Below are 115,343 nucleotides of genomic sequence, written 5' to 3'. Positions count from 1 at the left end.
AAAAGTAAAAGAATCAAGACCAAATACCAAATTGTTGATATTTGGTAAGGGATCATTAGAACATCAGTTGAAGCAATTAGTCTTAGATTTAGGTTTAGAGGAAGATGTAATATTTGGCGGGTATGTTAAGAATACTTTTAAATATGTGAGTAGGTCTCAATTGTTTGTATTTTCCTCAATTGTCGAAGGGTTGGGAAATGTAATATTGGAAGCTATGGCTTGTGGATTACCTATAGTGTCAACCGACTGTGTAGCTGGTCCTAGAGAAATTATTAGTCCTAGTACAAATATTAGAAGTAGGGCTAATAGTATAGAACATGGAGAATACGGATTACTAACTCCAGTATGTGATGGAGTAATGTACGGTAGTAATGTTGATCTAACCAAAGAAGAATCTTTTCTTGCTCAAGCTATATTGGAAATATTAGGTAATGAAAAAACTAAAGAAAAGTATAAGAAAGCTTCTATAAATAGGATTACTGATTTCTCTCCTGAGGTCATATCTACTATGTGGACAGATATAATTGGTGGTGAGAAGAATGTTTATCATAATTAGTATATATATAATATTATTGTTTATTTTATCTCTTTTGGTAGTAAAACATTATAAAAAATACAAGAAAATAGATGTTTTTATAATTTTCACTTTAGTCTATTCACTCTATTATATTTTTATTCCTATTGTTACCAACTTATTTATTCATCAGATAGAACTAGAGACTAATAGAGTGAATTATCTTTATTATATACTTTATGCTTCAACTACAAATAAAGTATATGCATTAATATATACAATCTTAGGCTATGTATTATTTTTCATAGGTTTTAGGTTATCTAGGTCAGTAAATAAAAAGTCAACTGATAATTATATTGAACAGATTGATTTTTCAAACTCTAAAAAAAGAGTTGAGAAAGTCTTTTTATATTTTGGTTACTTTATGTTTTTTGGAGGAGGACTATCGTTTGCTTATATAATTGTAAGCTTAGGGGGTCTCTCCAGAGCTCTTCAGTTAGCAGACTATTTACGCAATCCCAACGTAGATAGTACACAATTTATTAGTCAGAATGTTTTATTCTTAAAAACACTAGGTGGACTTGTCCTTGGCGCACCGTATGCTTTTTTAGCAGCGTATTCTACAACAAGAAGAAAGCTTACAATCTTTTTGTTTGCTTCTTCAATGGTTATAGGCATTCTCTATGCTTTATTCTCAGCGGGTAAATTTGTTTTTTTAACATTCCTGGCAGGATTTATAGTTCATTTTTTAATAAAAAACAAAAGAATGAGAATATTTAATGTCATATTATTCTCAATTTTATGTTTCTGGCTAATTCCATTTTTAGATTTTTTATTTTCATACTTGGCAACTGATGGGAGTATAGAGTATACTAATGAGCCTTTTGAATTGTCTGGAGCAATTATACAATTTGCTTTTCCTTATTGTAACTTACTAAACGTACAAAATATTAACACTACTTTAGGTTTAAGGTGGGGCATTGATTTAATTAATTGGACATGGAATGTTTTACCAAGTATGATCTTGAGAATCATAGGTTTGAGTACTACAGAGGACTTATCTGATCGTATTACACTTTATTATTCCATATTTACTAGACAAACGGGAGGCACACCAGCTGATATGTTAACTCTGGTGATAAGTCAGTTTAGTACAATTGGTATGTTTTTGATGTTAGTTATAGGAATAGTTCTTAAGAAGGTTAATTCTATTATATGGAGATTAAATTTCAAAAAATTTTCATTCTTATATATAGGAATCTTAATTCTTCCATACTCAGCCATATTTAATTCAGAACTTGTTAACATCATTAAATATAGAATAAGTAACGTAATGCTATTGATAATGGTAGTAATAGTTTCTAAGTTAATACTTAAGGAGAATTTAAGAAAACAAAGCATTTTAAGGGAAGAAAATATACAAAAAAATAAAGAGGATGAGTTAATTGGTTAAGAAAAGAGACTTGAGAATTGATGCTCTACGTTTTATAGGAACATTACTAGTTATATTAGCTCATGTGGGGGCACCGGCTTGGATTCAAAATATCAGAACTTTTGATGTAGTAATGCTTGTACTAATCTCAGGAATGTCTATAAATAAATCTAGAAATATAAAAAATTATCCCATATATATATATCAACGATTAAAAAAGATGATCTTACCATTATATATTGTCCTAACTATAATTTTCTTAATTAACTTTGTAACGAGCATCCTATTTAATATAACATCTTCGGGTATTAATTCAAATGTTATTCTAGACTCTTACTTATTGTTAGATGGAATTGGATATGTATGGATAGTGAGGGTATTTCTCTTTGTTGCTTTGGTAGCTCCAGTATTTCCTTTAACTGTGAAAAAATTAAATACACTTAACTTTTTTATATCTCTAGGATCTTTGTATATCATATATGTAATAATATGTAATGTTTTCGTAGGTGATTCATCCCGATTGTTTAATTATTTCTTCATAGAAACTATCCCTTATATTTTGATTGCAGCTATAGGGTATAGAATATACCAAAATACAAAGGAGCAAAAGTATATATTCTTTTGGGCTATAATAGGTTTAGTTGTAGTAACAATATCTCATTTATTATCTAACCAAGATATCTTGCCTAATAATTATAAGTACCCACCTGGTCTCCAGTATGTTTTTTATGGCTTATTGGTATCTATTTTATTGTTTTTCATCATTGGAAAGTATGAAAAAATTCGCAACCTATTTGCTAATAGATTTGTAAAGTTTGTTTCAATTCATTCTTATGATATTTATGTAATTCATATTCTTTCATTATTCATCTATAATGCTTTTCAAAAATTACTGAAAATTTCTTTCAAAAATGATTTTATCTTCAAGTATTTGTTTGTTCTAGTTATAACTTTATTTATAGTATGGACAACAAAACAAATAGGGAATTTATTAAAGAGAAATAAGAAACTAGAATTCCTTCATTTTAGTAAGAGAAATACTAAATTATCTAGATGAAAAATTAAAGTATTATATACTAGAAGTTAAAAATGGAAGTCACTAAAGGGATTTTAGATGTAATAAATTCTTAAAGGACGGTGTAGTAATGTACAAAATAGCAGTAGCAGGTACAGGATACGTAGGCTTAGTAGCAGGTGTATGCTTTGCTGAGATGGGTCATCAAGTAACATGTGTAGATATTGATCAAGCCAAAGTGGAATTAATGAGGTCTGGTATTTCACCAATCTATGAAGCAAACTTACAAGACTTAATGATAAAAAATTATAAATCAGGAAATCTTAACTACACAACAGATTATCAATCTGCTTATAAAGAGGCAGAAGCTATTTTTATTGGTGTAGGTACACCAGAGCAACCAGACGGATCAGCTAATCTTTCTTATATTGCAACAGTTGCAAGACAAATTGCTGAGTCAGTAGAAAAAGATTGCTTAGTGGTAGTAAAATCTACAGTTCCAGTAGGCACTAATGATAAAGTAGAGCAATTCATTCAAGACTTTTTAGCGAATGATGTAAAAGTAGAAGTAGCATCGAATCCAGAGTTCTTAGCACAAGGATCTGCAGTACATGACACGTTATATGCGGAACGAGTTATCATTGGAACGGAAAGCAAATGGGCGGAAGAACTTTTAAAGAATATTTATAAACCATTTAACCTTCCTATTGTCTCAGTAAATAGAAGATCTGCTGAGATGATTAAGTATGCTTCAAATGACTTTTTAGCATTGAAAATTTCGTATATGAATGATATTGCAAACCTTTGTGAGTTAGTAGGCGCTGATATTCAAGACGTCGCTAAAGGAATGAGCTTTGACGATCGCATTGGTAGCAAGTTCTTAAATGCAGGTATTGGATTTGGTGGATCATGCTTTCCTAAAGATACAAAAGCATTAGAATACCTCGCAAAACAAAATGGTTACGAGCTAAAAACGGTACAAGCTGCTATCGATGTAAATAAAGAGCAAAAGACATTGCTTTATAAGAAAGCGAGCCGTCGACTTATTACGTTTAATGGCTTAAAAGTTGCTGTATTAGGTTTGACATTTAAACCAGGGACAGACGATTTACGTGAAGCTGCTTCTCTTGAAAATATTCCTTTATTATTAGAACAAGGTGCGGATATCTATGCGTTTGACCCTGTTGGAACAAATAACTTTGCAAAAGTACACCCCGAAGGTCGGCGTAGAAGAGGAAGCATTACATACGTATCTAATGTTGAAGAAGCCATTAAAAATGCAAATGTTTGCTTTATATTTACAGAATGGAGTGAAGTAAAATCCATTGCGCCAAGCATGTATAAGGAACTCATGAGAACACCATTAGTTTACGATGGACGAAACATCTATAACGTAGATGAAATGGAGCAAGCACAGGTAGAGTATCATTCTATTGGAAGAAAAACAGTAGAAAGAAAAAACATGAAGGAGTCGAATGAACGTGAGGTACAATCAGCTGGATACTAATAAAACCTATCTTATTACAGGTGCTGCAGGGTTTATTGGCTACTTCTTATCTAGAAAATTATTAAGGGAAGGCTGTAAAGTTGTAGGAGTTGATAATGTTAACGATTACTATGAGGTCAAGCTAAAACGTACTCGTTTAGAACAGTTAGAGTCATATGAGAGATTCACTTTTTTAAAAGTAGATATTTCAGACAAGGAAGCTCTTACTAACGTATTTAAAGAGTATGCACCCAACATTGTAGTAAACTTAGCTGCACAAGCAGGTGTACGTTATTCGATTGAAAATCCTGATGTATATATGCAAAGTAATGTTATTGGCTTCTATAATATTCTTGAGGCATGCAGACATTATCCCGTAGATCATCTAATTTATGCTTCTTCAAGCTCTGTTTACGGTGCCAACAAGAAGGTTCCATTTGAAGAAAGTGATTTTGTTGATCATCCAGTATCACTTTATGCGGCAACTAAGAAATCTAATGAACTAATGGCTCATACTTATAGCCACTTATATAAAATTCCAGCTACAGGACTTCGATTCTTTACAGTATATGGGCCGTTAGGACGCCCAGATATGGCTTATTTTGGATTTGCCAATAAGTATTTTGCAAATGAACCAATTAAGATATTCAATAACGGTGACTTTGAGAGAGACTTATATAGGGATTTTACCTATATTGATGATATTGTAGAAGGTATTGAACGTTTACTTTCTAATCCTTCAGTTGGAGAAGATATTGTCCCTCACAAAGTGTTTAATATTGGAAATAATAATCCAGAGAAATTAATGGTTTTTATTGAAACTTTGGAAAAATGTTTAAGTAAATCTTTAGGTAGAGAGGTAGTATTTGAGAAAGTATTTGAACCTATTAAACCGGGGGATGTTCCAGCTACATATGCCTCGACAGATTTACTTAAAAATGCTGTAGATTTTCAGCCAGAGACTTCAATAGAAGAGGGTTTACAAAAATTCTCTGATTGGTATGTGGGGTATTATGCCAAGAGATAAATAGTATTCTAAAAATAATATTTCGAGATGAATGAAGCCGAAGGCCCAAAGTGAATAGCATTGAGATTGACAGGTGGTCAAAGTTAATTCAATAAAACAGCAAAATAAAAGTAAATAATTTTATTTTACTGTCGATATAAAAATGGCGAAGAGAGTTAAGGGCTGTAAATTTTTAGTTATAGTTTACAAAAACCCATAGTTAAAACAACTTTTGTGAATTATAATGAAAAGTATACAGATTTTTTAGAAGTTACTAAGTTCGGAGGTCAACTATGGAAGAGACAATTAGTTTGCGAGAGTTGTTTGCAGTGCTGCGTAAGCGTCTTTGGCTTATTGTACTAATTACAATTATCGCTGCAACCGTAAGTGGAGTGATTAGCTTTTTTGTGCTAACGCCTGTGTATGAATCAAAAACACAAATTTTAGTCAATCAAGCGAAAAACGATCAGCAGCTGTATAATACACAAACTGTTCAAACAAACGTACAGCTTATCAACACCTATAATGATATTATTACAAGTCCGGCTATCTTAGATAAAGTGGTGAAAGAGTTAAAACTTGATACGTCCGCTCAATCTCTAAGTGGTCAGATACAAGTAACAAGTGCTCAGAACTCGCAGGTAGCACGGATTGTCGTACAAGATACAAGCGCAAAACGTGCAGCTCAAATTGCAAATACAACAGCTTCTGTTTTTCAAAAACAAGTGCCTAAGCTTATGAATGTAGACAATGTCAAAGTGCTGTCAAAAGCAACGGTTGGTGAAAGTGCTAGTCCAATCAAACCCCAGCCGCTTTTAAATATTGCGATTGCAGTAGTAGTTGGTTTAATTATAGGTATTGGACTTTCATTTTTACTTGAGTACTTAGACAACACGTTAAAAACCGAGCAAGATATTGAAAATATTCTAGACCTTCCTGTCATTGGAGTCGTCACGAATATTAAAGATGTGCCTAAGCCAACAAACGTATCGCGACCAGATGTAGCTGCTCGTGTACCGCAAAGAGGTGAGACGTATGGCTCGTAAAAACAAAGCTCAAAAAAATGATAAAATGCTGACGTTAAAAAGACGTTTGCTAGCTCATAACAGTCCAAAAGATCCTGTAGCAGAACAGTATCGTACGATTCGTACAAATATTCAGTTCTCAAACGTTGATCAAGACATTAAAACGATTGTTGTCACATCAAGCGGTGCTGAAGAAGGGAAGTCCACAACGACTTCTAATCTAGCAACGGTTTACGCGCAGCAAGGTTTAAACGTATTACTCATTGACGCTGATTTACGTAAACCAACGGGTCATTACACGTTCCGATTAGAAAACCACATTGGTCTTACGAATGTATTAACTCGTCAGTCTACGTTAGCGCAAGCGGTTCAAGAATCAGAAATTCCTCATCTTTCTGTTCTAACAAGCGGTCCGATTCCACCGAATCCATCTGAACTGCTAGCATCTGTTCAGATGGCTGAGTTGTTAAAAGAAATGAAAGAGCAGTTTGATATGATCATTTTTGATACGCCTCCGATTTTAGCTGTAGCTGATGCGCAGATTTTAGCGAATCAAGTAGACGGCACAATTTTAGTAGTCAGCAGCGGTAAAACAGAGAAAGACGCTGCGTTAAAATCGAAAGAGCTGTTAAGTAGTGCGAAAGGCAAACTGCTTGGGGTTGTGTTAAATAACCGCAAAGTAGAAGAAGGTAACTACTATTACTATTATGGTAGCAATTAATTAAAGCCTCCCCGCTAGCTTTTGCTAGCGGGGAGGCTTTTTGGCGTATTTTTATAGAAGAAACGTATAAAAAATTATGACTATTGTTATAGAAAGTTTAAAATGTGAGATTTTTCATAGGTGAAGTATTTATAAAGAATTAGTAAAATTTTTCTATTTGTTCATGTATTGGCAAGATAGCTAAAAAGTAGGTTTTTCTCGGTAAACAGCGCTTTTTAGGGCTTGTTCAGTAGTTCAAATGAAATGAATAGATTTATTCAGACTATTCTTAAATATTTACAGGGCGTTGATTTGCAGATGTTTCGACAAAAAAAGACATAGAAATACATGTTGTAATATGCTAACATAAGTATTGCTTTAATTAGGTCTTAAGAAGGATAGGGGTGAGGGTAGATGATTGACTTACATTGTCACATTTTGCCTAATGTCGATGACGGTTCTGCAAGTAGTGAGATGAGTATCGAAATGGCAAAGCGGGCGGTATCAGAAGGCATTACGGCTATTGTTGCTACGCCTCATCATCAGAATGGCAGATATCATAATGAAAAAGAAGCTATTTTACAGAGTGTTGAACAGTTAAATGGTTTATTACTTCGTGAAGGGGTGCCATTAACCATTTTACCTGGTCAAGAAAACCGTATTTACGGTGAAATCTTGGAAGACTATCATCAAAACAAAATACTCACTTTAAACAATACGGGAAAATACTTGTTTGTTGAATTTCCTTCGAGTCAAGTCCCTCGATATGCGGAGCGGCTGCTGTTTGATATTCAATCACAAGGAATCATCCCTATTATCGTCCATCCAGAACGAAACAGCCGGTTGTTAGAAGATCCTGATCTTCTCTATAACTTTATTAATAAAGGAGCATTAGCTCAAGTTACAGCTTCTAGCTTGGTTGGACACTTTGGAAAGAAAATAAAGAAATTTTCTCACCAGTTAATAGACGCCAACCTCGTGCATTTTGTTTCCTCAGACGCCCATAACCTCCAACATCGCTCTTTTCATATGCAAGAGGCGATTGATGTGATTGAAAGTGAGCATGGAAGAGACTATTATTATATGTTTCTAGAAAATGCTCAATGCGTCGTCGACGGAACACAGTGCTACAAAGAGTCTCCGGAAAAAATTATGCGGAAAAAGTTTCTAGGTATTTTTTAATGCCTAGAGGGTAGAAGCTATTGAGCAGTATAGAAATCATGAAAGAATTTGATCATTTACCTAAGAGTGTAAAAAAGGCTGTGCGGTATATTTACCAAGATGCATCTTACGATCAGCTGCTGATTTTAAAGAAACATTTAGCACATGCCATTCAGCAGAAAGAACAAGAACTTTATAAAAAAAGAGACTAGTATTTTCTATTAAAAATACTAGTGCTTTTATACATAATTTAATGAAACTAGGTGACTACATTGCAACAGCGTATTAAAGTAATGACGATTTTTGGAACACGTCCAGAAGCCATTAAAATGGCTCCCCTTGTATTAGAATTAAATAAACGTTCAGAAGAATTTGAATCTATCGTGACAGTAACAGCTCAGCACCGTGAAATGCTAGATCAAGTGCTGCGTGTGTTTGACATTACACCGGATCACGACTTGAACATTATGAAGGACCGTCAAACGCTTATGGACGTAACAACACGGGGACTTCAAGGACTAGATCAAGTCATGAAAGAAGTTCAGCCTGATATCGTACTGGTACACGGCGATACAACAACAACCTTCATCGCAGGTCTTGCGGCTTTTTATAATCAAATTAAAGTAGGTCATGTAGAAGCGGGTCTTCGTACATGGAATAAATATTCTCCGTACCCAGAAGAGATGAACCGCCAATTAACAGGTGTATTAGCGGACCTTCATTTTGCTCCTACTACAAAGTCTGCTCATAACTTATTGCAAGAAAACAAAAAAGAAGAAACGTTATTTATTACAGGAAACACGGCAATTGATGCATTAAAAACAACCGTGTTAGAAGAATATTCTCATCCGGTATTAGATCGTGTAGGAAATGACCGTTTAATTTTATTAACCGCTCACCGTCGTGAAAACCTTGGTGAACCAATGCGTAATATGTTCCGTGCGATCAAACGAATTGTAGAGGAGCATGATGACGTACAAGTCGTCTATCCTGTGCATTTAAATCCTGTTGTTCGTGAATTGGCAGATGAAGTGTTAGGAAATGATCCTCGCATTCAATTAATTGAACCTCTAGAAGTAGTAGACTTCCATAATTTCGCTTCACGTGCTCATATCATTTTAACGGATTCAGGCGGCGTGCAAGAAGAAGCTCCTTCATTAGGTGTGCCGGTATTAGTACTTCGTGATACAACCGAACGTCCTGAAGGTATTGAAGCTGGAACGTTAAAGCTTGCAGGTGTAGAAGAAGAAACGATTTATTCACTTGCTAAAGAGCTTTTAACAAATGAAGAAGAATATGCACGTATGTCTAAAGCATCGAATCCGTATGGCGATGGCCTTGCTTCAAAACGTATTGCCGATGCAATTAGTGAATATTTTAATGCTCAAAATAAGTAATTAGTAGATGGGGGAAGTTTAGTCATGTCAAAAGTAAAAAAAGCGATTATTCCAGCTGCAGGATTAGGTACACGTTTCTTGCCAGCAACGAAAGCAATGCCAAAAGAAATGCTTCCAATTGTAGACAAACCGACTATTCAGTACATTATTGAAGAAGCAATTGAATCTGGTATTGAAGATATTATTATCGTAACGGGTAAAGGAAAACGTGCGATTGAAGATCATTTTGATAATGCTCCTGAACTAGAACAAAACCTAGTAGAAAAAGAAAAGTTCGAACTTCTAGAAAAAGTGCGTCAATCAGCGAACGTAGAAATTCACTACATCCGTCAAAAAGAGCCAAAAGGATTAGGGCATGCGGTTTGGTGTGCGCGTAAATTTATCGGAGATGAGCCGTTTGCTGTACTGTTAGGAGACGACATTGTTCAAGCTGAAACGCCTTGCTTGCGTCAGTTGATGAATCAGTATGACGAAACGTTATCTTCTGTGATTGGTGTGCAGACGGTTCCAGAAAACGAAACGAACCGTTATGGTATTGTAGATCCTATTTCAAGCAACGGCCGCCGTTATCAAGTGGATACATTTGTTGAAAAGCCGGCATTAGGAACAGCACCTTCTAATCTAGCTATTATGGGACGTTATATCTTTACGCCTGAAATCTTTAAGTTTTTAGAACAGCAGGAAGTAGGCGCTGGTGGAGAGATTCAATTAACGGATGCGATTCAAAAGCTGAACGAGATTCAGCGCGTGTTTGCATATGACTTTGAAGGTAAACGTTACGACGTAGGTGAAAAGCTAGGATTTATTCAAACGTCGCTAGAATTTGCTCTTCAGCATGAAGATTTACGTGAAGATTTACTTACATTTATGGATGAGCTATTACAAAGAGAAAACGTAAAAGCTTAATTGATGTTTCACTAGTTCGCTTGGCGAGCTAGTGAAATTGTATTGGAGTGAAGTTGCTTTGACAAAAAGGGTACTTGTGATTTCTCAACATTTCTATCCTGAAATCGGTAGTGCAGGAAATCGTATAAAAAACATATATAAGCTCTTAAAAGATGAAAATTATGACGTAAATGTACTGACGACTGAGCCCACATATCCAAATAAAAAGATCTATCATGACGAACAGTTTTGGGATGATGAGTCAATTGATGAAGAAAATGATGTAACGCGCATTGGTGTGAAAAATCGCAAGTATTCTAGAAGTATTATCAACCGTTTAATGTATTATTTAGAAATTGCTTTTAAAATGATGTTATTCATTTTAACTGACCGAAAACAGTACGATGTGGTTTTTGTTACATCTCCGCCTATTTTTATTGCTGTCGTCGGGCTGCTTGCCAAATACCGTTATCGAAGGCCGCTTATTTTAGACATTCGAGATTTATGGCCTGAATCGTTAAAAGGCGTAGGGGTGTTTAATTACCCGGTCGTTATTTCTGTGTTTAGCCGCCTAGAGAAAATTCTCTATGTAAAAGCCGATCATATTATTGTAAACAGTGAAGGCTTTATTCGTTTTATGACAGAGAAATATGCCATTCCGTTAAACAAAATTCACTTTATGCCTAATGCTGCAAACCGTAATGAGATTTCAATGATTGAATCTGGAAGCGATGTATTTAAAGTTATGTATGCAGGCAATATTGGTTTAGCACAAGATGTAACGGTTCTAATGGACCTTGCAAAAGAACTAAATGAGTATAATATTGAATTGACGGTCATGGGATATGGATTTAAAAAGAAAGAATTTGTGCGCTTTGCCAAAGAGCATAAGTTAACAAATGTTCGATTTATTAAGCCAACTACCCGTCAAGAATGTTTACATATTATTTCTGAGCATCATATTGGAATTGTGACGTTGAACGGTAAGCAAGTATTTGAAACGGTTCTTCCTGGTAAGATCATTGATTACATGACGTGTGGAATCCCGATTGTCGCATCGGTTTCTGGCTATGCCAAAGACGTTATTGTTTCACATGAAGCTGGAATTGTATCAGAGACAAATACAGCAGATGAGATGCTCAGACATATTCTGTACTTGTATCAGCACCCTTCTAAAAGAGGTGAAATGTCTCGCAACAGCTTAAATTATGTAAAAAAGCACTTCTTCTGGGAGAAAAATATCGAAGTATTAATACGTTTAATTGAGAATAAAAGTTCTGAACCACTGCACGTGGAGCAGACAGAATCAGTGGATAAGGTTGAAGTATTATGAGAAAAAATGTCTGTATGTTTGTATGGAATCATTTTACCAATGATGCGCGCGTCCTGCGCGAATGTACGGCTTTATCAGAGAATGGTTACGCCGTTGATTTAATTTGTATTCACGATCCGAACAATCCGGATTTAAAACAGTATGAAGAAGTAAATGAACATTTTCACGTTCATCGCGTAAAGCGCTACCCTTCTTCGCTGCTTTTTATGAAAAAAGCGTATCGTGCACTTCTAAAATATAAAGTGCTCGCTCTGATCGCTTTTTTGCTGTGGTTAGGAGCAGCGTACGTAGCTCCTTATGCAGTCCTTCCTGTTACAATTGTAGCCGCGCTGTTATTAAAAACGAAGCTCCAAGTAGTCTGGGTAAGAGGAAGCATTATCTTAAGGATGATTTTAAAAGGCAGGAAGAAGAAGTACGAGATTTATCACTCGAATGATTTAAATACGCTTCCTCAAGGGTTTATCTGTTCAAAGCTTCGCTTTAAGCGTAAGTATCTTGTCTATGATTCTCATGAAGTGCAAACGAGTAGAACGGGCTATGACAGCGGCGTATACGCAAAAATGGAGTCGTTCTTTATTAATAAAATTGACTCTATGATTGTAGAAAATCATACACGTGCAAAATACAATGAAGATTTATATGGCTTCTATCCAAACGTTGTCTATAACTATCCGTTTCGACCAAAAAATAAGCAGCAGCAACAAGCGAATTTGCACGAACGTTTAGGACTTCCTGCAAATGAAAAAATTCTGCTGTATCAAGGCGGCATTCAAACGGGACGAGGTCTTGAAAAGCTTGTTCAAGCGGCGCCGTTATTTAAAGAAGGAACGTTAGTTTTTATTGGAGACGGACGCATCAAGCCAGAGCTAGAGCGTATGGTAGCTGAAATGAAGTTAGAAGATAAAGTGAAGTTTATTCCAAAAGTACCCCTGCAAGACTTACCGAAGTATACAAAAAATGCGTACTTAGGTTTTCAAGTATTAAATAATGTGTGCTTCAATCACTATTCCGCTTCTTCAAATAAGTTGTTTGAATACATTATGAGCGATGTACCGGTGGTAGCATGCGACTTTCCAGAGATTAAAAAAGTAGTAGAAGGCGAGCATATTGGATTGTGTGTAGATTCGCATGATTACAAAGAGATTGCGAGTGCTGTTAATCAGTTATTACGAGATCCTATGCTGCGCGAAACGATGAGCAACAACTGTAAAACAGCGAAGTTCAAGTACAACTGGGAAAGTGAACAAGTTCAATTTTTGAAAGTCTATCAAGCAATATAACGTAAAAGGAGGAACTTACGCGTATGGGTGTCAAACTCCATAGCCATGTATCTGTAGAAGTTCTGGAAAAAGAACTTCAAGTGGTTAAATCGGAACTAATCGAACAATTAAACATAAGAGAAAAAGAATTAAAAGAGTACCAGGATTTGCAAAAGCGCTATACGATGCTAGAAAAAAGATATGCGGCTATCAGCCGTTCTTTTCTAGGAAAGTTAACGCTAAAGTATTGGACGGTTCGAAAGCGAATGGGTACAAATAAAGCAACAAAGGGGCATAGATAATGATCAGTGATATTCAAAAGCGTATGAAGTCGATTACGCAAAAAAGAGATTGGGCAAAAGCACATCGCATTCCAAGCCTAGAGTTTTCAGAAGTCGAAGCGAATAGCGGCTGGTTTAAAAAGCATCAAGCTGCTGTTTCATTTAATGAAGACGACCGAAGTTTTACTGTTGATTTGAATTCTAACAACTATACGTATCTAACTTATCGCGAGCAGAATATCGACTTTCAACAAGCTCCTGTAGAAGAGAATATTGTATTTGACTTTTCTAGTCAGCAAACGCTTGTCTTCAAAGGGACAAAAAGTGAAAGTGTCTCCGTCGAGTTATTCATTATTGAATATAAAAATCGTCAAAAAGTAGGTATACATAGATTTGAAATGAACAGTGAAGGTATTATACCGTTCTCTCAATCTACTGATTCTATCCGCTTAGCGCTGCGCGTGAAAGGGCAGGGAACATTTAAAATTGAGAGTATGTTAATTAATGACCGAGGATTCTGGAATCAAAGCGAGCTTTTGACAGAAGGAAATTATATTGTTTTAGAACAAAATCAGTGGTACATGCCTAAGTCCGATCAACTATACTATGATCCATTTAACAAAAAGTTCAACGTAAGTTTTGAAGATAAGCAATTCGCGTATGTAACGCACAGAGAAGGAAATGCTGCTTTCTCTGCTCAGCCTGCAAGTCCAGTGGCTGTTCATGACGATACACTATCGGTTTGTTTCCAAGGCGAGAAAGAGAATGCTGTTGATGTACGTCTTGCTATTGTTTTCTACCTAGACGGAAAAAAAGTAGGAACAGATGAATTAAAGTTAAACAATAAAAAGCTGATTCATTTCCAAGAAGAATATAACGCTATTCGTCTAGCAGTGAGAGTATCTGGTAAAGGTGAATTTAAGCTTGATGATATCATCATCAACAACGTGTCTTATTGGTGGGTTCATGATGTTGAAGTGACCGTTCCTAAAGTGACGGTTGATGCACCTGTTAAGTATGCTCTTAATGAACACTCTCTTAAAGGATGGCAAGAATCAAATAACGGTGTCATTTATCATCCTTGGAACCAGCTGTTTCAATCAAAGTTAAAAGGACAGGAATTTATTCATTTAACAGCTCAGCACTTTAATACAAGTGAAAATATCTCAGTAGCTGTTGATCATAATTCTACGTATTTGATTACACCAGCAGGTGAAGTGTACGAAGGTATTGAGTTAGTTGTATATGCCGTAGGATATAAAAACAACAAGCAAAATGAAATCCATCAGCTTGAGCTGAATGAAAAAGCTGAACTGCGTTTCAAAAAAGATACGGAACACGTTGAGTTTTTAATACGTGTGACGGAGAGCGGATTCTTTAAAGGACTGCAGATTAACATTCAAGAAAAGCCAATTGAAATTACCAACAGTGCACAGCTAGAGCTACAAGCTTCAGATTGGTTTGCAAGCGCGAAGAAATTAGTACAGCTTTCTGCATCAGAAAAAGGGCTGCGCGGTTCAATAAATATTGAAGCTGGCAAAAACAGCTATATTTCTTATAAAGAAACAAATAACAGTTTTAAAATGCTTCCGACTCACCATATCATGACGATGCAAAAAGGATTTGAATATGAGTTCACTGTAAAAGGGAAAGCAGATGAAGATGTAGCTGTGATTCCAATGTTTATTGGATATTCAGATGAAGAAAAGCTTCAAGTGCTGCAGCTAAAATTTAACTCAATGACAAAAGTTCAAATTCATCCTGACATTACACAGTTCCGAATTGCTTTACGTGTTTCTGGAAAAGGTGAATTTGATGTTCATACGATTTCTATTAATGAAATGAAAAGCATTGAACGAGAGCAGTCATTAGATTACGTAGCCAAACAAGAAGTAGATGCATTTAACATGCTTCCTCCAAAGCCGATCAAAGAAATGAAGATGGCGGTTATTTTTGACGAATTTACGACGGCTTCTTATGAACATGAGTGTAAATTAATTAAAATGACGCCGGATAACTGGCTTGAGGTTATGACAAAAGAACAGCCAGATCTGTTAATGGTTGAATCTGCTTGGCGTGGTAACGGAGGCGTTTGGAATAAGCGTGTTGGTTACTACGGAGAAGAGAATATGAAGCCTCTTTACTCACTGTTAGCTTGGTGTAAAGAGCATAATGTGCCAACCGTATTCTGGAACAAGGAAGATCCTGTTCACTTTAATCGTTTTATTGAAACAGCTAGACGATTTGATTACATTTTCACAACGGATGAAAACATGGTTCCTTACTACCAAGAAAGAGCTGGACATCAAAACGCATTTGCGCTGCCGTTTGCTGCGCAGCCGGCTATTCATAATCCGATTAAAATCGTGGATGAACGCGAAAACAAAGCGTGTTTTGCTGGATCTTATTATCGTCATCATGAAGAAAGATGTATTGATATGGATCGATTATTAGATGCCGCGGCTAAAGTGGGATTAGATATTTATGATCGAAACTATATTCAAAACTTAAAAGGTCTTATGCCAAACCATCAATTCCCGGATCGCTTTGTTCCTTATGTAAAAGGAAACTTAAAGTATTACGAAATTGATAAAGCCTATAAAGGCTACAAAGTTATGATTAACGTAAATACAGTAAAAGAATCTCCTACGATGTTCTCTCGCCGTGTGTATGAAGGATTAGCATGCGGAACGCCTGTTATTAGTACGTATGCACAGGGAATTGGAGAAATTTTCGGTGATCTTGTTTATATGTCTGAAGATCCAACGAATTTGCATGAAGAATTCAAGCAGCTGTTAGAAGATGAACGTTACTACGAAGAAAAAGCTTTAACGGGTATTCGAGATGTATTAACTAAGCATACGTATACGCATCGCCTAGAGTACATCATTGAGAAAGTGGGCTTAAACTTTGCTTTTGAACTGCCGACAGTTACGGTAGTCGCGATTGCTAATACGCGTCAAGAGTTTGAGAACATCGTTGATCAATTTAACCGTCAAGCTTATGAAAATAAGCAATTATATATTCTAGTAGATACATTCGATGGCTATTTAGACCTTTACAATAAGTACAACACAAAAACCATTCACACGTTTGTTCGCAGTTATATGCACAACTACTTAAACATTCGCGACTGGATTTCAAGTGAGTATGTAACGTACTTTGGCCAAGACAGCTATTATGGGCAAAATTATTTACTAGACTTAATGCTGAGCACAACGTTTACGGACAGTGACTTTATTGGTAAAACAACTCACTACAGTGTGGAAAACGGAAAGCTTGAAGAGAAAAATGCAGGTCAAGAATACGAGTTTGTAAGAGAGTTATCGTCACAGAGCTCCGTTGCTAAAACAAATGTATACAGCAATCTTTCACTTGAGCAAGTAATTAATCTCTTTGAACAAGATCAAAGTCTTGCGTCATATGCTAAATACGGCAAGCAGTTCTTTAGTAATGACAAATTTAATTACTTGAAATTAGAAGATAGCAGCAAGGACGACATCACTGCTATGGTAAATAAAATAGAGCTGTGAGGTTACAAAAATGAAAAAGATATTATTTGCAGGACATGATTTAAAATTTGCACGGATCATTATGGACCGTTTGGCAAGCCGTCCGGGGTTTGAAATTAAAACGGACGAGTGGAGTGGCCATAATGCTCATGATGAAGAACAGAGCCAAGCTTGCTTAGAGTGGGCAGACGTTATTGTTTGTGAATGGGGACTTGGAAATGCAGTGTGGTACTCTCACCATAAAAAGCCTCACCAGCATTTAATTGTACGCATGCATCTTCAAGAGCGCGATACGATTTATCCTCATAGCTTTAACATAGAAAATATCGATAAAATTATCGCGATTTCTCCATACGTATATGAAGAGTTTTATCGAACGTTTAATTTTCCACGTGAAAAGATGACGATGATTTATAACGTAGTCGATACAGAAAAAGTGGATGGCTCCAAAACGGAAGACGCTAAGTATCATTTAGGCATCATTGGAATTTGTCCGCAGCGAAAGCGTCTAGACTTAGCTGTAGATATGCTAGATAAATTATGGCACCAAGATAATCGCTATAAGCTGTTTGTTAAAGGGAAAATGCCGCAGGAATATTCATGGCTATGGAATAAAGAAGAAGAGCGTGAATATTATGAAGCAATTTTTAATCGTATCGAAAAAGCTCCGTGGAAAGACGCTGTTATTTTTGAAGGGTTCGGCGATATTTCTGAATGGCTTTCAAAGGTAGGAATTGTTCTATCAACAAGTGATTTTGAAAGCTTCCACCTTTCACCAAGTGAAGGAATGGCTTCAGGCGCTTATCCAATTATTCTCAACTGGGATGGCAGTGATACGATCTATCCTAAAGAGTATCTTCTATCTGATGTGGAGGAAGCAGTAGCGCGTATTCTAGCACTGAACTCAAAAGAAACAGATGCAGAGCTTCAAGCTTCTTTAAAAGAGTATGTAAAGCAGCACTTTGGAGCTGAAAAAGTAGCGAATCAATGGGAAGAGTTAATTGTGAACGTTGCGGAACCTGTTTTAAGTTAATCTATAAGTTCCTTTTGAAATTTATAGTTTGTATGCGTACAGCGCGCATATGAGAAAGTGGGAAATGACTGAATGATAAATACAAAAAAAGCATTAACGGCATTGGATGAAGAAAAAATTCAAAAGCTGATGAGAATCTTACCGAAAAGTCGGAATAAAGATCCGCTAGCAGCTGCTAAAAACATTATGGGTAATAAATATCCACTTCCGCCTTTTGGGGTCATTCGATACCCAAAAGGAATTCTATGGAATGAAGATAAATCTAGAAGTTTTTTACGCTTGATTCATGGTCATACTTTTTTAGGGTGTTTGACAGATGCTTACGAAGAGACAAAAGAAGAGCAGTACAAAGATAAAGCCGTTGGTTTAGTCAAAGATTGGATTCAGAAAAATCCTTATCCTAATGGTTCAAATGAAATGGCTTTTCACGATGAGACAACGGCAATGCGTTTGCAGTATTGGTTGAGATTATACATCTTAGCGAAGGACAAGATTGCTTCGTCGGATGAACAGCTTATCTTAGAGAATATGGCTAAAACAGCTAATTTACTGTCTCAAGATGATTTCCATTCAACAAATACAAATCATGGCATGTTCCAAGATATTTCTTTGCTTGCTTACGCAATGTATTTTGAAGAAGCAGATAATGAGTCGGATCGTTATCGTGATATTGCATTAAAGCGTCTTGTTGATTACTTTACCTATGTGTATACAGAAGAAGGCGTACATAAGGAACATTCGCCGTCTTATCATTTTCTCGTATCCAATTATTTAAATAAATTGGTTGTATGGCTGAAAGATTTGAGCCCTAACCATGCAAAGTTTTTTGTTGATTTATTTAAAAAGACAGAAAAATATGCAACCTATATTATTCGACCAGACGGACTGTTCCCGCCTCTTTGTGATACAGAGTCTAAGCCTGTTGTAAACAGCAGCTACCGAAGCTTGTACAAAAGTGAAGAGTTTCTATATGCAGTACATCAAGGGAAAGCTGGGAAAATGCCTGTAGAAAAAGATGCGGTGTTCAAAGACTCTGGTTATGCGATTTTCAGAAGCGGATGGGAAAGAAAAGAAAAGGAAACGTACGTACTGTTTTCCGCAGCTTATCATACTAGTTACCATAAGCACAGTGATGACTTAAATATGCACATTTATTCAAACGGTGATATCATTACAGAAGCTGGACCGAATGGATATAATTACAAAGATAAGTTTACGAAATATGCGTATTCTTCATTTGGACACAATACGCTAATCGTGGATGGACAAGGTCTTCCTCGAGTGGATCATCAGCACGAAAAAGTATATATAAAAGATTATCAGCTAACGGAAGGCTACTCGGAAGCAACGGGAGTGAATGAACGTTATAGCGGAGTTACTCACACACGTAACGTACGCTATAACAAACAGCTTGAGCATATTACTGTACGCGATCAAGTCGCTTCAGAAGATACTCATCAATACAAGCTGTTTTGGCATGTGGCTCCAGACTTAGAAGTTCACGTAAGAGATCAAATTGTTGAGTTGTTTAGAAACAATAACAAAGTAGCTGAACTTGAAATTACATGTACTACAGATGTGAATATACGAGCTGTGCGTGAACAAACAGTTCCGCACGTGCAAGGGTGGGTATTTCCTAAGATGGAAGCCAAAAAGCCTGCCACTGTGCTTGAGCTGGATTTCAGCAGCGGCAAAAAGTCGGTTGAAGTCGTGACAGAGTTCCGCTTAGCGAATTATAAAATCGCAGCAAGAGATCAAGGACCATTTGAATTAGAGTCACATTATCAATCTATGAATGGCGTGAAGTATCACTTCGTTCCAGCAGCTGACGAAACATTACAGGATAAATTGGTTATTGTCTTTTCTGCTTTAGCTAATAAATATCATTATGTATATAATTATATGAAAACGTTAGATGAAGTTGGAGCGAACAAACTGTTCATTTTAGATGATTTTGGTGAACAAGGCTCTTACTACTTAGGCAAAAATAGAAATCATGTGATTGAAACAAGCGTATCTTCGCTTATTCAATATATTATGTCCAAGCACGGTTTTATGCACAAAAATGTCATGACCGTAGGTTCGTCTAAAGGCGGCTATGCGGCGTTATACTATGGAATTAAGTATCATTTTGGACAAGTAATTGCCGGTGCTCCTCAAAGTAAATTAGGAGACTTTTTGATTGATCAGGCAGAGCATGTCAACATTGCAGAGTATATTTCGGGATCGGATAATGTAAACAAAGAATACTTAAATCAAATTCTATTTAACTTGCTAGATCAGCCCGTGGATAGCGCACCAGACATCCGTTTATATGTAGGAACGTGGGATTATCATCACAAAAGTCATGTTCTTCCGCTGTATCATCAGCTAAAAGACAGAGGATATAAAGTAACGCTAGATTTAGAAGATCGAGCAAATCATAAAGATTTAAAAGGTTATTTTCCTCTGTATCTTGGCCGAACGATTAGCGAAATTTTAGACGTGCAGTATGTCGAACATGTGCCATTTAAAATTAAAAGAGCTCTTTTAAAAGATAACGAAAGCTACTTTATCGTACGATGTGACACAGAAGGCCACGGCAATTTAGAGTACGCGTATTACATTTATAAAGACGATAAAATCGTTCACAAAACGTCTTACATCGACGAAGAAATTTTCCGCTATAAGCCAAGAGCTAAAGGCGAATACAGATGTAGAATTTTTGTAAGAAATCAATACAAACAAAAAGCGGTTAGAGACACAAATAGTGTCTTTATATAAAACATTATTAAGCAGTTAACACAGGAGGAAATAAAATGAAACTTTGTACAGTAGGATTAGGATATATTGGATTACCAACGTCTATTATGTTTGCAAAACATGATGTGGACGTTGTAGGTGTCGACGTAAGTCAACGCGTGATTGAATCATTAAACAATGGAAAAATCCATTTAGAAGAGCCTGGTCTGCAGGAAGCATTAAATGAAGTAATTGAAAAAGGTACATTCCGCGCAGCATTACAGCCTGAAAAAGCAGATGCATTCATCGTAGCTGTACCAACACCAAACCATGATGACCAACACAAATCTTGTGATCTATCATATGTATTAAGTGCTGTAAGCAACGTAATTCCTTACTTAGAAAAAGGAAACGTATTAATCGTAGAATCTACAATCGCACCGCGCAGCATGGATGACCATGTGAAACCGTTAGTAGAAGCAGCAGGTTTTGAAGTTGGTAAAGATGTGTTCTTAGTACATTGTCCAGAACGTGTACTTCCAGGACAAATTCTTCACGAACTAATCCACAACAACCGTATTGTTGGAGGGCTTACACCAAATTGTACAGAAGCTGGTGCAATGGTATACAGCACGTTTGTACAAGGTGAAATCATTAAAACAGATGCAAAAACAGCAGAAATGTCAAAACTAATGGAAAACACATTCCGTGACGTAAACATCGCGTTAGCAAACGAATTAACAAAAGTATGTAACGAATTAGAAATCGATGCATTAGAAGTTGTTCAAATGGCTAATAAGCATCCGCGTGTAAACCTTCATACACCTGGGCCGGGTGTAGGCGGACACTGCTTGGCTGTAGACCCATATTTCATCGTTGCAAAAGCACCTAAAACAGCTCAGCTTATTAATCTAGCAAGAACAATTAACACGTCTATGCCTCAATACGTAGTAGATAACACAAATGCTCTAATGGAAAAAGTAGACGGCCGTGTTGTAACAGTATTCGGTTTAACGTATAAAGGAAACGTAGACGACATCCGTGAAAGTCCAGCAATGGAAATCTATGATCTATTAAAAGCAGAAGGCAAATACGAAATTCGCGCATTTGACCCTCACGTGGAACAAGATTGGGTTGAACAAGATATCAAGGAAGCTGTACGTAACTCTGATTTAGTTCTTGTGTTAACAGACCATAATGAATTTAAAGAATTAAACTGGAGCGAATTAGAAGGTATGGCAACAAAACGTATTTTTGATACGAAAAACGTGGTAGCTAACCGTTCTGACAATTTCAGCTATATTAACTATGGTAACCTACATGCATTTCTTAAGAAGGAAGAAGTAATGGCATGAATTCTGTAGGGAGGATTTTGAAAGAACAATCCTCGAATTTTCATTTGATATTGAGATTATCTCTTTATGATGCAAAAAGTAAATACCAAATGCACTATCTTGGAGCTGTATGGCAGTTTTTAGGACCTGCCATACAGATTCTTCTGTACTGGCTTGTTTTTGGATTAGGAATTCGTGGAGGCGCACCCGTACATGGAATTCCATTCTTCGTATGGCTAATTGCTGGGTTAATCCCTTGGTTTTTTATTAGTCCTTCCATTACTCAAGGTTCAAACAGTGTGTACGCAAGGGTAAATTTGGTTTCAAAAATGAAGTTTCCAGTCAGTGTACTGCCAACTGTCACAATTGTCAGCAACAGTTTTCAGTTCATCATCATGATGCTGGTTATGGGAGTTATCTTCGTTATTTATGGAATTAATCCAGGATGGTATTTACTTCAATTGCCATATTATTTAGTAGCGCTATTTGTGTTTTTATTTGCGCTTACGCTGCTAACATCAACTATTTCAACGTTAATAAGAGATTTTCAGCAAGTATTACAATCATTAATGAGAATGGTGCTTTACTTATTGCCTATTTTATGGGATACGTCTAAATTGTCACATGTATATGAAACGATTTTAAAATTAAATCCTCTCTTTTACATCGTGCAAGGATTTAGATATTCATTGTTAGGTTACGGTTGGTTTTATGAGGATTGGATATATACATTATATTTTTGGGTTATCACATTATTAATACTAACAGTAGGATCAATCCTGCATTTAAAATTCAGAAATAAATTCATCGATTACTTGTAATCTAGGAGCGTAATCTATGGCACTAAAAGTTCAGTTTAAGAACGTTAGTAAAAAGTATGTTTTATATAAAAAAAGATCTGATAAACTGCTCGAGATTTTCTTTCCAAAAAAGAAAAATGAAAGCTTTTACGCACTAAGAAACATTTCTTTTTCCGTGAACGAAGGAGAAACCATTGGTGTTGTGGGAATTAACGGATCAGGAAAATCAACTCTTTCTAACTTGCTGTCGCAAGTTGTGCCTCAGACGTCAGGTGATATTAAAATTAATGGTGAAACATCATTAATTGCTATTTCGGTAGGGTTAAATAATAACTTAAATGGATTAGAAAATATCGAATTGAAGTGTCTGATGCATGGACTAACGAAAGGAGAGATTAAAAAAATCACTCCTGATATCATCGAATTTGCTGATATCGGAAAATTTATTACTCAGCCTGTTAAAAACTATTCGAGCGGTATGAAATCGAGGCTTGGATTTGCCATTTCGGTTCATACTAATCCTGACATACTGGTAGTCGATGAGGCTTTATCAGTAGGAGATCAAACATTTTACGATAAGTGTTTGAAAAAGATTAATGAATTTAAAGAACAAGGTAAAACTATTTTCTTTATCAGTCATTCGTTGACTCAAATTCGCAGTGTGTGCAACAAGGTCATGTGGATTCACTTTGGAGAGTTAAAACAATTTGGCGGCACTCGTGTTGTTTTAGAAAAATATAAAGAGTTTGTTAAATGGTTTAATGGATTAACTGATGAAGAGAAAAAGCAGTATAAACTAGATATGCTGGCTAATCAGGCAAAAGATGAATATGCCTTGATGAATGAAAAGAGTGAGTATGATCAGCCTTTATACTCATTAGAGCAGCGTACAAAGCGACGTGAACGAAAACAAAAAAGACGAAAAACGTTCAAGCTTTATTGTCAAGTAGGCATTTTATCTATGCTGTCTTTGTTTTTAGCGATTTTAATGTTTTATACATAAGGTTTATAAAGCATTTTAATAATATTGAGAATAGATATGTAGATTGATATATCTACTATTCAAGGAGGATCTCTAATGAAAGCAAAAGTATTAATTCCAATCGTAGCAGGTGCGCTATTATTCACAGGCTGCAGCAATGACAAAGAAACTGCGAGCAAACCAACTAAAACGGAACAAACTCAACAAGAAAAAACAGCATTAAACAAAGTCTCTATTAAAAACGTAGGAGACAAACGCTTAGAAGTAAAAACAACAGCGGAAGGGAAAGACCTTAAATACGCTTATTCCGTTTATAAAGACGGCAAGTTATTCCAAAAAATCCCTTACTCTTCAAAAAAAGAGTTGGCTTATAAGCTAACGAAGTCTGGCGACTATCGTGTACGCGTATACGTGAAAGCTGGAAAAGAAAAAGCTGTTGCTAAAAGCACAGAGTTAGTAAAAGTAACAAAATCATAATAAATAAAAAAGATCACGGGATATCTCCCGCGATCTTTTTTTATTTTAGATTTAAACTTTCTTTTAATTCAGCAGATAGTTGGTTACGCGTGTCATCGGATACGGCATAATAGTAGATACCATTAATCTTCTCGCCTTTTCCATCTATTTGGAGCTGTTCTGAATTTTTACGTGCGTCTTTATAGTTTGATTGAATTTGCTTCATGTCATCAAACGTAAGATTTGTTTTTACATTTTGGCCAATTGCATCTAGAATTGTACCGTAATTTGTTAAAGATTGAACGCTAGCTCCTTCATCGATAACTCCTTCAATTACTTGACGCTGACGCTGCTGACGTCCAAAGTCACCGCGAGGGTCTTGTTTACGCATACGGGTGAAAGCCAATGCTTCTTTACCATCTAACGTTAGAGGGCCTTTTTGGAAGCTGTAGCCGTCATAATCAAATGCAAGAGTATTATTTACAGTTACGCCGCCAACAGCGTCTACAATGTCTTTAAAGCTTTCCATATTCACTTGAACGTAGTAGTCTACAGGAACATCTAAGAATTTTTCTACCGTATTTACGGCCATGTCTACACCACCAAAAGCATAAGCATGGTTGATTTTATCTTGTGTGCCTTTTCCTACAATTTCAGTACGCGTATCACGTGGAATACTGACCATCTTCATAGACTGTGTCTTTGGGTTTACCGTCATTAAAATAGTAGAATCTGAACGTCCGCGGTCACCAGCACGCTGATCTACTCCTAATAGTAAAATAGAAATAGGATCGCCGTTTTCCAAACTCACTTTATTTGAACGTTTTTCAGATACATCACGTTTTAAAGGTTCGTGTGTTTGTGTAAATGTCTTTTCAACGGAATGCCATATGCTATATGCATAGCCTGCTACACCTAGAATTAATACTAAAATAATACCAAGAATAATTTTAAACGCGCGTTTCTTTTTCGGTTTTTTTCGTTTGCGTCTGCGCGCATTTGAAGGTTGTACTTGTTCTTCCATGTGGAACCTCTCTTCCTTTTCTTTATGTATTGATAAAATAAATGTCTTCTATGTAAGCCATTATTCTTATCTTTTTCATTGTAAAACACGTCAAAATGATTAAAAAAATGACAAATTTAATCAAATTTCTTCATGTACTTTAAAATTATATTATAATAAAAGAAAAAAAGAAAGATATAGTAAGGGAGACATTTTATGAAAATTTTAATTAATGTATTTGCTATTCTCATCTTTATCTCGTCTTTAGTAGCAGGAAAGATGTACTGGAATCATCAATTAGACAAACAGTTCGAAACAAAGCCTACAAGAGTAAGCGCAGCCGAAACAAAAAAGGATATGCAAAGTGAGACTAAGAACTTGCCGGAATCAATTGTAAAGAAATTAGAAAAGGCAAAGAAAACAGGAAATCCTGTAAAACTTGTAATTGTGGGGTCTGCTCCTGAGAAAAACGTAAAGACGTGGGGAACTTTATTGAAAGATAAAGTAGAAGATACATATGGGACAGATTTAATAAATGTAGAGTTGTATGAATACAAACAAATGAATACATTACAATTTGTGAAATCAAAAACGTATGAAGAAATTACAAAAGCAAAGCCTGATATCTTGCTTTTTGAACCATTTTTATTAAATGATAACGGCGTAGTAGGTATTAACAATACAATTGATAACTTGCAAATTATTATGAAGCATATTGAAAGTGAAAATAAAGACCTAGTTACTATTTTTCAACCATCAGCTCCGGTCTATCAAGCTCAAAATTACCCTAACGACGTAAAGGCTTTAGGAACCTTTGCTAAAGAAAATGGATACGAGTTTGTAAATCACTGGAGTGCATGGCCAGATTATAATGAGGAAGACATTTTAAAGTATTTATCTGATGAAAATGGCCAACCGAACGAAGAAGGAGAGAAGGTATGGTTTAAATTTCTCTCTGAGTATTTTACGAATTCATAATGAAAAAGCACGCTACCTTATAAAGAAGGTTCGTGCTTTTATTTTTTAATTTGTTACAACAGGTAAAAGTAAAGCGTTAAGCTGCTCTAAAAATCTTTCATAATAAGCTGGTTGATAGTGTCTTGGCGTAAGACCCCATTTGTGATTTTCATCTGCCATAAATTCTTCTTTTATTTCAAGGTATGTACTATTGTTAATTTTGTTGCCAAGGTATGTATACATATACTCTAATTGCTGATTGTGACGTTGAATTTCGTCTTGATTTTCAAAAACTTGAACGTTTCCTTCTTTATCTACATATTTTTCTTTCCAAAACGCTTTATGAATAATGACTTTTGAAATGCTGCTTGCGTTGATTCTTTCGCATATTTTATCAGCAGAACTTTCCCATAATTCATCAGTGCGTTCTACAATTCTTTTACTCTTTAAATCATTCATTAAATTAGATTGAGCAAATTCTTTGGAAAGGGCGATGTAAGATTCTCCGCGTTTCATAAGTCTTAATCTTTCAGAGAGTAAGTCAATGATTAACGTGTCGGCAGGCTCTTCATCCACATGTTTTAAGAAAAGTTTATTAAGATCATTGTATACACTTCTACGCTGGAATTTGGACTCAATGTGGATGCCTCGAATGGAAAGTCCAACAGGTTTGGATGCTAGCGATATAATATTCGTTCTAGCAAAATACTCATTAATTTCATATTGATGGTCAAACATAGCAAAAGGGTCTCTAGAAACACAGCTTCCTAGAATGTCAATTTTTTTCTTCAAATTCATCTACAACTCCTACAATATTTTCTCATTTTTAGACACATATAGAAAAACTATAAACGAAGAAGAAGAGAAAAGTCAATCAGTGTTTAGGTATATTTACTCACTTTCTATCTCGTTAATTTTCCATTATTTATTTTTAACATTTTCTTCAAGAAAAGAATGTTACATTTCAATACAAAAGGAACGTCTATCAATCCCAAAAGAGAGCATGAGCAAAAATAGATACTTATGCTAGAAGATAGAAAAAAAGCCCTGTGATATAATATAATTCATGGAATACTATCCATGATCTGAGGCATAGAAAGAGGAGAAAAAAATGATAGATATATATACCAATATCTTGCCAAATGTGAACAGTGGTCCCAAAAGTGTAGAAGAATTTTTAGAGATGGCAAATGTATTAGTGAAACAAGGAGTAACAGAAGTCGTAGCAGCACCTCTTTATAACGGAAAAGATTCCAGCTGTAGAGAAGATGTCGATCTTGCGAATGAATGGTTAAGAAAATCTTCTATTTCGTTAAGCGTTTTACCAGGTCAAAAAGTAATTGCCTCTACCAATATGATTGTATCAAATGAAGAGTATTACACGATGACAATAAATGAAAATGAAAAATATATGTTTTTACACATTCCGCAAGACGTGGAAATTGAAGTGTTAGAAAATATTGCTTACGAGCTTCAGCTAAAAGGTATTGTACCGGTTTTAAATGAGCCTGAGTGCCATTCATTATTTGTGGAGAATCCTCCGCACTTGTACAAGCTCGTAAAAAATGGAGCAGTCGTTCAGCTGTCTGCACAAAGTGTGCTGGGCGGCAACGGCAGTAAAGCTAAAAAAGCAGCTTATCAGTTCATTGATCACGGATTAGCACACGTGATTGCATCTGGCGTGAATCGTGAAAACTATCAGCAGTACGGCCTGCAAAAAGCTTATTCAGCCGTTTCTAAAAAATACGGCAACAGTAAACTCTATCATTTTATGGAAAATGCTGAGGCTATTGCGAGCGGGAAGGCTGTTTATAAACAAGAGCCTGAACGCATCAAAAAAACAAAATTTCTAGGAATCTTTTAACTTTTCCCTTTGTACCCTGATTAACTTCTGTTTAATCAGGGTATTTGCATACAAAGACCTATTTAAATCCCTTCTTTTATCATCATTATTTGGAGTTATTTTACAAATTATGTTTGCGTTTTCACATAAAGTGATAGTAAAATATTGTTAGTTAAGTAGATGACAGGAAAGTACGCGGTTTTCCGGGGTTCGTGGTGGTAAATGTCGAGAAGAATACATAGTTTCACATTTAAAATCGTCGTAGAATAGAGCTATACAAAACGCAGGGAGGGAAATAAAGTGATTGATATTCATACGTACATATTGCCTAATATCGATAGCGGACCTGAGGAAGTAGACGGCTTTTTGAAGATGGCACGCTCCTTAGCGGATCAAGGTGTTCAGTCGGTTGTGGCGACGCCTCTTTATGATAGCGATCAAGAGTTTATGAAACACCATTTATTTCTCTATGTGAACGCAGCTAATGAATGGCTCACGAATTCATGTATTCCTCTTCAAGTATTACCAGGTCAGCTTGTCCCTTTATCGCCTCAACTTCTGCGAAACTATGAGCGAAATCAGCTTCTTACGCTTAATCACACCGATAAATATTTGTTTCTTTCACTGCCTGAATATGATGTCTCACCTTATTTTGAAAAGATACTGTCTGATCTTCTAACAAAAGGCATTGTGCCTATTCTTCGTTCACCAGAATGTCATCCGATTTTCCGAGATCACCCTGAGCGTTTGTATGAGCTTGTTAAAAAAGGCGTACTTATTCAGCTAAGCGCGGCTAGTATTCTTGGTTTAAACGGAAAAAAAGAAAGAAAAGCGGCGTGTACGTTTATTAAATACCGCTTAGCCCACGTGATTGCCTCTGGCGTTCATGCTCGCAATTACCACGACTATTCACTTTCAAAAGCGTATGATTACATTTCCGATATGTACGGTGCGTCAGAACTTTATTTTTTTATTGAAAATGCAGAGGCGATTATCGACGGTCGTCCGGTTCATCAATTAGAGCCTGAGCCGATGAAAAAATTTAGTTTATTTAAATTATTCAGCTGAAAACAAGGGGCTTTTCCATAAAAATGGGAAAGTCCCTTGTTTTGTCTTTCTTTCATTGTGGTATGGAATAGAAACAACGTTAAAAGAAAGGAAGGCTGAATATGATAAAAACTACAGCTGGAAAAGCAGCTATGTCGGTATTAAAAGAATGGAATATCGATCACATTTTCGGTATGCCGGGAGATTCCATCAATCATTTTATGGACAACTTGCGCAGTGAAAAAGATGAAATTGAATTTATTCAAGTCCGTCACGAGGAAGTAGGCGCACTTGCGGCATCTTCTTACGCCAAAATCACAGGCAAAATCGGCGTCTGTCTGTCGATTGGAGGGCCGGGTGCGATTCATTTGTTAAATGGTTTGTATGATGCGAAAGCAGACGGTGCACCGGTTCTGGTGCTAGCCGGACAGGTGCCTCGTGCGAAGCTTGGCAATGAATCATTTCAAGAAGTGAACTTAGAACGGGTTTTTGATGATGTGTCGGTGTTTAATCACCGAGTAGACTCGCCTGAATCGTTTCCGCATTTGCTGCAGCAAGCGATTCGAACGGCTTACGCTAAAAAAGGTGTAGCAGTTCTAGTTATTCCAGATGATATTCCGTCTTCAACAATTAAAATTGATGAAAAAACGCCAATTGCTAATGTATCAAAAAGCATTTCTCACAGTGACCCAGAAGATGTAGCTAAAGCGCTTCTAGCGATTAAATACGCGAAAAAACCGGTTATTTTAGCAGGAACGGGTGCCAAGCATGCGAAGCTTGAATTAGCGCAGTTTGCGGAAAAAATTGCGGCGCCGATTATCTTTACGCTTCCGGGCAAAGGAATACTCCCTGATCACCACCCTTATAATCTAGGGCAGCTCGGTCAAATTGGGACGAAGCCGGCGTATGAAGCGATGGAAGAAACCGATTTGCTGATTATGATTGGAACGTCGTTTCCATACCGTGAATTTTTACCGGACGGGGTTGAAGCGATTCAGCTGGATTCTGATGCCACACAAATCGGCAGACGCTATCCTGTATCCATCGGATTAGTCGGAGACTCTAAAACGACCCTATCACAGCTTACGCATAATTTAGATTACCAGGAAAACCGCCGTTTCTTAGAAGAGTGTCAAGTTAATATGGAAAACTGGTGGAAACACGTAGAAAAAGAAGAAAACGAAGTGAGTACGCCAATCAAGCCGCAGCAAGTCATCCCTAAGCTGCAAAAAATCGTCGATGATGATGCGATTGTATCTGTTGATGTCGGGAACGTAACGGTATGGATGGCGAGACATTTCCGCATGACAAATCAAAAATTTGTGATTTCAAGCTGGCTGGCAACGATGGGCTGCGGACTTCCAGCTGCGATTGCAGGAAAGCTTGCTCATCCTGAAAAACAATCGGTAGCCGTTTGCGGTGACGGAGGCTTTACGATGGTCATGCAAGACTTTGTGACCGCTGTGAAGTACAAGCTGCCAATCGTTGTAGTCGTCCTCAATAATAGTGAAATCGGGATGATTAAATATGAACAAGCAATTCAAGGTCACTTGGATTACCAAACGCAGCTCGGGGAAATGAACTTTGCGAAGTTCGCTGAATCATGCGGAGGAATTGGCTACCGCGTTGAAAAATACGAGGAGCTCGAAACCGCTTTTGAAAAAGCAGCGCTTGCGAATGTCCCTGTGGTGATTGATGTCGTTATTGCGGATGAGCCGCCGCTTCCAGGTAAAATTTCATTTGGACAAGCAGCCAATTATTCGAAGCACATCATGAAAAAGTTCTTTAAAGAACATGAGCTCGAAATGCCGCCGCTTCGAAAAGGACTAAGCAGAATGCTTTAATCAGTGACTCTCCTTACAGGAGAGTCTTTTTAGGAGGGATATCATGGGAGTGTTTGAAATCATTTTACTTATTTTTGGTGCGGTCATGATGCTTGTGATTGTAGTGCCGGTTATTATGGCTATTATTCTTTGGATGAAAGATGAAAAACAAGAAGAGCATTCGGTTTTGAGAAACTATCCGCTGCTCGGGAAAATGCGCTATATTTTTGAGAAAATGGGGCCTGAACTGCGTCAGTATTTATTTTTAAATAATAACGAAGGCAAGCCGTTTTCTAGAAATCAATACGAGCAAACCGTTAAATCAGGTAAATACCTCAACCGAATGATGGGGTTTGGCTCAGAGCGTGATTTTAACGAACCTGGCTATTATATTCGAAACGCGGTATTTCCAAAGCAGCGCGATGAAATGAAAGCGGATAATACGACAAAAATTAAAACAAAAGTATATAAAATGGACGCCGATAACTTATTCAGCCGAAGAGAGCACCGAGAAGAAAAAGAAGCGGATCCGTTTTATTTGCGGGATGAAGAAGCGGTTGTTATAGGTCCTTCATGCAAAAAACCGTTTGTTGTAAAAGGATTAATCGGCCAGTCCGGCATGAGCTTTGGAGCGCTTGGTGACCACGCGATTACGGCTTTATCCCTAGGGTTAGGACGAGCAGGCGGCACGTGGATGAACACGGGAGAAGGCGGACTGTCACCGTATCATTTAAAAGGAAACGTCGATATCATTTTTCAAATTGGGCCAGGGCTTTTTGGCGTTCGGACAAAAGAAGGCGAATTTTCATGGGAAGAATTTAAAAAGAAAAGTGAAATGCAGCAAATCAAAGCGTTTGAAATTAAGCTCGCCCAAGGAGCCAAAACGCGAGGCGGTCACGTAGACGGTTCAAAAGTAACGGAAGAAATCGCCGAAATCCGCAACTTACAGCCAGGAGAATCGGTAGACAGCCCAAACCGTTTTAAAGAGTTCGCGTCGTATCCTGAAATGTTCCAGTTTATTGAAAAACTTCGAAATGTGGGCGGCAAGCCAGTAGGCATTAAAATGGTTGTCGGCAACACAAATGACCTTGAAGAAATGGCGGCGTATATGAAAGAGACGGGAAGCGGTCCTGACTTTATTACGGTCGACGGAGCAGAAGGAGGAACAGGGGCATCGTTTCAAGAATTAGCAGACGGAGCGGGCGTACCGCTGTTTTCAGGCCTTCCTTTTGTGGATGAACTGCTTAAAAAATATGGCGTTCGTGATGAAGTAAAGCTTTTTGCATCGGGCAAGCTGCTAACGGCTGATAAAGTTGCGACGGCTTTATCACTGGGTGCTGACTGCGTTAATATTGCCAGAGGATTTATGTTTTCTGTTGGCTGTATTCAAGCGCAAGTTTGTCACAATAACAGATGTCCCGTGGGCGTAGCGACAACAGATCCAAAGCTGCAAAAAGCGCTTATTATTGAAGAAAAGTCATACCGCGTGTGCAACTACGTGCTGTCATTACGTGAAGGATTGTTTAATTTAGCCGCAGCAGCCGGTATTGATTCGCCAACGAAGTTTTCAAAGAAACATGTAGTATTTAAAAACAGCAGCGGACAGTTAGCTGATATTTCTCTAAAAGAAAAGATGTACGTATAAAAAGCTGCCGATTGGCAGCTTTTTTATTATCTTCTTTGAAGCAAATGCAGGCAAAACTCTAAGTCTTTTTGTAGGTGCTCTTGCATTAATGCTTCTGCTTTTTCAGCATTGCGTTCTTTAATCGCGTTATAAATGTTTTCATGTTCGTCAATTAAAAACGGGCGGTTGTAAAACACCACAGTGTGACGGAATAAGTAAATGATCGACTGCATGCGGTCGATGATGTTAATCATTACGTCATTGTTGCTTGCGTTCACAATAATGGCGTGAAAACGTTCATTTGCGCTCATAATTTCTTCAAACGAGCCGTTTCTTCCGATGTCTACGCATTCCTTTAATTCTTCTAATTCGTTATCAGACAAAAAAGTCGCTGCAGCTTTAGAAGCTGAGCCTTCTAGCAGCATTCGCACTTCAAACAAGTTGCGTAAATCTTTTTCTGTCGGCGACACCACTTTTTTTCGAACAATCAGTCCTTCATATTCTAAGCGTCTAATGGAATCACGAATCGGCGTTCGGCTGAATCCAAGCTCGCTCGCTAATTTTTCTTCGACGATTTTTGTACCGCCTTCAAGCTCACCGTTTAAAATTTTATCTCGAATCATCTCATAAGAAGGGTGATGAGACGAACGAGAACCTTGATTTCTTAACATACTCTACTTCACCTCTAGCATTCGACACGAGAAAATCTCGTCTCTTTCTCTCTTTATTTTTAATCATTTTGTACGCGTATACCCAAATCATACTATAACTTGTGAAAAGGTGGGACGGAAAGTTTCGGTTTTGGAAATAAATTTCATTTAAAAAAAGGCTAGACAAATAAATAGAATGCGAATATGATGAGTGTATACAAAATTATCAGAAATGTATACAAAAATATTTTAACGTATACATTATTTTTTAAAACATATTTGAAAACGTATACAACAAGGGGAGGAAACGAAAATGACAAAACGCGTTGGATTTATTGGACTTGGAATTATGGGAAAACCGATGACGCTCAATTTATTAAAAGCAGGCTTTGAGGTAACGGTTTACGATATTAATAAAGCAGCAGTAGAAGAAGTGAAAGCAGCAGGAGGATTTGGAGCAGAAAGTCTTGCTGAAGTTGCAGTGAACAGCGACGTGATGATCACGATGCTTCCGGCTTCACATCATGTAAAAAGCGTGGTGCTTGGAGAAGAAGGGTTAATTCATAGCGCCAAAGAAGGAAGCGTTATCATTGATATGAGTTCCATTTCACCGGTAGCATCAAAAGAAATTGCGGCTGAACTTGCACAAAAAGGAATTCACATGCTAGACGCTCCGGTTAGCGGCGGAGAGCCAAAAGCAATTGACGGCACGCTTGCGATTATGGTCGGTGGAAATGAGCACATCTTTGAAAGCGTTTCATCTATTCTTTATGCGATGGGAGCAGAAGTAACGCTTGTTGGAGACAACGGAAGCGGCGTAACGGCTAAGCTTGCGAACCAAGTCATTGTGAACTTAAACATTGCAGCGATGTCTGAAGCACTTGTGCTAGCAGCCAAAGCAGGCATTGACGTTGAAAAAATGTATCAAGCGATTCGCGGCGGATTAGCAGGAAGCGCTGTATTAGATGCAAAAGTGCCGCTTATTTTAGACCGCAACTTCGTAGCAGGGGGACGCATTGATATTAACTTAAAAGATATGACAAACGTGATGGAAACGGCTCATGACATTGGCGTACCGCTTCCGCTTTCAAGTCAGCTGGTGGAAATTTTCCACGCGTTAAAAGTAGACGGAAAAGCAAGCGATGATCACGGCGGAATTGTACAGTACTATGAAAAGTTAGCAAACGTTGAAGTGAAAAAGAAGGTGGAAGCATGATTAAACAGCAGGAAAAACGTCTTGTAAGCGATGTGTTTAAAAACATTCCAGCGGTCGATGATGCACTTGTACAAAAAATGCTCGACGAAGAGCTTCTGACGTTTAATCAAAAAATCATTGTGCTAGACGATGATCCAACGGGTGTTCAAACGGTTAACGGTATTTCCGTCTATACAGACTGGAGCAAAGACAGCATTAAGCAAGGGTTTTTAGAAGAAAACTCCATGTTTTTTATCCTAACGAATTCACGCGGATTTACCGCTTCTGAAACGGAAAAAGCCCACGCGGACATTGCTGCTGTTATTACAGAGGTAGCGGCTGAAGTAGATAAAGAGTTTTTAATTATCAGCAGAGGTGATTCGACTCTTCGCGGTCACTACCCGTTAGAAACAGAAGTATTAAAGAAAACCGTTGAACAGCACTCCAATCAAGTGCTCCACGGCGAAGTGATTTTTCCTTTCTTTAAAGAAGGCGGACGCTTTACGATTGATAACATTCACTACGTGCAAGATGAAGACTACTTAGTGCCGGCGGGAGAAACGGAATTTGCAAAAGACCGTACGTTTGGCTACAGCAAGTCTCATTTAGGCGAGTGGGTAGAAGAAAAGTCAGAAGGGAAATTCAAAGCAAGTCATACGACGTATATTTCGCTCGGGAGCATTCGTGCCCTTGATTTAGTAACGATTACAAATCAGTTAATGGAAGTGAAAGACTTTAACAAAGTAATTGTGAACGCAGTGGATTACGTAGACGTGAAAGTTGTGACGATTGCGCTTCTTCGCGCGATGAAGCTTGGAAAGCACTTTATGTATCGAAGCGCTGCGGCTTTAACAAAAGTGATGGGCGGAGTGAGCGACAAAGACCTTTTAACAAAAGAAGAGCTCATTAAAGAAAAGTCGTCAAACGGCGGATTAATTATGGTTGGCTCGCACGTAAAAAAAACAACAGAGCAGTTAGAAGAATTAAAGAAATGCAGCTTCATTGAATTTATTGAATTTGATTGTCATCTTGTCTTAGAACCTGAAAAGTTTGAAGAAGAAGTGAATCGTATTATCAATGAAGCAGAAAAGCTTATTTCCAAAGGTCAAACGGTAGCTGTGTATACAAGACGCGAGCGCTTAGATCTTGGCGAAGGCAAAAAAGAAGAAGAGCTTAAATTATCGGTAAAAATTTCAGATGCGGTTACAAGCATTGTTCGCCGCTTGAACGTTCGTCCAAACTTTATCGTCGCAAAAGGCGGCATTACGTCAAGTGATATTGGCGTAAACGGCTTATCTGTAAAGCGTGCGACGGTTGCTGGACAAATCAAACCCGGCATTCCGGTATGGGTAACGGGAGAGGAAAGCAAGTTTCCAGGCATTGCATACATCATTTTCCCTGGGAATGTTGGAGCCAAAACAACGCTTCGAGAAACGGTTGAATTACTAAGTAAATAGAAAGAAGTGAACGTACGAGGTGCGTTCACTTTAGAAAATATTTGAAAGCGTATACATTATTTGGATGTACGTACATGAAAAATGGTCACACTAAGGGGATGAACATATGAATTCAGTATTCGGATTAAGTCATGAAGCAAGTCTTTTGCTGTATGCGATTGTATCGATTGTCGGACTGATCTTTTTAATTGCTAAGTTTAAAACAAATCCGTTCGTAGCGCTAATTGTTGCGGCTTTGTTTATGGGTCTTATTTCAGGAATGAAGCTGCCTGATATCGTAACGGCTTTCCAAGAAGGAGTAGCGAGCGTCTTAGGATTTATCGCGATTGTTCTTGGTCTTGGAACGATGTTAGGTAAAATGATGGCAGAGTCAGGCGGAGCCGAGCGTATTGCCCGCACGTTAATTAAAGTGTTCGGTGAAAAGAACGTACACTGGGCAATGATGGTTGTAGCCGTTATTTGCGGTATCCCGGTCTTTTTCCAAGTTGGCGTTGTGTTATTAATTCCGCTTGTGTTTGTAATTGCCAAGCATACGGGTACGTCACTTATTAAAATTGGTTTATCATTAATTGCCGGTTTAGCCGTTGTTCACAGTTTGGTACCTCCGCATCCGGCAGCGATGCTAGCGGTGGATATCTTTAAAGCAGATTTAGGTAAAACGATTTTGTATTCATTAGTTGTAGCATTTCCAGCTGCAGCCGTGGCGGGTCCTATTTACGGATCGTTCATTTCACGCCGTGTTCACGTAGAACCAACGGGTGAAATTATGGAGCAGTTCACAGAGTCGAAGCATAAAGATCTTCCTGGCTTCGGCATTACATTATTTACGATCCTACTTCCGGTACTATTAATGCTTTTAGCAACGATCACTGGGTTTGTTTATCCAGAAACAAGTACGATTCGCTACGTAACAAACTTTATCGGAAGTCCAATCGTTGCGCTTTTAATTTCATTGGTATTTGCTTTTTACTCGTTCGGTTTTGCAAGAGGATACAACAAAGACGATCTATTAAAATTCACAAACGAATGTCTTGGACCCGTTGCTTCGATCATTTTAATCATCGGTGCAGGCGGCGGTTTTAATAAAATTTTAACAGCAAGCGGTGTAGGTGACGCGATTGCAGGATTTGCTCAAGATGCCCATCTTTCTCCTATCGTGCTAGCGTTTGTGATTGCCGGGTTAATTCGTGCAGCAGTTGGTTCAGCAACAGTGGCAATGACAACAGCAGCAGGTATTGTCGCACCAATTGCAGCAACGATGCCAAACGTAAGTCCGGAGCTGTTAGTACTAGCAACAGGCGCAGGTTCTGTGATGCTATCGCACGTAAATGATTCTGGTTTCTGGTTAATCAAAGAATTCTTCAATATGTCAGTGGCTCAAACGTTAAAAACGTGGACAGTGATGGAAACGATTCTATCATTTGCGGCGTTTGCAATGGTTCTTATTTTAGACATTTTCATCTAAGAAAAAAAGCGCTGGTTTCAGCGCTTTTTTCTTTGATATAAAATATATTCAAAATATTTCAAATAATGAGAAAAAAAGACTAGATTTTTCCCGTTTCGATAGTATAGAATAGTTATAAAGTAGCAAAGGGGGTAGATGTATGACAAATGACGAAAAGTATCAAATTGGTTTGACGACAAAAGCATTAATTCCAGTGAACGATTCTGTGCACCGAACGAAGGTGCTGGATGAAGCAGGAGAATACATGCTAAGCAAGACGTGTAAGCAATTATTAGAAGAAGCGTGTATTCGAGAATTAAGTACGTTTAAGGGATCGATTGCCGCCGTTCGAAAAATGTTTCCGTACAAACAGCTTACGCCGCTTGTTATTAATCGTTCACAAGCCATCATTGCGTTTCCGACATCTTCGCCAAATGACTATGGCTGCGCTTGGATTTTTGCCTCTCATGTTCATACTTCACACACGCTTGCTACAGTTGATCCAACCTCCATGCTAATTCACTTCAAAGATGGAACGTTCATTCCAGTGAAGCTTTCTTATTATAGTTTAGAAAAAAAGCTGGCCAGAGCGGCTGTTATTCGTAATTACTGTTTAGAAAGTCCCGTTGTCTTGGCATAATCGTTCGATTTATCGAATAAACTTGTCCTACATATGAACAATCGTTTGGACTACACATATGAACGGAAGGAGGAAGCTTATCATAAGCTTCCTCCTTTTCTTACTCCTGAAGAAGCGAGGCCTTTAGCTTTTTGCGAGCTGCTTTTCCCCAGTTTTTAACGGCTCCCGTGGAGACTCCGTATTTGTAGGCAATATCTTTATACGAGTAGCCTTCTAGCAGATGTTCGAGTACATAGATTTTTTCTCTCCCTGTTAAGTGTTCGATATGCTGCTTGATGATTTCACTTTCTAGAGGAACGGGAAGAGCGTGATCTTCGTTCAGTGAAAGCAGATTCTGCTCAGCAGGTGTTTCCCGTTCTTCGTATAAAATGGTGCCTTTTAAATGAGAAAGGATCGTACCGCGCACGGTTGTGTAGGCATAAGCGGAAAAAGAGCCTTTGCTTTCATCAAATTTTTGATACGCTCTCCATAAACCAATCAACGCAATTTGATAATATTCGTCGTAGTCTTTGTAAATATGAAATTTTTTAATCATCGACACAATTAATGGATGAAAAGATGAAGCGATTTGATCAAACGAGCTTTTTTGCATGCAGCATTCCTTTTTCAAAAACGCGTTTTTGCTGTATTCCGCCGGTATCTCTACTGTACAAGGGGAAGATCACCTGTGCGAATGAACGTACATTATGTTTTCTTTTTAAGAAACGTGACGTAATTTCCCCGGAAACTTCACGTTTCGCTAGGAAATATGCGAAGTATACGTGTATTTGTAGAGATTTTACGTACGAAAGGTCCCCCATTCCAAATTCTACTAATCTATAATTACTCTTATATCAATCGATGTAGCAACTCTACCATCACCAAAGAGCGGTGATGGTAGAGTTGCTAGACCTAAGCGGCAGTCACCCTCCCTTGCGGGTTTGCGCCTGCCGCTTAGGTGAACCTTTTTGGGCAAATTCAGTGGAGTATTTTTGTGTTTGTCTCTTTGTTTATTCTATTGAATGTAAGTTGGGTGGGCAGAATATATTTGGTTTTTAAAAACGGGTAAAGGGGAGATTGAATGAAGGCGATGGTTGGGGTAAATGTGGCGGCGGCTGTTTTGTGCGGGGCGGTGATGTATGCGGGGACGCAGCACTGGCAAGAGCAAACGGAAGCGCAGGCAAGTGAAGTAAAAACTGCTGTTGTACATAAAGAAAAACAGTTTTCCGATGTATCTGCTTATACAAAAAATCTTCCAGACTTTATCACAAAACAAATCCAGTCATCTATCGCAAATAAAAAACCTCTAACTCTTGTGCTTGCCACATCCGCAAAGGAAGCAGAGTGGCCTCAGCAGTTAAAAAAAGAACTAGCAGCTACATATGGACGTGATGTATTTACGGTCAAAACACTTTCATACGGCAGCCAAACAACCGATGAGCTTTTATCCTCACATATTGCCGATCAAATTGATCAACTTCAGCCAAACATTATTCTGTTTGAAGCACCTCTTAAAAATGACTATCAGCACCTTACGCTAGATGAGACGCTTGAAAATACAGACAAGCTGATTCATCAGCTTAAAGACTTGAAGAAAACCCTTATGATTCAGCCGTCACAGCCATATATTTCACAAACTGGGTCCTACGAAGAAGGGGTAGAAGCGATCAGAGGAGTATCTGAAGCAAACTGGGTATATTATATGAATCACTCGCTCATTTGGCCGTTTCATTTAGGAGAGTATATAAATAAAGACAGCGGCAATTTAACGAAAAAAGGAAATGAGGTGTGGGGGGAATATGTTGTGAATTGGTTTACAGGAGAATAAAAAGATAAGCCCTCTTTCAAAAGAAAGAGGGCTTGTTTTTTACAATTTTGCTAGATTGTGACTTTTTCTCGTTTTATAGTAGTAATTTTTGGTATCTCTACACTTATAAAGTTTAAAGCCAAAAATCTCTAAAGGGGTCCAAACCTTTTTGATGTTTACGAGTGGCATTACAATTCTCCATTCTGTTCTTTATAAAAGTTCTATTGTTTCATTATAAAGAACTCAAGAGGGATAGTAAATACTATAAAGAACAGTTTATCTAAAAAATTCTTTATAAAGAATTTTTTGGGATTGTCATTTTTGACATATAAACATTTAGAATTGCTTGGTCTGCGATACAGGCGATAATCAATTTATATATTGATGAAAAGATAGATGATAAGATACTAACCCAAGTCTTTAGAACAAGACGATCAAACTATCGCTCATTTTTAATAGGAGTGATTTTTATCATAGCCCAAGCTGCATATTCTTGTTACATTAACGTTGTGAAAAACATCACAAAATAAAATGCAAAGGATGATCCAAATTAAAACGTAATTAGACCACTTATTTTTTTTGCTTGCTGTTAAAGTAATGGAATCGCATACATACCGTAACTGTGTTAGAAAATCTAACACATAAGTTGAACGATTCAGAAAATTCATATATCTTAAGTATATCTTTAAAGATGCATAGAAAATATATCTTTGAAACAAGCAGGTATAGACGTCAGGGGAGGAATGGAAGATGCAAAAAAAGAAACTCGTATTGATTGGAAATGGAATGGCTGGGGTTCGAGCGGTTGAAGAAGTATTGAAGGTTTCAAACGAAGCGTTTGAGATTACAATTTTCGGAAGCGAGCCGCATCCGAACTATAATCGTATTTTACTATCAAAAGTGCTGCAAGGAGATACGAATGTTGAAGACATTACGTTAAACGATTGGAACTGGTATCAAGAAAACAATATTACATTATATACGGGGGAAACGGTTACTAGTATCGATTCAGTAAAAAAAGAAGTAGCGACAAACAGCGGCAGAGTAGAATCATATGATGAATTAATTTTAGCAACGGGCTCTCTTCCTTTTATTCTTCCGATTCCAGGATCAGATAAAAAAGGAGTTACGGCTTTTCGAGATATAAAAGACACGGATGAAATGCTGCAGGCATCTCAGCAGTATAAAAAAGCAGCGGTTATTGGAGGCGGACTGCTTGGGCTAGAAGCGGCGCGGGGACTGTTAAATCTAGGGATGGACGTATCTGTCATTCATTTAGCTCCGTATTTAATGGAACGTCAGCTCGATCCAACAGCCGGCAAATTGCTTCAAAACGAATTAGAAAAACAAGGCATGAAGTTTTTGCTTGAAAAACAAACGGCGGAAATCGTCGGCAATGAACGAGTTGAAGGATTATCTTTTAAAGACGGTACGTTTTTAGAAGCTGATTTAGTCGTAATGGCGGTTGGAATTAAACCAAATGTTCAGCTTGCAAAAGAAGCGGGACTTAACGTAAATCGAGGAATTGTCGTGGATGATTATATGCAAACGGATATCCCAAACATCTACGCTGTCGGAGAATGTGCAGAGCATAGAGGAATGGTATACGGGCTAGTAGCACCTCTGTATGAACAAGGAAAAGCATTAGCCAAAGCGATTTGCGGGGCAGAAAAAGTGCCTTATGAAGGATCGGTTTTATCAACGCAGCTAAAAGTATCAGGTGTTGAAGTGTTTTCGGCAGGCGACTTCATGGAAGATGAAGAGAAAAAAGCGATCAAAGTGTTCGATGAACAAGACGGCATTTATAAAAAGCTTGTTCTGCGAGGCAATCAAATCGTAGGAGCCGTTCTTTTTGGAGACAGCAGCGACGGAAATCGACTGTTTTCAATGATTCAAAAGCAAGAAGACGTATCGGATGTCGCAAAAGTGTCGATTTTACAGCCATCTGGCGGTAACGCGGGTGAAAGTTTAGTAGCAAGCATGAGCGCGGATGATATTATTTGCGGCTGTAACGGCGTAACAAAAGGTACGATTGTGGAAGCTATCCAAAAACAAGGATGCTCATCGGTTGATGAAATCAAAGCTTGTACAAGTGCCTCTCGTTCTTGCGGAGGATGTAAACCGCTTGTAGCGGAAGTGCTTCAGCATACTCTTGGCGCTGACTTTGACGCTACGGCTCAAAAAGAAGCGATTTGCGGCTGTACGACTCTGTCACGAGATGAAGTTGTCGAAGAAATCAAAGCAAAAGGCCTTTCGCATACGCGTGAAGTTATGAATGTACTCGGCTGGAACAATGAAGAAGGCTGTTCGAAATGCCGCCCGGCGCTAAACTATTATTTAGGTATGGTGAATCCAACCGGATACGTTGATGAACGCGAATCACGATTTGTGAATGAACGCATGCACGCGAATATTCAAAAAGACGGCACGTATTCTGTTGTTCCTCGCATGTACGGAGGCGTCACAAATGCAGAAGATTTACGAAAAATTGCAGATGTTGTTGATAAATATGAAATTCCGCTCGTAAAAGTGACGGGTGGTCAGCGTCTTGACTTGTTTGGTGTTAAAAAAGAAGATTTGCCTAGCGTATGGGAAGAATTAGATATGCCTTCTGGCTATGCGTACGGCAAGTCGCTGCGCACGGTGAAAACATGCGTCGGCGAACAGTTTTGCCGTTTTGGCACGCAGGATTCAATGGGCGTTGGGATTGCGCTTGAGAAAAAATTTGAAGGACTATGGACGCCTCATAAAGTGAAAATGGCTGTATCTGCTTGTCCGAGAAGCTGCGCTGAGTCAGGTATTAAAGATATTGGCTTTATTGGAATTGACGGCGGCTGGGAAATTTACGTGGGCGGAAATGGAGGTACGCATCTTCGCGGCGGAGATTTGTTGTATAAAGTAAAAACAGACGAAGAATTGATGGACATCACAGGAGCGTATTTACAGTATTACCGAGAAACGGCTAATTACTTAGAGCGTACGTCTGCATGGATTGAGCGCATGGGACTTTCACACATTCAATCAGTGCTTGATGACGCGGAGACGAGAAGAGAGCTGAATATGCGTATGGACGAAGCGTTATCTACGTACCGTGATCCTTGGAAAGAAATCGTCGAAAGCAAAAAAACGAAAAAAGAGCTGTTCGAAACAGTTGTCACATCATAATGCTGGGGGGAAATAAAGATGGTGAATAAAAACATTACAAAAGTATGCGTAGGGTCGATTCATGATTTTCCGGTAAGCCTGGGTAAAACAGTGAAAGTAAACGGAAAAGAAATTGCGGTGTTTAAGCTATCAAGCGGAAAAATACGGGCAATTGAAAACCGCTGTCCGCATAAAGGCGGGGTGCTAAGTGAAGGAATCGTGAGCGGCGACTCGGTGTTCTGTCCGATGCACGACTGGAAAATTTGCCTGCATGACGGCAACGTACAAGAGCCTGACAGCGGCTGTGTAGACACGTACGAAGCGTCTGTTGAAGGAGATTTGCTGTATCTTTTAATTGAAGAATAAGTAACGAGGCGCGTTGATTTTCAACGCGCCATAAAAATTCAAGGGGACACACTAAAAGGAGCGAAGCAAAATGCGGACAGGAAAAGTGTACATTGTAGGAGCCGGACCAGGAGATCCAGATTTACTAACGATAAAAGCAGCCAAATGTTTAGAAAAAGCAGATGTTATTTTATATGACCGACTAGTGAACCCTGTTCTTCTTCAGTATGCAAAAGAAGGAGCCGAACTCGTCTACTGCGGGAAAAAGCCTGGTGATCACTGCGTTTCTCAAGACGATATTCATGATTTGCTTGTATTCTACGCAAGAAAAGGAAACACCGTTGTGCGGTTAAAAGGCGGAGATCCGTTTATTTTCGGAAGAGGCGGGGAAGAAGCAGAAGTGCTCGTTCAAAACGGAATTCCGTTTGAAGTCGTTCCAGGTATTACAGCAGGCATCGCGGCACCGGCCTATGCTGGAATTCCTGTGACGCATCGTGAGCTCAGCCGTTCGTTTGCGGTTGTGACGGGACACTGTTTGAGCGGCAAGCCGGAAAGTATTCGCTGGGAGCATTTAGCAAAAGGTGTTGATACGCTTGCGATTTACATGGGCGTTAAAAACTTGCCGTATATTTGCCGCCAGCTTTTAGAGGCGGGGAAAAGCGCAGATACGCCGGTCGCTCTTATTGAACAAGGCACGTCGGTTTATCAGCGCACGGTTATAGGCACGCTTGGCACTATTATAGACACGGCTGCGGAGCAGCAAGTGAGCAATCCTGCGATGATTGTGATTGGTGAAGTGGTGAAGCAAGCTTCTGCTCTTTCTTGGTTTTTGGAAAAATCAGAAGAAAAAGTATGCGTCTAAGATGAATAAAAGGAGGGAACGCTTTTGCTTAAGAATTCACTGCAGTCAATGAATGAGTTAGCCCGTGAAAAAACGAAGCTTGTCAATGATTATTTGCCGAGTTATTTGCTGTTAGCTGTGCTTGCGGGTGCTTACGTGGGACTTGGCGTTATATTAGCTCTATCGGTAGGAGCGCCTTTAGCTTCTGCTTCTTTACCGGTCGTTTCTCTTGTGATGGGGTTATCATTTGCTGTTGCTCTCTTGCTTGTCGTATTTGCAGGAGCTGAATTGTTTACGGGGAATCATATGGTTTATACGGTCAGTACGTTATCAGGAGTCACGACATGGAAAGATACGTTCAAAAACTGGACGTGGTGTTTTATCGGAAATGCGATAGGTGCGTTTGGGCTTTGTTTGTTAATTACCGGAACCGGTTTGTTTAAAGGAATTGAACCGAACCATTTACTCATGACGCTGGCAGCTAAAAAAATGAATTTGCCGGTTAGTGAATTATTTTTCCGCGGCATCCTTTGCAACTGGCTTGTTTGTCTTGCGATTTGGACGGCTTCGCGCACTAAAAGCGATGCGGCAAAGATCATGCTTATTTTTTGGATGCTTTTTGCATTTGTTGCTTCAGGATACGAGCACAGCGTGGCAAATATGACGTTTCTTGGCCTAGCTTTACTGCTTCCGCATCCAGATGCGATTTCGGCTGCTGGACTATTTCATAATTTAATTCCTGTTACGCTCGGAAACATCGTAGGGGGAGGAGTGTTTGTAGGAAGCCTCTACTGGTTTGTGAACGCTAGGCAGCTAAAAGAAGCTAAAAAGCAGCCGGCTTCTCTCTCAGCTGACTTGGATTCTGCTAAACTTTCTAAATAGCAAAAAAACCGCTCTTTGTACCATATAGTCTGCTTTTTAAAGCTATCATCACGGTATTTTAGAGCGGTTTCTTCTATATAATATAAACTGCTTAAAGCGTATTCACATCTATACGTATCGAACAAGCAGTATTGTTCTTCATTTTATAGAAACAGGAAGTCTGTGAGAATTGAATCCGGACAGATTCTGTTGAAATGAATATGTGAGGGTGCAGATATCATCGAAGAGGCAGAGGGCATCTTAGAATTTTAATGTTGTTTGGCATTTTATGCTCTTTTTGAGCTTCCTTAAAGCAGTTGTACATTGCTTTGCTGCCTAAATGATTAGCGGAGTGAATCGTAATTCGGTCGGCATATAAATGATGTTTTACCATAAAATGCACGAGCATTAATCCATTCCGTGTCTTGCTGAGTAAATCGTGATCGAGTGACAAATGTTCAACATCGAATGATCTTAGCAGATCAATACATTCGTCAATCGTTTCGGCTAAAACATGACCGTCAGGGCATTTGCGATAGTCGTCTAGAAAAACATTGATTTTCATGACTGATTCTCCCTTCCTTGCCTTGTATTTAGTGTAACATACATAATGTCATATACCTACCTAAGTCTATTCGACACATTTTCCTGCATTCCTTCTTAAATAGGGGTAAAAACATGAATTTTTATCATTATTTGCATATCTGAGGCGAATAAACAGGAAATAAGGAAAGAGATGTCGAACGAAAAATGAATAGATAAACAGTTTAAACTGGAAATTAACTTTTTTTATTTTGTGATCTTTGTTTAACAAGGTCATTTAAATCCCAGATTTGACAAGGGATGGAAAAGGTTTAATGAATAAAAGATTGTGAGAAAAAAACGATAATTTGCGATTTTTTTAAAATAAATTGGAAATTTCTCTTTACGAAAAAGATGTTTGGGACGTATAATTTGATTTAAGGATTTTTTGGAACATAGTATGACAATATGACAAAAAAGAAAAGTAAGGTGAATAGAATGGGTAAGTTATTTAGTATCGGTGAAGTATTAATTGATATGATTCCAGCTCAAAAAGGTCTTCAATTGAAAGAAGTGGAATCGTTTACGCGTGTGCCAGGCGGAGCGCCGGCAAACGTTGCAGCAGTTGTTGCTACATACGGTAATGAGTCAGCGCTTATTACAAAAGTTGGAGAAGATGCGTTTGGAGACTTTCTAGTAGATACGCTTCGTGAAGTAGGAGTAGGTACTGATATGGTCTATCGTACAGAAGAAGCAAACACAGCTTTAGCTTTCGTTTCTCTGCGTGAAGACGGAGAAAGAGATTTCAGCTTCTATCGTAATCCTTCAGCAGATTTATTGCTAACAGAAGACGAAATTAACCCTGATTGGTTTGCAAGCAACGATGTTCTTCATTTCTGTTCGGTTGATTTAGTTGAAAGCCCTATGAAATACGCTCATATGAAAGCGATTAAAAGCATGAAAGAAAAAGGCGGAGTTATCAGCTTTGATCCAAATGTACGTCTTCCGCTGTGGAAAGATCATGAGCTATGCCGTCAAACAATTTTAGAATTTATTCCTCAAGCGCACATTGTCAAAATTTCAGACGACGAGCTAGCGTTTATCACAGGAATTGAAGATGAACAGCAAGCGATTCAGTCTCTATTTACAGGTGACGTTCAAGTAGTTGTGTTCACAAAAGGTGCAGAAGGCGCAACGCTTTATACAAAAGAAGCTGTCTATGAATCAAACGGTTACAAAGTAGCAGTTGTTGATACAACAGGTGCAGGAGATGCGTTTATTGGCGGATTCCTTTATCAGCTATTAAGCCGCGATGTGTCACAAGAAAACTTAACGGCTATTCTTGACTCAGACCACGATGCTATTTTGCGCTTTGCCAATGCAAGCGGTGCCTTAACGACAACTGGAAAAGGTGCAATCAGTTCCATTCCAGCCAAAGAAGTAGTAGAGCAATTTTGTAAGCCTGTAGCTAACTAAAATGAAAAGGCTTTATCTCTTCTTATTTTCAATCAGCAGAGGCGCTCGTTTCTGCTGATTGCAGATCACATAAGAGGAAGAAGCGAGCTGCGGAGCAAGAAGAAAAAAATTTTTTCTGTTTTTAAAAAATAATCAAAAAAATTTCTAGCTAAACGATAAATGTTCGTGTTAGTATAATACGAGCAGCAAAAAGTAGCAGTTTTACCACCATTTATGAAAACGTTATATATTTATCGATGTAGAACATTTGGGGGGATATTCAAGGGGGAATAAGCGAGCGCGTAGCCCTTGGTGAAAGAAAAGCAGCAGGTCGTTACATACGATGTACATAGATTAGAAATAGGAAAGTAGGTTAAGAGAAAGATGGATATTTTGCTAGGTGTTCTTCCTTCCGTTGCGTGGGGAAGCATGATTTTAGTTAGTATGAAGATGGGCGGTGGACCTTACAGTCAAACGCTTGGAACAATTATTGGAGCTTTAATTCTTTCATTTGTTCAGTTTATGATTGTTCAGCCGGTGTTAACGCCAACGCTTGTTATTGTCGGAATTGTTTCAGGTTTGTTCTGGTCAGTAGGTCAAAGCAATCAGTTTAAAAGTGTTCCATACCTTGGGGTTTCAAAGTCAATGCCGATTTCAACGGGTATGCAATTAGTATCAACAGCTCTTTTTGGTGTTATTGTATTTAAAGAATGGTCAACGCTTCAAACGATTGTACTTGGATCTATTGCGATTCTTTTAATACTAGCAGGCGTTGTGCTTTCTTCATTAGACGGTAAAAAAGAAGGAGCACAAGGGACTCCGGGACAAACGAAAAAAGGAGTTATCACTCTTATCATTTCAAGTCTTGGATTCTTAGTTTACGTCGTTATCGCACGTATTTTCAACGTAGACGCATGGGCAGCACTATTCCCGCAAGCAATTGGTATGTTAATTGGCGGTTTAATCATTACATACAAACATAAGCCATTTAACAAATATACGATTCGTAATATCTTACCAGGTCTAATTTGGGCATCTGGAAACATGTTCTTATTCTTATCTCAATCAAGACTAGGCGTAGCAACAAGCTTTTCATTATCGCAAATGGGTATTGTTATTTCTATCTTTGGCGGTATTGTCTTCTTGGGAGAAAAGAAAACAAAGCGTCAATTATTCTATGTATCTCTTGCGAGTGTGCTGATTATTTCAGGCGGTATTTGTATCGGCCTCGCAAAAGCCCATGCTTAATGTATCGATGTAGAAAAACCCCCATGGCTAAAGTGCAGCCATGGGGGTTTTTTTAGACCTAAGGTTTTGAGGCACCCCTTGCGGGGTAGCCTCAAAACCTTAGTCAAAGTCAAGATCAAAACCTTAGTGCTCTTCTGAATTTCAAAGCTGTATGTTCCTGTTGAGGGTTTCTCATTCTTAAGACGGAATGTTTTTCATTCTTTGTTAGGAAGCTGTTCGGTGTGAGATGGCTTATAGTAGTAGAAAAGGATGGAGGAGAGGCTATGATTAAGAGTATTTATGAGACGCATGTGCAGGTTCGGAGTTTGGAGGATTCAATTGAGTTTTATAGACGTCTTGGGCTGACGTTTGTTCATAAAATTGAAGAGCGGCGCTGTGCTTTTTTCTTTGTGGGGGACCAAAAGCAGATGCTTGGGCTTTGGGAAACAGACGAAAAAGAGCTGAAAAGAAGTCATTTTGCTTTTGGAATTGAAGCAGCAGATATTCATGAAGCATTAACATGGCTGCGTTCAAAAGGAATTGAACCGGAAGAAACGTCGTTTGGAAAACCGCAAACAGAGCCGATTGTTCATACGTGGATGCCAGCGGCGTGCGTGTATTTTAATGATCCTGACGGCAACCGCTTGGAGTTGATTACGCTTTTGAATGATAAGCCTGTCGTATCTAAGGATTTTCCCTATTTAAGTGAATGGAACAAAGAGTCCAAGACGAAATTATTCTAGCTCAAGTGAAAAACGAACCATTGATCAAAATGTTTGATTAGGAGTTCTTTTTTTAGTTATGGTAAACGTAGGTTTGATCTGTTTTGTTCCTTCTAGCAGTTGATTGGAGGGCAAGGCGTAGACTCCTGCGGGAAAAGCGAAACAGGTGAGACCCCGCAGGAGCGCAAGCGACGAGGAGGCTCAGCGGCCGCCCGCGGAAAGCGAAGCCTTGCATGGAAATTAACTGCGGTGTCATAAGCGATCTATATGAGCTCGTGTATCCCATTTGTTCGTCTTTAGATTGGATTCATTTCGTTATGTCTCAACCTTTTTTGTGTATCATAAACGCAAGTTTGACACATTTATAAACATATAATATATTTGTTTATAAATTAATAAACAAAATATAGAGGTGTCTATTTATATGGTAAACGATTTGTTTTGGGAATCATCTTTTGAAGATATGAAGAAAGGGTACGGGGAAAGCGAAGAGCACTACCACTGCTTACTGTGCGGTGAAAGCATTGAAAAAGGCATTATTTATCCGGTGGAAGGTGTTTTTTATGAAGCAAAACGTTATATGAAGCTTCATGTGGAACAGCAGCACGGGTCTGTGTTCCAACATTTAATAGCGCTAGATAAAGAGGTAACCGGTCTTTCTGATCATCAAAAAAATTTAGTGAAGTTTTTTAAGGAAGGAAAAAGCGATAGTGATATTCAAAAAGAAATGGGAATCGGCAGTTCATCGACCATTCGGAATCACCGCTTTACGTTAAAGAAAAAGGAGCGTCAGGCCAAAGTGTTTTTAACGCTGATGGAACTGTTGAATGACGGAGAAGAAGAGAAGAAGCTACCGGCATCCACTGCAGCGCCTAAAAGAAGTCAGCGCTGCAGCATAAGTGATGAAGAACGAGAAAAAATTTTAGCGAAGAATTTCCCGCAAGGTTTAAACGGACCGCTTCGTACTTTTCACTTGCAAGAAAAACACCGTCTTGTTGTTCTTGAAGAATTAAGCGGGCATTTTGAGTTTGGCACAACGTATACGGAAAAAGAAGTAAATGATAGGTTAGCACCTTTTTATGACGACTATGCCGTGCTGCGACGCTATTTAATTGAGTACGGTTTCTTAGAGCGCAGCGCAGACGGAAGCAGCTACTGGAGAAAAGGAGAGACAGGGATGAGTATGGACTCAAAAGGCTATAAAAAGCAAATGAAGCAGCTAGCGAAAGAAGTAAAAACAGAAGGCGGCGTGTATCAAATAAAAAACCTTCACAACGATAAGATTTACATTGGCTCTACGCCCAACGTCAAAACGTTAAACGGCGTAAAGTTCACGTTGAAGACGAACACTCATCAAAATAAAGAGCTTCAAAACGAGTGGAATACGTACGGAGCAGATGCTTTTTCAATTGAGATGCTGGAAACGATTAAAAGAGAAGAAGAAAAAGCACTTTCAAAAAAGGATTTGCTGAAACTGGAAGCGAAATGGTTAGAGAAGCTGCAGCCTTACGGCGAAAAAGGCTATCATTCGCCTAAAGCTGATACAAAGGAGAAATAGGTGTGAAGAATCAAGATGTTAAAAGTGAAGTAGTGGAATCAGAAAAATCCGTCAGTAAGCTGATGCTTGTGTTTTTGATTCCGCTCATGTTAAGCAACGCCATGCAGTCCATTGGGCAGCTGGCGGGAAGTATTATTGTCGGAAGAGCGCTTGGCGTTGATGCATTAGCAGCTATTTCCGCTTTTTTTCCTCTGTTTTTTCTGCTCGTGTCGTTTTCAATTGGAATTGGTTCAGGAAGTTCGATTTTAATCGGGCAGGCGTACGGGGCACAAAATGAAAAACGAGTGAAAGAAATTATCGGTACCACGCTCACGTTTACCTTTTTAGTCGGAATTGTGCTTGCTGTTTTGGGAAGCATATTTGCTCCGGATATTCTTCGGATTATGGGAACGCCGGCTAATATTATTGACGTAACGGTTCACTATGCGCGCATTTTGTTTGTGGCAATTCCTGTTTTGTTTTTATACTTTGTTTATACGACGTTTATGCGCGGAACCGGAGACTCTAAAACGCCTTTTTACTTTTTAGTTGTGAGTACGGTCTTAAATATCATTTTTCTTCCGATTTTAATTTTTGGATGGATCGGAGTACCAAAGCTTGGCGTGTACGGCGCTGCGTACGCAACGGTGTTTTCAACCGTATTAACGTTCATTATTATGGTTGTTTATTTGCGCAAGAAAAATCATCCGTTAAAGTTTGACTCATCTATTTCATTAAAAATGGACGGAACGCTTTTAAAGCTGCTTATGCGTTTAGGAATTCCAGCTAGTATCAATATGATTTTAGTTTCTCTTTCTGAAATTGCGGTCATTACGTTTGTAAATGGATTTGGCTCAGACGCTACGGCAGCTTACGGAGCGGTGAACCAAGTGGCAAGCTATGTACAAATGCCGGCAATCAGCTTAGGAATTGCCGTTTCTATTTTTGCGGCGCAGTCGATTGGCGCCAATAAATTTGAACGTTTAAAAGAAGTGATTCGCTCTGGAATTATGCTGAATTACGTCATTGGCAGCGTGTTGATTTTACTTATTTATCTCTTTTCCAATCAAATTTTAGCGCTGTTTTTGACCAGTCAGCATACGCTCCGTATTGCCGAAGAGCTGTTAGTGATCACGCTTTGGAGCTACTTGATTTTCGGTCATGCACAAATTATTACCGCTACGATGCGAGCAAGCGGTACGGTGCTTTGGCCTACGGTATTTAGTATTATGGCTATTTGGTGTGTAGAAGTGCCTGTAGCTTACGTGTTATCGCAGTTTACGTCTCTTGAAATCAAAGGGATTTGGATTGGGTATCCAGCGGCGTTTGTGGTCAGCTTAATCCTGCAGTACAGCTATTATCAATTTGTATGGAAGAAAAAGAAAATTGAACGTCTTGTCGGATAAAAAACGAGTGGAAACGCTCGTTTTTATTTTTTTAATTAAAACACCCTTATCAAAAAGTTTTAATAGGATAGTGCATATAACTTTTTAATGAAAAGAGGGTATGACACTATGAGTAAATCTGGATTTGTGCCGGATAATTCAAATATCAAAAAAAGCTCAGGAACGCCTAATCTGTCAGTAAACTATAAGCAAAACGTCCTGTTCAAACGAAATGATCAAAATATAGCGTATCAGCTAACCTCAACTCAGCTGCCTGCCATGCTCGGAGGAGCGTTTGTTGATTTATATATCACAAAAGGGCATATGAGAGAACCGCACTGGCATCCAAATGCTTGGGAATTAGATGTCGTCGTTTCAGGTGAAGTGCAGGTGTCTATCTTGGACCCTGATACAAGCAGCATGCACAATTACCAAATAAAAGAAGGGGAAGTTGTTTTTATACCGATGGGCTGGTGGCATTGGATTGAACCTCTATCGGAAGAAGCGCATCTTCATCTCTTTTTTAACAATGATCAATTTGAGTCTACAGAAGGATCCGACGTGCTGCGCTTAACGCCTCCGATGGTGTTTCAAAAAGCATACGGAGTAAGCGCAAGCGAAGTAGCAGAAGCCGTCGCGCCGATTACGGATACAGTTGTGATTGGACCGCCTCATGATCATTCTTTTTATCAAAAGAGCTATCTCAAAGACGAACGGGATGAAAGAATTGTGGTGAAAATAAATGAAAAAGTGGTGCCTGCTGAAGATAAGTAGCAAAAAAGAGGCTGGGATAAAAGTCTTCTAGGCGAAGTGAAAAACGAACCATGAATCAAAATGTTTAATTCACGGTTCATTTTTCTGTTATGGTGAACGTAGATTTCATCTGTTTCATTCCTTCTAGCAGTTGATTGGAGGGCAAGGCGAAGACTCCTGCGGGAAAAGCGGAACAGATGAGACCCCGCAGGAGCGCAAGCGACGAGGAGGCTCAGCGGCCGCCCGCGGAAAGCGAAGTCTTGCACGGAAATCAACTGCGGTGTCACAAGCAGTTCAGCTTATGTATCTCCTTTGGTCGTCTTTAGATTGGTTTCATTTTGTTGTGTCCCAGCCTCTTTTTCGTGAAGCGTTTTTTATAAAAACAGCTCGCTGCGTTCTAAGTGCTTATACAGCCGCGTTGTGACTTGCTTTTGGTTCCATTCGTTTTGCGGAAACTGCTGCTTGTCTACGTGAGCAACGGCCGGCTTGTAGGTTTTTTGAATCCGTTTGATATCATTAAACGTTGCGTTGGTTTCAATGTGATCAGCCAGCGTAAATACAAGAGAATGCAGCTTTGCAACGTTGGGTACCGTGGCTGCTTGACTGAAAATGGCTTTTGCTACAGACAGCTGCCTTTCATGGGCAGTAAAGACGTCTTGTTCATTACGCTCCTTTAAATAAACAAGCGCTTCTTTTCCGTTAAGGCGAATTGATCCTTTTGGAAAAACAATGTTGCTGTGTTCAAAAGCACGTTTGTTTGTGACGATAATGCCGCCTAATTTATCTACAGCATCGACGACTGCCTGCTGATCCATTTTGACATAATAATCCACAGGAAGCTTTGCGTATGCTTCGACTTTCTTTACAACAGCATTCATATTTCCTTGGTGATAAACAGTTCGCAGCGTTTCATCGCCGAGCTGAGTTGACCCGGGCAAGTGGGTCATTTTTATTGATTCATGCTGCTTATTAACAGTCATATATACAAATGACGTATTTTGATGGTTTTCTTGAATTAAAAGCAGGGAAAACGGTTGTCCTTTTTTTAGATTGACGTGTGTTTTGTTACCATGCTCAAGCGGTACATACGTTTGATCAACGGCAGCTTTCACCGTATGATAGCCTGCAAACGTGATGCTGACAAAACTGACGAGTAAAAATAGTACGAGACCGCCAATCCACTCTTTTTTTGCTTTGCTGCTCATCGTCTCACCTTTTTCTATCGAATTCGTTCGTAGTATTGCCATCTTAAAAGGGGAGTAAAACAAATGAGCGCTATTTTTATTGCGTATCTTGCTTTTTCTTGGCGTAGGTTTTGAGTTCTGTAATTAAAATTGCTTGTTCTTCCACATCGTTAAACGCTTCAATGCCATAAAGGTATTCGGTGTGCCGTTTTTCTTTCCACACGCAAAGTCCGGTAATATGGATGGGTTTTTCATTTAAATAAAAGCTGATTTTTAGCTGAATTTGATGGTTGAAAATAGGTAAATCAAGCGGCGTAATTATTTTGATTCCTTTTGGTGAAAGGTCGATAACAGACAAAGGACCGGGCTTAGAATCAATTTCTTTGTTGTCGTATTTAGCAATGGAAAACGTTCCAACAATGGGAGTCTCAAATAAAAAGCGAAACGGTTCTTCACGTTTAAAATGCATGTATCATCAGTCCTTTTCGTAATCTAAGTTTGTTAAGTAAGTATTCGATGAAAGTCTAAAAATTCCTACACGTTTTTCCCCATCACCCATATAATGTTTATCGATGTAGAATACTACCATGGCCAAAGACCGGCCATAGTAGATATTCTAGACCTTTGTGGGAGGATTCAGGGGGTCTTAGTTATCGATTGCCGATTGTGAGTACGATCGGATTATTAAATAGCGGGTATACTAGTAGGGCTTTTATAGTGGCGGAAGTTTTGTTTGAAACTTTAAATAGAGAGGGAAAGGTTTTGAAAAAAGCGCTACGCTAGAGTTGGATTGTATGTTAAAATTAAACTTTGTGAAGTAGCTGTATTACAAGTCAGCGTTCCTTCAACTAATTAGGAGGTGAGATGAATGGGCACTGATGACCCCATTTCGATGAAGGTTACTGCAAAACAAGATAGGGGCAGCAAAGGTGTATGTGTTCCTCTCATTTCAACGAAGGAAAATACTCCTTAATGCCTCAATGATGTGAGGTGAAAAATCAATGATTAAAACATACTTATATGATGATGAAACAAAAGAAATGGTAACGAATCTTGATTTAGGAGACGTGCATGAGAAATTGCGCAATCCTGATAATTTGCTGTGGATTGATTTGTATGATGTCCACGGACAAGAGCTTGCTCAAATTGCTAAATTATTCGATTTTCACCCATTGGCGATTGAAGACTGCTTACACGACAGTCCTCGCGCTAAAATGGATGATTACGAAGACTATAAATTTTTCGTTTTTCACGCGCTTCGCTATAATGAAGAAAGTGATGACGAGATTACGACGCTTGAGTTAAATGCCTTTGTCGGATCAAATTACGTAGTAACAATTCATAAACATAAAATGGGCTGGCTTCGCAAAATGGATGCTGTATGCTCACGCTATCCAAAGTTTATGAACCGCGGCGCCGACTTTTTATTATATGCTTTGATTGATGGCATCACGGACGAATACTTTCCGATTTTAGACCGAATCGACATGCGTATTGATGAATTAGAAGACGAAATCTACAACAAAGAAGTGCGCGGAGTGACGGAAGAGTTCTTGGCGTTAAAAAGAACGATTATCTTAATCCGGCGCGTTATTCTGCCTCAGCGCCGAATTTTCTTAACGGTGAATGGAAAGTGGAAATTCGATATACGAGAAGAAAATGTTCCTTTCTACATTGACTTGCTTGACCACTTAGAGCGTATTGTAGACTCTGCCGAAACGTTTAGAGACCTCGTAAACAGTGCGCTTGATACGTATTATTCTATTACCAATGCAACTTCATCTGAAAAGCTGAACGTCTTAACGTTAATTTCAACGATTATGCTTCCGCTAACGTTCGTAACCGGATTTTTTGGAATGAACGTGCCGATTCCATATCAGAATTCCCACTGGGCTACTGCTGTTATTATTGTTATGTTAATTGTGTTAACGTGGGGAATGTGGAAATACTTTAAAAACAAACAGCTGCTATAACAAAAAGGCACTTGGCCATAAGCCAAGCGCCTTTTTTCTTTATTTTGTCACTGTTTTTGTTGTTGCCTTACTCGTATTGTTCGCTTTGTCTTTTGCCGTTACGCTTAAGACTGTTTTTTCTTTTTGTTTTTTAATTTTTACTGAGTATTGTCCTTTGCTGTTAGCAGCAGCAGAGCCGATGCTTTTTTTGTTTACTGTTACCGTTACGGTAGCATTTGCTTCTGCCTTACCTGTTACAGCCGTGCTTTTTGTTGTGACAGCATTTACGCTTGGTGCAGCAGGGGGAGTTTTATCGCTCACTTTTACAGTCGTAGCTTTACTTGTGTTGTTGGCTGCGTCTGCTGCTGTTACACTGATTGCTGTACCTGCTTTTTGTTTTTTAATTGTTATGCTGTACTGACCTTTTGCATTGGCTTTTGCTTTGCCGATTTCTTTGTTGTTCACTTTCGCTACAACAGATGCATTTGCTTCTGCTGTTCCTTTAATAGCTGTATCCGCGTCGCTGACTGGATTCACTTTAGGTGCATTTGGAGCAATAACGTCACGCACCGTTACTTTTACTTCTTCACTTTCTTGCTTTTGGCTGTTTGTAGCCGTGATATACAAGACTGTGTTTTCTTTTTGTTTTGGAATCTTCACTTTGAACGCGCCTTTTGCATCAGCTTTTGCCGAAGCAATCACTTTTTTAGCGCTGTTTTTAACATTTACCGTAAAATTCGCTTTAGACGTTCCTGTTACGTATTCATCTTTATTCGTCACGGCTTTTACCGCTGGTTTGGCAGGTGCTTTTTGAACAACTGCACGAATGCTCGTGCTTGCTTTTCCGTTTGTTACAACCACTTGTAAAACGGTATCAGCTTTTTGAGCTGGAATGTTCACAGAGAACGTATTTTTTGCATCAGCTTTGGCAGTGCCAAGTGTTTTTGAGCCGCTCATTACTTTAACAGTTGAACCGCTTTGAGCTTTACCTGTAAAAACTTTTTGCGTGCTGACAAATGTATTTACCTGCGCTTGCAGCTGCTGTGCACTTACCGCGCTGTACGCATTTAAACGTCCCCATCCTGATACGTAATCGTAGCCTGGAGCAGGGGGAGCTGCTGGACTTTCTTCATCATCGTATACAGGAGCATCTTTTTCATCAAACTTAATATCTTTAGCTGTATCCGTTAGGCGTTTTTCAACGTCTTTTGGCTTTAAGCCTGGGTTTTGGGATAGCAATAATCCCGCAACGGCAGCTACGTGAGGTGTTGCCATTGATGTTCCGCTTAAGTAAGTAACGTTTCCGTCTGGAACAAGACTTGGAATATCAGAGCCAGGAGCTGTAATATCTAATCCTTTTCCATAGTTTGAGTAGTCAGATACGATATCTAAACGGTTTGATGCGCCTACTGAAATCGCATAGGCAGATGAAGCAGGGTAAGAGAGTTCTTCCATACCGTCGTTTCCGCTTGCTGCTACAACCGTTACGTTATGGTCGTATGCATATTTTAATGAATATTCAAGCACGCGGCTGTAAGATCCGCCAAGGCTTAAGTTAATGACTTTTGCACCGTGGTCAACCGCATATTTAATACCGTACGCAATTTGTTCTGTATCTCCGCTTCCAGATGCGTCTAGAATTTTAACCGGTAAAATTTTTGCATGAGAATTAATACCGGCCATTGAATAGTTATTGTTTGCAGAGGCTGCGATAATACCTGCTACGTGAGTTCCATGTCCATTGTCATCAGTTGCATTTGACGAACGATCCACATAGTTATAGCCTGTTTTTGTATCCACCACGCCTTTTAAATCAGCTAGTGATGAATCGACGCCCGTATCCGCAACGGCAATAACCGTATCTTTTAACTTTTGACCGTTTAGTAATTTTTCAAGTGATTCGTATTGAATATCGGCATGCTGAGTACCGTCATTTTTACCCGTGTTATTTAATGACCATTGATACGGATATTGTGAATCCATTGAAAGAGCGTGGTACTCTTGAACCGGCTCGATAAATTCAGTTTCAGGAAGTGCCTGAATTTGTTTTGCCGTCATTTTACCTTGAGCAGATGACGTGCTGAAGCTTTTTCCATTGCTGTCATCTAATTGAATAACAAACATATTATCAAAAGAAGCAGCTGATTGTTTTAATGGATTAATAGATTCAATGCCTGCTGATTTTGACTGTGCTTTTGTTTTGAATGATTTAGCATTTGCACCATCTTTTATTTTAACAATATAGCGAGTTTCCGCTTTTGTTGAAACGCTGTTTGCGCTGACTAGTTTAGCTCTTACTAATACAGACGATACGTTTAAGTCCGTTACGTCTTTTAATTTTGTCTGCGCTGCTACTTTTTCTAAATCTTTCTTTAAAGCAGCCGGCACGGATTTATATGCGATGCTGTATAAATCATTGATTGCTTTTTGATCAGCACTTGTAATCATGTACGTGCTTGATGCGCCGTTTTTCGCCACATCTGTAAATAGACCCTTTAGCTGAACTAAATCTTTGTATACTTGTTCACGCATCGATTTATCAATAATCATTTTAGAGCTGATAAACGGAGCGGCTTTGTAGTAAAGAGAAGAAAGGTCTTTTCCGCTTGCTGTTTTTGAAAGCACAGCGTCGCGAATCGTACGCAAATCTTTTAAAATACCTTTTCCGTTTTCTTTTTGGCTTGTACTCAATTCAGCCGGGCATTCTTCTGCCTCCATTTGAGAAGGGGGAAGTGAAGCGCCTTCATAGCTGATTGTGTAAGGAACTTCTGTTTTTAATTCCGGTTGAGGTTCAGAAGGTGTTTTTCCATCTTCTTCTGTATCGTCTTCGATGATGATATCTTCATCTCCATAATACTCAACTTTCACATAATAAGGGCCAGTCCAGGCGATTGGAAAATCTAGCTGAGCAGGCTCGTCTTTGTAGGAGTATCCCATATAACGGTCAAATGCCACGTTGTTTTTGGCATTTTCAAGACTAGAGTAAACTGTGATGTTTACTTCATCATCACTTTGAAGCCTAATTCGGTAGTGTGAAAACTTTGCTACATCTTGTTTAGAAGGATTAATTTTGTACCAATGTGCTTGTTCTGGTTCTGTAAATGTTCCTTTTGCTGCTTTGCCAATGCTTAATGTTTTTTCATTAGCAGGAGGATTGCCTGCTGCTTGTGTTTTCAGTAAGCCCAATTGGCTAAAACACAAGGTGAACATTAAAGCAAAAGCAATAAAACGATAAATTGACCCTTTTTTCATGTTAAACCTCCAAAAAATATAGTAAAAAACAGGAATTACATACCTATTAAACCATAAAGTTTAAAAATTTGTAAATAATTACTGTTGCTTATTTTGATATTTTGTCAAGTTATTAATCTCATAGGATAAATGGTGAGATAAGTCCTAGTTGCAAAAAGTAGAAAAAATTGGAATAATAAAGGTTGAGCCTATTTATAAGAGGCGAGAGTATGCTGAAAAGGGAAGAAGGGAATGAGAATTATTTTTAAAAGCAGAATCTGTTGGAGAAAATCTAATCGGTTTCTTTTTACCTGTGTTTATAAAGAGGAAATCGGGCTATATAAATAAAGATTGGAAAAATTTTCAGTCTAATTAAGTTCATTTGTAGCATATAATACGAGCTGGATTTCTTTTATAATAAACAAAAGCAAAGAAAGAGCAAATGGTGAAAAGGAGTGAAAGAAGTTGTCAAATGTGATGCAACGACAGGAAAAACGAATGAAGTTTGATGCCGAACAGCTTGCACCCCTTGATATTGATAAAGAGATAAAGAAGTTGCTAACAGAAAAAGGATTGCCAAAAGAAGCTTCACCATTTCTAGAGTTCGTTTCATCAAAAGGAAAGCTAACAACGCTATGCGAAACATTTGAGTTATCATCTCGCTATCAACACTATTGGTTTTTAGGAACAACAGGCGCCGGAGATCCAATTTGTCTGCACCACAAAAACGGTTCTGTTGTACTGCTCGATACGTCCAACGATGACTGCGAGCGCTTTATTAATACAACTTTTCCACAGTTTTTAGCATGCTTAGATGTGTTTGAAGAACTGGTAGAAGAAACGATTCAAGCGAACGGAGAATCTGCATACTTAGAGCGACACATTCCTGCTGAGGTGCTTCAGCGATGCAAAAAACGAATGAATGAAATTGATGAAGCTTGTTTAGCCCCTTATTCTTTTTGGTTCAAAGAACTTTCTTTTTAATATAGTAGAAAAATAGACATGACCATTTTGGTCATGTCTATTTAGTTGTGGCTGCAGGGCTATTAATATAGATAGAATAAATAAAAATGATAGTATATAATGGATATAAATTCCTTTTTTAAAGAGGGAGGAAGGTGTAAATGATTTCTTTATTTGGATTAATGGGTGCTTTCTTTGTACTGCTGTTTGGTGCGTCGTATTTCTTCTATAGAAAGAACTCGCCCGTGCAGTACGGGATTTCACTTAGCAGCATGCTAATAAGCATGTTTCTATTTCTATATAGCATATTTGGAGTTGGCGGCTTTGAAGGAAGGGGTCTTGGTGCTTTAGCGGCTGCTTTGTTCTTGGCGTCGGTTCTGAGCTTGTTCGTCAGCGTTCTTTTTACCATCATAAATAGACACAGGAAAGGTGCTGTTTGAAATGGGAGAAATAACCTTTAGAGAAGCAGTCCGGGAAGATTTAGATAAAATTGTTGAAATGCTCGCTGATGATATGCTTGGAAGCAAACGAGAGCGCTACGAATTACCGCTTCCAGCCTGTTATGTTCAAGCATTTCAGGCAATTGATGCGGATTCAAACAATGAACTGATTGTCGCATGTAAAGATAGTAAAGTAATAGGTGTTCAACAAATAACCTTTACGCCCCACATTGCACGACAAGGCGGGTGGAGAGCAACGATTGAAGGAGTTCGAACAGCTTCATCAGAGCGCGGTAAAGGGGTTGGATATCAGCTGATTACATGGGCGATTGAACGAGCGAAAGAACGTAATTGTCAGTTAGTACAATTAACAACGGATAAAGAGCGGTCAGAGGCTTTGCGTTTTTATCAAAAGCTTGGATTTACTGCTTCTCATGAAGGATTAAAGCTCCATTTATAATAGGCTGCTAATGGTTATAAACATAAAGAATAATAAGTATGACAGCAAGAGAAGAGGTTGAGACAAAACGAAATTAAATTAATCGAAAGACGAACAAATGAGATACATGAGTTGAACCGCTGGTGACAACGCAGTTGATTTCCGTGCAAGACTTCGCTTTCCGCGGGCGGCCGCTGAGCCTCCTCGTCGCATACGCTCCTGCGGGGTCTCACCTGTTCCGCTTTTCCCGCAGGAGTCTTCGTCTTGCTCTCCAATCAACAGCTAGAAGAACGAAACAAATGAAATCTACGTTCACCCTCAACAAAAACACTTTTGTCTCAGCCGCTTTTCTACGTCTAGCTTATTGCAAGAAACTAACGGAAATTGTTTTTAATAAATGTTTTTTCGTCCGATTCGCTGAGTCTGCCCGTTGCTTCTCCAATGTTGCCTCCTTGAAGAGTCCAAAAGTAATTATGATCTTCTACTACCGTACTAAAATCATTATTCTCCCATTTAGTTAAGATTTGAAGAAGCTGAGCTTTATGTTCAAATTCATTCATTTCTAATACATGTTTAACTTTTTGAATATTAGCCGAAGTCATTTCGACTGCGCCCCATTTATCAGGAGAATATACTTTTTGATGAGTCATTTTGTGCATCGTTTCAATGACTGTTTCTTCAGTTGTAGATTGATTCAGTTCAACTTCGGGCTCAGGCGTTCCTCCTATATAAGAAACTTGCTCTTCTAATTGTTGGTCTTTTTCCTTACTTTCTTTAGCTGATGGAAGGGCAGATTTAGTATGGAAAGCGCTAATCAACCCAACACCTAATGCAATAATGACCGTACAGCAGGCTGCTATAAATGTCCAAAATAGGATCTTCTTCATAAAACGTTAGCTCCTCACTTCATAAAAAATATGTATATATACCTAACTATGTATAAGTATAAACTTATTTACTGGTATAGTAAATATAAGGTACTAGTATATTGCCATTGTAGTAGGTAGTGAGAATGACACGAAGTGGGGTAGCAGTACGGACAATTATTGTTTGACACCTAAGGTATAAAAGAGTATACTTATGTTAAACATAGTAATTATGTCGGATAAGTAGGTTATGGTGCTGTGAACAAGACTTCTACTGATAAAGAGGAGATCTAGTCCAAATCGTACAGTCCGACTTTGATGAGATGCTTTTAAGCATCTTTTTTTTGTGCAAAAAAACAGCCGCACGGGCTGTTATAGGGTATTAATTCTTCCTTTGTAAGCATCAATCAACCGCTGGTTATGTTCATCTGAACCTTCCATGTTTCCACTTAAAAAGATAGGAGGCGTGATGCCGCGGCTAAGCAGTTTTTGAATGGTTCTAGATAGGATATCGTTTAAGATAGCACCTCCAATTACAGTAGAACCAGAAGCGAAAGAAATGTCTTGCTGATGAAGAAGAACGTCTCCTTTTGGAATATGATTGTTAATAACAAGATCCACGACATCATGAAGGTATTTTCCGCTTTTATGTCGCGAAGCCCGGCTTGTGGCATAAGAAGGAGAGGTAAGACCGATAACAAAGGCGCCTTTTTCTTTTGCAATTAAAGCCACATCAATGGGAACAGGATTTACGCCTGACGTAGAAATGACAATCATAATATCGCCTGGTACGATATCTTCTTTTTCCATAAAGGTGGAGGCATAGTCGTTTTTACGTTCTAGCTGTGAAGAGCGCGAAGCTCCTTTATGAAGCATCAGTTCTTCTACAAAAATAGGATGAATCGGTGCAAGCCCGCCGGAACGGTAAAACACTTCTTCCGTTAAAATATGAGAATGACCGCACCCAAATAAGTGAATGAGGTGATGAGAAGCTAGTTGCTGTGAAATTTTCTCGGCTGCGGATTCCATTGCCTGCTGTTCATGCGCCTCCACTTTAGCAAGCAGTTTTGTTAGTTCCTGTAGATATAAACTAGACATAAAAAAACTCCTTAGTTAAGATCGTGTCATGTTAATCGTAAACTTATAGCGGTCTGCTCGGTACGAAGACTTCACCACTTCAAGCGGCGTGCCGTCTTGCAAATACGTATTTCGTTGAATCAGTAGAACCGGTGAATATGAGCTGATTCCAAGATGCTTCACTTCGGTTTCAGAAGCTAAAATGGATTCTAGTGTTTGATTGGCTTCGCCAATTTTCAGCCCGAGCTCTTCTTCAATATAGCGGTAGAGAGAGTCATTAACAATGGATTCTGTTAGTCCTTTGACTAAGTTAGCGGATACATACACGCTTTCGAGCGCCATTGGCACGTCATCAGCTAAACGAATACGCTTGATTTCATAAACAGGTGCATGAAGAGAAATGTGCAGCTGCTCGGCAATTTTTTCTGAAGCCGCAATAATTTCAAAGCTCAGCAGCTTACTGCTTGGCACCATTCCGCGCGCTTTCATATCTTCTGTAAAACTCGTTAATCCAACGAGCTGCTGCTCCAGCTTTTTTTCAGATACAAAGGTGCCGCGGCCTTTTTGACGGTATAAATAACCGTCGTTTACTAAATTATTAATCGCTTGGCGAACGGTCATTCTGCTGATTTCAAATCGTTCTGCAAACTCGCGTTCAGAAGGAAGCGAATCATTTGGTTTTAACTCTCCGTTTTCAATTTGTTTTTTTAGTTGTTCTTCAATTTGATAATAAATCGGAAGAGGTGAGCTTTTATCAATCACGTGAGTTCTCTCCTTTATGTAAACCTCCTCATCTAAAAGAGACGAGGAGGCTATAAATTAAACCGCAGTCGATACTTTACTTAAAGCTTCTTGGTCCGCAATAATTGTAACACAGTGATGCCTTTTTAAAATAGAAGCGGGAAAGTTCTCTGTAATTTCTCCGTTAAGCAGCTCATACATCGCTTCTGCTTTGGCTTCCCCGGAGATAAGCAGTAAAATTTCTTTGCTTTTCATAATCGACTCAATTCCCATTGTAATTGCCTGAGTAGGCACTTCGTCAAGAGAATTAAAGTAGCGTGCATTGGCTTTTCGCGTTGACTCTTCTAACGTCACAATATGAGTAGGAGAGTTGAATGATGTACCGGGTTCGTTAAAGCCAATGTGTCCGTTTTGGCCGATTCCAAGAATCTGAAGGTCAATGCCTCCGTGATTTTGAATCATTTCATCGTAGCGGCGGCACTCTTCTTCAGGCGTATCAGCTAAGCCGTTAGGAACATGGGTGCTGCTTGCGTCAATATCAATGTGATTAAATAACGCATCTGCCATATAGTAGTGATAGCTGTTTGGATCTTGCGGATTCATTCCGACATATTCATCTAGGTTAAATGAAGTAACGTGTTTGTAAGACGTGCCGTGCTCTTTATGATCTTGAATTAAACGATCATATAATCCTTTCGGCGTGCCTCCCGTTGCAAGTCCCAGATTCATATTTGGCTTTTCATGAAGTTTGCTAATCAGCATATCAGCTGCTTTTGCACTCATTTCACTGTAATTTTTCACTTGGATGATATTCATTGTTAGTCCTCCTTTTGAAAGCTCAATGTGCCTCGGCAAAATGTCATTTCAACATCTAAGTTTTCATTTAATACCACGATATCCGCATCTTTTCCAATTTTGAGGCTTCCTTTTGTATCAAACAGATTAAGCTGTTTTGCTGGGTTTTCAGCAGTCATTTTTACGATGTCTTCTAATGAACAGTTCGTAAAGCTCATCGTGTTTTTAATCGCATCGTTCATCTTTAAGATGCTTCCTGCCAACGTTCCGTCTGCAAGGGTAGCCGTTGTGTCGTTTACGTGAACAGGCTGTCCTCCTAAATCATACGTACCGTTTTTTAGCCATTTGGCACGAAGAGAATCCGTGATAAGAATCATGCGTTCACTTGTAATTTGATCGTACGCAAGCTTGACCATTTCAGGTCGGCAGTGGATGCCGTCTGTAATTAGCTCTACAAATAATTCATCTCTCAAATAAGCGGCGCCTAACACGCCCGGCTCTCTATGGTGAAGGCCGCGCATGCCGTTATATAAGTGCGTAATATGAGAAGCTCCTGCTTTGATAGCTTTACCAACTTGATCATATGTGCTGTCGGAGTGGCCAATAGAAGCGACAACGTTTGTTTCTTTTAAATAAGAAGTAAGTGCTAAGCCGTTTGGCTGCTCCGGAGCTAATGTGACAAGTTTAATATGTCCTTCGGCTGCTTTTTGCCACTCTTGAAACAGTGCTACATTCGGATCTTGAATGTGAGTAGGCGGCTGTGCACCCGCACGTTTTGGTGAAATAAACGGACCTTCTAAGTGAATACCAACTATTTCAGCATCTCTATCTGTTTGTTCTTCTATATAAGCCCCCGCATTGCGAAGCGCTTTTTCAACCGCTTCATTCGACTGCGTCATAGTGGTTGCTAGAAAGCTTGTTGTACCTTCTTTTGGGAGCGTGCGCGCCATTGTTTTTAATGCTTCTGCCGTACCGTCCATCGCATCGGCATTGTTAACGCCATGAATATGCACATCAATGGCACCAGGAATCACTTTATAGGAAGGAGAAAGCTCAATCACATGATCATTCGACTGACGTACGTATTGATGGATCTCTCCGATTTCAGTAATTTTCTTGTTCGTTAGTTTAATATACCCGTTTTTTAATGTCTGATTTTCACTATAAACGGTTACATTATAAATAATGATGGATGAATGTGTATCCATACATACACTCCTTTGCTCGTTGTATTGATTTAAGTGTAACGCTTTTTGGAATAGTTGTCTAGACCAGTTGATTCTTTTTTGTAAACTAGAAAGTTTTGTAAGGGCTTTTAACATTGATATAGAGAGGTTTTTAAAAATAAAATTGGTATAGACAACTATATATTTTATGTGCTAGTATGAGTCCATGCAGTAAAACCGCCTTCATTTCAGCTGATGATGTAATCATAGGCCGGGGATGAATGCGGTAACTTGTCATCCGATAAATACTGTTACGAAAATCCTTGCTCGTAACATCGGGTTAAATACGTTATACAAAGGGGATAGAAACATGCTGAATTTTTTACAACGTATTGGTAAATCGCTTATGCTGCCAATCGCAGTATTACCTGCTGCGGCATTGCTTCTTCGTTTGGGTCAAAAGGACTTATTGGATATTCCATTTATGGCTCAAGCCGGAGATGCGATTTTTGCGAATTTAGCACTACTGTTTGCACTCGGAATTGCTGTAGGGCTTTCAAAAGATGGAAGCGGTGCAGCAGCACTTGCCGGAGTCGTTGGTTATTTTGTGTTAACAAAAGGAACTGTAGCTATTGATAAAGATATTAACATGGGTGTACTCGGCGGGATTGTTTCAGGGGTAACGGCCGGTTTACTATACAATCGCTTCTCAGCGATTAAGCTGCCCGAGTGGCTCGGCTTCTTTGCAGGAAAGCGGTTTGTGCCGATTATTACGTCAGTCGTTATGCTTGCGCTTGCAGGAATCTTTGGCGTTATTTGGCCGCCGATTCAAGATCAAATTAACAACTTAGGAACGTGGATTACAGGAGCAGGAGCCCTTGGTGCAGGTATATACGGATTTTTAAACCGTCTGTTGATTCCAATTGGACTGCATCATGTGTTAAACAGCTTAGTGTGGTTTGTATTCGGAGACTATCACGGCGTAACGGGAGACTTGAATCGCTTCTTTAAAGGAGATCCAACGGCAGGAACATTCATGTCTGGATTCTTCCCGGTTATGATGTTTGGTTTACCGGCAGCTGCGCTTGCGATGGTTGCAGCAGCTAAAAAAGAAAAGCGCAAACAAGTCAGCGGTATGTTAATCGGACTTGCTGTTACTTCTTTTTTAACAGGAATTACGGAACCAATTGAATTTCTATTTATGTTCGTAGCACCGCTATTATACGTTATTCATGCCGTTTTAACGGGAATATCGATGGCTTTAGCCGTTGCTCTTGGCATTCACGCTGGATTTGGATTTTCAGCAGGTGCCATTGACTTCTTCTTAAACTACGGAATTTCACAAAAACCGCTGCTGTTAGCGGGAATTGGAATTGTATATGCAGTGATTTACTTTGTCATTTTCTACACGCTGATTAAAGCGTTAAATTTAAAAACACCGGGACGTGAAGATGATGAAGAAGTAGACACATCAAACGAAACGGTTGTAGCAACAGGCGATAAATATGTGGATATGGCATCGTATTTTATTGAAGATTTAGGCGGAAAAGAAAACTTAACCGTAATTGATAACTGTGCGACTCGTCTTCGCTTACAAGTAGCTGATGCCGGCAATATTAATGAAGCTGCCTTAAAGCGCCACGGAGCGAGAGGAATTATGAAGCTCAGCAAAACAAATGTTCAAGTCATTGTCGGAACGGAAGTAGAGTTTGTTGCAGACGCAATGAATCAATTAGTTCAATACGGCACGGCGTCAACCGGTGCACCTGTTGAACAACAGGCTGTTCAAGCAGACGCACACACAGAGTTTGTTTTACCGTTTGAAGGCGTTGTAAAGCCGCTTAGTGAAGTAGAAGATCAAGTGTTTTCACAAAAAATGATGGGTGACGGCTTTGCGATTGAACCGATTGAAGGAACGCTCGTATCACCGATTAACGGTGAAGTCATGACCGTATTCCCAACAAAACATGCGATTGGCTTAAAAACAACAGAAGGAATTGAAATTCTCATTCACGTTGGATTAGATACTGTGAATTTAAAAGGAGAAGGATTTGAAGCGCTTGTTCAAGAAGGCGACAGCGTTCAACAAGGAACACCTCTTTTACAGGTGAATTTAGACTATGTTAAAAAGCATGCACCCTCTATTGTGACACCAGTTGTATTTACCAACTTGCCAGCGGATAAAGAAGTGAAGCTGTTAAAAACAGGCTACCAAAAGCAAGGTACAAAAGATGTTATTACATTTTAATAAAAAGGTTGGAACAAACCTGTTCTAGTTAAAAGAAGATCCGAACGATGAAGCGTTCGGATCTTTTTATTGTGATGGTGAATGTAGATTTAATCTATTTAGTTGCTTCTGGCTGTTGATTGGAGGGCAAGGCGAAGACTCCTGCGGGAAAAGCGGAACAGGTGAGACTCCGCAGGAGCATAAGCGACGAGGAGGCTTACCGGCCGCCCGCGGAAAGCGAAGCCTTGCACGGAAATCAACAGCGTTGTCGCAAGCAATCAGCTCATGTATCCTATTTGTTCGTTTTTATATGGGGGTAATCTAGTTACGTTTCAATCTCTTTTTTCTTTTCTTCATAATTGAAAGAATTTTGTGTTAAAATTTAGGGTGTTTGATACAGCTAGTGTGGAGCAGAGAGGGAGTAGAACAAATGAAAAAAGAAGCGGCATTATTCAGAGTAAAGGTGACGGCATGTTTATTATAGGAGCATTAGTCAATGGATTAGCGATTGTTGTAGGAACATTAATGGGCAAGTTTGCTCACCGCATTCCTGAAAAAGTAAGCGTGACGGTGATGCAAGTGATGGGGTTATCCGTTATTACGCTCGGTTTGCAAATGGGCTTTAAAAGTCATCAGTTTTTAATTGTAATTTTGAGCTTAGCCATTGGAGCGGTTATTGGTGAGTTCATTGATTTAGATGAAAAGCTAAACCTTTTAGGCAATATGATTGAACGAAAATTTCAATCGCAACAAAATGACAAGCAAACATTCAGTATTTCACAGGGCTTTGTGACAGGAACGTTGATTTTTGTTATTGGAGCGATGGCAATCGTAGGAGCATTAGACAGCGGAATACGAGGCGATCACAGCGTATTGTTTACGAAAGCGGTGATGGATGGGTTTATCTCGTTATTATTAGCGACTACGCTTGGAATAGGCGTCATTTTCTCAGCGGTGCCTGTATTTCTGTACGAAGGCATCATTGCGTTATTTGCTACGCAAATTAATGCAGTCGTGCCGCAAGATTTAATGAATAGTATCATTGCTGAAGTAACAGGAGTAGGCGGGGTATTAATTTTAGCGATTGGAATTAATTTATTAGAAATTATTAAAATTAAAGTTGCCAATTTACTGCCTTCGATTTTGATTGCGGTTGTGATTGTAGTTGTACAGCATACATATTTTTTATGAAAAAAAAGAGACTCGGACAAAAGTATGTTAGGTGAAAAAATCCGAATGATGAATTGAGATTCTTGATAAAAAACTCAACTCGTTCGGATTTTTTCATGGTTAGGGTGAAGGCAGGTTTACTGTATGTAACTGCTTCTAGCTGTTGATTGGAGGGCAAGGCGAAGACTCCTGCGGGAAAAGCGGAACAGGGGAGACCCCGCAGGAGCGTACGCGACGAGGAGGCTCAGCGGCCGCCCGCGGAAAGCGAAGTCTTGCACGGAAATCAACAGCGGCGTGGCAAGTGGTCCAACTCAGTTATCTCATTTGTTCGTCTTTAGATTGAGTCTCCAATTACTTCTTTTGATGATTTTTCGTTTTTTACGATAAAAGATCCGGATGGACATGTGGTCATGATTTGCACAGGGTAAGTCGTTAGCTCCAGAAGTTTAAGGTATAGTATACTAATAATAAAACCCTAATGAGATGAAGTAAGGAGAAATACTGCTTATGAAAGACAATCAACCGATTACAGCTCTTATTGCTGCACAAGTGGAGAAGTTAGCACATCAATTTGGCTATGACTTTTTATCTGAAAAACAAGGGAATCAAACGCTTTGTCAAATTCTTCAGCGAGATGAAGACGGATCTATTTTGGCGACGCCGCTTAGTTTTCATTTACATATAAATGAAGACAAAGGAACAGGAGATATTATTTATTACCATGAACAAGGAGAATTTAAGCGTCAGCAGGTGAATGTATATGAAGAAAATAGCCTTGTGAACGTTTTGTTATTTATCCAAGAGCGGTTGAAGGTCAATCGATAAAAGCGATTGACCTAACATATGCAAGAAAAAAAGCAGGGAGCTCCCTGCTTTTTTCTATGAATTGATATAGCGCAATCCTACGCGGTTATTAAAAATTTGGTTATGATTTTTGAAGACAAAAGCACCTGCTGCGTGATCAATCACCAGCTCATTGTCGTAAACTTCTTCCATGTCATCATCAACAATAAACTCTAAGTCTTCAACCGTTACCACTTTTTCGTAGGGTTGAAGAGTGCGCTTTGAGATGATCTTCATTTCATAAATTGTATTAACAATATCGCAGCTTCCCCGATCAAAAGAAAGCTGAATCATTTGGTTTTGTTCCACATTCTGCAACGCTTCTTTTGCAGAAGGAGTGACGCGTATATTCATAATGATATCCTCCTTTTTCTATCCTCAAATTAAATTGTGTGAAATGTATTTAGAAATACTTTATTTGATTTTTATGTCACGGGCAAGAAAAAAGCTTTCTTACTATTAGTATTTCCCTTTCAAAATGGAACAAAACGCTGATGTTTTTATCATGTTTTCATAAAGACGTACATAGATATCACCTGTATGTGATTAAAGAAAAAAGAGATAAGCTAAAAAAACTGCGCTTCGTAATTCTTAGGTGTAAATGCTCAATGATAGGAATATATTGTAAAAATACAAGAGGATAAGTCATTTACGTATTTTAATAGTTATTGAGATAGTTTTGAATAATTGGTTTTATTTTCAATATATTGGGTACTTAAGTAGAGTACTTTGCACACGGTATTGCACCGAAAGACATCGGTTTATCGGACTAATTATTGTCTTATTTTGTCGAAGTAGTAGAATTTATGGAAACCATTCCTTATCATGTACAAAGTGACTAACAAAATACATAGGAGGTTCTGGTCTAGATGAGTGAGAAAGATCAAAACAGAACAACAGACGAAACAGCGGCTTCGCTAGAAACAGCGCCCGCTCCCAAAAAAGCGCCGGCTAAATGGATTATCATTTTGGCAGCTTTAATTGTGATTATTGGAGGAGCAATTACATTTGCTACGGTATTTAAAAAATCTCCTAAGCAATTATACTTAATCTCTGAAGTAAATACGTACCAAAAAGCAGCAGATGAATTGGAAACGAAGTACAGTGAAACGATGGCTTATCAGGAAAAAGCGATGAAGCAGCCTTCTACCACAAATGCTACTATTAAAGGCGGCTTTAACATGGATTCACTTTCGTATGATCCAAGCTTTAAAATGATTCAAGATCTTATCAGTAAAGCTGAAATTAAAATTAAAGCGGAACAAGATCCGAAAAAAAGTGAAGGATACGGTTCACTGGCTCTTAATATCGGCGGTTCAAAAGCGCTTGACCTAGAAGGTTTTCAAACGAAAGAAAGAATAGGCTTTAAAGCTCCGATTCTAGCAAATGAATATTTCTATTTAAACTTAGACGAATATGGACAGGTAGCGCGTAAGTTCGATCCTTCGTATTCAGGTCCTGAAACGCTTGATATTAACACGAGCAACGTAAGTTTAGAGGATTTAAAGTTAACGGAAAAAGAAAAGACCTACATTGCAAAAGAGTACGGAACGTTCATTTATGATGAGTTAGACAGCGATTATTTTACAAAAGAAAAAAATGTGGATTATAAAACAAATGGCAAAACGCTTCAGTTAACAAGCGTGACGCTTAACATGTCTGACAAAGAAACAAAACAATTTATGGATAAGCTTATTGCAAAGGTAGCAAAAGATGACAAGCTTCATACTATCTATGCAAATCACGTGTCTAAGCTATTTAAATCTTCAGCAGCGACAAATCCAGAATTAAAAGATATGGCAGATCCAAAAGAATTGAAAAAATCAGTAAAAGAAAGTCTTCAAGACTTCCAAAAAGAAGCAAAAGATACGACTTACCCTGGCGGTGTTAAATCAACTGTGTACGTTCAAGATGATGTTGTGGTAGCTCGCGATATGAACATGGGCGTAAAAAATGCTTCTAACGAAAAAGGAAAGATTAACGTTGTGACTAAAAATGTTCCGTACGAAGATAACAAAACGGCGAAGCAGTTCAAAACAGTACTCACGGAGAACAGTAAGGATGATGTGCTTACGTTTGATATGAAAAATGACGTAACAACGGAAAGTGATAAACGAAAAGAAAATATGTCTATTCATTTGTTAACAAAAGATTCAAAAGATGAAGACACGAATATGACGTTTAAAATGAATTCAGTAATCAACGGTAAAACCGATGCAAAACAAACGGCTGACCGTACTTTCTCTTTAGACTTAGGTGATCAAGAAGATCTAGTAGTAAACGGAGAAGTAAAGCAAAATCAAGCAATAAGTGCTTCAAAAGGAAAAGCAGATTATTCGTTTGATATTCGTACAAAAATAGGACCAAAAGCAGATCCGGCAAACGTTACGTTAAAAATTGACTCTGCTTCTCAATTAAAAAAATCAGCCACTATTCCAGAGCTTGACGCATCTAATGCGACAAACGTAAAAGATGTAACGCCTGAAGATATGCTGTCGATTCAAGAAAATTTCGCTAAAAATGTTCAAGGTCTCATGATGAATATGGGAACCGCTGGTTACTAAAAGGTGCAAAGCAGATGAAGATATATTTCTCTTTGACTCTTTTTACATGTAAAGCTCTATTGAAAAATATAAAATCTCTCATACTGCTAATAATGATCCCTGCTCTGTTTTTACTTGGAGCAGGGATCATTATTAGTCAGACCATGCAAGGTGAGGAGAAAGTCAATCGGTTTCCCGTGGCCATTGTGGATAAAGATGATACTGCACAAACGAAGTACGTCATTGAACAGCTGACTGAAGGTAAGCTTCGCAAGATCATGAAGCCTCTTTACACGAATGAAGAGAAAGCTAAACAGCTGCTGCAGCAAAATAAAGTGGCAGCCATTGTAACGCTGCCAAAAGGTTTTAGTCACGATATTGCTCATGGGAAAAATCAGCCTTTACACGTCATTGGAAACAACAATAAGCCGCTTCAGTCACAGCTGTTTCGCTACGTGATGGAAAGTGCAGCTGACTACACGTCAGCCGCTCAAAGCGGTATTAATACGGTTAATACCTTTTTAGAAAAAGAAAATGTCTCTGATAAAAATAGACACGCAGAGTTTAAGAAGAGCTTAGTAACGTTTGGGCTTCATGTATTAGATAGAGGAAGTTTATTTGATGAACAAGTAGAAACGAGTTTCTTTCAGCAGGATATGAAGCAATATTACGTCCTGTCTTTTGCTGCTTTGCTGCTTATGATTTGGAGCTACGGCGGATGGCTGCTTGCTAGTGAAACGCAGACTTATCCCGTACTGGCTCGAATGAAAACAAGAGGTGTATCGTTTGTCCACATTTATTTAGCGCAGCTGACGGCTCTGTTTGTTCTTTTGCTGCCGGTATCTGTCGTTTTGTTTGGAAGCCTCATTAAAGGACTGAAACTGCCTGTAACCGGTACGTACGGAGAGCTTTTTTTAGGGGTAAGCGGAAGTTTGCTTGCTTTTTTATGTTTGTTTTTACTTCTTCGGGTTCTTTTTTTATCACAAAAAGCTTATCAAATAACCGGTTTGCTGTTCATTTTGCTGAGTGCGATTTTAAGTGGACATGTTGTGCCGGTCGTCTATTTACCGGACTGGGCGAGTGGTTTTCAGAAATGGTCACTCAACACCCGCGTCTTGGAGCTGTTATTTTATGAATTTGATGGATATAACACAAACGAAGCTTTTCTTTACCTTACGCCTATTCTCATTACGGCAGCAGGAAGTTTTGTTCTTGCTGTTGGCTACGTGATGATTATGCAAAGGCGGTGGAGAAAATGATCAGTGAAAAAATAAAGCAGCTGCTGAAGCGTCCTATGCTTATTGTCATGATCTTCTTTTTACCTTTAATAGGAACGGTCATCAGCAGCTCATTTTTAGCAAAAGTACAAAGTGATTCAAAAATCCCTGTTGCTCTTGTCGATCAAGATCACAGCAACATGTCTAAACAAGTGATGGATCGACTACAGAAAACAACAGAAATTCAGTTTCTTTCTCTGAACGAAGAACAAGCGAGAAAGCAGCTGGCAAAAAATAAAATTGACAGCATTTTTATGTTTCCTAACGGATTTCAGGAAGAAGTAGAAGCGGGGAATTATCAAGGAGTCATTGATTTGCTCACGCTGCCTTCTTCAGTTGCCACAGAAGCGGTTCGAGAAGTCGTGGCGAGTGAAGTGACAAGGTTAACAACAAATGTTAAAGCGGCAAATGAAGTGCGTTTTTTATATAAAGTCTATCACATTCAGGCAGGACCAGATTTATGGAAAGAGGCGTATCACTATACCGATAACCAGTGGAAGCCAAGGCCGCTGATGACAATTGATTACGAGGAGCAAGGAACGAAGAAGCGTACGAAGCAAGGGAGCGTTCAAATGACCGGATACGTGCCGCTATGGGGATTTTTTACGCTTTTGATTTGCTGCATCACATCAGATTGGATGATTAAAGAGAGAAGGCATCTTTTTAAACGAATGAAAACGATGCAAAAAGGACTTTACGGTTATATTCGAGGCGTCAGCGCCGCTTATGCTGTTTTATACGTGCTTCAAGCCTGCATCAGTTTTGCTTTATTTAAATGGCTTTATGGAGTAGAGTCTTACGGTGTACTGCTGTATATGTGTATTTATGTGGTTGTATGCGTTGCTTTGAGCACGTGGTTTGCAAGTGAAAGTCAGCGAGTTGGATCTTATTATATGATCAGCGTTGTCATGGTCACAGGACTCAGCATAATAGGAGGAAGCTTTTTCCCGGTAGGAGAGCTTTCTGCAACGATTGAAAAAATAAGTCAGTGGCTTCCGCAGCATCTGCTTCTGTATCAGCATGCACTGCCGCTTACGCTCATTTGGAAAGAGATAGCTGTTTCCATTGCATGCATATGTTTGTGCGCATTTAAAATAGTGTGGAATGTGAGGAGCATCAAATGATTGAAATTAACAATGTTAGCAAAACATACGGAAAAAAACGTTCGTTAGCAAATGTTACGCTGACCGTAGAAAGTGGGGAAGTCATTGGACTTTTAGGGCCAAACGGCGCTGGTAAGTCGACGCTTCTGTCTATTTTGTCTACCATTACGGCTCCTTCAAGTGGGAATGTCACGATTGGAGGCTTATCGCTTAAGAAAAATCAAAAAGCGATTCGAGAAGTCATTGGCTACGTTCCACAAGATATAGCGCTGTGGGAAGAGCTTAGCGTAAAAGAAAACATGAAAATGTGGAGCAAAATGGCTTCACGCTCTTTGTCGAATGAACAGCTTCAGTCTCTTTGCTCAGCTGTACAGCTGGAAGGAAGATGGAAGGGAAAAGTGAAAAATTTATCAGGAGGTATGAAGAGAAAGTTAAATATAGCCGTTTCGCTTATTCATGAACCGTCCGTTTTGTTAATGGATGAGCCTACGGTCGGAATTGATTTGCAGTCCAAGCTTGAGATTATTCGTTATATTAAACAGCTGGCGGCAAAAGGAAAGACGATTATCTATATTACCCATGATTTGAATGAAATCTTGGGCGTGTGTGATCGGTTTGCGGTCTTAAAGGAAGGAAAGCTGGAGTTTGTCGGCACGATGGACCAAGCAAAGGAAAAGACGGGGGAAGATGCAGAAGAGAACGTTGTGTATAAGCTGCTGCATGATTAAGAGTAAGCAATAATAAAAAAAGAGCCGCTTCATGAAGAAGCGGCTCTTTCTATTATGCTTGTGTAACTTCTTGTTCTGGTGAATGACTTTCAGGCTGCACGCGTTCTTCCTCAGGAAGGGCACGTACTTCCACTTCTTTCATTTGGTGACCGTCCATTTCTTTTGCAATAAACTCGTATCCAAAAAGTTTGAACGATTCGCCTTCTTGAATATCGATATTTTGCATCAGCATCCAGCCGCCAATTGTATCGATATCATCATTTTCAATTTCGATATGAAGCACTTCGTTGACTTCTTCAAGCAGTACTTTTGAGTTAAAGACAAAATGCTGATCGCTGATTTTTTGAACAAGCGGCTTTTCATCTGTATCAAACTCATCTCGAATTTCTCCAACGATTTCTTCTAAAATATCTTCAACGGTAACGATCCCTGCCGTACCGCCGTACTCGTCAATCAACACAGCCATATGCGTACGTTTCTTTTGCATCGAGCGCAATAGGTCTTGAATCGCTACAGTTTCAATTACTTGAATAATAGGATTCATATAAAGCTTCACGCTTTGCTTTTTTAACGCATCGTTGATTACGACATCGTTTAGAATTTCTTTGACGTTGACTAAGCCGATAATATTATCTTTGTCTCCGTCAACGGTAACAGGGTACCGAGTGTAGCGATCTTCTACAGCAAGCTTTAAGAAATCTTCAATGCTGTCGTCTTCAGAAACAGCTGAAATTTCTGTTCTTGGTACCATGATTTCGCGAGCAACACGGTTATCGAATTCGAAAATGTTGTTCACGTACTTATATTCGGACTGGTTAATTTCCCCGCCTTTAAAACTTTCTGATAAAATAATGCGCAGCTCTTCTTCACTGTGCGCAAGTTCATGCTCTGAAGCTGGCTTTAATCCAAACATGCCAGTTAATAAACGGGCAGAACCATTTAGTAACCAAATGAAAGGGAACATAATTTTATAGAATAAAATTAACGGACGAGCAAACAATAACGTAACTGTTTCAGCTTTTTGAATCGCAAATGTTTTTGGCGCTAATTCACCAACAACTACGTGAACAAACGTTACAAGCGCAAATGCGATAATGAATGAAAGAATATGGGTTAAAGATGCAGCAACACCCATTTCTTCAAACAGAGGTTCTAAAATCTTCGCAACAGTCGGTTCTCCTAACCAACCGAGTCCTAAAGCAGTAATCGTAATACCAAGCTGACACGCAGATAAATACTCATCTAAGTGTGTCGTCACGGTTTTAACCGCATTCGCTCCTTTTTTTCCTTCAGCAACAAGTTGATCTACCCGTGAACTACGAAGCTTCACAATTGCAAACTCTGAAGCAACGAAAAAAGCAGTGAGTACAATTAAAATCGCAAAAATAATTAAGTTAATGGTTATCAATGAATATACTTACTTTATAGTGCTATAAAGTAAGTAAACACCTCCTGTAAATAATAAATTTACGACAGCAGCAGCAGTAAAGAGTGCAAAAGAGTGACGCTTTCTGGTGAGAGCCGATTCATCATTACTTTTCGATCTTCTTCATTCAGCTTTTCCATAAGCGGTGCAACTTCTTTTAAACTGTCGTTTAGTACGTAAAATTTGGATGCTAATTCGTCTTTGGAGTGGCTATTCTCGGATTGCTCTATAGAAAATAGAGAAGAAATCTCTTCAAGAGAACGGCCTTCGCTTTTTAATTTTTCAATTAAGTAAAGACGTTTCAGCGCTTCTTCGTTATAAAAGCGATAGTTAGAAGCAGAGCGTTCTGCTTTTAATAACCCAATGTTAGTATAATAGTCAACCGTGCGTTTCGTTACATGTGCCATCTCTGCAAGTTCTCCAATTTTGTATGTCGCAACCCCATCAGAATACCACCTCCTTTAACTATGTCAACCATCACGTGATGGTTTTTATCTACGCAACTATTTATCTTTTATCCTATCGTAATTAAGTATACGCGCGTAAGATCAAAAAGTTTCATTTTTTTATTAGCATTCAGTATATCTCAAAATAAGGTAGTTTGACAAAGATTTTATAAAAAAAACTCGCTTGTATTAAGCGAGTTTTTTAGTAGGATGACGTACGATAATGTGCATGCGTTCATACACATATTGAATACGTTCAGTATATTCTATGAACTCAGGGCTCATTGGAGATAGCTGATCAGCAATACGGTGCATAATAGCAGCTTCTTCTTTTAACGAATCTAAATTTTGAGTTCGGTCAATTCTGGCTTTAAATGTTAACGAAATCATGTTATTCACCTCGTTGTTATATTACTTGTTATGAAGCGCTATGTCCGTGACTTTTATCACTCTAGTCAAAGGTGATAACGTAATTATTTGATGTTTGCCGGCATTTTGTGTAGGATGATTAGAAAAGGGTTTTTATGGGAGAATGAAATGAATTTAAAACGAATGCACCACGTAGCCATTATAGGAAGTAATTATGAACGTTCAAAAGCTTTTTATGTAAATGTGTTAGGATGCAAGATTATAGAAGAAACATATAGAAAAGAAAGAGATTCATATAAGCTAGATTTAGAAGTAGCTCCTGGCTATCAAATTGAGTTGTTCTCGTTTCCAAATCCGCCACAGCGTCCTTCAAGACCTGAAGCGTGCGGCTTACGCCATTTAGCTTTTGCGGTTGAAAGCGTAGAGGATTCCAAGCGTGAACTAGAGCAGCAAGGGATTGATGTGGAACCTATTAGGGTAGATGAACTAACGGGAAAAAAATTCACATTTTTTGCTGATCCGGACGGGTTACCGCTAGAGCTTTATGAAGAGAAAGAGGGGGAATAAGGAGTATGTGCAATTATTTATTCGTATACGGAACGCTTCTTGAAGGAGAAGGTAATCACGGATTGCTGCATCATGCGCGCTCAATTGCCAAGCAGGCAAAAACGAAAGGGAAATTATATGACACTAAGCAAGGCTATCCTATGCTTGATATCGACAGTGAACATATTACGTACGGAGAAGTATATGAAGTGACCGATCAGCTTATGTGGAAGGCGCTTGATGAATTAGAAGGTTATATTCACGAAGGTCATAAAGACAATGAATATGATAAAGTTGTGCAAACGGTTGAAACGGACCAAGGTGAATTTGAAGCCGTTGTATATGTAGCAAGAGATCGTTCCCTGCTGCAAGAATTTATCCCAGGCGGAAACTGGCGCGTGTGGAAAGAAGATTTATTAGAAGGTATGCTGTACTTTGCTTACGGTTCATGTATGGATAACGATCGTTTTATTAAGCACGGGGTGGATCAGTATTTCCAAGACTGTCTCGGCAAAGCTGTTTTTAAAGGCTATACGCTTCGATATAACCACGTTATTCATGACGGAGGACGTGCAGACATGGTTGAAGAAGGCGGAGTCGTTGAAGGCAAACTGTACCGCGTGCCTCCTGAAGCGATTACGTACCTTTACGGCAGAGAAGGCGTAGATAATAACGGCTATCGTCCTGCCATTATCTCTGTAGAGCATGAAGGAAAGATTGTGGATCATGTTCTTACTTTTTTTGTGTTAAATAAAGAAAAAGAAGTCGCACCTCCGGATCATTATTCGGCTGAAATTATTCGAGGAGCAACAGGTGTACTCAGCGAAGAATACGTTCAGAAGCTAATAGAGCAAGTCCATGCGCTAAAAAATAGTGATGTCGTAAATAACTAATATAAAAAGAAGCAAAGACAAAAGTAGTTTAGTTGAAGAAAGCTCCGAACGAGTAATCGTTCGGAGCTTTTCATTGTTATGGTGAACGCAGGCTTAATCTATTTAGCTGCTTCTAGCTGTTTATTGGATTGATTTTGTTATGTGTTGAATTAGTTAAAGGAAACAGAGAATTCTGTTTGAAATACACTGTCTTTTGATAAACGGTTGATGCCTAATTTTTCTTTGAAATTTCCGTTGTGGTCATGCGTATCTGCAATTCCAAACCAAGGTTCGATGCAAAGAAATGGAGCGATTGTATGATTTTCTGCATCATACTTTGACCAAATACCTACGTACGGGAAATCATTAAACTGAACGTTAATTTGATTTTCATTAACCGCCGATTTAATTGTAATTCCGTCAATATGGCTAAAAATTAACGCATCATTTGCAAATAAACCTGCGCTTAGCGGCAGCTGATGCAAATTTTCTGCAGCTCCTTTTTCATGAATAAGCGCGTCTTTTAATACAAATTCCTTTGGCGTAGTTTCAGAAGGCTCTATTTCTAAAAAGTAATCAGAAATCTGCTCGTTTTCACGTAACGGAATACGAAAAGCAGGGTGGGCTCCAATTGAAAAATACATATTCTCTTTATCTTCATTTACTACTTTCCACTGAAACGTTAATCGGTTGTTTTCCAGACGGTAGCTAATTTCAACTGAACATTCAAACGGATACACGTCTTTAAAATGGCCGTTTGTGGCAAATTTCAGCCGTGCTGTTTCGTTTGTTTGCTCAATCACGCTGAAAGTAGAATCACGTAAAAAGCCGTGCTGAGGCAAAGAGTATTCGCGCTGATCAACGGTATACTGATCATTTTTTAATCGGCCTACGATTGGAAACAATACGGGCGATACTCGTCCCCAATAAGTAGGGTCTCCGCTCCACATAAACTGCAGGCCTTTTTCTTTATGAAATACTTCTACAACTTCCGCTCCTTTTTCTTCAATGCTGACTTTCATTTCGCTATTTTCTAGTACAATCATTACAACATCTCCCAAATCATTGTTGTACGCTAGAGCTGTCTCAAACGTACTGGCTTTGCTTATATTATACCCTTCTTGGCAAAAAAGGTATTAATTTCCCTATTTTTGTTCAAATTAATATAGAAAAAGGAGGGTTCAAATATGAATCATGCAACATTATTGCTCATTAAATTTGCAGCGGCACTTATTGCGTTTGGTATAGGCCTTGATTTGTTTTTTGATGCAACCATCGGAGACATTATTTCTTTTAGCTTGCTAACGACAGTTGTGACATATCTAGTAGTGGATCGAATTGTACTGCCTCGAGTGGGCAACCGTGATGCTATTATTGTTGAATTTGTTCTAACCTATATGAGCGTATGGATTTTTGGCACATTGTTATTAGACAGTTACGTTCAAATTGCTTGGGGAAGTATTATTTCTGCAGCTATTATTACATTTGCTGAGGTTTTTGTTCACCGCTACTTATTCAACCATATTGAAACAAAGCATACAGCGAGAACGCGCCCGGCTTTTAAGCGAAAACTAGCGTATGACACAGAATTTGCAGAAGAACAGCATGTAGAAAACAAGGAAAACCCAAAATAAAAAGAAAGCTCAATTTTGAGCTTTCTTTTTATGTGTTAATGCATAAAAGTCATTTCTTTTAAAGGCCAGTATTTCATGTTGACTTCTCCCATGATTGAAGAGATAGGAGTAAGGCCAAAATGCCTTCCATCTCGGCTGATACGTCTGTTGTCACCTAGCACTAATACGTATCCGTCCGGTATCGTGCCGTCTGGAGACAGTTCGTACGTTGAAAAATTTTCGGTGAATCGCTCGTAAACGGGCACTTTGGATAAATATTTATGAAGATGCGGCTCTTTTTTGACCTTATTATTTATATACAGAACATCATCTTTGTATTCGACCGTTTCTCCTGGTAAGCCCACAATGCGCTTTACTAGAAAATCACTGCTGTAGGGAGCTTGCAAAACGACAATGTCAAAGCGCTCCAGCTTGCTGTGTTTGTTAATAATAATTCGATTGCCTTCGTGCAAAATAGGCTTCATAGAATCGCCTTTTACAGTGTAGGGCTGAAACCAATAGTGCTGAACGACCACAGAAAGCAAAACAGTGCCGAGGATGACGCTTGTGTATGTAAGAATTTCACGCTTTAGTTTTTTATTGACCATAATGGATGAACACCTTCTTAACGGTAAGACTGTCAATTTAAGTTTTTCATAGAGATATAACAGTGTTGATTGTACCATTCAGAACTAAAGTTTTCCATATCTATCTATTTATGCGTGTATCGCGAAAATATGCTTGGCGGAACAAAAAATGAAAAGAGCCGTTATTCTTTAAAATAACGGCTCTTTTTTATTATAACTGAGCGCGCTCAGTTCGAGTAACTGGTTGATTCGGCTCTTCTTCCAAAACAGGCTCAACAGACTTATGCTGCTTGATTTCTTCTTCCAGTTCAGCAATTCGCTTGTTTTTCTGTTTCACTTGTCCTCTTAGTTGAACAATTTTTACAAAGCTCAATGAAGCAGCAACAACTCCTCCAAACACAGCCGTTGTTAAGATGATTAAAATAAGAGGCCATTTTTGTGAACCAAATACATAGTTAAATTGTACAGGATCGTTGTTAATTACAGCTAAAACAGCAATGATAAGAGCAAATATAAGTCCTAAAATAAAAAAGCTCTGTCCTTTCATAAGCTGCACTTCCTTTCTTTACATGGTCATTACAACTTTTGTAGCGTAACCACTCGTCTTAAGTGTTTGCTATCTTGCTTATAGGTATACGTATCCACATTTAAACAAAATCAAACATTTTCTTGATTATATATATCTTTCTTTTAAAACACAATATATCGATTGATGTAGAAACTTTGACATGTCCAAAGACCCGGTCTGTCGAATTTTTGGAATAAAGAGCTCGCGTATCCTTTTTTGCTTAAGCAGATTAAGCAGAGGGAGAGACTTTCATTCCTAAAGACGAACAAATGAGATACATGAGCTGAACCGCTTATGACACCGCAGTTGATTTCCATGCAAGGCTTCGCTTTCCGCGGGCGGCCGCTGAGCCTCCTCGTCGCTTGCGCTCCTGCGGGGTCTCATCTGTTACGCTTTTCCCGCAGGAGTCTTTGCCTTGCCCTTCAATCAACTGCTAGAAGGACGAAACAGATGAAGCTGTATTCGTTTTTCACTTGGGCTAAGATACTGTTGTCCCAGCCTCACTTTTATTAAAGAGTTTATATAAACGCAAGCTGAGACTTTAGCTTAATTGCATTAAATTATTTCATTATCTATCACCTGGAGCAGGGTGGTCTACGCCTTTGACATGATGCCGATGCTGGTTGTCTTCGCTGGTGTAAAAGTCATAATAGTGAACATGCATACCGTTGCCAATGGGAATAGCGGGACCAGAGTAGGCTTTGTAATGATGTGTATGTCCGTCTTCAAACACAACATAGCCTTCTGTATAGTGAATGTGGCTTCCATCCTCGCTTTGAATTGGAGGAGACGTTACATCGAGGCACTGATGGACATGTCCTGATGCAACAGAAGTGTAGTCCACTGAGCCATGATTGTGATGAGGAACAAACCCTGAAATAAAATCATCCTTGCCTATTTTTTTCATTTTACTTCCCCCTACAAATTCAATTTTAAAAAACTGTTTAAGTAAATTCTTTAAATAGGAATCTGAATTTCTCTTTTTAGTTAAATTCAAAAATACATGCTATTGATATGAACAAAGAAAAATAAATATGACTTTTGATAATCAGGATTTATAAAATGGGTAGTTTTCCTGTGTGTTTGCCGTTTCTACTTGATAACTTTCACATATATTTATTAAGGAAGGACAAGTTATTATAAGAGAGGAAGTCAGCATAATGAGTTGGGAAAATAAAAAGAGTTTATGTCAGGAGTTTGCGAGAATTTTAGGTGGACAAGGCAGTTTAGATGAAAATGGCGTTTGTTTGGTACAAAAGTTTCGTACTATTCGTTTTAAAATTTTAGGGCGTCCAACACGCTCTCCATTAGTTACTCCTCAATTTTTTACTTTTGAAGATTTAGATAGTAAAGGAAGAGCACTGAATCTAGGTGAAACCGTGCTTTTGCAAGAAGAAGTAAATCCATTATTAACGGAGCTTAGAAAAAGAGATATTAAGGTTACGGCCGTTCACAACCATTGGCTATTTGAAGAGCCGAGAGCAATGTATATGCACTTTGAATCTGTAGAGCCACCGTTAGATTTTGCACGAAAAGTAAGAGAAGCGTTTAGAGTATTAAAAGGGTAAAAATCAGCTTTATATAAAATCAGTTTAGTCTTACTTACTGCTTTTAAAATTAGATTAATAAACCTTTAAACATGTATATTATATATTTGTTTATAAGATGCAATTGAATGAAGCTATCAGGTTAACTAATTTTTGAGCAGTGAGACTCTTAAAAATAAAAAAAGCACGCGTTCGCCGCGTGCTTTTTTTATGTATAAACTTAAAATGCGTTTAGGGTGTTATCGCTTAACCACTGTTTGCGTTCAGCTGCATCTTCGAATAATTCATCTGCATTTGTAAATTGAGAAGCAATGACATATTCAATTGTTGCAAGAGGAGCTGTTAGCAAACGCCAGTTTAATACGATTGTATTATCTTGAGTCGTAGCATATTCTTCACCTAACTCGTCCCATTTAACAGATTCAGGAGCATTGTCTGCTGCTTTTTTAACAGATTTCAAAGCTTCTTGGAATTTTTCACCTGCGCGGCCTTGGTACCATTCTGTTAATAGTTGTCCAATACCTTCATTTGTTTGCTGCTCGTTCCAGCTTTCAGGTACTGTAGCAATGAATTTTGCACGGAATGTCATTTCAGCTTTTGCTACATCTCCACGAACGATGTTTAAGCGGTATTGACGCCCTAGGTAAGGGAATTTGTCTCCTTCTTCAAAAGAACCAGTTTTAGCTGCAGAAGCTGCTGCTTTAGGAGCCTCTTTTTTAGCTGTTTCTTTTTTTACTGCTTCTGTCTTTGGAGCAGCCGGCTTTTCCTCAGCTGGTTGTGAAACGTTTAGTTGTTTTAAAATCCATGTTGCTTTGCGTGCGATGATTGAACGCACATTGTTTTCATTAAGACCTCTTGGGATAATAACTTTTACCCCTTCTTTGTCACAAATTTGCACCGTGATATCGGTTCTATTTGGAACGACTTCAATTTTGTAGTCAATTGTTTGATTGCCTGTTTGATACGTATACATAAAATTTTTCGTACTCCTTTCTACAAATCTTCATTTTATAAGCAAAGGTAGAGTTTGGTCAAATGAAAGAATAATCAGACAGTTATCAACTGCTGTTGCAGCGCCTTGCAGAATGATATGTATTCCAATATTTAGTGGAAAAGCGCCAATAATAATTGTTTCAATTCTTCTTTAGTTTTTACAAAAAAATATAAAAATATGCCGATACTACTAATATAGATTAGACATTCTATGTCTTTAGATTGTATAGGGGATGAAAAAATGAAAAAAGCTTTTCAAAGTTTACGCATGAAAATGCTATGTATGATTGCAGCCATGATGGCCATAACATCTACTGTAATTGAAGTAACAAATTATTATCTTATTGTGAAACAAGAGCAAGCAGCTTCGATTACGCTAGTGATTACATTTCTGTTTGTTTCTTTTACAACTACCGTGTTCTATTTTATCATACGTCGCTACATAATTGCGGTTGAAAATTTGTCAAAAACAATGAAAGGGATTTCAAACGGTGATTTATCTGTAGATGTTGTTCCTTTGAAAGAGAAAAATGAGATTAGTACACTCATATCTTCATTTAATGAAATGATGACTCACATGAGAACGCTGCGTCAGAAAATAAGTAAAACAACGAGCACGGTCAGTCATTCCTCAGAGCAATTGCTTGCAAGCATGGAGGAAACAAAAACAGCTGTAACAGAAGTTACGATGTCTATTCAAGAAATTGCTGCGGGTTCTGATAAGCAGTTGTTAAGTGTGGTTGAAACCGAGCAAGCTATGGTGGATATGGCCAAGCTGCTTCAGAAAATGACTGATCATTCTTCAAAGGTACAACAATCGATGAACAGAGCCTCTGAACATGCTTCTACCGGAAATGTTGCGGTGAAAGAGGTGACGGATCAAATGAATAAAATCTATGAAACAGTTAAGATATCCACTAGTGAAGTAAAGGGGCTCGAAGACCGTTCCGCAGAAATTGGCCGCATTATTAATACAATTACAAGAATTGCTGAACAAACAAATCTTCTTGCACTTAATGCTGCTATTGAAGCTGCAAGGGCTGGAGAACATGGGAAAGGTTTTGCTGTAGTAGCAGGGGAAGTACGTAAGCTAGCGGAAGAATCTAAAACGTCCGCTATACAAATCAGTCATCTGTTAAAAGAAATTGAAGCACAGGCAAAGCTGGCTTATCAAAACATGGAAATCAATACGGAAGAAGTCACGCTTGGTATTTCCACTGTCGAAGATGTAACGCAACAGTTTTCCACAATTATGGAAGATGTCTTTGCCGCTCAAGAACAAATGAACAAAATGACAAAGGCAACAGGAGAAATTGATGGGTATTCGTTCAAGGTAATGGAGTCTGTCATGGCCCTTTCGGAGGTTGCTAAACAAGCAGCTGCTTACGCTGAAGAAGTAGCTGCGGCTTCACAAGAGGAGTTAGCATCTATAGAAGAACTTGTGACGTTGGCCGCTAATTTAAAATCTACGGTAAGTGAGTCCTGAAGTCTATCTTGATATGTACGTAATACGCGCAGTTTTCTACGTGTATTTGTTTTATTTATACCCTTTATAGAAAACGATAAATAGAATTGACACGTTATAAAAGCAGCTGTATAGTGAGTACGCAAGGCGGCAGTCTGTCTTTTTTAATTCTTAGTAAACTTATAAGTTAAATAAAATATTTAAGCACTACATAAGGAGACGAAGAGATGAAAAATGAATTCCGTTTGGCAACAAATGAAGACGCAGATAGCTTATTGAACTTAACTCTACAAGCATATAAGCCTATTCGAGAGCTAGGCATTCCTTTCTTAGCAGCTACTGCTGATCTTGCTCTCGTTAAGAAAAATATTTCTCAAAACCTTTGCTATGTATATGAAGAAGAGAAAAGAATCGCTGCTACTGTGTCGATACGAATGCCTTGGGAGAACATCCAGGTCTGTTTGCTGTTCCGCATCTTTGGTGGTTTGCAGTAGACCCGTCGTTTGCCAGGCAAGGCGTTGGATCTAAGCTGCTGCGTCTAGTAGAGGAAGAGGTAATAAAAAATACGTTTAAATCACCAGGTGTGTCTTTAGGAACAGCAAAAGAACATCCTTGGTTAGTTGAAATGTATGAACGAAAAGGATATGTTCAAGCTAAAGAAAAGCACCTTGCAGAAGACTATACGACCGTATTTCTTTATAAAAAACTCAATGAGGTACCCTCTTTATCGTAAAAGATAGAGAAGTTCTCCAAATTAAGAAATGTGAAAGAGTGATAAATATGACAGATCAATTACTACTAAATACGCTGATAGACATACGCCGTGAGCTGCACCGGTTTCCAGAGCTTTCAATGAAAGAATATGAAACAACTAAACGTATTAAAAAGTGGTTAAAGCACTATGATATTTCTATAGCAGATGTATTCCAATTAGACGTAGGAGCAGTAGCGGAAATCGCGGGAGGAAAGCCGGGACCTACTATCGCAATTCGAGCTGATATTGATGCGCTGCCAATTGAAGAAAAAACCAATCTGCCATTTGCATCTAAAGTAAACGGTGTTATGCACGCATGCGGCCATGATTTTCATACGGCTTCTATAATCGGAGCAGCCATTCTTCTTAAAGAACGTCAGCAGGAGCTTTGCGGTACGGTTCGATTTATCTTTCAACCGGCCGAAGAAACGGCTTCCGGGGCAAAAATGCTAGTTGAAAAAGGTGTGCTCGACGGAGTAGAAGCGATATTTGGGATGCATAACAAACCGGATCTTCCTGTAGGAACCATTGGTATCAAATCGGGACCTTTAATGGCAAGTGTTGATCGTTTTGAAATTGACGTCAAAGGAGTAGGAGGTCACGCGGGTATTCCAGAAAAAACAGTAGATCCGATTGCTGCTGCTGGTCAAATCGTGACTAGTTTACAAACCATTGTCAGCCGTAATCTCAGCCCATTTCAAAATGTTGTTGTCAGCATAACTCAAATTCATGGAGGGAGCTCGTGGAACGTCATTCCTGACAAAGTAACGCTTGAAGGAACGGTGCGTACCTTTCAAGAAGAAGCGAGAGAAAAAATACCGGCTCTTATGAAACGAACTGCTGAAGGGATTGGAGCAGCTTTCGGGGCTTCAGTAGACGTTAAATGGTATCCATATCTTCCTGTAGTAAACAATGATGATACGCTGGAAAAACTGGCTATTAACGCTGCAGAGGATCTTAGTTATCAAGTCGTAGAAGCTGAACAATCGCCTGGAGGAGAAGATTTTGCCGTATATCAGCAGCATGTACCAGGATTTTTTGTATGGATGGGTACAGCTGGAGAATATGAATGGCACCATCCTTCTTTTTCATTAAATGAAGAGGCGTTACTTGTAGCAGCTTCTTATTTTGCTAATCTAAGTTTTCATTTTTTGAATTCATTCCATTACCCGAAAAATTAAAATATTTTTATTTTTCTATTTACGCGGATGAAATTGTTTGATAAAATAAATTTTAAATTAAAAAGTTATCACGAGTGGACGAGAGATCTGGCTCTTTGACTCCACAGCAACCTACGAATGTAAGGTGCTCCTACCAGCAAAGCATGTGCTTTGGGTGATAAAACGGGTGAAAAACTCATTTTGCATCAAAGCAAAATGAGTTTTTTTTATTTTTCTAAAAGGAGAGGGTTTTATGAGTCATACAGCAGTAGCAGCACATACAGGAGAGAAAGCATTAAAGGAAGCCGTGAAATTATTAGGAAAGCATTATGAAGTAGCTTATCGTGAATTAGAAACATTTTACGAAATTGTGGTCGAAAACCAAGTTCGTACATATGCTGTAGGCATAGATATTAAAGATGTACAAAAAGCAAATGAACTAGAAATTTATTCATCATGCTGTTCCAAGCTTGAGCGAGTAGGCTGTCTGTTATAGAAGTCTTCTCGCGCCTCTATTTTTAAAGTGTTTTTAAATAGAAAGCATGTTTTTTGACAATCGAAGAATCTGGTGGGTATAATCATTACTCACTAAGTTTTAAAATTAATCATAAATTGTCGAAATTTTTACACAAATTAAAGGTTACATTCGAAATGAATTGTGGTATGTTATAAAACAAGAATATTTTATGAAAGGAGCATTGAAATGGAAATGTCTCTTGAACATGGGAACGATGCAGGAAGCGAACAGCTTATTGATCGTATCCTAGACTTTTTAGAAGATGACGAAAAGTAAAAAAAGAGTGTGCGGTGCTAGCCCTAGCCGCGCACTCTTTTTTTATCATGTGCGTCAAGGCAGCGCATACTATGATACATAGGGATAGAATGAAAGGGTCTCTGTCAAAGGGATTGACGAATCGTTTTGTTTGATGGAAAATTTAGAAAAAGGAAAGAGATGAAGGGTATGTCGAACAAAACATCTTTGTATCAAACAAAAGAACAGTTAAAGAAGCTTGTAAGCGAATTGGTTTCTATACCTAGCGTGACAGGAACGATGGCAGAAGTGGAAATGGCTGAATCGATAGCGTCTTATTTATTGAAGCTGCCTTACTTTCACAAAAACGAGCAAGTCGAGCTTCATTCAACAGGAGATGGGCGATCGATTGTCACAGCTTTTGTTGAAGGGAAAAATAAGAATAAAACAGTTGTATTAGTAAGTCATTACGATGTAGTGGATGTACAAGATTATGGACAGTGGAAAAAGGATGCTTTTCACGCTGATACGTTAACGAGTACTTTTTATAACCATATGGAACAAGTTCCGGCGCACGTACAAAAAGATATGATAAAAGGAGACTGGCTTTTTGGCCGAGGAACGATGGACATGAAAGCAGGCATTGCCCTGCATATCAGTATGATTGAACGAGCATGCAACGGGGAGTTTGACGGAAACATCCTGCTGCTGTCAGTGCCAGATGAAGAAGTAAATTCGCTCGGAATGAGAAAAGCAGTGCCTGTTCTTTTAGAACTTGCGCGCAAACATCAGCTGGATTTTTCTCTCATGCTAAATGCAGAACCAGTGTTCAGCCGCTATCCTGGAGATCAAACGAATTATGTGTACTCAGGATCGATTGGCAAGATCATGCCAAGCTTCTTGTGTTATGGAAAAGAAACTCACGTAGGGGAACCGCTAGCTGGTTTGAATGCTAATTTACTAGCTTCTTATTTAACAAAAGAAATAGAATTAAACGTTGATTTTTGCGAAAAAGTAAGAGATGAAACGAGTCCACCTCCTACGGTGCTGATACAAAAAGATTTAAAAGAAGAGTATTCAGTTCAAGTTCCGCACTCTGCCGTTGTATTGTTTAATTTATTTATGTTAAACCGCTCTCTTAAAGAGGTGACAGATCTGCTGTTGAAATCGGCTCACAAAGCGGCTTTGAATGTAAAAAAACATTATAATAAAGCCGCTAGGCAGTATGCTGCGGGAATGGAGGGTTCATCTCTTGAAGTGAACGTATGGACGTATGAAGAACTTTATACTCATGCAGTCAAACAGCACGGTGAAAAATATGTGCAAGAAATGGAAGAAGCACTTTTGGCACAAGAAGATGATGACAGAAATAAAACCATTAAATTAGTAAACACTTTAGCTGGTTTATGTAAAGAAGCAGCTCCGATGATGGTCTTATTTTTTACCCCGCCTTTTTATCCGGCCGTTTGTTCACATGATGATCCGTTTGTACAAGGGATTTTGTCAAACGTACAGGAAACTGCCAAAGAGCAATTTCAGGTGGAGCTAGTTGAACAAAGTTATTTTGGGGGAATTTCGGATTTAAGCTATGCCAGCCTGCAGCATCCGCTTCATACATTTAACACGTTAGTAGCAAACATGCCGCTATGGAATAAAGGGTATCATATCCCGCTAGAAGAGCTAGAGGAGCTGAAGATGCCGGTGCTGAATATTGGACCGCTGGGAAGAGATGCGCACCAATGGACCGAAAGATTAGACGTTCAGTATTCCTTTGAAATTTTGCCTCACTTCATTTATCAAGCTATAAAAGAAGCACAGAAATAAACATCCGCTTGCGGATGTTTATTTGTTGAATTTAAAAGAAGCTCCTTGTACGGTAATTTGTTGCGATGTTAGAGCGTGATCCAATTCAACCAAAAATGGACGTTCTCCAACTTTTTTTAATGTATCATGGACAACGCCATGTGTTCCGCTACAAAAGATAAGGTTTCCTCCATTGATATATAGTTTTTGGCAACGTGCATCAAGTAAAGAGTCTTTGTAGCTTTCGCCAGACTGAACGCCCAGCAGTTTCGTCCACTTGCTGATGGATTTTTCGAGGTTATGTACAGCACAGTAAATATTTTTTAGCTGCAGCTGACCAGCTTGGTGGGAAGAAAGAGCAGCTAGCTTTGGTTTGCGTTTTTCTTCTGGTTCACCCCATTCAATAAAAAAAGGAAGAGGCAAGGAATCGTGGTCAGCTTCAATAAAACACATTTTCCATTGAAGTTTTTCTCCATCAGTGGTTTGACGAGAACCCGCTACAGGACCTTTTACAGCGTAGCTTTTGCTTTGCAGCTCTTTTATCAGCAAATCCATATCATCTGTACGAAGGGCAAATCGGCCAAAATGACCAAACGGCGTATGTTCGTTAACAAGCTGCTGAATAAGATCATTATCTGTAACTGTTTGAGCTAATGCGATATCTCTGAGTCCAAGCCACTCAATATAGCTCAGCTGAAAATATGCCAACGTGTTAAAAGTACCCCATTTTTCATGGGTACCGCCTTTAATAACATTTATTCCGTATTCGTTTAGTTCTTTCTGAGCTTTGATAGGATCAGGTGAAAAATGAACAAGGTGATCAAAAGATAGGCGCATGGATAGTCCTCCTTTTAAGAGAGAGTCTTTCCTATTATTATACTTTGTTTTCTCCTTCAAGAAGAATGAAACGAATAATTATGTAAAATAAAAAAAACAGAAATCGTTAAAAAAAGCAAGCCGCGTATGTTTTAAACTCGACTTGCTTTAGATTTATTTAGCGGCGACAGCCATGCCCTTTAAAGCAGCAGCCAAATGATTTATTAAACCATGGATATGAGCAGCAAGGTGAACCGCAGCGACAGCGGCGACGGCTAGAACGGCGAGTAGAACGACGAGTAGAACGGCGAGTAGTGCGGCGAGTAGAACGGCGAGTAGTGCGGCGAGTAGAACGACGAGTAGAACGGCGAGTAGTGCGGCGAGTAGAACGGCGAGTAGTGCGGCGAGTAGTGCGGCGAGTAGAACGGCGAGTAGTGCGGCGAGTAGTGCGGCGAGTAGAACGGCGAGTAGTGCGGCGAGTAGAACGGCGAGTAGTGCGGCGAGTAGTGCGGCGAGTAGAACGGCGAGTAGTGCGGCGAGTAGAACGACGACGAGAGCGTCTGTGAAGAGCAGTTGGCTCTTGGTACATAAATGTTTCAAGCTCAGTAGAAGCAAGCGCTTCTGTTGCTTCTCTAATTCTTTCAGCAGTGATATGCATATAAACACCTCCTGGCTAATTCGGTACATAATACAATATGTACAAGGAAGGCGTTTGGATATAGTGAAAACATGGAATTTGTCTAAATTTGTGAAAGAAATGGAGTGTTCTTCATGCTTCAAACCCTCGAACATCAAAGAGTGGATATCGCTCTTCAAATAGTAGCTGTGCAAGTAGAAGCTTATCAAGAAGAAGCTAGGATCATTGGTTTTTCAGATATTCCTCAGCTTACAGAAAGCAAAGAGGATATTATGAAAAGCAAGGAAGTGTTTATCGGAGAAATAATTGAAGGTAAGCTAGCAGGCGTGCTGTCGTTTGAAAAAGAAAATGAGCGATTAACGATTTGCCGCCTCGTTGTGCGTCCTCGGTACTTTCGAAAAGGAATTGGAAGCCGTCTTTTAATACATGTATTTCAAAGATATTCAAAATGTGAATATATCGTGTCGACAGCCGAACGAAATACACCTGCTATTAAGCTGTACGAAGCTCATCGGTTTTCCATTATAAAACGCACTGCAGCTGCTGATAATCTTGTGTTAGTAACGATGAAAAGAGATTGAGACATAACGAAATCAATTCAATCTAAAGATGAACAAATGGGATACATGAAACCTACGTTTACCATACCAATGAAAAGATCCGAACGCGTTGGATTCTTTATCAAGAATCTCGATTCATCGTTCGGATCTTCCTTTAACTAAAATACTTCTGTACCAGCCTCTACGATGACAGTGTTTGCTCAGAATAATCTAGAGCTGTATGGCGCTGAATCAGCAGTAAAGCAGCTAAAGTGACAACTGCTCCTATAATAAAAGGCAGCGTCATATTGAGTTTAAAGGCAAATGCACCAAGCAGAGGGCCAAAAATACGCCCTAAGCTATCCATTGAAGCAGTTAGCCCAGAAGCAGAGCCATATCCTACTTTGGTTCTCATCGTAATTAAAGAGAGGACACAAGGACGAATAAGGGCATTTCCTGCTGTAAATATGCACAGAAATAAGGTAGCGTTAGCGGCACTAGAAGATAACAAAATAGACGTGAATCCTATTGCTGAAACCAACAAGCCAATGGCCATCAGCTTTTTTTCATTTCCTTTTTTAAATCGCTGCAGCACACCGCCTTGAATCAGCGCTTGAGTTAAACCGCTCGCCATAAACATCCATCCAATTGTCGTAGGAGTAGCATTAATTTTCGCTATTTGAAAAAATTGAAAAGTAGCTTCTAATCCAGCGAGCGTAAAAGTTGCTAAAAATGAAAGAACATATAAATACTTCATAGCTCCTTGAAAATCTGACGTGAAGTCATGCCATCTGGATGTCTGTACTTTGGCAGCAGATTCTTTTCGTAAAGATTCTTTTAACGTAAAGAATGAGAACGCTGTCATAATCAGTGACAAGATACCAGAGATAACGAAGGGAACAAACAAGCCGAAAGATGAAAGGACACCGCCTAATGCCGGTCCAAAAATAAAGCCTAAGCCAATCGACATTCCTAACAGTCCCATTGCTTTCGTGCGGTTTTCTTCATCTGTACTATCAGAAGCGTATGCAAAAGCACAAGGAATAACAGCTCCTGCAAACAAACCTCCGATGATGCGTGACGTATACATTAAAGTCAGAGAGTTTTCTGCCACCGAAAAAAGAAAAAAGCTTGCGCTAAAGCCAAGTAAGCCCCAAAGTAAGATGGGACGGCGGCCTTTTATATCGGAAAGCTTTCCCCAAAAAGGTGCGGTAATAAAAGATGCGATCGAATAGCTAGCCATGAGTATCCCTAAATTGACCGTGCTTGCACCCGTGGCACGAATAACTTCAGGTACGATGGGGATGATCACTCCGAAGCCGACAAATACCATAAAAATAACAAACATTAACGTTCCAAGCTGTTTGTTCATATGCAATTAAGCCCCTTTCTCTGTAGAACATGCCGTGAGTTTAGTATACCAAATACAAAGACGTTTTTTACGTATATTTGGTAAAAAGCGTTTTATTTACAAATGGATAACTATGTTAATATTTACCTGTTGCGCTGAAGCTGATACAATTAAAAAAAAGGGGCGTGAAGCGATTGCCAATATGGATTGTATTTGCTGGGGTTATAGGCGGTCTTTTAGGGTTTGGGGCGCTAGTGGATTATATAGCTAAAAAGAGAAGTATCGAGCTAGATCCAGAAGGAGGGATCAAGAATGCTTCTGACGCAGAACAAATCTATGTGGAAAATTATCTTTATTAAACAAAAGAAAATAACAATCACTTTCAATAAAAAAAGCTTGGAGACGAATCTCCAAGCTTTTTTAATGCGGTAAAAAGATGAGCTGATAGAGAAATAAAATAGCAAAGACATACACAAGCGGATGAACTTGTTTGCCTTTTCCCTTTACCAGCTTCATTAACGGATAAGAAATGAAGCCAAGGGCAATTCCTGTTGCAATACTGGATGTAAGAGGCATTGCTAGAACAACTAAAAAGGCAGGGAACGCTTCATCAAAGTCATTCCAATTAATTTTAGCTACAGCACCCATCATCAAGCTTCCGACAATAATTAATGCAGGTGAAGTAATAGCTGCTACGCCAGAAACCGAGCTTACAACCGGACTAAAGAATGCTGCAACAATAAATAGAATGGCTACCGTCACGCCCGTTAGACCTGTACGTCCGCCTGCTGCTACACCAGATGAAGATTCAACGTAAGCCGTTGTTGGGCTTGTACCAAATAAAGCTCCAATCGTTGTACCAAATGAGTCAGCAAGCAATGCTTGACGCACGCGAGGCATCTTATTACCTTTCATAAGACCGGCCTGTTGAGCTACACCTACCATTGTACCTGTTGTATCAAAAATCGTCACAAGTAAGAAAGAAAAAACAACTGTGTACAAATCATGGTGAATAACATCTCCAAAAGCAGCAAAAGGATTTGAGATCATTAAGCCGTCTGGAAGGTGAGGGGAAGCAAACAAACCTTTATCAAATGAAAGCTGTCCTCTAAAGAAAGCAATTAATCCGGTAATAATCATACCGAAGAATAAAGCGCCGTTTACATTTAGCGTATATAAAATGATTGTAATCGCAAGTCCGATCAGTGTTAAAACTACTTTTTCAGACTGCAAATCACCAAGTCCAATTAAATTTGATTTATTTGCAACAATAATACCGGCTGAACGAAGTCCGATAAAAGCAATAAATAAACCGATACCAGCACTGATCGCGTGCTTTAAATTGCTTGGAATAGCTTCAATTAATTTTTCACGAAATGATGTTAACGATAGGATGATAAAGATAATACCCGCTACGAATACAGCTGAAAAAGCAGTAGCATAGTCGATACTTCCATTTGAACCAACCACTAAAGCAGCAAAGTATGCGTTCATTCCCATACCGGGAGCAATAGCAATTGGATAGTTAGCTGCAAGAGCCATCCATAGCGTAGCTACGACTGCTGAAATAATAGTAGCTGTAAATACTTGATCAAAAGGAACGCCGGCGCTGGACAAAATAACTGGGTTTACAATGACGATATAAATCATGGTTAAAAACGTTGTAATACCAGCTAAAATCTCCGTTTTAGCATCCGTGTTATATTCTTTTAACTTAAACATAAGTAACCTCCAAAAATAACGAACATTAAAAGCAACATGATATATAATATTCGTTTTTTACTTGAAATGCAATAGATTTGCATATAAAAAATCAAAAACTAAAAAAGTGACGATAAAAGAGCTAAAACAAGTGTGAAATATTTCTTTTTTTCGGTGCTTTTTATAGTGTGCGCGTATAGAAGAGGCTCATACGAAAAAAAGCCGCTTGGGCTATAGCGGCTATGTTGCTTGTTTTGAGGTAACGACTATCGGAAATTTTATTTTAATGGAAAGAGTTAAATCGTGATACGTATATTCCAAGCGTCCGTGGTAGTTAGAAACAAGTTCAGAAATGATCCACGTGCCAAGGCCTTCGTGGCGTTCTTTCTTTTCTGTCACATGAAAAGAAGTAAACAAGTGATCTTGACGCTCTCGTGATAAAGGAGCGGTAGAATTGCTGACTTCTAAAATGTAAATGCCACTTCGAATCATACTCGAAACGGTTATCTCTTTTTTCTCAGAAGAATGAGCAGCTTCTAAAGCATTATGCAGTAAATTCATGATGAGATTCATTTGGTCAAGGTGCTTTAAAGGTAGCTGTGATAACGGTGAATCTAATTGAACATTCATATGTATTCCCCACGTATGTGCTTGATTTTTGCTTTGATGTACAACAGAAGCTACGTGCGAATGTTCACCTTGAATATATGAATGGGTATCATTCAAAGCTTCAACGTAATCTTGAATATACTCTTGTGCCTGCTGTCTTTGATTTGTTTCTAGAAGATAGGATACGGCGCTGACATGTTTAATAAAATCATGTCTTTCAGCTCTTAATGCTTGAAAAAGCTCATTGTTTTTTTGAATTTCACGTGAAGCACTGCTTTCCCGGTTGGTTACGAATATGTATTGTTGATAAGACGAAAACATGTCGGTCATGCAACAAATCATTGCGATAACGGTTAGCCCAATACTAAAAGGTGAAGATAGGCTAAATAAAAGCAGGAAAAAAGACGTCAGTACGATTGCTTTTTTTATCGTTAGTGAAGGAGCCGTTTGATATTTCTTTCCCCATATAAAAAATGAACCAATTATAAAAGAACTAAATAGGAGATGTAAGCTAACAGGCAGGTCTTTAAAAAAGAGGAGCACGAAAACAGTTAGTAAAACTAGTGTGTAAAATAGTTTCATTTTAAATAGTTCCTCCTTTAAAAGTATTCTTTTTGCAAGATGTCTAAATTTGTTTTCGTGATTAAAGCTGTTTTTTCGGTGCTTTGAAACATCACTGAGTATGAGTGCTTAGTATACAGGGAGAAATTTTGAATATAGGAAATATTGATAATAAAAGCTCGATGAGACCTTAGAAAATGACTCGCTGTTAATTCTTTTTCAATTTCGTTTAACGATTGATACGTACTAAACTCTCCATTTGTCGTTATGATGGTGGTAGATCGACCCGTTCGTTCTGCAAATATAATATCTTGTTTGCTCAGCACTTGCATTTCGGTTTTTTGTTTTAAAATAAGCTTATCTCTTGTGTTATTTGATTGTTTTTTTTGATGAAAACGCTGAATGCCTTTTAACAGACGCTCTTTAGAATATGGCTTCATAATGTAGTCTAAAACGTTGAGTTCAAACGCATGAACGGCAAAGCCGCTGTGCCCAGTGACAAAGATGACTTGAATATTAAGCGCGTAAGCATTGATAAAGTTTGCAAGCTCATAACCTGATAGCTTCGGCATTTCAATATCTGTAATTAATAAATCAATTTCATTTTTTTTAATTTCGTTATAAGCTTCCTCCGCGCTGCTAGTCGAAAAAAGTATGTCTATATCATCTTCTCTTTCTAAAGAAATCCTCAATTTCTCTAAATCATATGAATGATCATCCACTAATCCTACCTTCATAAATAAAAACCCTCTTTGTTTCATTCTATTGGATATTACCACACTATTTTACCATGATTTACAAGATAGGAAGGACGTTTCGCGACATAAAAAACCCTCTTTATGACAAGATGGAAGATGCTGTATAAAAAATAAGCTAAGATATAGTCAATCACAGTAAAAGGGGAGAGCGGATATGATTGAAATCAAAGGTGTGACGAAATATTTTAAAGAGAAAAAGCAAACAATTGCAGCTGTTCAAGATATTCATGTAACCATCGCACAAGGAGAAATTGTAGGACTATTAGGTGAAAATGGAGCGGGGAAAACAACTCTTTTACGTATGCTGTCGACTGTACTTGAACCATCGGAAGGTAATATGTTCATTCACGGAATTAACATTCATAAACAGCCTGATAAAATAAAGCAAAAAATCGGCGTGCTTTTTGGCGGTGAAACAGGTTTATACGACCGTTTGACAGCTCGTGAAAACTTAGCTTATTTTGCTAAGTTTTATGGAATGAGCAAACATGAAACAAAGATAAGGATTGAGGAACTGGCCAAACGTTTTGGAATGAAAGACTACTTGGACCGCCGCGTCGGAGGCTTTTCAAAAGGAATGCGTCAAAAAGTAGCCATTGCACGCACTATTCTTCATAACCCGGACGTTATCCTATTTGATGAACCGACTACAGGATTAGACATTACATCAGCAAACATGTTTCGCGAGCTTATTAAAAGTCTGCAAAGAGAAGGAAAAACGATTATTTTTTCCAGTCACATTATGGAAGAAGTAGAGATGCTGTGTCAGTCGATCATCATGATTCATAAAGGGAAAATGATTTATCAAGGAACAAACGAACAGCTGTATAAAGAAGAAGAAAGCACAGATTTAAACTACATCTTCATGTCCCGTATCGTGAGGGGGGCTTAATATGATTTGGCACATCTATAAAAAAGAGTTGATTGATTGTTTTCGAGACCGCAAAACCATTATTTTTAGCGTGTTGATTCCCATTTTATTAAATGTAGGAATTATCCTTTTTGTAGACAAAATGATGGCCAGTGATCAAACAGATTCCATGTCGGTAGCTGTTACAAAAGGTTCTGATGCCAGTGTAATCGACTGGCTAAAAAACGATGACAGTATCAAAGTAATTGAAAGCAAAAATCCACTCAGCGCTGTAGAAGAAGGAAACGCATTAGCGGCTTTAAAGCTGTCGGACAATTTTTCTTCAGAAGTGCTTAACATGAAATCGCCAGAAGTTACTATTTATACGGATGAGGCGAGCATGAACTCAAGTGCTACAGCGGAGTATATACAAAATATCTTGAATAAACATCGAGAAGCCATAGTCAGCGAACGCTTAAATCAATTAAATGTAAATAGCCAAACCGTTGCCCCATTTAATGTAATTGAAAAAGGATTATCTAAAGACGATGACGGTTCTTTAACAATGATTGCGATGTTTGCGCCAATGATTATCATTATGGGCGTTTTGGGGGGGATTCTTCCTTCAGCAAATGATATTTTTGCAGGTGAAAAAGAACGGAAGACGATGGAAGCTCTATTGATGTCTCCTGTAAAACGAACGCAATTATTGATTGGGAAATGGCTTACAATCTCGACATTTGGTATACTGAGCGGTCTTTTGTCCACATTTACATTTGTTCTGTCTGTACGTTATTTAACAACCGCATTAAATGATGCACTGCAGCTCAACGGTCATTTTATAACCTTTATCTTCTCGTTTTTAGTCACCCTTACCCTGCTAGCACTGCTAGGAGCTATGGTATTATGCATTCTTAGCCTTTTGGCGAATTCGGTTAAAGAAGCGCAGAGCTATACATCTCAAATTATGATGGTAGCCATGCTTCCATACTTTTTACTAATAGGGAAATCCGTACACGAGCTGGACTCAAGCGTATTTTTAATTCCTATTTATAACGTATTTGCACTTATGAAACAACTTCTCTACGGTGTCTACGACATGCAGAGTCTTGTCTATACAATAGGAAGCTTGTCGATTTGTACAGTTGTTTTATTTGTCCTTGGTCATACGATGTTTACGAAAAGCCGCTGGGTGCTTGGTAAAGGTTAAGAGATTGGGCAAAAGTAGTTTAGTTGAAGGAAAGTCCGAACGAGTGATCGTTCGGTTTTTTTTATTGAAATGGTGAACGTAGGTTTCAAGTATGCAGTTAGTTGCTTCTAGCTGTTGATTGGAGGGAAAGACGGAGACTCTTGCGGGAAAAGCGGAACAGGTGAGACCCACAGGAGCGGAAGCGACGAGGAGGCTTACCGTCCGCCCGCGGAAAGCGAAGTCTTGCACGGAAAGCAACAGTGGTATAACAAGCAGTCCAGCTCATGTATCCCATTTATCGGTCTCTAGATTGAAGTGATCTCGTTATGTCTCAGCCTTTTTTTGTAGAGAAATAGAAATTAAAAGAGAATGTAGAAAGAAAGGAAAGGAGAGTGAGACAGCTGCAGCCTATTATAGTAGAAGAAATTCCTCATTCTATAAAAAAATATGTAAAGCAAAGCGAAAAAGTGACGTTTCCAAAGCAAGTGTGGACATCGGATGTCGGTATTCTTCATACCGCTAAAGGGAGATATGTTTTAAAGCGAGCAAAAGGGGAAAAGTACAGAAAATGGTTATTTAAGGAATATTATGTATTAAAAAATATAAAAACGCTGGAGAAATTTCGAAGTCCGAATGCTTACGAGTTTGTTCAACCCCCAGAACAAAGCTGGCTGCTGCTAGAATTTTTTGAAGGAAAGACGGTAAGAGAGTATTTAGAGAAAGAAGATAATGAAAAAAAGCGCGAGCACATTGTCTATGAAATGGGGCGTCTTTACAGGTAAAGAGCGCGCGGCTTTTTTAAGGGATATGGCAAGGGGATTCCACAGGGCGAATTTTGTTATTTTGCAGAAGGTTTGTACGAGTTTTCTTAAGGAATAATGACATCATTTTCTTCATTTGTTGAACGTCCACTTTCTTTGACGAATTCATACTAGTTTTGTCACGTATGAAGGGATTTAAAAATTTCTCTCGAAATGGCTAGTAAATGAAAAAAATGGAGGGATGGAACATGATGATGAAAACAGTAGATGTGGCAAAGTCGCTGGGAATACATCCAAGTACGGTATTAAAGTGGGTCAAAATGGCGGATATCGAGCTAGAGAGAAATGAATCGGGACACTGTGAGTTTACAGAAGAAAATATTGAAGCACTTAGAAACTTTCAAAAAAACCGCAATCGTCAAGCCGTCGTCAAAGTGGTAGAAAAAGTAGTAGAAAAAGAGGAAGTCGTTATATCTGATGAACGTGCACAAGATATGCAAAAGCAGCTTGATCAGCTTTTTTTAAGACTGATTGAAAATGAAAAGCGTACAGAAGAAAAAGCGGGAGAAGTAGTAACCTTTCAAATTTTAGAGCATCGTTCAGAAATCGATCGATTAAATAAAGTTATTACGAAATTAGAAAATCGCGTAGTGGAACTTGAAAGTCAGTTAAAAAGTGAAGACAGCTTAAAAGGTAAAAAGCCTGTTCCGAGATGGAGAAGCTTTTTAACCGGTATTTTTAGCTACTAGCAGCGATTTACCATAACGGTAAATCGCTTTTTTTATGGAATTTTATGAAAAATACATCAATTCGTACAGGTTTGTGGAAAAAAATCTCAATAATAGTTGACGAAACGCTTAGTAATTTGATAAAACTAATTAAGTTAAGAAAGTGAAATACTTTCGTAAATACATATTCGTTATCATGCGATAGCGTTAAGGAGAGTGACATGTGAAAAAAAGAGAAGAGCTCGTTCAAGAAATGGAGACGCTGTTTCGCTTTGTGTTCAGACAGCTTCGCCAAGAAATTAATGAAGTATACAATTCAGAGCTATCAACAAATGAATTTATGGTGCTTCGCATGCTGGTTGATTCCGGGAGGCAGCGATCAACTGATTTATCCAAGTATCTTCAAGTGTCAGCAAGCCACATTACGGCGGTAACCGACTTGCTTTTGTCAAAAGGCTACATTGCACGCAAACGGTCTGAAAATGATCGACGTATTATTGATATTGAACTGACCAAGGAAGGACAGGATATTTTTAATGTGATTCAACAAAAAAAACGAGCGTATTTCCTTGAGCGTTTTGAGCACTTTACAGATAAAGAAATTGAAACGGTGAATAAACTGTTTCACAAAATTAAAGGTGATCAAAAATAAAGCGCTTTAAATGCGGGAAAATAATCAGTGGATACGGCCTTCACTGGTTATTTTTTTTGCTCAAAACGGAAAGAGTACAAGAAGCAAGTTAGTTGGTGAGAACATCAAATCAGCGTATAATAATAGAAAGAACACATGAAGGAGGTCATCTTTTTGACAGAACAATATGAAGTAGCAACTTTTGCCGGCGGCTGTTTTTGGTGTATGGTGAAGCCCTTTGATGAACAGCCAGGCATTATAAAAGTTGTATCTGGCTATACAGGCGGTCACAAAGAGAACCCGACGTACAAAGAAGTATGCTCAGAAACAACGGGCCACTATGAAGCGGTCCAAATTACATTTGACCCAGAAGTTTTTCCATATGAAAAGCTTTTAGAACTATACTGGCCTCAAATTGATCCAACGGATGCAGGCGGACAATTTGCGGATCGAGGCGATTCATATCGAACAGCTATCTTTTATCACAATGAACACCAAAAGGCACTAGCTGAAGAATCGAAGCAACAATTAGAAGCAAGCGGTCGTTTTTCTGAGCCGATTGCTACACAAATTCTACCGGCAAAACCGTTTTATGAAGCGGAAGAATACCATCAAGGTTACTATAAGAAAAATAAATTCCGCTATGCGATGTATCGACGAGGATCTGGACGTGATCGTTTTATTAAAGAAAACTGGAAAGACTTTGGCCGTGATGAGCAGCTGAAAACGACATTAACGCCTATTCAATATGAAGTTACTCAAAATGACGCAACGGAACCTCCGTTTCGCAATGAATTTTGGGATCATACAGAAGATGGTATTTATGTAGATATCGTATCAGGAGAGCCGTTGTTTAGTTCAACTGATAAATATGATGCTGGATGCGGATGGCCGTCTTTCACAAAAGCGATTAATAAAGATGAAGTAAAAGAAAATATGGACGTTAGTCATAATATGGTTCGTACAGAAGTACGAAGCAAAACGGCTAACTCTCATTTAGGTCATTTATTTGATGATGGTCCGCAAGATGCAGGCGGCCTGCGCTACTGCATCAACTCAGCAGCTCTTCGCTTTGTTCCGAAGGAAGATTTAGAAAAAGAAGGATACGGGGAATACGCTGTTTTATTTAACAAATAAAACAATATGAAAAAAAGAGCGTGATTCAACTTAAAGTTGGCTCACGCTCTTCTTTTTGTGCTTTCTTTTGTTTTATTTTGGCTCGAATGAGGCTATAGAGAAAAAGGAAAGGAATGTAGCCATAAATAAAGTAAAAGCCGGTCATGGATAATCGTGTATTAAGATGATCGATGGTTTCTCGATCATCAAAGAAAATAGAAAAACCAAGAAGGGCAATAAGAACTAATATGAGAAAAATCGTAGGCGGCTTATTAAATGTTTTACTAAATCCACGAATTGTACACCATACGCTGACAGCAATAGTAGGAAGAACGACTAAAAGCCACAGAGAAATTAAAATATATTCAAAACGCTGTAAAAATGGAATTTCAATAATTTTAGCCATCGTTAAAGTTGGCCAGATGGTATGGCCTAACTGTCCTTGACTAAAGTAAGCAAATGATACTAATGCCGTGCACAAATATAAAAAAGTACTGAACAAAACGCCATATTGCCCCCACTTCTGACTAGTAGCGCCATTTTTTATAAATGGATAGAAAAAAAGCACGGATTCAAATCCCAAATTCTCAAAGGTCATCATTTTAGTTGAAATTAAAAATTCCCATATTGTGTGGTCAAATAAAGGAAATAAATTATTAAGATGCCCATACTTTAACGGATAGAGTAAGGCAAATACAAGCGGCAAGGGAAGCATGACCCCAAAAAAGGCAATTCCAGTAATCACACGGAACCCACCGGAAACTGTGTAGTAAATAATAGGTAAGTAAACGAGTGATACAATCCATGTTTCTAACTGCGGAAACATCCATATTTGTAAAATCTCTACATACGTTCGGTAAATGGTTAACGCAAAAATAAAATAATAAGCTGATGCCGCAAGAGTTAAAGCACCTCCAAGATACTTTCCAAAATATAGCCGGTGAATATCAACGATATCACTGTTTTCACGGGTTAAGATATTAAAAATCATTGCTAATAAAATACAGGTGCTGATCGCTGCAAGGATGACAGATATCCATGCTTCATATCCGGCACCTTTAATAATATAACGCTGAAATCCTAGTATTCCAACGCCAATCTGAGTAGAGTGGACTAAGAAAAAAAGAAAAGAAGGGGAAACTTGGTTTTCTTCTTTAATTGTATTGTGCATCTTTTCTTCCTCCTAGTTGCTAATACCGGTTTGAATAAGGTGAACGCGAGCTTTTACTTCAATATTCATATCCGGATATTGCGCTTTGAATTTTTCACTGTTAAACCCTCGCGTTTTACTTCGAACATAATCTGTAAAACAAATGGGGTCGATTTTGTGCCTCTGAAGCTTCTTAATAAAGGCATCCCCATCTTTTTCAATATCTTTTTGAAGCGTTTTTTCAACCATTTTAATACGAGTCGGGTCTGTTAAATCTATCCATCCAGGAAACTCTTTTACAAGTCCATCGATAGTTAAGTGTGCAACAATACTTGGATGTTGATGATTTCCTTTAATTTCATACTTTGTTTTGGTGCGCAAGTTTTGCAGTATAATTTCGCCTTTACGGTCATTTTCTTTAATTGTTACTGAGTAGCGGCCGTGCTTTGTTCCGCTTGTTAGCAGCTTAAATAAAAACGTTTCTTTCATTCCGATGGTTGTAACGACTTTTTGTTGTTTAAAAAGCGCTAGACCCTTTAATTTAATAGCATCTTTTTCTTGGGCTAAAACGGGAAGATACGGATCACGGTCATCGCTAAAAAAACTGAATAAAAAAATTTGTAAATTAGTGTTAGGCAAATTTTCTGTGCGGATATTTTGTTCGATTAAATTAGAAATAAACTGATAGTCCTTAATTTTCTTTTTTGTAACAGAACTCAATAATTCATGTGCGTTGCCATCTACAATGCTTAATTTAATATTACGTCCAAGGTCTGGATTTCTAGCAATTGTATTTACTAATTCATCCACGCCGTGTGTTGCAAATTCTTTTCCCATGACAATGCTCCTCAGCTGCCCAAAAGCGACCGGAAGAGATGATTTATTGTTTAAGCGGAGTGGAATATCAAATGATGAATTAGCAGTAGCCGCAATAATACTAGGTTCTTCCGTTGGCCCGTACTTATAGATAGGGTATAAAATAGTTCCTCTGACTTTATTGCTTTGAGGAATATAATCATATCCTATGGAGTTAACTACTTGAATTTCGTCAATTGTTTCACGGTCTGCACAGCTCGTTAAAAAAGTAAGGCAAGTGCATAAAATAAGTATTCTCTTCATGACGTTTCCCCGCTTTACTCATTATCTAAATTACTTTTTCGTTTAGTCTTATTCGCTTTATTAGGGTTATAGCGAAAGCGTTCTAAAGGACGCAAGTAGCTTGGCCGCTTCGCTGTATGACTATACGGCAAGCGCAAAAAGGTATCTCTGTACTCTGTTGGACGAAACGGAAAAAGCGGAACAAGATAAGGCATGCCCAAAGACTTTAAACGAAGCAAATGAACCAGCAAGAAACAAAAGCCAAAGGTGATGCCGACTAAACCAAACGCAGTAGCAAACAAAATAAACGGAAACCGTAGCAGCCGGATCGTGTTAGACATTTTAAAAATAGGCGTTGTAAAAGAGGCTAAAGCTGTCAGTGAAACAATAATAAGCAGAATATTACTTGTTAACGCCGCTTCGACTGTTGCTTGCCCAATAACAATCCCGCCTACGATTCCCAGTGTTTGTCCTACTTTTGTTGGAAGCCTGGCTCCGGCTTCTCGAAGCAGTTCAATGGTAATTTCTAAAAAGAGTACTTCGATGACCGGTGGAAAAGGAACGTTTGTCCTTGAAAAAATAATAGGACCCAGCAAATCTTTTGGAAGCATCTCATAATGATACGTAACAATCGCTACATAAAGAGGCGTAGCAAAAATAGAAAAAAAGACGCCTAAAATACGAATAACTCGGAAAAATGACCCTAGAACCCACGGTAAATAGTAGTCTTCAGGCGAAATAAAGAAGTCAAGCAGCGTTGACGGACCTGTAACTGCGTAGGGTGAACCGCTTGAAAAGAAGGCAGCTTGCCCGTTTAACAAACTGAACAGGACTCGGTCGATCCGCTCTGTTGTTAAAAAAAGCGGAAACGCCGTAGAAGAATTATCGGAAATTAATTGATCAAGCATTGTACTATCAAAAATGACGTCGAAATCTATATCTTCAAGGCGCTGGGTCATAGTGTCTACGTGCTGAGGGTTCGTTACGCCTTCTAAGTAAACAAGCACCACGCGCGTTTTCGATTTATTTCCTACGGTGAGTTCTTTAAAAATAAGGTTTTCAGAAATGACCGTTTTTCTCATTAAATAGAGATTGACATCTAAATCCTCTACAAAACCAATTTTAGGACCGACGACGCTGAACTCATTTTCTGTTTCATTTTCTTTTCGAAACCCCGTATCAAAGCTTTGAACTTTAATAAGAGCTACTAGCTTATCGTCTTTATGCAGTTGAAACATCACATAGCCGCGCAGCATCTTTTCTAAAATTTCTTTTGTATCTCTTGTAACTGAAATATCTTCAATCGGCAGAACGTTTTCGACTTCATGTACACTGCTTAACGTGAAGTCTAGTTTTTGAAAAGGCTCGAGTATTTTATCTTCAACGCTTTGCATGTTTACGAGCTGTTTAAAATACGTAATGATGTATTTTCGATGCTGTGAGCCAATGGCTAACGTCATAAAATCACTTGATTTTTTAAACTGTTTGATCAGTTCATCCAGTGATTTTTTTGGCTGATCGTCTGCATTCTTTTTTTTAAATAAATGTTTAAACATAACCGTGCCCCTCGCATGACTTTCTATTACTGGTAGTTTGTTCATGTACTTCCTTTTTATTCGACTATTTTTTCTCAAGAAGAAAGGAAGAATATAAAGACAAACTTTACACTCTTTTACAGTAGATAAACAGTAGATTTACGTTTGAATGGTAACTTTAGACATGTCGAAGATAATGAAATAAAGGAGCGGGTACATTTATATGAAGAAAAAATTAGCAGGTATTACACTAGCAGGAGCAGTAGCATTGGCCTCGTTTGGTTTAGGAAACTCACTTATTCAAACGGAAGCAAAAGTGGAGCATAAGTCAGCTAAGAAACCCCAAAATGTCATTATGATGGTAATGGACGGGACGAGTTCAAATGCTACTACACTCGCAAGATGGTACAAGGGAAAACCGTTACATATGGATCAGCTGATGGCCGGGGGAGTACGTGCGTATTCGGCGGAATCTGCTATTACAGATTCCGCTCCGGCAGCTACTGCTTTAGCAACAGGAAATAAATCAAATTCAGGTTATGTAGGTGTGCTCCCTTCAGTAGTGAATACACCTGGGGTTAAACCCGTAGAAAAAGAAGATCAATTTCGTCCCGTAGCAAACGTTCTAGAAGGAGCAAAGCTTTCAGGGCGCGCGACAGGAATTGTGGCTACTTCTGAGATCCAGCACGCCACACCAGCTGGTTTTTCAGCCCACAACTACAGCCGTGATGACTTTCAAACGCTAGCGGAGCAGCAAGTGTATCAAAACATTGATGTAGTACTCGGAGGAGGTAAGCAATCTCTTCTACCAGGAAAAGAAGAAAAAAGCCGGAAAGACGATGAAAACTTAGTCAATGTGTTGAATAAAAGAGGATATGACTTTGTAGAAAATAAAAAGGAATTAGAGCAGTCGGGCTCCAAAAAAATCTGGGGGAGCTTCGCTGACCGAGATTTAGCATATGATATGGACCGACCGCAGACAAAAGCAGAACAGCCAAAGTTGTCCCAGATGACAAATAAAGCAATAACAACACTATCCAAAGATAAAGACGGTTTTTTCTTATTTGTTGAAGGAAGCAAAACGGATTGGGCAGCTCATGCCAATGATCCAGTAGGCATGATTAGCGATGTATTAGCGTTTGATGAAGCAGTGGGCAAAGCAGTAGAGTTCGCTAAAAAAGATGGAAATACGATGGTTATTGCGATTGCCGATCACGGAAACAGTGGTCTTTCAATCGGTAATGCAAATACAACAAAAGGATACGATACCACACCTGTTTCTGCTTATATTGATCCATTAAAAAAAGCAAAAATGACGTTAGAAGGCGCTACGTCTAAATTAAAAGAAGATTTATCAAATAAAGAAGAAGTAGCTGCTTTGTATGGTTTATCAAATCTAACTTCAGAGGAAAAAGCGCAGCTGACTAAAGCAAGAGATAAAAAAGAAATCAGTGCTGCACTATCGAAGTTATTAGCCAACCGAGCAAACCTTGGATTCACAACGGGCGGTCATACGGGTGAGGATGTATTTCTGTATTCCTACGGCGTCAATCGACCAATGGGGCACTTTGATAATACGGATATTGCCAAACATATGGCTAAGTCAATGAACATTAACTTAAACGAATTAACAAACGAATTGTTTATTGAAGCAAATAAAGCGTTTAAAGGCTCAAATGTAGCGATTGACTCAAAAGATAAAAACAATCCTGTGCTGGTTGTTACAAACAATAAGCGAACGGTACGTTTTCCAGTAAACAAAAATATTGCGATTGTAAATGGGAAAGAAATGCAGATGGACAGCGTAATTGTACAGGATAAAAAAGGTCGCTTCTTTGTACCGAAACAGGCACAGCAAATTGTAAAAAATGCAGAATAAGAAATGAATGTAAAACAGGCCAAAGTATAACTTTAGGCCTGTTTTTTTACAGATAATAGATGGATAGTTAGGTGTATTAGCCTTTATAGAGAAATGAATTGATTTATTTTACAAATAAATAGCTTTGAACTCTTAAAGGAATGGAAAGTCTTTACCTTTAAATATATGTGATTTACACTATGAAATGGTATAATAATCATAGTTCTAAAAGGAACTAGTTCGGAATACATATGTAAGTTCATAACGTTATATGCTAGAATTTTTATAATAAAATGAATAAAAAATACATAAATTTCTTCAAGTGAAATTAAAAATACAGGGTTATTGAGGGTTGTATGTAAGTAATTACCTTGAATAAAAAGTAAAAAAATGAATAAAAGTATGGGTGGAAGAACGTAGAACATGTTTTAATAGTAAGAGAAGACAAAATGATTGAAAATAGCGTGTTGCCTTTATTAAAAATATTGAATAAAGATTCTGGCATGCTGATTTACAGATTATAAAAAGGGTATTAAATCATTGTTAGGAAAATAAATGATAATAGATAAACGGTTTTTATTTCTTCTTCTAGAAAACCTACAATTATTGCAATATTCCCCATGAACAATCGTTATGTGTTCATTAACGATTAGCGTCCGTGTAGATCATTCATCTCACCATAAAAACACTATAAAGATGTGTAGACATGCATAAAACAGAATGGGCAATAGTTCGTACTATACTTTAACATTGTATCCTAGGGGGAGTCAGGATGAACAAAATTAACTTAATTATTGCCGATGATAACGAAGATTCGGTTGAAATTTTAGATTATTTTATAGAACAGCTTCCGGAATTTGAAGTGATTAGCATCTGCAAAGACGGAGAGCAGCTTGTACAGGAAGTGATGGCTAAGAGCCCAGACCTTTTGCTCGTAGACATTAATATGCCTACGATTAACGGTGTAGATGCCATAAAAAAGTGCCTGCGCATTAAGCCGAATTTAAACTTTATTTTTATCACCGGTTATGATGAATTTGCTGTGAAGGCATTCGAGTTGTCAGCATTGGATTACATTGTAAAACCAATTGAAAAAACCAGACTTTATATGGCGTTAGAGCGGGCAAAAAACTCCATTGGAAGTGATAAAAATCAATCAAAAAAGCCAGGTGAGCAATTAAAAAGACTGCCTGTAAAATTTAATGGATCTACTTATTACATTCCAATTGATCAAATTATTTTTATCGAAAAATCCGGAAAAAAATAGCTTAATCTATACTCAATCACGTGTCTATGAGACATATGAAAATATTAGTGATATCTATATGTATTTGAACCCTTCTGTATTCAGTCAAACACACCGGTCTTATATCGTAAATTTGCAGAAAGTTTCGCACATCACACCAAAAAACGAAACATATCTTGTTTATTTCTTAGAAATTGATGAATATGCTCATATCTCAAAATTAAAAATCCAAGACGTTCAAAAACAGCTGCATCAGTTAATGACAAATTAAGAGATGCTGCTTCTTCTAAAATAGTTATGCTGACGAAAGGACGAAGCTTATGTAAGTTTCGTCTATTTCATGTGTCTGCTTTCGGAATAAATGATAGTAATATAGTTCTTATAAGGAGAGTTAGATAGAAGAAGTAACGTTAAAGTGAAAGGAAAGAAAATGATTTCAATTACTGGTCACTATAATGAATTTACCGTATTTCTTGCTGTCATTGTAGGGATTCTTGCCTCTTATACAGCACTTGATATTGTGAGCAAAATGATGAAAAAACAGCAGAACAATTATTTGTGGCTCACACTGTCAGCAACTTCAATGGGGGTTGGAGTGGGGGCGATGCATTATATTGCGATGCTTGCTTATTATGTTCCTGTTAGCTTTCATTTTGATGCTGTACTTTCTGTCCTTGCTTTAATAACAGCGATTAGCGGATCACTAGGTGCGTTTTGGACATTTTGGAAATGGGGCACGTCGGTATGGTCAGGGCTCATTTTAGGAAGCAGTATTCTGGGTACACATTATATTGCCATGGCAGCAATCGAAACGGAAGCACGGATTCATTATGCCGTGCTATCTGTTTTGCTTTCTATCATCGTTGCTCTAGTCGTTGCATTTTATGCGATGCACTTGTTTTTTCGTTCGAAAAACGTGAAAGCTAATCCGTTTCTCAAACTTGTTAGCTCTATTTTGCTAGGTATTGGCATTTCAGCTATGCATTTCATCAGTATGTATGGAATGAAGCTGCATATTGCACATTCAGTTGCAAGAAAATGGGGCCAGTGGCTGCCGTATCAAGCGCCATTTTCCAATATGATTGCAAGTATCACGATTACGCTACTCATTGTCTTCCTGCTGGTTGCTGCTTTTAAGCGTCAGGAAGAAGTGAGGGAAAGTCAATTAAAAGAAGAGTATTATCAATCTCTTTTTAACTACAATCCCAATATTGTGTGTGCGGTTGATTTATACGGCAATATTCAAACGATTAACCCAAAAGGAATTGAGCTGACAGGATACACGTTAAATAAAATGGAGAAAATCCCGTTTCCTTCTATGTTCAGAGAAGCTGAAAGAGCTGAAGAATATATGTGGAAATCCCTGAGGGGAGACTCTGTATATTATGAGGCAACGCTGATTCGCAAAGATAATCAGTCTGTATATGTTGAAGTAACGCAAATGCCTATTATTGTTCATGATCAAATTAAAGGCAGTTACGTCATCGCCAAAGATGTGACAGATCGAAAAAGGGCTCAACAGCAGCTTCTGGATTTACAAAAAGATTTAAAACGCACGCTTTCACAGCAAGATGGTACCATTTTTAAATTTGTGAAGAACAGTAAAGGATATGTCTATACGATGTGCGAAGGCAAAATGATTCGTGAAATGGGATATGAGGAAATAGATGTTGTCGGAAAAACACCTGAGGAATTTTTACCTGAATCCTACGCAAGAGATAATAGGAGTTACTATGATAAAGCATGGGCGGGAGAGAAAGTGTCGTATGAAGTACTTTTGAACGACTTTGCTTACTATACGAAGTTAACACCTCATATCTACAAAGGAGAAGTACAAGAAGTTATTGGTTCTATAGTAGATATTACTGATCTTCACGAAGCAAGAGAAAAGCTGGCTAAAAGTGAAAGCATGTATCGATCCGTTCTTTCTACAATGTCAGAAGGCGTGGTGTTTCATGACCCTGAAGGTAACTTAATTGCTGCCAATGCATACGCTGCTAAGATTCTAAACGTGCCTTATGACCAAATGTTATCAGTTAACCCGTTTGGTTTAGACTGGGAAATTATTCATCCTGACGGTACACCTTTTGCACTCGAAGACATTCCATCTGTTCGATGTCTTCATACAAAAGAGCCTGTGCGAAATACAGTCATGGGCATTTATTTAAAAGAGAAAAAGTTGACTTGGCTTTCGGTGAATGCTGAACCTCTGCAAGAAAGCAAATATTATAAAGGCGTAGTTGTCACATTTTATGATATTACAAAGCAGCAGGAACAAGAACAAGACCTGCTTCATTCCAATCAGCAAATGATTATAGCCAAAGAAGAAGCCGAAAAAGCCAATCAAGCTAAGTCAGAATTTTTATCAAAAGTAAGCCATGAACTTCGAACGCCTTTAAACAGTATTTTAGGATATGCACAAATATTGGAAGAGCAAGGGGAAAAAGATTTAACGGAAAAACAATTGAATCGTATACGAAAAATTTTAAAAGCAGGTAATCATCTTCTTTATTTAATAAATGAAACGCTGGATTTATCGAAAATTGAATCAGGTCACTTAGCGATTAACCTTGAACCGGTGTCGGTAAAAGAAGCAATTGAAGACGCGCTTAAAATTATGAAACCATTAGCAAAAGATAAGCATAGTATATTTTATACTCGCTTTCACGCATACCAAGAAGTCTTTGTTGAAGTAGATGAACTTCGGTTTCAGCAGATCTTATTAAATCTGCTTACAAACGCCATTAAATATTCGCCTGCTTATCGCGATATCATTATCTATACCGACATCACTCAGCATCACGTAACCATATTGATTGAAGATAGAGGCTTTGGAATTCCAGCTTCAGAATTAAATCGGATTTTTGAGCCTTTCTACCGTGTGAATAGACTAGAAAAAGACGGAACAGGGATTGGGCTGGCGCTTGTAAAGCAGCTTGTTACCTTAATGAATGGAACGTGCGGAGTGCGAAGTAAAGAAGGAAAAGGCAGTACATTTTGGGTTCGTTTTCCCTTAGTACATCCACCTGTTCCTAAACGCTTATCTAATGAAAGGGAAGTCGAGTTATTTTTAGGTTTTTCCATGCCGATCTCCATTGTGTATATTGAGGATAACGATACAAATATTGAGCTTATGCAATCGATTCTTTCTCCATATAAAAATGTTAAGCTCTTAGTTGCCAAAACAGGAGAACACGGTATCGGGCTAATCAGGTCCATTTCACCGGATATAATCTTAATTGATATTGATCTGCCTGATATGAATGGTTTTGAGGTATGCACACAGCTTCAGCTGGAAAAAGAGTTGAAGCATATTCCACGAATCGCCCTGAGTGCAAGTGCGATGCAAAGCGATATCGATCAAGCTTTTTTAGTTGGCTTTAGTGAATACGTAACAAAGCCTATTCATATTTCAACGTTTTTAAATGTATTAAAACGCTTAACAAAAGCTTAACAAAAGTTTAGAGGGCTTTTAATTGACTTATTAGTGAACCTTTTATAAAATAAGAGCAACTTAATACATTTACTTCTTACGGAGTAAAGGGGAGTAGCGTCAGGGAAACCTGAAACAAAGTCGTCATTACATGGAATATTCCATCGGCTTTGTTGGCATAATGATTATGCTTAGCAAGACCTTTGCCATATTTGGCAAAGGTCTTTTTGTGTTTTATTCCGGTAATGAGGATAAATAAACTTATACAAAGAAACGAGAGGGGATTTTTATGGATGCATCGATTTTGTTAGAATATGGATGGGTATTGCTAGTGCTGGTTGCATTAGAAGGAATTTTGGCGGCGGACAATGCGCTTGTGATGGCCATTATGGTCAAACATTTACCGGAAGAAAAACGCAAGAAGGCATTATTTTACGGATTAGCCGGGGCCTTTATTTTTAGATTTGGTTCATTGTTTTTGATTTCATTTTTGGTAGATGTATGGCAGCTTCAAGCCATAGGAGCCATTTACTTATTGTTTATTTCCATTAATCATATTGTGAAGCGATATGTGAAAAAAGGCGATCATGAAAAAGTAAAAGAAACGAACGGAAAAAAGGGCTCAGGTTTCTGGATGACGGTTTTAAAAGTAGAAGTAGCGGACATTGCTTTTGCGGTTGATTCAATTTTGGCTGCTGTGGCTCTTGCTGTTACGTTGCCAACAACCAATCTTCCTAAAATTGGCGGACTCGATGGCGGACAATTCTTGGTGATCTTTGCCGGAGGAATTATGGGATTAATCATTATGCGCTTTGCTGCAACTTGGTTCGTCAAGCTATTAAATACGCGCCCGGGGCTAGAAACGGCGGCTTTTGCTATCGTAGGCTGGGTAGGGGTTAAGCTAGCAGTTTACACTCTTGCTCATCCGGAGTTAGGTATTATTGATGAACACTTCCCTGAATCAAAAGTATGGAAAATTACGTTTTGGGTTGTGTTACTTGGCATAGCAACTTCAGGCTGGTTTCTATCTAAAAATAAAGAACAAACTGCTCTTGAAGGCTCAGAGAAAGAAAAAGATGCCTTAAAGAAAATTGAAAATCAGTAATACAAAAAAATGCGCTTTTAATGCGCGTTTTTTTGTATATTAAGATAAAATACCTAGTTTAAATCGTTTTGAGAAAGGGTAAAAGAACTAACTGGTGTTTAATTACTTTATATCCGAATGTTTTGCTTTTTCGTTCATATTCTGTAAAGAACAGAAAGCAGCGTTAGATAATTCAGTTCAATGAAGTTTATTTCAGTTCATAAACATATATTTCAAATGTATGTTAATTGGTAAAATTGAGCTATTGTGGGTTATAATAAAGAGAAATTAAAAGGAGCAGAGCGCTTCTTAACCCTGTTCGTCATCAAAATAATGGATAGTAGCATGGTATAAAGCAACTGAGTATAGTAAAAGAGGTGAAGCCAATGCTCACAAAAGTTCAAACGCCTCCATCGCTTGAAACGCTTGTACTGACGATTCAGCAAGGGGATAAACAATTACATAACGAAATGATTCAACAATATAAACCGTTTATTGCTAAAGTTGTTTCAGCTGTATGTAAACGTTATATAAGTGAAGCTGACGATGAATTTAGCATTGGTCTGATTGCGTTTAATGAAGCCATTGAAAATTACACAATCCAAAAAGGACGATCCCTTCTTGCATTTGCCGAACTGATTATCAAAAGAAGAGTCATCGACTATATTCGAAAAGAGAAGCGAAACCAAACGCTGCTCTATAACCGAATTGAAAATGAAGGTTTCATTCAAGGTAAGCTAGAAATGGATATATCGCTTTCTAACTATAAGAGGCAAAGTGAAACTTCATATATTCAAGAGGAAATGACTTATTTTTGTCAGACGCTAAAATTGTTTAAATTAACTCTTGAAGACATTATTAACACTTCTCCTAAACATAAGGATGCAAGGGGAAATGCAGTGGAAGTTGCATCTTTTATCGTCAACGAAAAAGAATTAAAAGATAAGCTGTTTTTAAAGCGGCAGCTTCCTATTCGCTTGATTGAAAAACATGTCAAAGTGAGCCGGAAAACAATTGAAAGAAACCGGAAATATATCATCGCGATGGTTATTATATTAGCCGGGGACTACGTATATTTAAAAGACTATATTATGTAAGAAAAAGGCACACGCAGGTGCCTTTTTTAGCCATGTTATGAAGTTATATTTTATTTTTGTGTGCTGCCGCTTAAGTGAGCTTGAGCTTGTTGCACCAAGCGTTTTGTGATTTCTCCGCCTACTGAACCGTTGCTGCGTGCAGCAGTGTCAGAACCTAGAGTTACCCCAAATTCTTGAGCGATTTCGTATTTATATTGATCTAAAAATTGTTCTACTCCTGGTGTTAATAGTTTATTTGTTCTGGCCATGATTAGTCATCTCCTTTTTTAGTTGTACAGCAGTTCACTGCTGTACCTGTATTATTTGTTGTTTACTGTTTTGCATACTGGTAATGGTTTGCAAGAAAGTATAAAAAAG

The 115,343-nt window shown here is 38.5% G+C and carries 112 protein-coding genes, 2 pseudogenes and 2 riboswitches (1 of these 116 running past the window's edge); of the genes and pseudogenes, 80 read left to right on the top strand and 34 right to left on the bottom strand.

Annotation, left to right across the window (positions count from 1 at the left end; all coding sequences use genetic code 11):
• From N178_RS14830 to N178_RS14735, 21 genes and pseudogenes are all read left to right on the top strand, one after another.
• Positions 1-556 carry the final stretch of a glycosyltransferase gene (locus N178_RS14830; RefSeq protein WP_045293134.1) on the top strand. Its footprint begins 647 nt before the window's first position, so 556 of the gene's 1,203 nt are visible here — the last part of the coding sequence; its start codon lies off the left edge, out of view; the stop codon is at positions 554-556.
• Positions 540-1,967, top strand: a complete 1,428-nt coding sequence (locus N178_RS14825) for a hypothetical protein (protein WP_045293132.1) — start codon at positions 540-542, stop codon at positions 1,965-1,967. Before N178_RS14830 ends, N178_RS14825 begins: the two co-directional genes overlap by 17 nt.
• Entirely contained in the window at positions 1,960-3,003 is a 1,044-nt protein-coding gene (locus N178_RS14820) for an acyltransferase family protein (protein WP_045293130.1), read from the top strand. Before N178_RS14825 ends, N178_RS14820 begins: the two co-directional genes overlap by 8 nt.
• An 88-nt stretch (positions 3,004-3,091) precedes the next feature.
• Positions 3,092-4,468, top strand: coding sequence for a UDP-glucose dehydrogenase family protein (locus tag N178_RS14815; RefSeq protein ID WP_045293127.1), 1,377 nt, complete (start codon positions 3,092-3,094; stop codon positions 4,466-4,468).
• Complete coding sequence (locus N178_RS14810) at positions 4,443-5,474, top strand: SDR family NAD(P)-dependent oxidoreductase (RefSeq protein WP_045293125.1); 1,032 nt, start codon at positions 4,443-4,445, stop codon at positions 5,472-5,474. The genes N178_RS14815 and N178_RS14810 overlap by 26 nt, the downstream gene beginning before the upstream one ends.
• Before the next feature lie 272 nt (positions 5,475-5,746).
• Positions 5,747-6,499: a YveK family protein gene (locus N178_RS14805; RefSeq protein ID WP_045293124.1), complete on the top strand. Its 753-nt coding sequence runs from the start codon at positions 5,747-5,749 to the stop codon at positions 6,497-6,499.
• Positions 6,489-7,199: a CpsD/CapB family tyrosine-protein kinase gene (locus N178_RS14800; RefSeq protein WP_045293123.1), complete on the top strand. Its 711-nt coding sequence runs from the start codon at positions 6,489-6,491 to the stop codon at positions 7,197-7,199. The genes N178_RS14805 and N178_RS14800 overlap by 11 nt, the downstream gene beginning before the upstream one ends.
• Before the next feature lie 393 nt (positions 7,200-7,592).
• On the top strand, positions 7,593-8,360 hold the full coding sequence (locus tag N178_RS14795) for a tyrosine-protein phosphatase (protein WP_045293122.1): 768 nt from the start codon (positions 7,593-7,595) through the stop codon (positions 8,358-8,360).
• A gap of 20 nt (positions 8,361-8,380) precedes the next feature.
• Positions 8,381-8,551, top strand: coding sequence for a hypothetical protein (locus N178_RS26755; protein ID WP_157876213.1), 171 nt, complete (start codon positions 8,381-8,383; stop codon positions 8,549-8,551).
• A gap of 60 nt (positions 8,552-8,611) precedes the next feature.
• Positions 8,612-9,736 carry a non-hydrolyzing UDP-N-acetylglucosamine 2-epimerase gene (gene wecB / locus N178_RS14790; RefSeq protein ID WP_043979857.1) on the top strand — a complete coding sequence of 375 codons (1,125 nt, stop codon included), beginning with the start codon at positions 8,612-8,614 and terminating at the stop codon, positions 9,734-9,736.
• A gap of 24 nt (positions 9,737-9,760) precedes the next feature.
• Positions 9,761-10,642, top strand: coding sequence for a UTP--glucose-1-phosphate uridylyltransferase GalU (galU, locus tag N178_RS14785; RefSeq protein ID WP_045293121.1), 882 nt, complete (start codon positions 9,761-9,763; stop codon positions 10,640-10,642).
• Positions 10,643-10,700: 58 nt separating this feature from the next.
• A complete protein-coding gene (locus N178_RS14780; protein WP_045293119.1) occupies positions 10,701-11,954 on the top strand; it encodes a glycosyltransferase family 4 protein in 1,254 nt (417 codons plus the stop codon).
• Positions 11,948-13,234 carry a glycosyltransferase gene (locus N178_RS14775; RefSeq protein WP_045293117.1) on the top strand — a complete coding sequence of 429 codons (1,287 nt, stop codon included), beginning with the start codon at positions 11,948-11,950 and terminating at the stop codon, positions 13,232-13,234. The genes N178_RS14780 and N178_RS14775 overlap by 7 nt, the downstream gene beginning before the upstream one ends.
• A gap of 23 nt (positions 13,235-13,257) precedes the next feature.
• Positions 13,258-13,515: a hypothetical protein gene (locus tag N178_RS14770; RefSeq protein ID WP_043979847.1), complete on the top strand. Its 258-nt coding sequence runs from the start codon at positions 13,258-13,260 to the stop codon at positions 13,513-13,515.
• Complete coding sequence (locus N178_RS14765; protein ID WP_045293115.1) at positions 13,515-17,027, top strand: CgeB family protein; 3,513 nt, start codon at positions 13,515-13,517, stop codon at positions 17,025-17,027. The genes N178_RS14770 and N178_RS14765 overlap by 1 nt, the downstream gene beginning before the upstream one ends.
• A 10-nt stretch (positions 17,028-17,037) precedes the next feature.
• Positions 17,038-18,039: a glycosyltransferase family 4 protein gene (locus tag N178_RS14760; protein WP_045293113.1), complete on the top strand. Its 1,002-nt coding sequence runs from the start codon at positions 17,038-17,040 to the stop codon at positions 18,037-18,039.
• A gap of 72 nt (positions 18,040-18,111) precedes the next feature.
• A complete protein-coding gene (locus N178_RS14755) occupies positions 18,112-20,802 on the top strand; it encodes an accessory Sec system protein Asp2 (RefSeq protein ID WP_045293112.1) in 2,691 nt (896 codons plus the stop codon).
• Positions 20,803-20,837: 35 nt separating this feature from the next.
• Positions 20,838-22,115, top strand: a complete 1,278-nt coding sequence (locus N178_RS14750) for a nucleotide sugar dehydrogenase (RefSeq protein ID WP_045293110.1) — start codon at positions 20,838-20,840, stop codon at positions 22,113-22,115.
• On the top strand, positions 22,112-22,915 hold the full coding sequence (locus tag N178_RS14745) for an ABC transporter permease (RefSeq protein WP_045293108.1): 804 nt from the start codon (positions 22,112-22,114) through the stop codon (positions 22,913-22,915). The genes N178_RS14750 and N178_RS14745 overlap by 4 nt, the downstream gene beginning before the upstream one ends.
• Before the next feature lie 16 nt (positions 22,916-22,931).
• Positions 22,932-23,690: pseudogene (gene tagH / locus N178_RS14740) on the top strand (teichoic acids export ABC transporter ATP-binding subunit TagH); the annotation flags it as partial.
• A 282-nt stretch (positions 23,691-23,972) separates the two neighbouring features.
• Entirely contained in the window at positions 23,973-24,353 is a 381-nt protein-coding gene (locus N178_RS14735; RefSeq protein WP_043979836.1) for a triple tyrosine motif-containing protein, read from the top strand.
• Positions 24,354-24,393: 40 nt separating this feature from the next.
• Here the strand turns inward: N178_RS14735 and tagU are convergent, their stop codons facing one another.
• A complete protein-coding gene (gene tagU, locus N178_RS14730; RefSeq protein ID WP_045293105.1) occupies positions 24,394-25,356 on the bottom strand; it encodes a polyisoprenyl-teichoic acid--peptidoglycan teichoic acid transferase TagU in 963 nt (320 codons plus the stop codon).
• Positions 25,357-25,551: 195 nt separating this feature from the next.
• Between tagU and N178_RS14725 the strand changes: the two genes are divergently transcribed.
• Positions 25,552-26,313 (top strand): epsX protein, encoded by a 762-nt coding sequence (locus tag N178_RS14725; RefSeq protein WP_045293103.1) that lies wholly within the window; start codon positions 25,552-25,554, stop codon positions 26,311-26,313.
• A 45-nt stretch (positions 26,314-26,358) separates the two neighbouring features.
• Here N178_RS14725 and N178_RS14720 read toward each other — a convergent pair whose 3' ends face one another.
• A complete protein-coding gene (locus N178_RS14720) occupies positions 26,359-27,090 on the bottom strand; it encodes a DUF6270 domain-containing protein (protein WP_045293101.1) in 732 nt (243 codons plus the stop codon).
• Between the two features lie 313 nt (positions 27,091-27,403).
• Here N178_RS14720 and N178_RS14715 point away from each other — a divergent pair, with 313 nt between their 5' ends.
• The 4 genes from N178_RS14715 to N178_RS14700 all read left to right on the top strand — a co-directional run bounded on the left by N178_RS14715 (position 27,404) and on the right by N178_RS14700 (position 32,650).
• Complete coding sequence (locus tag N178_RS14715) at positions 27,404-28,156, top strand: CpsB/CapC family capsule biosynthesis tyrosine phosphatase (protein ID WP_045293099.1); 753 nt, start codon at positions 27,404-27,406, stop codon at positions 28,154-28,156.
• Positions 28,157-28,435: 279 nt separating this feature from the next.
• Positions 28,436-29,203 (top strand): tyrosine-protein phosphatase, encoded by a 768-nt coding sequence (locus N178_RS14710; protein WP_045293098.1) that lies wholly within the window; start codon positions 28,436-28,438, stop codon positions 29,201-29,203.
• 101 nt (positions 29,204-29,304) lie between these two features.
• Entirely contained in the window at positions 29,305-31,026 is a 1,722-nt protein-coding gene (locus N178_RS14705; protein ID WP_045293097.1) for a pyruvate oxidase, read from the top strand.
• A gap of 43 nt (positions 31,027-31,069) precedes the next feature.
• Positions 31,070-32,650, top strand: a complete 1,581-nt coding sequence (locus N178_RS14700; protein ID WP_045293096.1) for an FMN-binding glutamate synthase family protein — start codon at positions 31,070-31,072, stop codon at positions 32,648-32,650.
• A 26-nt stretch (positions 32,651-32,676) separates the two neighbouring features.
• Here the strand turns inward: N178_RS14700 and N178_RS14695 are convergent, their stop codons facing one another.
• On the bottom strand, positions 32,677-33,300 hold the full coding sequence (locus N178_RS14695; RefSeq protein WP_045293095.1) for a GntR family transcriptional regulator: 624 nt from the start codon (positions 33,298-33,300) through the stop codon (positions 32,677-32,679).
• 292 nt (positions 33,301-33,592) lie between these two features.
• Here N178_RS14695 and garR point away from each other — a divergent pair, with 292 nt between their 5' ends.
• The 4 genes from garR (at position 33,593) to N178_RS14675 (ending at position 38,015) form a co-directional block, all read left to right on the top strand.
• The gene (garR, locus tag N178_RS14690; protein WP_045293093.1) at positions 33,593-34,495 is read left to right on the top strand and encodes a 2-hydroxy-3-oxopropionate reductase; all 903 of its coding nucleotides are present in this window, start codon (positions 33,593-33,595) and stop codon (positions 34,493-34,495) included.
• Positions 34,492-35,931 (top strand): four-carbon acid sugar kinase family protein, encoded by a 1,440-nt coding sequence (locus tag N178_RS14685; protein WP_045293092.1) that lies wholly within the window; start codon positions 34,492-34,494, stop codon positions 35,929-35,931. Before garR ends, N178_RS14685 begins: the two co-directional genes overlap by 4 nt.
• Positions 35,932-36,037: 106 nt before the next feature.
• Positions 36,038-37,396, top strand: a complete 1,359-nt coding sequence (locus N178_RS14680) for a GntT/GntP/DsdX family permease (RefSeq protein ID WP_013055857.1) — start codon at positions 36,038-36,040, stop codon at positions 37,394-37,396.
• A gap of 139 nt (positions 37,397-37,535) precedes the next feature.
• Positions 37,536-38,015 carry a competence protein ComK gene (locus N178_RS14675; RefSeq protein WP_045293090.1) on the top strand — a complete coding sequence of 160 codons (480 nt, stop codon included), beginning with the start codon at positions 37,536-37,538 and terminating at the stop codon, positions 38,013-38,015.
• 100 nt (positions 38,016-38,115) lie between these two features.
• Here N178_RS14675 and N178_RS14670 read toward each other — a convergent pair whose 3' ends face one another.
• Entirely contained in the window at positions 38,116-38,607 is a 492-nt protein-coding gene (locus N178_RS14670) for a sigma-70 family RNA polymerase sigma factor (protein WP_045293088.1), read from the bottom strand.
• 468 nt (positions 38,608-39,075) lie between these two features.
• Here N178_RS14670 and N178_RS14665 point away from each other — a divergent pair, with 468 nt between their 5' ends.
• The 5 genes from N178_RS14665 (at position 39,076) to N178_RS14645 (ending at position 45,013) form a co-directional block, all read left to right on the top strand.
• Entirely contained in the window at positions 39,076-39,822 is a 747-nt protein-coding gene (locus N178_RS14665; RefSeq protein WP_045293086.1) for an SGNH/GDSL hydrolase family protein, read from the top strand.
• A gap of 729 nt (positions 39,823-40,551) precedes the next feature.
• Entirely contained in the window at positions 40,552-42,966 is a 2,415-nt protein-coding gene (gene nirB, locus N178_RS14660; protein ID WP_045293084.1) for a nitrite reductase large subunit NirB, read from the top strand.
• Positions 42,967-42,984: 18 nt separating this feature from the next.
• The gene (nirD, locus tag N178_RS14655) at positions 42,985-43,311 is read left to right on the top strand and encodes a nitrite reductase small subunit NirD (protein ID WP_013055862.1); all 327 of its coding nucleotides are present in this window, start codon (positions 42,985-42,987) and stop codon (positions 43,309-43,311) included.
• A gap of 70 nt (positions 43,312-43,381) precedes the next feature.
• Entirely contained in the window at positions 43,382-44,152 is a 771-nt protein-coding gene (gene cobA, locus N178_RS14650; RefSeq protein WP_045293082.1) for a uroporphyrinogen-III C-methyltransferase, read from the top strand.
• Positions 44,153-44,176: 24 nt separating this feature from the next.
• Positions 44,177-45,013 (top strand): formate/nitrite transporter family protein, encoded by an 837-nt coding sequence (locus tag N178_RS14645; RefSeq protein WP_080890195.1) that lies wholly within the window; start codon positions 44,177-44,179, stop codon positions 45,011-45,013.
• A gap of 217 nt (positions 45,014-45,230) precedes the next feature.
• Here the strand turns inward: N178_RS14645 and N178_RS14640 are convergent, their stop codons facing one another.
• A complete protein-coding gene (locus N178_RS14640; protein ID WP_014461165.1) occupies positions 45,231-45,557 on the bottom strand; it encodes a cyclic-phosphate processing receiver domain-containing protein in 327 nt (108 codons plus the stop codon).
• A 455-nt stretch (positions 45,558-46,012) separates the two neighbouring features.
• Between N178_RS14640 and N178_RS14635 the strand changes: the two genes are divergently transcribed.
• The 8 genes from N178_RS14635 (at position 46,013) to N178_RS26025 (ending at position 53,017) form a co-directional block, all read left to right on the top strand.
• Entirely contained in the window at positions 46,013-46,990 is a 978-nt protein-coding gene (locus N178_RS14635; protein ID WP_016763311.1) for a carbohydrate kinase family protein, read from the top strand.
• A gap of 363 nt (positions 46,991-47,353) precedes the next feature.
• The gene (locus tag N178_RS14630; RefSeq protein ID WP_014461163.1) at positions 47,354-48,217 is read left to right on the top strand and encodes a GRP family sugar transporter; all 864 of its coding nucleotides are present in this window, start codon (positions 47,354-47,356) and stop codon (positions 48,215-48,217) included.
• Positions 48,218-48,480: 263 nt separating this feature from the next.
• The gene (locus N178_RS14625) at positions 48,481-48,939 is read left to right on the top strand and encodes a VOC family protein (protein WP_045293144.1); all 459 of its coding nucleotides are present in this window, start codon (positions 48,481-48,483) and stop codon (positions 48,937-48,939) included.
• Positions 48,940-49,038: 99 nt separating this feature from the next.
• Positions 49,039-49,176 (top strand): hypothetical protein, encoded by a 138-nt coding sequence (locus tag N178_RS27055; RefSeq protein ID WP_169746671.1) that lies wholly within the window; start codon positions 49,039-49,041, stop codon positions 49,174-49,176.
• 166 nt (positions 49,177-49,342) lie between these two features.
• The gene (locus tag N178_RS14620; RefSeq protein ID WP_045293080.1) at positions 49,343-50,476 is read left to right on the top strand and encodes a DUF2087 domain-containing protein; all 1,134 of its coding nucleotides are present in this window, start codon (positions 49,343-49,345) and stop codon (positions 50,474-50,476) included.
• A gap of 62 nt (positions 50,477-50,538) precedes the next feature.
• A complete protein-coding gene (locus tag N178_RS14615; protein ID WP_237758478.1) occupies positions 50,539-51,861 on the top strand; it encodes an MATE family efflux transporter in 1,323 nt (440 codons plus the stop codon).
• Between the two features lie 108 nt (positions 51,862-51,969).
• Positions 51,970-52,614, top strand: a complete 645-nt coding sequence (locus N178_RS14610; protein ID WP_045293077.1) for a cupin domain-containing protein — start codon at positions 51,970-51,972, stop codon at positions 52,612-52,614.
• Between the two features lie 130 nt (positions 52,615-52,744).
• Positions 52,745-53,017: a hypothetical protein gene (locus N178_RS26025; protein ID WP_080890194.1), complete on the top strand. Its 273-nt coding sequence runs from the start codon at positions 52,745-52,747 to the stop codon at positions 53,015-53,017.
• Here the strand turns inward: N178_RS26025 and N178_RS14605 are convergent.
• Both N178_RS14605 and N178_RS14600 read right to left on the bottom strand, forming a co-directional pair.
• Entirely contained in the window at positions 52,968-53,798 is an 831-nt protein-coding gene (locus tag N178_RS14605) for an LCP family glycopolymer transferase (RefSeq protein ID WP_045293075.1), read from the bottom strand. The two genes, N178_RS26025 and N178_RS14605, sit on opposite strands and share 50 nt — an antisense overlap.
• 76 nt (positions 53,799-53,874) lie before the next feature.
• On the bottom strand, positions 53,875-54,246 hold the full coding sequence (locus N178_RS14600) for a PilZ domain-containing protein (RefSeq protein ID WP_034270461.1): 372 nt from the start codon (positions 54,244-54,246) through the stop codon (positions 53,875-53,877).
• Positions 54,247-54,778: 532 nt separating this feature from the next.
• Between N178_RS14600 and corA the strand changes: the two genes are divergently transcribed.
• Complete coding sequence (corA, locus tag N178_RS14595) at positions 54,779-55,750, top strand: magnesium/cobalt transporter CorA (RefSeq protein ID WP_013055874.1); 972 nt, start codon at positions 54,779-54,781, stop codon at positions 55,748-55,750.
• A 39-nt stretch (positions 55,751-55,789) separates the two neighbouring features.
• On the opposite strand, the gene N178_RS14590 is transcribed toward corA, so the two are convergent.
• On the bottom strand, positions 55,790-58,981 hold the full coding sequence (locus N178_RS14590) for a S8 family peptidase (RefSeq protein ID WP_045293072.1): 3,192 nt from the start codon (positions 58,979-58,981) through the stop codon (positions 55,790-55,792).
• 456 nt (positions 58,982-59,437) lie between these two features.
• Between N178_RS14590 and N178_RS14585 the strand changes: the two genes are divergently transcribed.
• The 3 genes from N178_RS14585 (at position 59,438) to N178_RS14575 (ending at position 60,823) form a co-directional block, all read left to right on the top strand.
• A complete protein-coding gene (locus tag N178_RS14585; protein WP_237758477.1) occupies positions 59,438-59,944 on the top strand; it encodes an SUKH-4 family immunity protein in 507 nt (168 codons plus the stop codon).
• 140 nt (positions 59,945-60,084) lie between these two features.
• A complete protein-coding gene (locus tag N178_RS14580; protein ID WP_045293068.1) occupies positions 60,085-60,363 on the top strand; it encodes a YesK family protein in 279 nt (92 codons plus the stop codon).
• A 1-nt stretch (position 60,364) separates the two neighbouring features.
• Complete coding sequence (locus N178_RS14575; RefSeq protein WP_045293066.1) at positions 60,365-60,823, top strand: GNAT family N-acetyltransferase; 459 nt, start codon at positions 60,365-60,367, stop codon at positions 60,821-60,823.
• Positions 60,824-60,901: 78 nt separating this feature from the next.
• Here N178_RS14575 and N178_RS26020 read toward each other — a convergent pair whose 3' ends face one another.
• From N178_RS26020 to nagA, 6 genes are all read right to left on the bottom strand, one after another.
• On the bottom strand, positions 60,902-61,081 hold the full coding sequence (locus tag N178_RS26020; RefSeq protein ID WP_080890193.1) for a hypothetical protein: 180 nt from the start codon (positions 61,079-61,081) through the stop codon (positions 60,902-60,904).
• Between the two features lie 95 nt (positions 61,082-61,176).
• On the bottom strand, positions 61,177-61,689 hold the full coding sequence (locus N178_RS14570; protein WP_045293065.1) for a DUF6241 domain-containing protein: 513 nt from the start codon (positions 61,687-61,689) through the stop codon (positions 61,177-61,179).
• A gap of 351 nt (positions 61,690-62,040) precedes the next feature.
• Positions 62,041-62,766, bottom strand: a complete 726-nt coding sequence (locus tag N178_RS14565; RefSeq protein WP_045293063.1) for an SIS domain-containing protein — start codon at positions 62,764-62,766, stop codon at positions 62,041-62,043.
• A 15-nt stretch (positions 62,767-62,781) separates the two neighbouring features.
• Complete coding sequence (locus N178_RS14560) at positions 62,782-63,507, bottom strand: GntR family transcriptional regulator (protein WP_025749507.1); 726 nt, start codon at positions 63,505-63,507, stop codon at positions 62,782-62,784.
• Between the two features lie 57 nt (positions 63,508-63,564).
• On the bottom strand, positions 63,565-64,302 hold the full coding sequence (nagB, locus tag N178_RS14555) for a glucosamine-6-phosphate deaminase (protein WP_045293061.1): 738 nt from the start codon (positions 64,300-64,302) through the stop codon (positions 63,565-63,567).
• Between the two features lie 2 nt (positions 64,303-64,304).
• Positions 64,305-65,489, bottom strand: coding sequence for an N-acetylglucosamine-6-phosphate deacetylase (gene nagA, locus N178_RS14550; RefSeq protein WP_045293059.1), 1,185 nt, complete (start codon positions 65,487-65,489; stop codon positions 64,305-64,307).
• Positions 65,490-65,817: 328 nt separating this feature from the next.
• Here nagA and nagE point away from each other — a divergent pair, with 328 nt between their 5' ends.
• The 5 genes from nagE (at position 65,818) to N178_RS14535 (ending at position 69,669) form a co-directional block, all read left to right on the top strand.
• Positions 65,818-67,695 (top strand): N-acetylglucosamine-specific PTS transporter subunit IIBC, encoded by a 1,878-nt coding sequence (nagE, locus tag N178_RS14545; protein WP_045293057.1) that lies wholly within the window; start codon positions 65,818-65,820, stop codon positions 67,693-67,695.
• A gap of 115 nt (positions 67,696-67,810) precedes the next feature.
• Positions 67,811-67,999 (top strand): hypothetical protein, encoded by a 189-nt coding sequence (locus tag N178_RS26015; RefSeq protein ID WP_080890192.1) that lies wholly within the window; start codon positions 67,811-67,813, stop codon positions 67,997-67,999.
• Between the two features lie 146 nt (positions 68,000-68,145).
• Positions 68,146-68,865 carry a DUF554 domain-containing protein gene (locus N178_RS14540; protein WP_045293142.1) on the top strand — a complete coding sequence of 240 codons (720 nt, stop codon included), beginning with the start codon at positions 68,146-68,148 and terminating at the stop codon, positions 68,863-68,865.
• Positions 68,866-69,007: 142 nt separating this feature from the next.
• Positions 69,008-69,187 (top strand): hypothetical protein, encoded by a 180-nt coding sequence (locus tag N178_RS26010; RefSeq protein ID WP_080890191.1) that lies wholly within the window; start codon positions 69,008-69,010, stop codon positions 69,185-69,187.
• A 164-nt stretch (positions 69,188-69,351) separates the two neighbouring features.
• Positions 69,352-69,669, top strand: a complete 318-nt coding sequence (locus N178_RS14535) for a hypothetical protein (protein WP_045293055.1) — start codon at positions 69,352-69,354, stop codon at positions 69,667-69,669.
• 54 nt (positions 69,670-69,723) lie between these two features.
• On the opposite strand, the gene N178_RS14530 is transcribed toward N178_RS14535, so the two are convergent.
• Positions 69,724-70,041 (bottom strand): iron-sulfur cluster biosynthesis family protein, encoded by a 318-nt coding sequence (locus N178_RS14530; protein WP_045293054.1) that lies wholly within the window; start codon positions 70,039-70,041, stop codon positions 69,724-69,726.
• Between the two features lie 515 nt (positions 70,042-70,556).
• Between N178_RS14530 and N178_RS14525 the strand changes: the two genes are divergently transcribed.
• The 4 genes from N178_RS14525 to N178_RS14510 are packed head-to-tail and all read left to right on the top strand — an operon-like array spanning position 70,557 to position 75,338.
• Entirely contained in the window at positions 70,557-72,251 is a 1,695-nt protein-coding gene (locus N178_RS14525; protein WP_045293053.1) for a DUF6583 family protein, read from the top strand.
• A gap of 14 nt (positions 72,252-72,265) precedes the next feature.
• Entirely contained in the window at positions 72,266-73,489 is a 1,224-nt protein-coding gene (locus tag N178_RS14520; protein WP_045293052.1) for an ABC transporter permease, read from the top strand.
• On the top strand, positions 73,486-74,631 hold the full coding sequence (locus tag N178_RS14515) for an ABC transporter permease (protein WP_045293051.1): 1,146 nt from the start codon (positions 73,486-73,488) through the stop codon (positions 74,629-74,631). The genes N178_RS14520 and N178_RS14515 overlap by 4 nt, the downstream gene beginning before the upstream one ends.
• Entirely contained in the window at positions 74,628-75,338 is a 711-nt protein-coding gene (locus tag N178_RS14510; protein WP_045293050.1) for an ABC transporter ATP-binding protein, read from the top strand. Before N178_RS14515 ends, N178_RS14510 begins: the two co-directional genes overlap by 4 nt.
• A gap of 52 nt (positions 75,339-75,390) precedes the next feature.
• Here the strand turns inward: N178_RS14510 and N178_RS14505 are convergent, their stop codons facing one another.
• From N178_RS14505 to N178_RS14495, 3 genes are all read right to left on the bottom strand, one after another.
• Positions 75,391-76,746: a hemolysin family protein gene (locus tag N178_RS14505; RefSeq protein WP_025749495.1), complete on the bottom strand. Its 1,356-nt coding sequence runs from the start codon at positions 76,744-76,746 to the stop codon at positions 75,391-75,393.
• 59 nt (positions 76,747-76,805) lie between these two features.
• Positions 76,806-77,171 (bottom strand): MerR family transcriptional regulator, encoded by a 366-nt coding sequence (locus tag N178_RS14500; protein ID WP_013055894.1) that lies wholly within the window; start codon positions 77,169-77,171, stop codon positions 76,806-76,808.
• 228 nt (positions 77,172-77,399) lie between these two features.
• The gene (locus N178_RS14495; RefSeq protein ID WP_029325051.1) at positions 77,400-77,600 is read right to left on the bottom strand and encodes a hypothetical protein; all 201 of its coding nucleotides are present in this window, start codon (positions 77,598-77,600) and stop codon (positions 77,400-77,402) included.
• A 147-nt stretch (positions 77,601-77,747) separates the two neighbouring features.
• Between N178_RS14495 and gloA2 the strand changes: the two genes are divergently transcribed.
• Both gloA2 and N178_RS14485 read left to right on the top strand, forming a co-directional pair.
• Positions 77,748-78,146, top strand: coding sequence for an SMU1112c/YaeR family gloxylase I-like metalloprotein (gene gloA2, locus N178_RS14490; protein WP_014461134.1), 399 nt, complete (start codon positions 77,748-77,750; stop codon positions 78,144-78,146).
• A gap of 5 nt (positions 78,147-78,151) precedes the next feature.
• Positions 78,152-79,018: a gamma-glutamylcyclotransferase family protein gene (locus tag N178_RS14485; protein WP_045293049.1), complete on the top strand. Its 867-nt coding sequence runs from the start codon at positions 78,152-78,154 to the stop codon at positions 79,016-79,018.
• 149 nt (positions 79,019-79,167) lie between these two features.
• Here the strand turns inward: N178_RS14485 and N178_RS14480 are convergent, their stop codons facing one another.
• Positions 79,168-80,043 (bottom strand): aldose 1-epimerase family protein, encoded by an 876-nt coding sequence (locus N178_RS14480; RefSeq protein ID WP_045293048.1) that lies wholly within the window; start codon positions 80,041-80,043, stop codon positions 79,168-79,170.
• A 141-nt stretch (positions 80,044-80,184) separates the two neighbouring features.
• Here N178_RS14480 and N178_RS14475 point away from each other — a divergent pair, with 141 nt between their 5' ends.
• Positions 80,185-80,631, top strand: a complete 447-nt coding sequence (locus tag N178_RS14475; RefSeq protein WP_016763336.1) for a YndM family protein — start codon at positions 80,185-80,187, stop codon at positions 80,629-80,631.
• Positions 80,632-80,666: 35 nt separating this feature from the next.
• Here the strand turns inward: N178_RS14475 and lepB are convergent, their stop codons facing one another.
• The 4 genes from lepB to N178_RS14460 form a co-directional block, all read right to left on the bottom strand.
• Entirely contained in the window at positions 80,667-81,218 is a 552-nt protein-coding gene (gene lepB, locus N178_RS14470; RefSeq protein ID WP_045293047.1) for a signal peptidase I, read from the bottom strand.
• A 190-nt stretch (positions 81,219-81,408) separates the two neighbouring features.
• Positions 81,409-81,744, bottom strand: a complete 336-nt coding sequence (locus tag N178_RS14465) for a LapA family protein (protein WP_045293046.1) — start codon at positions 81,742-81,744, stop codon at positions 81,409-81,411.
• A 313-nt stretch (positions 81,745-82,057) separates the two neighbouring features.
• The gene (locus N178_RS26750; RefSeq protein ID WP_160297359.1) at positions 82,058-82,195 is read right to left on the bottom strand and encodes a hypothetical protein; all 138 of its coding nucleotides are present in this window, start codon (positions 82,193-82,195) and stop codon (positions 82,058-82,060) included.
• Positions 82,196-82,333: 138 nt separating this feature from the next.
• The gene (locus N178_RS14460; protein WP_013055902.1) at positions 82,334-82,672 is read right to left on the bottom strand and encodes a YmaF family protein; all 339 of its coding nucleotides are present in this window, start codon (positions 82,670-82,672) and stop codon (positions 82,334-82,336) included.
• Positions 82,673-82,925: 253 nt separating this feature from the next.
• Here N178_RS14460 and N178_RS14455 point away from each other — a divergent pair, with 253 nt between their 5' ends.
• Entirely contained in the window at positions 82,926-83,333 is a 408-nt protein-coding gene (locus N178_RS14455) for a DUF1259 domain-containing protein (protein WP_016763340.1), read from the top strand.
• A gap of 199 nt (positions 83,334-83,532) precedes the next feature.
• Here N178_RS14455 and N178_RS14450 read toward each other — a convergent pair whose 3' ends face one another.
• Positions 83,533-84,285, bottom strand: a complete 753-nt coding sequence (locus tag N178_RS14450; protein ID WP_045293045.1) for a M48 family metallopeptidase — start codon at positions 84,283-84,285, stop codon at positions 83,533-83,535.
• A 261-nt stretch (positions 84,286-84,546) separates the two neighbouring features.
• Between N178_RS14450 and N178_RS14445 the strand changes: the two genes are divergently transcribed.
• The 5 genes and pseudogenes from N178_RS14445 to N178_RS14425 all read left to right on the top strand — a co-directional run bounded on the left by N178_RS14445 (position 84,547) and on the right by N178_RS14425 (position 90,259).
• Positions 84,547-85,791, top strand: a complete 1,245-nt coding sequence (locus N178_RS14445; protein ID WP_045293044.1) for a methyl-accepting chemotaxis protein — start codon at positions 84,547-84,549, stop codon at positions 85,789-85,791.
• A 206-nt stretch (positions 85,792-85,997) separates the two neighbouring features.
• Positions 85,998-86,503 (top strand): annotated as a pseudogene (locus tag N178_RS14440) (GNAT family N-acetyltransferase).
• A 47-nt stretch (positions 86,504-86,550) separates the two neighbouring features.
• Positions 86,551-87,705 carry a M20 peptidase aminoacylase family protein gene (locus N178_RS14435; protein ID WP_045293043.1) on the top strand — a complete coding sequence of 385 codons (1,155 nt, stop codon included), beginning with the start codon at positions 86,551-86,553 and terminating at the stop codon, positions 87,703-87,705.
• 62 nt (positions 87,706-87,767) lie between these two features.
• Positions 87,768-87,869: riboswitch (SAM riboswitch) on the top strand.
• Between the two features lie 68 nt (positions 87,870-87,937).
• Positions 87,938-88,180 carry a hypothetical protein gene (locus N178_RS14430; protein WP_045293042.1) on the top strand — a complete coding sequence of 81 codons (243 nt, stop codon included), beginning with the start codon at positions 87,938-87,940 and terminating at the stop codon, positions 88,178-88,180.
• A gap of 465 nt (positions 88,181-88,645) precedes the next feature.
• Positions 88,646-90,259, top strand: a complete 1,614-nt coding sequence (locus N178_RS14425) for a M20/M25/M40 family metallo-hydrolase (protein ID WP_045293041.1) — start codon at positions 88,646-88,648, stop codon at positions 90,257-90,259.
• Positions 90,260-90,277: 18 nt separating this feature from the next.
• Here the strand turns inward: N178_RS14425 and N178_RS14420 are convergent, their stop codons facing one another.
• Together N178_RS14420 and N178_RS25520 are read right to left on the bottom strand one after the other, a co-directional pair.
• Positions 90,278-91,075 carry a VOC family protein gene (locus N178_RS14420; RefSeq protein ID WP_045293040.1) on the bottom strand — a complete coding sequence of 266 codons (798 nt, stop codon included), beginning with the start codon at positions 91,073-91,075 and terminating at the stop codon, positions 90,278-90,280.
• A gap of 157 nt (positions 91,076-91,232) precedes the next feature.
• Positions 91,233-91,712, bottom strand: a complete 480-nt coding sequence (locus N178_RS25520) for a CotG/ExsB N-terminal domain-containing protein (RefSeq protein ID WP_080890189.1) — start codon at positions 91,710-91,712, stop codon at positions 91,233-91,235.
• A 113-nt stretch (positions 91,713-91,825) separates the two neighbouring features.
• Here N178_RS25520 and N178_RS14410 point away from each other — a divergent pair, with 113 nt between their 5' ends.
• Entirely contained in the window at positions 91,826-92,272 is a 447-nt protein-coding gene (locus N178_RS14410) for a GNAT family N-acetyltransferase (protein ID WP_045293039.1), read from the top strand.
• A gap of 160 nt (positions 92,273-92,432) precedes the next feature.
• Here N178_RS14410 and N178_RS14405 read toward each other — a convergent pair whose 3' ends face one another.
• Positions 92,433-93,602: an MFS transporter gene (locus N178_RS14405; RefSeq protein WP_045293038.1), complete on the bottom strand. Its 1,170-nt coding sequence runs from the start codon at positions 93,600-93,602 to the stop codon at positions 92,433-92,435.
• A gap of 173 nt (positions 93,603-93,775) precedes the next feature.
• Between N178_RS14405 and N178_RS27050 the strand changes: the two genes are divergently transcribed.
• Complete coding sequence (locus N178_RS27050; protein WP_169746670.1) at positions 93,776-93,940, top strand: hypothetical protein; 165 nt, start codon at positions 93,776-93,778, stop codon at positions 93,938-93,940.
• Positions 93,941-94,001: 61 nt separating this feature from the next.
• On the opposite strand, the gene N178_RS14400 is transcribed toward N178_RS27050, so the two are convergent.
• The 3 genes from N178_RS14400 to N178_RS14390 form a co-directional block, all read right to left on the bottom strand.
• Positions 94,002-95,303 (bottom strand): NCS2 family permease, encoded by a 1,302-nt coding sequence (locus tag N178_RS14400; protein WP_045293037.1) that lies wholly within the window; start codon positions 95,301-95,303, stop codon positions 94,002-94,004.
• 219 nt (positions 95,304-95,522) lie between these two features.
• A complete protein-coding gene (locus N178_RS14395) occupies positions 95,523-96,473 on the bottom strand; it encodes a sensor histidine kinase (protein WP_045293036.1) in 951 nt (316 codons plus the stop codon).
• 17 nt (positions 96,474-96,490) lie between these two features.
• Positions 96,491-97,189: a LytR/AlgR family response regulator transcription factor gene (locus N178_RS14390; RefSeq protein ID WP_045293034.1), complete on the bottom strand. Its 699-nt coding sequence runs from the start codon at positions 97,187-97,189 to the stop codon at positions 96,491-96,493.
• 175 nt (positions 97,190-97,364) lie between these two features.
• Between N178_RS14390 and N178_RS14385 the strand changes: the two genes are divergently transcribed.
• The 7 genes from N178_RS14385 to msrA all read left to right on the top strand — a co-directional run bounded on the left by N178_RS14385 (position 97,365) and on the right by msrA (position 102,506).
• A complete protein-coding gene (locus N178_RS14385; protein WP_045293032.1) occupies positions 97,365-98,102 on the top strand; it encodes an ABC transporter ATP-binding protein in 738 nt (245 codons plus the stop codon).
• Between the two features lies 1 nt (position 98,103).
• Entirely contained in the window at positions 98,104-99,270 is a 1,167-nt protein-coding gene (locus N178_RS14380) for an ABC transporter permease (RefSeq protein ID WP_045293030.1), read from the top strand.
• Between the two features lie 114 nt (positions 99,271-99,384).
• The gene (locus tag N178_RS27045) at positions 99,385-99,558 is read left to right on the top strand and encodes a hypothetical protein (protein WP_169746669.1); all 174 of its coding nucleotides are present in this window, start codon (positions 99,385-99,387) and stop codon (positions 99,556-99,558) included.
• Between the two features lie 83 nt (positions 99,559-99,641).
• Positions 99,642-100,031: a hypothetical protein gene (locus N178_RS14375; protein ID WP_052942402.1), complete on the top strand. Its 390-nt coding sequence runs from the start codon at positions 99,642-99,644 to the stop codon at positions 100,029-100,031.
• A 227-nt stretch (positions 100,032-100,258) separates the two neighbouring features.
• The gene (locus N178_RS14370; protein ID WP_045293029.1) at positions 100,259-100,759 is read left to right on the top strand and encodes a MerR family transcriptional regulator; all 501 of its coding nucleotides are present in this window, start codon (positions 100,259-100,261) and stop codon (positions 100,757-100,759) included.
• A gap of 202 nt (positions 100,760-100,961) precedes the next feature.
• On the top strand, positions 100,962-101,390 hold the full coding sequence (locus N178_RS14365; RefSeq protein ID WP_045293027.1) for a MarR family winged helix-turn-helix transcriptional regulator: 429 nt from the start codon (positions 100,962-100,964) through the stop codon (positions 101,388-101,390).
• Between the two features lie 153 nt (positions 101,391-101,543).
• The gene (msrA, locus tag N178_RS14360) at positions 101,544-102,506 is read left to right on the top strand and encodes a peptide-methionine (S)-S-oxide reductase MsrA (protein WP_080754393.1); all 963 of its coding nucleotides are present in this window, start codon (positions 101,544-101,546) and stop codon (positions 102,504-102,506) included.
• A gap of 25 nt (positions 102,507-102,531) precedes the next feature.
• Here the strand turns inward: msrA and N178_RS14355 are convergent, their stop codons facing one another.
• From N178_RS14355 to N178_RS14345, 3 genes are read right to left on the bottom strand one after another with little or no spacing between them, the layout of a single operon-like run.
• On the bottom strand, positions 102,532-103,656 hold the full coding sequence (locus N178_RS14355; protein WP_045293025.1) for a GerAB/ArcD/ProY family transporter: 1,125 nt from the start codon (positions 103,654-103,656) through the stop codon (positions 102,532-102,534).
• A 12-nt stretch (positions 103,657-103,668) separates the two neighbouring features.
• A complete protein-coding gene (locus N178_RS14350) occupies positions 103,669-104,754 on the bottom strand; it encodes a Ger(x)C family spore germination protein (protein WP_045293023.1) in 1,086 nt (361 codons plus the stop codon).
• Between the two features lie 14 nt (positions 104,755-104,768).
• The gene (locus tag N178_RS14345; protein ID WP_045293021.1) at positions 104,769-106,289 is read right to left on the bottom strand and encodes a spore germination protein; all 1,521 of its coding nucleotides are present in this window, start codon (positions 106,287-106,289) and stop codon (positions 104,769-104,771) included.
• Between the two features lie 202 nt (positions 106,290-106,491).
• Between N178_RS14345 and N178_RS14340 the strand changes: the two genes are divergently transcribed.
• The 6 genes from N178_RS14340 to sigI all read left to right on the top strand — a co-directional run bounded on the left by N178_RS14340 (position 106,492) and on the right by sigI (position 114,986).
• Positions 106,492-108,147: an alkaline phosphatase gene (locus N178_RS14340; RefSeq protein ID WP_045293019.1), complete on the top strand. Its 1,656-nt coding sequence runs from the start codon at positions 106,492-106,494 to the stop codon at positions 108,145-108,147.
• A 751-nt stretch (positions 108,148-108,898) separates the two neighbouring features.
• Positions 108,899-109,393, top strand: coding sequence for a LytR/AlgR family response regulator transcription factor (locus N178_RS14335; protein WP_237758475.1), 495 nt, complete (start codon positions 108,899-108,901; stop codon positions 109,391-109,393).
• Positions 109,329-109,643 carry a LytTR family DNA-binding domain-containing protein gene (locus tag N178_RS27575; protein ID WP_237758474.1) on the top strand — a complete coding sequence of 105 codons (315 nt, stop codon included), beginning with the start codon at positions 109,329-109,331 and terminating at the stop codon, positions 109,641-109,643. The genes N178_RS14335 and N178_RS27575 overlap by 65 nt, the downstream gene beginning before the upstream one ends.
• Positions 109,644-109,802: 159 nt before the next feature.
• Positions 109,803-112,826 (top strand): PAS domain S-box protein, encoded by a 3,024-nt coding sequence (locus N178_RS14330; protein ID WP_237758473.1) that lies wholly within the window; start codon positions 109,803-109,805, stop codon positions 112,824-112,826.
• Between the two features lie 76 nt (positions 112,827-112,902).
• Positions 112,903-112,998: riboswitch (yybP-ykoY riboswitch) on the top strand.
• A 96-nt stretch (positions 112,999-113,094) separates the two neighbouring features.
• Positions 113,095-113,910: a TerC family protein gene (locus N178_RS14325; RefSeq protein ID WP_045293015.1), complete on the top strand. Its 816-nt coding sequence runs from the start codon at positions 113,095-113,097 to the stop codon at positions 113,908-113,910.
• A 365-nt stretch (positions 113,911-114,275) separates the two neighbouring features.
• Entirely contained in the window at positions 114,276-114,986 is a 711-nt protein-coding gene (sigI, locus tag N178_RS14320) for an RNA polymerase sigma factor SigI (protein ID WP_045293013.1), read from the top strand.
• 50 nt (positions 114,987-115,036) lie between these two features.
• On the opposite strand, the gene N178_RS14315 is transcribed toward sigI, so the two are convergent.
• Positions 115,037-115,234 carry an alpha/beta-type small acid-soluble spore protein gene (locus N178_RS14315; protein ID WP_013055933.1) on the bottom strand — a complete coding sequence of 66 codons (198 nt, stop codon included), beginning with the start codon at positions 115,232-115,234 and terminating at the stop codon, positions 115,037-115,039.
• Positions 115,235-115,343: the final 109 nt, after the last annotated feature.

The organism is Priestia aryabhattai B8W22, assembly GCF_000956595.1.
Lineage (GTDB): Bacteria > Bacillota > Bacilli > Bacillales > Bacillaceae_H > Priestia > Priestia aryabhattai.
Note: the sequence above shows the minus strand (reverse complement) of the source record. Positions and strands in the feature narration are given on the sequence as shown.

Excerpts from the sequence above, each read along its gene's own strand:
- N178_RS14755 (WP_045293112.1), top strand. The coding sequence starts at position 18,112 with ATGATAAATACAAAAAAAGCATTAACGGCATTGGATGAAGAAAAAATT.
- N178_RS14485 (WP_045293049.1), top strand. The coding sequence starts at position 78,152 with ATGTGCAATTATTTATTCGTATACGGAACGCTTCTTGAAGGAGAAGGT.
- N178_RS14315 (WP_013055933.1), bottom strand. The coding sequence starts at position 115,234 with ATGGCCAGAACAAATAAACTATTAACACCAGGAGTAGAACAATTTTTA.
- lepB (WP_045293047.1), bottom strand. The coding sequence starts at position 81,218 with ATGGTCAATAAAAAACTAAAGCGTGAAATTCTTACATACACAAGCGTC.
- N178_RS14725 (WP_045293103.1), top strand. The coding sequence starts at position 25,552 with ATGAAAATTTTAATTAATGTATTTGCTATTCTCATCTTTATCTCGTCT.
- N178_RS14805 (WP_045293124.1), top strand. The coding sequence starts at position 5,747 with ATGGAAGAGACAATTAGTTTGCGAGAGTTGTTTGCAGTGCTGCGTAAG.
- N178_RS14430 (WP_045293042.1), top strand. The coding sequence starts at position 87,938 with ATGAGTCATACAGCAGTAGCAGCACATACAGGAGAGAAAGCATTAAAG.
- N178_RS14370 (WP_045293029.1), top strand. The coding sequence starts at position 100,259 with ATGATGATGAAAACAGTAGATGTGGCAAAGTCGCTGGGAATACATCCA.
- N178_RS14525 (WP_045293053.1), top strand. The coding sequence starts at position 70,557 with ATGAGTGAGAAAGATCAAAACAGAACAACAGACGAAACAGCGGCTTCG.
- N178_RS14640 (WP_014461165.1), bottom strand. The coding sequence starts at position 45,557 with ATGAAAATCAATGTTTTTCTAGACGACTATCGCAAATGCCCTGACGGT.
- N178_RS14605 (WP_045293075.1), bottom strand. The coding sequence starts at position 53,798 with ATGAGCAGCAAAGCAAAAAAAGAGTGGATTGGCGGTCTCGTACTATTT.
- nirB (WP_045293084.1), top strand. The coding sequence starts at position 40,552 with ATGCAAAAAAAGAAACTCGTATTGATTGGAAATGGAATGGCTGGGGTT.
- nirD (WP_013055862.1), top strand. The coding sequence starts at position 42,985 with ATGGTGAATAAAAACATTACAAAAGTATGCGTAGGGTCGATTCATGAT.
- N178_RS14705 (WP_045293097.1), top strand. The coding sequence starts at position 29,305 with ATGATAAAAACTACAGCTGGAAAAGCAGCTATGTCGGTATTAAAAGAA.
- N178_RS14800 (WP_045293123.1), top strand. The coding sequence starts at position 6,489 with ATGGCTCGTAAAAACAAAGCTCAAAAAAATGATAAAATGCTGACGTTA.
- N178_RS14680 (WP_013055857.1), top strand. The coding sequence starts at position 36,038 with ATGAATTCAGTATTCGGATTAAGTCATGAAGCAAGTCTTTTGCTGTAT.
- N178_RS14700 (WP_045293096.1), top strand. The coding sequence starts at position 31,070 with ATGGGAGTGTTTGAAATCATTTTACTTATTTTTGGTGCGGTCATGATG.
- N178_RS14575 (WP_045293066.1), top strand. The coding sequence starts at position 60,365 with ATGGGAGAAATAACCTTTAGAGAAGCAGTCCGGGAAGATTTAGATAAA.
- N178_RS14530 (WP_045293054.1), bottom strand. The coding sequence starts at position 70,041 with ATGAATATACGCGTCACTCCTTCTGCAAAAGAAGCGTTGCAGAATGTG.
- N178_RS14715 (WP_045293099.1), top strand. The coding sequence starts at position 27,404 with ATGATAGATATATATACCAATATCTTGCCAAATGTGAACAGTGGTCCC.
- nagA (WP_045293059.1), bottom strand. The coding sequence starts at position 65,489 with ATGGATACACATTCATCCATCATTATTTATAATGTAACCGTTTATAGT.
- N178_RS14610 (WP_045293077.1), top strand. The coding sequence starts at position 51,970 with ATGAGTAAATCTGGATTTGTGCCGGATAATTCAAATATCAAAAAAAGC.
- N178_RS14500 (WP_013055894.1), bottom strand. The coding sequence starts at position 77,171 with ATGGCACATGTAACGAAACGCACGGTTGACTATTATACTAACATTGGG.
- garR (WP_045293093.1), top strand. The coding sequence starts at position 33,593 with ATGACAAAACGCGTTGGATTTATTGGACTTGGAATTATGGGAAAACCG.
- N178_RS14670 (WP_045293088.1), bottom strand. The coding sequence starts at position 38,607 with ATGCAAAAAAGCTCGTTTGATCAAATCGCTTCATCTTTTCATCCATTA.
- N178_RS14495 (WP_029325051.1), bottom strand. The coding sequence starts at position 77,600 with ATGATTTCGTTAACATTTAAAGCCAGAATTGACCGAACTCAAAATTTA.
- nagB (WP_045293061.1), bottom strand. The coding sequence starts at position 64,302 with ATGAATATCATCCAAGTGAAAAATTACAGTGAAATGAGTGCAAAAGCA.
- N178_RS14355 (WP_045293025.1), bottom strand. The coding sequence starts at position 103,656 with ATGCACAATACAATTAAAGAAGAAAACCAAGTTTCCCCTTCTTTTCTT.
- N178_RS25520 (WP_080890189.1), bottom strand. The coding sequence starts at position 91,712 with ATGCATATCACTGCTGAAAGAATTAGAGAAGCAACAGAAGCGCTTGCT.
- sigI (WP_045293013.1), top strand. The coding sequence starts at position 114,276 with ATGCTCACAAAAGTTCAAACGCCTCCATCGCTTGAAACGCTTGTACTG.
- N178_RS14765 (WP_045293115.1), top strand. The coding sequence starts at position 13,515 with ATGATCAGTGATATTCAAAAGCGTATGAAGTCGATTACGCAAAAAAGA.
- N178_RS14825 (WP_045293132.1), top strand. The coding sequence starts at position 540 with ATGTTTATCATAATTAGTATATATATAATATTATTGTTTATTTTATCT.
- N178_RS14580 (WP_045293068.1), top strand. The coding sequence starts at position 60,085 with ATGATTTCTTTATTTGGATTAATGGGTGCTTTCTTTGTACTGCTGTTT.
- corA (WP_013055874.1), top strand. The coding sequence starts at position 54,779 with ATGATTAAAACATACTTATATGATGATGAAACAAAAGAAATGGTAACG.
- N178_RS14395 (WP_045293036.1), bottom strand. The coding sequence starts at position 96,473 with ATGAAACTATTTTACACACTAGTTTTACTAACTGTTTTCGTGCTCCTC.
- N178_RS14330 (WP_237758473.1), top strand. The coding sequence starts at position 109,803 with ATGATTTCAATTACTGGTCACTATAATGAATTTACCGTATTTCTTGCT.
- N178_RS14515 (WP_045293051.1), top strand. The coding sequence starts at position 73,486 with ATGATCAGTGAAAAAATAAAGCAGCTGCTGAAGCGTCCTATGCTTATT.
- N178_RS14460 (WP_013055902.1), bottom strand. The coding sequence starts at position 82,672 with ATGAAAAAAATAGGCAAGGATGATTTTATTTCAGGGTTTGTTCCTCAT.
- N178_RS14630 (WP_014461163.1), top strand. The coding sequence starts at position 47,354 with ATGGATATTTTGCTAGGTGTTCTTCCTTCCGTTGCGTGGGGAAGCATG.
- N178_RS14615 (WP_237758478.1), top strand. The coding sequence starts at position 50,539 with ATGCTTGTGTTTTTGATTCCGCTCATGTTAAGCAACGCCATGCAGTCC.
- N178_RS14480 (WP_045293048.1), bottom strand. The coding sequence starts at position 80,043 with ATGATTGTACTAGAAAATAGCGAAATGAAAGTCAGCATTGAAGAAAAA.
- N178_RS14795 (WP_045293122.1), top strand. The coding sequence starts at position 7,593 with ATGATTGACTTACATTGTCACATTTTGCCTAATGTCGATGACGGTTCT.
- N178_RS14520 (WP_045293052.1), top strand. The coding sequence starts at position 72,266 with ATGAAGATATATTTCTCTTTGACTCTTTTTACATGTAAAGCTCTATTG.
- N178_RS14390 (WP_045293034.1), bottom strand. The coding sequence starts at position 97,189 with ATGAAGGTAGGATTAGTGGATGATCATTCATATGATTTAGAGAAATTG.
- galU (WP_045293121.1), top strand. The coding sequence starts at position 9,761 with ATGTCAAAAGTAAAAAAAGCGATTATTCCAGCTGCAGGATTAGGTACA.
- tagU (WP_045293105.1), bottom strand. The coding sequence starts at position 25,356 with ATGGAAGAACAAGTACAACCTTCAAATGCGCGCAGACGCAAACGAAAA.
- N178_RS14325 (WP_045293015.1), top strand. The coding sequence starts at position 113,095 with ATGGATGCATCGATTTTGTTAGAATATGGATGGGTATTGCTAGTGCTG.
- N178_RS14600 (WP_034270461.1), bottom strand. The coding sequence starts at position 54,246 with ATGCATTTTAAACGTGAAGAACCGTTTCGCTTTTTATTTGAGACTCCC.
- N178_RS14445 (WP_045293044.1), top strand. The coding sequence starts at position 84,547 with ATGAAAAAAGCTTTTCAAAGTTTACGCATGAAAATGCTATGTATGATT.
- N178_RS27575 (WP_237758474.1), top strand. The coding sequence starts at position 109,329 with ATGGATCTACTTATTACATTCCAATTGATCAAATTATTTTTATCGAAA.
- N178_RS14435 (WP_045293043.1), top strand. The coding sequence starts at position 86,551 with ATGACAGATCAATTACTACTAAATACGCTGATAGACATACGCCGTGAG.
- N178_RS14465 (WP_045293046.1), bottom strand. The coding sequence starts at position 81,744 with ATGAAAGGACAGAGCTTTTTTATTTTAGGACTTATATTTGCTCTTATC.
- N178_RS14695 (WP_045293095.1), bottom strand. The coding sequence starts at position 33,300 with ATGTTAAGAAATCAAGGTTCTCGTTCGTCTCATCACCCTTCTTATGAG.
- N178_RS14420 (WP_045293040.1), bottom strand. The coding sequence starts at position 91,075 with ATGCGCCTATCTTTTGATCACCTTGTTCATTTTTCACCTGATCCTATC.
- N178_RS14475 (WP_016763336.1), top strand. The coding sequence starts at position 80,185 with ATGAATCATGCAACATTATTGCTCATTAAATTTGCAGCGGCACTTATT.
- nagE (WP_045293057.1), top strand. The coding sequence starts at position 65,818 with ATGCTGAATTTTTTACAACGTATTGGTAAATCGCTTATGCTGCCAATC.
- N178_RS14380 (WP_045293030.1), top strand. The coding sequence starts at position 98,104 with ATGATTTGGCACATCTATAAAAAAGAGTTGATTGATTGTTTTCGAGAC.
- N178_RS14400 (WP_045293037.1), bottom strand. The coding sequence starts at position 95,303 with ATGTTTAAGTTAAAAGAATATAACACGGATGCTAAAACGGAGATTTTA.
- N178_RS14745 (WP_045293108.1), top strand. The coding sequence starts at position 22,112 with ATGAATTCTGTAGGGAGGATTTTGAAAGAACAATCCTCGAATTTTCAT.
- N178_RS14385 (WP_045293032.1), top strand. The coding sequence starts at position 97,365 with ATGATTGAAATCAAAGGTGTGACGAAATATTTTAAAGAGAAAAAGCAA.
- N178_RS14540 (WP_045293142.1), top strand. The coding sequence starts at position 68,146 with ATGTTTATTATAGGAGCATTAGTCAATGGATTAGCGATTGTTGTAGGA.
- N178_RS14620 (WP_045293080.1), top strand. The coding sequence starts at position 49,343 with ATGGTAAACGATTTGTTTTGGGAATCATCTTTTGAAGATATGAAGAAA.
- N178_RS14410 (WP_045293039.1), top strand. The coding sequence starts at position 91,826 with ATGCTTCAAACCCTCGAACATCAAAGAGTGGATATCGCTCTTCAAATA.
- N178_RS14425 (WP_045293041.1), top strand. The coding sequence starts at position 88,646 with ATGTCGAACAAAACATCTTTGTATCAAACAAAAGAACAGTTAAAGAAG.
- N178_RS14450 (WP_045293045.1), bottom strand. The coding sequence starts at position 84,285 with ATGTATACGTATCAAACAGGCAATCAAACAATTGACTACAAAATTGAA.
- cobA (WP_045293082.1), top strand. The coding sequence starts at position 43,382 with ATGCGGACAGGAAAAGTGTACATTGTAGGAGCCGGACCAGGAGATCCA.
- N178_RS14405 (WP_045293038.1), bottom strand. The coding sequence starts at position 93,602 with ATGAACAAACAGCTTGGAACGTTAATGTTTGTTATTTTTATGGTATTT.
- N178_RS14750 (WP_045293110.1), top strand. The coding sequence starts at position 20,838 with ATGAAACTTTGTACAGTAGGATTAGGATATATTGGATTACCAACGTCT.
- N178_RS14590 (WP_045293072.1), bottom strand. The coding sequence starts at position 58,981 with ATGAAAAAAGGGTCAATTTATCGTTTTATTGCTTTTGCTTTAATGTTC.
- N178_RS14455 (WP_016763340.1), top strand. The coding sequence starts at position 82,926 with ATGAGTTGGGAAAATAAAAAGAGTTTATGTCAGGAGTTTGCGAGAATT.
- N178_RS14675 (WP_045293090.1), top strand. The coding sequence starts at position 37,536 with ATGACAAATGACGAAAAGTATCAAATTGGTTTGACGACAAAAGCATTA.
- N178_RS14770 (WP_043979847.1), top strand. The coding sequence starts at position 13,258 with ATGGGTGTCAAACTCCATAGCCATGTATCTGTAGAAGTTCTGGAAAAA.
- N178_RS14345 (WP_045293021.1), bottom strand. The coding sequence starts at position 106,289 with ATGTTTAAACATTTATTTAAAAAAAAGAATGCAGACGATCAGCCAAAA.
- N178_RS14665 (WP_045293086.1), top strand. The coding sequence starts at position 39,076 with ATGAAGGCGATGGTTGGGGTAAATGTGGCGGCGGCTGTTTTGTGCGGG.
- N178_RS14510 (WP_045293050.1), top strand. The coding sequence starts at position 74,628 with ATGATTGAAATTAACAATGTTAGCAAAACATACGGAAAAAAACGTTCG.
- N178_RS14535 (WP_045293055.1), top strand. The coding sequence starts at position 69,352 with ATGAAAGACAATCAACCGATTACAGCTCTTATTGCTGCACAAGTGGAG.
- N178_RS14760 (WP_045293113.1), top strand. The coding sequence starts at position 17,038 with ATGAAAAAGATATTATTTGCAGGACATGATTTAAAATTTGCACGGATC.
- N178_RS14585 (WP_237758477.1), top strand. The coding sequence starts at position 59,438 with ATGCAACGACAGGAAAAACGAATGAAGTTTGATGCCGAACAGCTTGCA.
- N178_RS14340 (WP_045293019.1), top strand. The coding sequence starts at position 106,492 with ATGAAGAAAAAATTAGCAGGTATTACACTAGCAGGAGCAGTAGCATTG.
- N178_RS14635 (WP_016763311.1), top strand. The coding sequence starts at position 46,013 with ATGGGTAAGTTATTTAGTATCGGTGAAGTATTAATTGATATGATTCCA.
- N178_RS14350 (WP_045293023.1), bottom strand. The coding sequence starts at position 104,754 with ATGAAGAGAATACTTATTTTATGCACTTGCCTTACTTTTTTAACGAGC.
- N178_RS14815 (WP_045293127.1), top strand. The coding sequence starts at position 3,092 with ATGTACAAAATAGCAGTAGCAGGTACAGGATACGTAGGCTTAGTAGCA.
- N178_RS14570 (WP_045293065.1), bottom strand. The coding sequence starts at position 61,689 with ATGAAGAAGATCCTATTTTGGACATTTATAGCAGCCTGCTGTACGGTC.
- gloA2 (WP_014461134.1), top strand. The coding sequence starts at position 77,748 with ATGAATTTAAAACGAATGCACCACGTAGCCATTATAGGAAGTAATTAT.
- N178_RS14685 (WP_045293092.1), top strand. The coding sequence starts at position 34,492 with ATGATTAAACAGCAGGAAAAACGTCTTGTAAGCGATGTGTTTAAAAAC.
- N178_RS14565 (WP_045293063.1), bottom strand. The coding sequence starts at position 62,766 with ATGTCTAGTTTATATCTACAGGAACTAACAAAACTGCTTGCTAAAGTG.
- N178_RS14735 (WP_043979836.1), top strand. The coding sequence starts at position 23,973 with ATGAAAGCAAAAGTATTAATTCCAATCGTAGCAGGTGCGCTATTATTC.
- N178_RS14720 (WP_045293101.1), bottom strand. The coding sequence starts at position 27,090 with ATGAATTTGAAGAAAAAAATTGACATTCTAGGAAGCTGTGTTTCTAGA.
- N178_RS14625 (WP_045293144.1), top strand. The coding sequence starts at position 48,481 with ATGATTAAGAGTATTTATGAGACGCATGTGCAGGTTCGGAGTTTGGAG.
- N178_RS14335 (WP_237758475.1), top strand. The coding sequence starts at position 108,899 with ATGAACAAAATTAACTTAATTATTGCCGATGATAACGAAGATTCGGTT.